Below are 105,276 nucleotides of genomic sequence, written 5' to 3'. Positions count from 1 at the left end.
ACGATATTAGTATCGTTAAGCTTTAAGTTATAAATTTAATCCTTTAATAATCTGTATCGGTTATTTAGGACTAGACATTTTGTATTACCAAATTCTAACTCTTTTTTCAGGAGCTAAATACATAGCATCACCTTCTTTAATATCGAATGCTTTATAAAAGGCATCAACATTTAGTAATGGTTGAATGGCTCTAATCTTACCTGGAGAATGTGGATCAGTTTTTATTTGATTACGCAACGCTTCATCTCTAGTTAATGTACGCCATACTGTAGCCCATGACATAAAGAACCGTTGTTCAGGAGTAAACCCGTCAATATTTTCAGGTCTAGTATTATCTGCATAGAATTTTTGTAAACCATCATATGCTCCTAAAACACCTCCTAAATCACCTATATTTTCACCTAAGGTGAATTTTCCATTTACATAAACACTATCCAGTACTTCTAATTGACTGTATTGTGACGCTAAAGAATCTCCTCTTTCTGTAAAAGCCGTTAAATCTTCTGGAGTCCACCAATTTCTTAAGTTACCATCAGCATCAAATCGAGCACCACTATCATCAAAGGCATGTGAAATTTCATGACCAATTACTGCACCAATTCCTCCATAATTTACTGCTTCATCTGCAGTATAGTTATAAAAAGGGGGTTGTAATATTGCAGCAGGGAAAACAATTTCATTTGCTAAAGGATTAAAATAAGCATTAACTGTTTGAGGTGACATTCCCCATTTTGATTTATCGACTGGTTCACCGAATTCTGATAAATTCTTATCTAGTGACCATTTTCCAACAGCAGTCATGTTTTCAAAATAGGTATTTCCTTCAGTAACTTTTAGATTAGAATAATCTTCCCATTTATCTGGATAACCAATCTTAACCGTAAATTTATCTAATTTTGTAATTGCTTGTTTTTTAGTGCCTTCACTCATCCAGTCTAAAGCTTGAATACGTTTTTTATACGCATCAATAACATTAGCTATCATTAGTTCAGCTTTTGCTTTTGCTTCTGGAGGAAACATTGCATCTACATATAATTGACCTAATGCTTCACCAACAGTTCCATTAACTGTACCTAAAGCACGCTCATCAGCAGGACGCTGTTTTTTTGCACCTCTTAAAGTTTTAGAATAAAAATCCCAGTTTTTTTTCTCAAGATCAGTTGTTAAATTACTCGCAGCTGAATTTATTGTTGACCATTTCATCATTGTTTTAAGATCTTCAATATTAGTATCTTTTAATACTTTTTGAAGTTCAGCCATATATTTTAATTCCATTACAATTACTGTATCAACTTCTTTTTTAAGACCGATGTCAGTAATCATTTTTTTCCAATCAATAGCAGAAACCATTTTCCCTAATTCATCTATAGTACGAGGATTGTTGAAATTTCTTGCATCTCTACTTTGAACTTTGTCCAATCTAGGTTCTGCCAATTGAGTTTCAATTGCTAAAACTGTTTGAGCTTGTTTTTTAGCACTTGTCTCATCATCACCAATATATTGTAGCATTGTAGTAATAAAATCTATATATTGACCACGAATTTCTTTTGATTTATCATCTTGGTCTAAATAGTAATCACGATCTGGCAAACCTAACCCCCCAGTGGTAATATAACCAGCATTAATACTACTATTTGCTAAATTTGGAAAAACTGAAAACCCAACAAATGGTGCTGCAACAGCTGGGTTAGTAGCCAATACTGTTTGTAAATCATTAAGGTTATTAATACCAGCAATGGCATCTAAGGCTGGCTGAAGTGGTTTAATACCTGCTTTGTTTCTTGATGTTGTATCTAATTCAGAGTCAAATATAAAAAGTGCTTTAGCTTGATCTGTATTTGCATCATATTTTCCACTTTCTTTAGCTTTTGCTAGAATTGCTAATACATCTTTGTCTGTTTTTTTTCTTAAAACACCAAATCCACCCCATGATGATCTATCATCAGGAATTTCTGTGTTTTTCATCCAACTACCGTTAACATAGTTGTAGAAATCTTCTTTGGGACTAACGGTAGTATCCATATTTTCCAATACAATACCGGGTATAGTTTCAGTTGTTGAGACAGCTAAATCTTTATTTTCCTCCTTACATGAAGTAAAAGAAAAAACACCAGCTAAACCCAACAGGAAAAGCATTTTATTGTTAATTTTCATTTTTAATTATTTTAGTTAAATTATTATATTAAGATTAGTATTATTATGAATTGATTTGTTACAAAATTTTTGATTGATTTTGAATTGAATGTAATGATTGATGAGATTCATCAATTATTTTCTTCAGCTCTTTCAATTATGTTTTGAGGCAATGCTTTTTTAGCTTTTGCTCCTAATTTTTTAATTTTCTCAACACTTGTAATTAAATTACCTCTACCTTCAACTAATTTATTCATAGCTCCTTTATACTCACTTTTAGCCTCGTCCATTTTTTTACCAACTTTGGTTAAATCGATTACTAAGCCTTCAAATTTATCGTATAAAGCTCCTGCTTGACGGGCAATTTCAATGGCATTCCGTTGTTGTTTTTCATTTTGCCACATGCTATCTATGGTCCTTAATGTAGCAAGTAGGGTAGAAGGTGTAACAATAACAATGTTCTTTTCGAAAGCTTTATTGTACAATTGATTGTCTGCGTTAATGGCAACGGCAAATGCGGGTTCAATGGGAACAAACAACAATACAAAATCGGGCGATTCTATTTCGTAAATATCTTCATATTTTTTTTCTGACAGCTGAGTTACGTGTCTATTTAATGAATTAATATGATCTTTTAAATAGCGTTCTCTATCAAAATCTTCTTCTGCATTAGCATATCTTTCATAATCTGTTAAAGATACTTTAGAGTCAATAATCATTTTTTTATTATCAGGCAGATTGATAATAACATCTGGTCTTAGTCGTGTTTTATTAAGGGCATCTGTATTGAAACTTTTTTCTAAAAAATATTCTCTGTCTTTTTCTAAACCAGATTTTTCTAACACACGCTCTAAAATAAGTTCTCCCCAATTTCCTTGAGTTTTACTATCACCTTTAAGAGCCTTTGTGAGATTAACAGCTTCTTTACTCATTTGCTGATTCAACTCTTTTAATCCAATTATTTGCTGTCTTAACGCTGCGTGGTAATCGATGCTTTCTTTATGTGTTTTATCTACTTTATCTTCAAAAAGTTTAATTTTTTCGTTTAGCGGGTTTAAGATAGTTTTTAAATTTTCTTTATTTTGTTCCGTAAATTTACTGGATTTTTCTTCTAATATTTTGTTGGCTAAATTTTCAAATTCTTTGGTGAATTTTTCTTGAATATTTTCAAGCTCATTTTTCTGAACTGAAAGTTTTTCATTTAAATTATTAATAGAAGCATCTTGCTGAATATTTACTTTTACTATTTGCTCTTTTTCGGATTGAAGATGTCTATATTCTAATTGAAGGTCCGAAATTGTTTTTTCGGCATTAGATTTTATTTCGGTAAGAATGATATTACGTTCAACTAGGGTTGATTTTTCTTTTTCGGTATTAACTTTGGTTAACAGTTTACCAATAAAAGCTCCTATAAGTAAAGAAATAATAAATAGGATTATAAATATGATATATTGTTCCATCAATGTTAGTAGAATTAGTATAAAATATAACAAATAACATAAAAATATCCAGATAACTTTGGCATTTCTTATTCAGAACTTGCTACCTACAAAGATGGTATGAGCATTATTATTTAAAGACAATAATTATTTGTCAGCACCCATTGCAGCTTTTTTTAATATTTTTTGTTGCTGTTTAACCGTAAGTGAACTTCCATCAACGCTCCAACCTGGAGGTCCAAAAACGTACATAAATCCTTCTTTAAAAGATTTAGCTCTTTTAACATCTTTCCATATATCACCATATTCATGTGTAAGAATAACGAATGGGTTATAAGAAGAAGGAGGTGTTGTTACTCCGTATTTAATTTCAATTTCTTCGTCTAGTTCTTTCCAAGTACCGAACATCTTATCAAAAAGATTTAAATACCCACCATGGTTCTTATCCATATATTCAATATTTCTAGAGTGATGAACTTGATGCTGTGTATGTAAATTTAGAAATTTCTCTAAAAATCCTAATTTTGGTACATATTTAGTGTGTAATTGAAATTGCCAAAGAGCTTCAATACCCATACATACTATGAGCATTTCGTAATGAAAACCAATTGCAGGTATCCACATATAAAAGAAAGGTTTGTAAAGTACAGTAAACCAGCCGTTACGCACCGCTGTTCCCAAATTAAAGTTATCTGATGAATGATGCACAATATGTGCCGCCCATAAGAATCTAATTTCATGATTAGCTCTGTGGAACCAGTAATAAGAAAAATCATCGGCTATTTGGCAAATAATCCATATATACCATGCCCAACCAAAAGATTCCCATCCCATAATATTTGTAGGAACACCATCAACTAAAGGATTAAATAAATCATAAACAAAACTGAATAAGACAACAGCAAAAACTATTTTCACTAATGGAGCAATAATCGCTGAGCCAAGGCCCATGGCTCCGCTTGCAAACAGATCTTTCCACTCATACAACTCATCGTTGTCATGTGTTTTACTATAAACTAATTCTAATAAAATAAATGCTATAAATGCAGGTCCGCCGTAGACTAAGGGGTTGGTTAAATCCAATTTTTAAATTTTTTGTAAATATAATTATAATCTAAGTACTTCTATCAAACTTTCAATTGTTTTAACAATAAATAAACATTTTTCAAGTACATTTTAGGCTCGCTAACAATTATTTTGACCAGAAGGCTTCCATTAATTTTGATCTACTACTTATTCATTCTTCTAGGTGATGAAATTATTGTTATCTTAATGCAATTGAAATCAGAGTATTATAATGAATAATTTTGAAAAAAATAATTGAATTTTTAGAACGTAAAATTTTATCGTAAATAAATTGATAAATCATTGTTATTTTAATCTTAAGTTTTATATTTGCACCGCTAATTTTAGCAAATGGTGGCATAGCTCAGCTGGATAGAGCACCTGCCTTCTAAGCAGGCGGTCCTAGGTTCGAATCCTAGTGCCATCACTTGAAAAGCCTTACTTTTGTAAGGCTTTTTTCGTTTTTATATCTTTTATTCGATTTGTTTTTCTTCAAATCGAATTCTTTACACTTCATTCATTTTTAATTTAAACGTAATAAATAGTTATAATTTTTACATATAGCTAAAACTCGCTAAAAATGTGATATATCATCAAAAGAAATACTATTAAATTTGGTATTAAAACTTAAATTATTATCTTCGACATTACTTGATTAATATGTGTTTTGAAAGAAATATTGGTTGCAATGGTTTGTTTCAAATTACCATTATAGTAGTAAATTTATAGAAATCTATAAATTACAGTAATACTAAATTATTAATTGGAGTTTTCTAATTGAATTATTACACATCAAAAATGAGTGTTAAAAACTACATTATTTTCTGCTTCTGTTTAATTACTAATCTAGTTTTTAGTCAATTTAACAATTTAAAGTTTGAGAACTTAGATACTTATAATGGTCTGTCAAGTAGTACTTGCGTGGAAATTTTTCAAGATAAAGAAGGATTTTTATGGTTTGGTACAATTGACGGTTTAAATAAATATAATGGATATGAATTTGAAATTTTCAAATCGGTTTTAAATGATTCAAAATCTATAAGTAATAATAGAATTAATGCAATAACTGAAGATAATGAAGGTAATCTCTGGGTGGGTACCAATAATGGATTGAACTTATTTGTTAAGGAAAAGAATAATTTTATACGAATTAACCTTTACCGTGATTTATCATTAGCCAATGGAACACAAAAAATAATTAACGATTTATTTTATGATAGTATTAATAATACAATATGGGTAGGAACGAATAATGGAATCATAAAAATTAATTTAGGTGATGATAGTATTAACATAGATAACTATAAATTTTCATATTATATAAATGATCAAACGAACCCAAACTCTATAGATAATAACAATGTTAATGTTATAGTAAAGGATGAAAAAGATATAATATGGATAGGTACTAATGGGCAACATCTCAATAGGTATAACAATAAAAAAAATAATTTTGATAGAGTTTTAATTAAAAATAATGAAACCTATGAACTTAATCACATACCCAAAAGGGTTTTTATTGATAGCGATGGTGATTTTTGGATAGGTAATGATCTTTCCAATTTAATTTTGTGGAACAGAAAGCAAAATACATTTAAACACATCTCAGTAGTCGGTAAAAACACTCCAATACTTGATATGTTTCAAGATTCAAAAGGCCTTTTTTGGATTTCAACGGATGCATTTGGATTGTATTTATTTAATAAAAAGAATGATGTTGTGGAGTTACAGCAGCATATTGTAAACGATTTTTCTGATCCTTTTACTCTTCCAAATAATAAACCAAGTAAAATATTTGAAGATAATAAGGGCATTTATTGGATCGGAAGTTATGATAAAGGGGTTAGTAAATTAGATCCTTCTAATTATGCTTTTGGTCATTATTACTATCAGCCCAATAACTTAAATGGACTTAATCAAAAAACAGTACAATCAGTTTTAGAAGATTCAAAAGGAAGGATTTGGATAAGTGCCTATGATGGAGGTATGAATCTTTTCGATGAAAAAACAAAATCATTTAAACACTTTAGTCGTAATCCTAATCTTCGTAATGGTCTTAGTTCAAATAAAATTTTATATACATTTGAAAGTCATGACGGATTTATTTGGGTATGTACTTTAGACGGAGGTGTTAATAAATTTAATCCAAAAACATATACATTTGAAACGTTTTTGCATGATGTAAAAGATTCACTCTCCATTGGTCAAAGTTCAGTATGGTCAGGTGTAGAAGATAATAAAAATAGAATATGGTTTGGGTTAAGAACCGAAGGTTTAAGTCTTTACGACCCGTTAACTGAACAATTTTCTAATTATAAAAATACATTTGCAAAAGAAAACGGTCTGGTTAGTAATTCTGTAATCTGCACATTTATTGATTCTAAAAATCGTTTGTATATTGGTACAGCTCTGGGTTTAAATGTTGTTGATTTAAACCAACTAGATGAATATATACCAAAAGATATAAAATTTAAACTTATTAAAGAAAAGGGCTTAGAAGGAGGTGGTATAAACTATGTAACAGAAGATCATAATGGAAATATTTGGATAGGGTCTGACAATGGTGTTTTTAAATTAGATAACACGTTACATTTATTAAATTCATATTCTTCTCAAAATGGTCTACCTAACAATCTTGTGGTGGGTATAAAAGAGGATGATAATTATAACCTTTGGATAACAACTAAAAGTGGTTTGTCCTTATTAAATCCTCAAACTCATCAGTTTAAAAATTTCAATGCACATGATGGATTACAAGGACCTGAATTTCAAAGTAAATCAATAGAGAAAACAAAAAATGGTCGAATTATAATTGGTGGAATAAATGGATTTAATATATTTCAACCTAATGATATAAAAGCCCCAAGTTTAGTAGAGTTACAACCTCAAATAACAAACTTTAGGTTGAATAATAAAATAGTAGTTGAAGGAGATTCTATAAATGGGCGAGTGCTTTTAAATAATGGGATTTCAAAAATTAAGGATTTGAATTTGAATTATGATGAGAATTATATTTCATTTGAGTTTGTTGCTTTATATTTTGATAATTCAGAACAAGTACAATATGCTTATAGAATGCAAGGTCTTGACAATGAGTTTATAAACTTAGGTTCTAATAGAGTTGTTAATCTTTCAAATTTAGAACCAGGAAATTATACCTTCGAAGTTAAGGCATCAATAACTGGAGATTGGGAATCTGCTAAAATGGCCTTTATTAATATAGTGATTGCCCCTCCAATTTGGAGAACTTGGTGGGCTTATTTCGTTTATTTTATAATTGGAGCTCTTATTTTATTCGCTGTCATACACTATTACACACTAAAAATTCAAGAGGCTCAACGACATGAGTTAGACCAGAAACAACTTCAGTTTTTTGTAAATGTGTCGCATGAATTTAGAACACCGTTAACACTTATATTAAATCCGGTAAATAAGATTTTATCAAACTTCAATAATGACCCTGAAGTTACTAAACGGTCAGCTACATCAATACAACGCAGTGCTAGACGGTTAATGCATTTAGTAGACCAATTACTAGATTATAGAAAAATGGATGCCGGTATGTCTCCATTGCAATTAGAAAAGGGAGATATTGTGAAATTTAGCCACGATATTTTTACTCTTTTTAAAGATTTGGCTAAAAAGAAAGAGATAGACTATGTTTTTGAAAGTACATCTAAAAGTATAAAATGTCTTTTTGATTTTGACAAAGTAGAAAAGATCATTACAAATTTAGTTTCTAACGCTATTAAATTTACAAATAATGAAGGTTGTATCACGGTAACAATTAATACCTCAAAGGAGAAGGAAAGTATATCTAATTTCACATTATTTAAAGGTAAAAAATTAACTAGATATATTGAGATAATAGTTGAAGATACCGGTGTAGGATTAGATAAAGAACAACAGAATCGCATTTTTTCTAGATTTTATAATGTAGATGAAACGAAATCTGGAACAGGAATTGGACTTAACTTTACTAAAGGATTGGTTGAACTGCATGGAGGAAAAATATCTTTAGATAGCAAACGTAAAAAAGGAAGTAAATTCATTGTGAAATTACCGTTAGATGTAAATTCTAAATCTAAAAAAGTTGAAAATGTAAAGAATGAGTATCTAATCAATTCCATGAAGGCCGTTGAATATAATATGATCATATCAAATGATAATGTGTCAGCAGATCCTAAAAAAGAAAAAGGTATTACAGTTAATAAAGAATTACCTGTAATTCTTATTGTAGAAGATAATAAAGAGTTAAGAATTCATTTAAAAAATGACTTAAAGGATTTATATACAATAAAAGAAGCTGTTAATGGCAAGGAGGGATTAAAAATGGTTAAAAAATACTATCCAGACGTGGTAATTAGTGATGTTATGATGCCTAAAATGGATGGGTTTGAAATGTGTAAATTAATTAAAACGGACTTAGAAACCTCCCATATACCTGTAGTTTTGTTGACAGCGAGAACCTTGGCGGAGGATCGGATAGTAGGGTATGATAACGGGGCAGATGCTTACTTATCTAAACCATTTGTAATAAATGTTTTAAGGTCAAGAATTGATAATTTATTATTGGCAAAAAATAGGTTGCGAAAACGATTCTCTGAAATTGGAGGTATATTCCCTTCAAGCGAAGTAACTACTAATAATTTAGATGAAGCGTTTTTAGATAAAGCCACTAAAATTGTGTTGTCAAACATTAGTGATCTCGATTTTAAACAAGATCATCTTTTAAAAGAAATGGGAATTGGTCGTTCTCAATTTTATAGAAAAATAAACTCACTAACGGGTAATAATCCTAGTTATTTTATTAGGACTATACGATTGAGATATGCTTCAGAATTACTATTGAAAAATGAAAATTCTATTAAGGAAGTGACTTATATGTCAGGGTTTAATTCTACTGCTTATTTTAGTAAGACCTTTCGAGAATTATTTAAATTAACGCCTAGCCAGTATATTGAACAGAATGAAAAGAATAAAAAAACAGCTACTTAAATCATTTCGAATGACGGACTGTAATTTCAATTGTTTATGGCTGGCATTTCTGCCTTAACCTTCTGTTGCCATTGTTTTAACTCTTGTGATAATTCTTTTGTTTGTTGAGGGAATTTACTTACTAAATTATTCTCTTCGCTAATATCATCTTCTAGGTTATAAAGAAATTCTTTTTGTGTTTCAAATTGATAAATATATTTCCATTTACCATTTCTAATTGCAGCACCCATAGAGAGCCCTTCGTTTCTGTGATGCGGAAAGTGCCAATATAAAGACCGTTTCGGAAATGCACTTTTACCGTATAATAAAGGTAAAAGACTTTGCCCTTCCAATTCTGTATAATCTTTAGTAGAAACACCTACTAATTGTAACAAAGTAGGGAAGAAGTCAACACTTGTAATTGGAGTATTGCAAGAACTACTTTTCTCTATTTTTCCTTTCCAATTCACAACCATTGGAACGCGTATTCCACCTTCATTTAAAGTTCCTTTTTTTCCTATTAAGGGAAGGTTTCCCCAAAGTCCACCATTATCTGAATAAAAAATAACGATTGTGTTTTCCAGTAGATTTGATTCTTTTAATTTTTGCATTACTTTACCAACATTTTGATCAAGCTTTTCTATCATTGCAAAATATTTGTTTCCATTGTACTTATTCAGAGTTTCAACAGGAGCTGCCAATGGTGTATGCACGGTGTATGTTGCTAAATTCAAAAAGAACGGTTTACTTTTATTCTTATCAATAAATTGTATGGCTTCATCACCCAGTCTATCCGTAAGGTATTCTCCATCAGGTCCATCTTTTAGATTACCATTTTTGTAAGGTGAAAAATAACTAGCGGGTTGTCCATAAGCGTTACCACCAATATTTATATCGAATCCATAATTACTTGGTAAATAATCAGCATTTACAATGCCGTCATCAGTATTAATAGAACCACCTCCACCTAAATGCCATTTCCCTATATAGCCCGTAGTATAACCCTGTTGCTTCAACACATCGGCAATACTTATTTTATCTATTAGTAAATGATCAATGAAAAAACCTTCCTTTAATTTTTTGTCTGTGTTTAATTTTTTTAAATATTTTTCCATACCCATACCTGGAATGTGGCACGTGAGTTTTAAGGCTGCTGGTGATTTTCCAGTTATAATGCTTGCACGAGTTGGCGAACACACTGGAGCAGCCGCATAGGCATCTGTAAACACCATACCATCTTTAGCCAGTTTATCTATATTAGGAGTTTGAATATCTTCTTTTTGGTTCATATAGCCTACATCTGAATAACCAAGATCATCAACAACAATGAAAACGATATTTGGTTTTCGTTCTTCCTCATCGTGGCTGGTTTTAACTGTTGTTTTACAAGAAATTATGATTGTAACAATAAAGATAATTTTCAGAATGTTATTTAATTTATTCATTGTTTGTGATCTTATTTCATTTCGAATCGAACCAAATGTGCTTGTCCTTTTTTACTTTTCATTGCAACACCCCAACCAGGCGTTTCTGTTCCTTTATTTCCATCTTCCAAATCGGGACGATACAATCCTGGTGCTTTTGGAATGTTGGTCAAGCTATCTTGCAATACAGAAAAATGGATACCATCTTCTGCATAGTAAATACTTTTGCTTATGGAAGCGAGGGAAACAATACCATTACCTTTTTTCCATATCAATACTTCATGACTTTTATCTAAAATTGAGCCTTTGTGTTTGGTAAAAGGACCTTCTGGTGTATCGGCATAAGCTATACTCATTTCAGTTAACCCTGGACCTTTGGCACCATGTATTATGGACCTTCCTTTGTAGTACAACCCTATTTTATTGTCTTTTACCAACATGCTAGCATCATCAATACGGTAACTATCAAAATCTTCAGGAACGTTACTAATTTCTAAAATAGGATTGTTTTCTACTCTTTTAAAAAGTCCGTCAGGACTGTCGGAAACAGCAAGACCAATAGCAGTAATATCCGTAGTGTGATTGCCTTCAAATTCACCATTTATGTTTCCTGGAGTTGGTTTTACACCTGTATAATACAAATAATATTTACCTTTATAAGCTAGAATGTTGGGCGTAAAAACGGAATGACTATCAAATGTGCCTTTTTCGCCTAAACCCAATGCCATACCTTGTTCTTTCCAAGTGTAACCTTCATCTTTTGAAGTGGCATACCAAATTGTTGCCCAATAGCCAGAGGTAATTGGACTATTCATCCTCGAATACCAAACGTAATAGGTATCTCCAACTTTTATAATATCACTATTGTCTCGACGGTTATATATACTATCTTGCCCAATTCCAGTTATTTCTTGATACGTAAATTTAATCTTATCTACATGCGATAGCTCACTAGAATCTATAGTTTTAATTGGGTTATCTCGATTTTTGGACTTGCAGTTTGTTATAAAAAGAAAAAATAGAATTATAACAAAACACTGGGTAGTTAATAAAAACTTATGATTCATAGTACTACTTTTTAGCCTCTTGATACAATTGTTCAGTCTTTTTTCTCAACTTTTTAAGTGTTTCAATGTACTCGGTGTTATTTACCAAATTATGCTGCTCCAATGGATCGTTTTCTAAATCATATAATTCCTCAATTTTTGGAGTATGTTCGTAATACACAAAGTATTTATAACGATCAGTTCTGATTCCATGACTGCGATAGGATTTATTCTCACTAATCAAATTTTGATTGATTTCATCAACGTTTTCTTTATAGCGTTCTTTGAACATATCTGCAAGAAACAAATCTTCCATAAATACTGCATCTCGCCAATTGGACATATCTTGTGTTTTATTTAAGATTCCACTAATGTCTCTACCTTGCATGCTTTTTGGTACATCAAGTCCAGCGAATGATAGAATTGTTGGAGCCATATCTACAGATGAAATAAGTGCGTTTTCTCTAAACCCTTGTTTCTCTCTGGATACTCTTCCATCATAAACAATTAATGGGGCTTTAACCGATTCTTCATATAATAAACATTTATCGAAAAGTCCATGTGAGCCTTGGAAACGACCGTTATCACTAGTATAAATAATAACGGTATTTTCAAGCATTCCATTCGCTTTTAATTTAGCGACTAAAAGTCCAACTTGATCATCTACACTATAGCCTTGCGTTGCAAAACGACGTACCAATCTCTGATACATTTCAGGGGTTGATGAACGTTGTTTATGCAAATACACTCCACGAGCATTGTCTTTTACAACTACGGGTAGTTTTTCATTATCGCCTTCCACCCAATTGTCAGGAACAGATAATTCTTGATCTTTAAACTGATTGAAATGTGGAATATACATGTCTGTGTCTTTATCATGTTTAACGGCGTAAAAGCTAACGGATAGACAAAACGGTTGATCTTTTGGCTGGGTATCAATAAAACGCAACATGGCTTCTCCGGTTCTTAAAGTTCGACCAGAATTTTGTCTACCTTCTTTATATATATCTTTTAATACCGAATCAGTTTCTGGCCACATTACAAAACCTTTTCTATCATAAGTCTCGCTTCCCGCAAAAAAATCAAAAACATTTCCCATATTTTTCTTGTAGTAATACTCTTTAGGAGTGCTAGGTCTTGTCGCTTTTTCAGTTACTGTAAATCCTACTTTACCTATAAACCCTGTGCGGTATCCTGCTTTTTTAAGTAGTGCCGGATATCCATTTAAGAAATCGTCTTGTGATAACGTATAATCGGTAGGTGCAACAAACCCTACTTGATGGTTTGAATTGTATCGTCCTGTCATCATGGTCACTCGACTAGGCATACATATGGCCACTGCATAATAAGCCTTATCAAAGACAACACCTTGTTCTCCTAATTTATCAATATTTGGTGTATTAAATTCAGGTTTACCATAAATACCCATATTGTCCCAACGTTGATCATCAGTCATTAGAAAAATGATATTTGGTTTTTCTTGAGCATAGACAAAATCATTCAATAAATTTATTAATAATAAGACTAAAAGTGACGATAATTTGATATACTTCATGTTTATCATTTTAATTGATTTAATAATTATTGAGATTATTATGAAAAGAACTATTTAGATTTAACAGTTGGTTTTCCTTTTAAAAACCTTAATTTCTTTAAAAATTTGTCGGTGTTGTACATTGTTATATTAAAATATTTATCACTACTGCCTTTTCTGAAAAAACTACCATTGAAAAAGCCATGTCCAACGTCTTCAACGGTTACTAATTTGCATTCATTACCAGCTTCTTTCATAAGCGAGGTAAATCGTATCGCATTTTCATATGGTACTGTTTTATCTTCATTTCCATGAAAGAACAGCATAGGTGGCAAATTTCTATTTATTTGATGGGTAGGAGATATTTCGGTCTCACGCCCTATTACTTTCTTAGAACCATATCCTTTATCTGTAGTGTCAAATACCGGGTTGTATCCAACTACAGCATTGGGAACTGAGCTTATCGATAAATCCTCATTTGCATTTTCATGTCCTTCAACTAAAGCGGTGCAGATAGCCAAATGGCCTCCTGCAGAACCTCCACTTGCTACAATTTTATCAGGGTCTATATTTAGTTCGTCAGCATGTTGTCGAACCCATCGAATTGCCGATTTGGCATCCGCTACACTTTCAAAAGGAGAAGTTCCATGAATGTTTTTCACTCGGTATTCTGCAGATATCGCTAATATGCCTCTTGATGCAAGATATTTAGATTGCTGATAAAATTGTTTAGGAGTACCACTTACCCAGCCACCACCAAAAAATAAAACAATGGCCGCTGTTGGGTTTTTAGAAATTTCAGGCTTAAATACATGTAGATACAGACTATCGCCATTTATTTCTTTAAAAAATATTTTATCATTTGGTTCTATATTTTGGGCAGAAATACTAAATACTTCAAGATTTAAAACCGCAACTAAAATCAATAATTTTATTATTTTCATTTTATATTTTTTACAGATACTTACTATTTTTTATTCAGGTCTGATCCACATACAATGCCCACCACCTTTTACCATTTTCGCTTTGACAATATCCCCTTTTTTCACTGTTCCCTTTCGTATTTGGTAAGCTTCTGGGTTGGTTTTACTATCTGTCTCGTCAGTATCTTCATAATAAGTAATTGCATACGTTTTTCCTTCTTTTAGAAAATCAAAATTGATATCTAAACTACCACCTTTACTATGAACTGAACCAATAAACCATTCTTTTTTATGTCTTCTCGCGGTAGATATATATTCATCCATTTTAGCATGTAATACTTTGCTTTCGTCCCATTTTCCAACTGGCATTTTTTGAATAAATTCGAATAAATCTAACTTTGCGGTATAGGCTTCTGGAGCATCGGGAATACAAACCAAACCACTAAAAATAATTAATGTTCGAGCTGCCTCAGCAGTAACTGTAGTAATTAAGGAATTCAATTTTTTCGGCCCTTTTTCTCTTTTACCTGAATTTACTCCTGAAATATCAAAAATACCATTATTCATATCTAAAGGTCCTTGAATAGCATTAATTAATGCCATTCTAATAAATGCTTCAGGTGTAAAAGCACGTCGTGAATCTTGTTGTGCATGACAGTATTCTCGAGCGACAGCATTCGGGTAGGTTCTGGTCATTCCCGTAAATGGAACTGGGTTGTCGTGAAAATCTATTAATAATTTACTATTGGCACTTAAACGGATAGCCTCCCTTGAAAACGAAACATTTTTACCCATAAAACCATATTTTACACCACTCATCCCTAAAGAGCTATAAAACGGAAATAATTCCTCATCTCCATATACGCCCTTATGTCGATCGTAGTATAATATTAGTTTAACGCCTTTCTTTTTTGCATAATCTGAAACTTTTTGCAAGTCTAACTTTTCTGACATTTCTATATGCCCTTTTTTAACGTCGGTATACCAAGAATCATCAATTAAAAAATATTCAATATTATTTTTTGCAGCAAAATCAATAAAACGATAGTAACTTTCATTGTCAATACCATAGGTAAATCCATCTTCTGCAACATATCCATGCACTCTCCAGTCCCACAGGGTTTTACCTGGTTTTATCCAAGAAGGATCAGAAATTTTATTTGGGGCCGCAACATTAAGAGGTACCATATTGGTAACAAGATCTCCAATATTTTTTTCAAACAGAATCAGTCTCCAAGGTGTGATTAAACTATTGCTCTTTAAATTATAATCATTCTTAGCAATTAATTTATTTCTTTCCTTGTCAAAATTAAAATCGATTACTTTAAAGCCTGGAGCACTAGCTAAATCAGATTCTAACAAGGCTATAAATGGTTTCTCTTTGTTTTCAACCATTAAAGGCATAAACAACTTTTGATTTGATATAGAATCAGACAATGTGCTTAAAGCGATTGGGCCTTTGGGCTTAGTTTCACCAGCATGTGTATAAAAAACACTTTCTTTTGGTAAATCATATTCTATATAAAAAGAAGGTGTTGAATTTTTTGGAATTTGATCAATTTCATAGCGAAAAGCAGCACCATTATTATAGGCTCTTATAAATAGTTTATAGGGTGTTTTATTATGAAGTAGGGTTACTTTTAGTTCATTATAATAATTTTGAATTTCACTAAACTGTCCCCATACTGGCGTCCAAGTTGTATTTATTTTTACTTGTTCTGTTTTTAAAATTTCTACCTTAGAATTTTGAAATAATGAAATTGAAGATTTTGAAATTAATGTTTGTCCATTCGCATTTAGTGAATATGTTAATTCTTTTTCATTATTATCAATATTGATAATTAGATTTCCATCCGGTGAATATAATTTCTTAACAATGGTGTCTGTGTTACTGCAAAACGATAGTGATGTAAAAAATACCAAAAGAAGAAAGCATATAATATTACTTGAATTACTCTTCATAGTGCTTATATAATTAATTCATTAAATTAGAATTATACAATATTATTAAATATTTATAAAAATAAATATAAACTATGAATCAGCATAAACAATTCAATACCCATTTAATACCCATTTAATGCCCATTAAGAACGAACTCTAAAACTGATTTAATTTATTACTTTTAAATATTCTTATTGCCCCTATAAAATAATATCTTTAAATGAACTATATTTTATAATGTATGATTCATGATTTATACTAGATAAAGCCTATTGTTTTTATTATTGTATAAACAATATTTCAAATAATACCCCATGAAAAAAACTGGAATCTTATTGCTAATATTCGTGCTAATGTTTAATATCGGATGTGAGGACAAGCAAAAGAAAATGGCACAATTAGAAGATAAAAAGGATCAAAGTGTAATCACTGATAAAGAACGCATGGAATGGTGGTCAGATGCTAGATTCGGCATGTTTATTCATTGGGGAATTTACACAGTGCCAGCTGGTTTTTATAAAGGTAATGCAATAAGTAATAGTGCCGAGTGGATCATGAATAAAGGTAAAATTCCTATTGCCGAATATGAAAAATTTGCCAAACAGTTTAATCCTACAAAATTTAATGCAGACGAATTTGTGGCTTTAGCTAAAGAAGCAGGAATGAAATACATGATTATCACGGCAAAGCATCACGATGGTTTTTCAATGTTTGATTCTAAAGCAACGGATTATAATATTGTAGATGCAACACCTTTTAAACGTGATATTTTAAAAGAATTAGCAGAGGCATGTGAAAAACAAGGATTAAAATTTGGATTTTATTATTCTCAAGCACAAGATTGGCACCATCCCGGAGGAATGGGTAATGGTTGGGATAAAGACTTAAAACGTGTATCTAGCGATGAATATGTTTTTGAAAAGGCATTGCCTGAAGTAAAACAATTGTTAACAGAATATGGCCCGATTTCTAATTTTTGGTGGGATACACCGCGTCAAATGACAAAATCTGTCGTGGATAGTTTACATCATATAACCACAGCATTACAACCAAATATTATAACGAATGATCGTTTGGGAGATGATTATCCAGGAGATCATAAAACGTTTGAACGTCATGGACCAAAATATCAACCAGAAGCTAAATATTGGGAACTTTGCCAACCTGTTAGTGGAAGTTGGGGATACCGCAGTGATGATAATAACTTTAAATCAATACCTACATTAATTAGAAATTTGATTGATCAGAGTAGTAAAGGGGGAAATTATTTATTGAATGTGAGTCCTACCAATGAAGGTATTTTAAAAATGGAAGCTGTTGAACGAATGAAAGCCATTGGTGCTTGGATGAAGAATAACAGTGAGGCTATTTATGAAACGGAAGCGAGTCCAACAAATGAAGAACCTAAATGGGGAAGAATTACCATGAAAACGCTCGATGATAAAGGGTTGTTGTATCTTCATGTATACGATTGGAAAGATGGAGCGTCATTGCCTATTGCCTTAACTAATGAAGTTGAAGCGTGTTATTTACTTACAGATAAAAACAGACCGTTTCAAACTGAAAGTTCTGAAAATGGTATTCAAGTGAAACTTACAGGAGAAGCCCCAGATAGTGTTGCCTCTGTTATCGTTTTAAAACTAAGGGATATGCCTAAAGCTTTACCTCGTAAAGGATTAGGGCAAGATAATAATGGACTTGTAATATTACCAGCATACAGAGCTCAGTATGAGAATTTACAAGGTCCAGGTGCTCAGTATAATGAGAAAGTAGATTGTATTAGTAGTTGGGATAGTGAAACGGCAAGAGTTTATTGGACATTTGAAATTGATACGCCAGGTAATTTTAAATTAATGGCTGATTATTCAGGTTCAAAAGATTCTGAAATTAAAGTATCACTTAATGGTGAAACAAAAATAGTTAACATTCCGGCGAGTGGAAGTAATACCAAAAGGTTTAAAGAAATAGAATTAGGAAATTTTAAAATTGCCAAAGGTGGTATATATGAACTTTCATTAATGCCTATGGCTGATAAATGGAAAGGTATTAACTTGAAAGCCGTTAAAGTTCAATTAAAAAAATAATCATAACAAACCTAAATATGAAATTTTTCTTAATTTTCTTTGTAGTATTCATGTCGTGTAGTGCTCAGAATTCTATTTACGATAATCTAAAAGAAGCACCCGTAAATGGTGGTTTTGAAATGGAAAATTATTGGGTATGGGGTAGTTCTGTAATTAAAGGAGAAGATGGTAAATATCATATGTATGCGTCTCGGTGGCCAAAATTTTTGCCGTTTCATCCAGGGTGGATGATTCAGTCAGAAATTGTACATGCGGTGTCAAACACGCCTATAGGTCCTTATAGATATGTAGATATAGCATTAGGCAATCGAGGAACACAATATTGGGATGGTAAATCATGTCACAATCCTAAAATTGTAAAATATAAAGACACGTATATTTTATATTATATGGGCTCCACGCATCCTTTTGAAGATGTTACTGCAGACAACATTAACGCATTTAATTTATCAAGTAAATGGTGTATTGCAGCGAGATGGGGCAAACGAATTGGTATAGCAACTTCTAAAAGCCCTTATGGACCATGGAAACGATCGGATTCACCAATTTTAAATGTAAAACCCAATTCTTATTATAGTTTTTTAACCTCCAATCCTTCACCATTGATTAAAAAAGATGGTGCTGTAGTATTATTATTTAAAGGCAGAAGTTATAAAGAGGATGGCATAAAGCAGAGCGATATGAGTATTGGTGTTGCAACCGCACCGTCATTTGATGGAGCATATACGGTATTAGGTGATGAACCTTTATTTTCTATGGAACGTTTCGGTGAAGTGGAAGATCCGCATTTATGGAGTGATGATGATGGATATCATATGATAGCAAAAGATCAACGTGGATTAATAACAGGAGGAAAAGGTGATGGGTTATTGGCACACTCTAAAGATGGAATAAATTGGGTAATTGATAAGAGTCCGAAAGCATATACTAAAACAGTAAAATGGGACAATGGAAAAACGATAAAACAAGGACAATTAGAACGTCCTTTTGTTTTTGTTGAAGATGGAAAACCTACACATATATTTTTTGCTACTATGAATGGTCCTGGTGGATTTGGAAATGGTACAAAAACATGGAATATGGTAATTCCATTAAAATAATATTAACATTATAAAATAGATAATCAACTAACTAATACTTTATAAAATGAACAAAAAAATACTATTATGGTCTATTACCGCTGCACTAGCAGGGTTTCTCTTCGGATTTGATGTCGTAGTGATTTCAGGAGCTGATCAAAGATTACAAGAATTATGGCAGTCGTCAGATGGTTTTCACGGTTCTGTAGTTATGGGGATGGCTCTTTGGGGTACAGTAGTTGGAGCCATATTTGGTGGTATTCCTACAAATAAATATGGACGAAAGAACACTTTGATTGTAATTGGTATTTTATTTGCCATATCTGCTATAGGTTCTGCGTTTGCAAATGATCCTTACGTATTCGCCTTTGCACGTTTTATTGGTGGCCTCGGTGTAGGAGCATCTACCATTGCGGCACCAGCTTATATTTCGGAAATTGCTCCAGCAAAAGATAGAGGGCGTTTGGTAGCCATGTATCAATTTAATATTGTTTTTGGTATTATGATAGCCTATTTGTCAAATTTCCTATTAAGTGGTATCGGTGAGAATGCTTGGCGTTGTATGTTGGGTGTTGAAGCCATTCCAGCGGTATTATATATTTTATTTGCTTTAAAATTACCTAAAAGCCCTAGATGGTTATTGTCACAAAATAGAGAAGATGAAGCTAGAGAAGTGTTACAACTAATTGAGCCAGAAGCAGATGTTCAAGCACAAATAAATGAATTCAATTCACATTCTGAAAAAAGCGATAAATCGGAGAATATATTTATGAAAAAATATAAGTTTCCATTAATGTTGGTTTTCTTTATTGCCTTTTTTAATCAATTTTCAGGAATAAATGCGGTTTTATATTATGCACCACGTATTTTTGAATCTGCAGGGTTAGGAGAGAATTCAGCATTATTAAATAGTATAGGTCTAGGGGTTACTAACCTTATTTTTACATTATTAGGTGTGTTTTTAATAGACAAATTAGGTAGAAAAACACTAATGTATATTGGTTCTTTTGCTTATATAATTTCATTGGGACTTTTATCTGCGGCTTTTTTCTTAGGATGGTCAGGCATGGCAGTGCCAATATTTTTATTCTTATTTATAGGTGCTCACGCGATAGGACAAGGTGCAGTAATTTGGGTGTTTATTTCTGAAATTTTCCCGAATCATTTACGAGCATCAGGCCAAGCTTTTGGTAGTTCAACCCATTGGGTTTTAGCGGCACTTATTCCGTCCTTATTTCCACTATTATTAAAAGTAGCTGGAGGTGGTGTTGTGTTTTTAGTTTTTGCAATAATGATGGTATTCCAATTACTATTTGTAGCCTTTATGATGCCAGAGACGAAAGGAAAAACCTTAGAAGAATTAGAAGATATTATCCTAAAAAAATAAAATTAAAATATGAAAACCCTAATTAGCTTTATAACATTTTCTTTTATTGCATTTTCTGTATTTGCGTCCAAAGTTGATACCCTTGTAGTTCATAGTAACTCAATGAATAAGGATATAAAAAATGTAGTTATAACACCCGACTCATATTCTAAAAAGGGGCAAGCCTATTCCGTAATTTATTTGTTGCATGGAGCTGGTGGCGATTATAAAGATTGGTTAAAAAAAGCTCCTAAAATTAAAGCGTATGCTGATTTATATAATGTAATTATTGTATGCCCTGATGGTGCGAAAACGAGCTGGTATTTTGATAGTCCTATTGATAGTACAATGCAATATGAGACTTATGTTTCTGAAGAACTCGTTACACAAATAGACAAATCATATAATACAAAAGCTACAAATAAGAATAGAGCTATTGCAGGATTAAGTATGGGAGGGCATGGTGCTCTCTATTTAGCTTTTAAACATAGTAACATTTGGGGTGTCGCTGCAAGTATGAGTGGTGGAGTGGATATTAGACCATTTCCAAGAAGTTGGGATATCGCCAAGCGATTGGGTTCTCAAGCTGAAAATCCTGAAACTTGGGAGAACAATACGGTTATTAATTTAGTTCATTTATTAGACGGAAAAAACTTAACGTTTCTTTTTGATTGTGGTGTTGATGATTTTTTTTATGATGCTAATAAGAGGTTACATGAGAAGCTGTTAGAACGAAATATTCCACACGATTATATTGAACGTCCTGGTGGGCATACCAATAAGTACTGGAAAAATTCTATTAAATATCAAATGCTATTTTTTAATGACTTCTTTGAAAGTTCAAATATTAAATAAATATGAATATAATTAGATGCCTATTCGTGGTAATTATTTTGGTTAGTGTTTCTTGTAAATCAAAAGTACCCGTTAAGAATGATCAGATTACAAATGAAAAAGCGATTGAAAAACAACCCAATATTGTAGTATTATTATGCGATGATTTAGGTTATGGCGATTTATCTTCTTTTGGTCATCCTATTATAAAAACTCCAAATTTAGATGCATTAGCTGCATCAGGAATAAAGCTTACCAATTTTTATTCAACAGCACCAGTATGTTCTCCTTCGCGAGCTGGCTTATTAACTGGTCGTAGTCCTAATAGAGCCGGTGTGTATGATTTTATACCAGGTCTTAAAAAGAGCGAAGATAATAGAGATTTAGTTCATCTTCAGGCTGATGAAGTAACCATTCCGTCGATATTAAAATCTGTGGGATATGCAACATGTTTGGTTGGTAAATGGCATTGTTCTTCTAGATTTAACTCGGATAAACAACCACAACCCAATGATTTTGGGTTTGACCATTGGATGGCAACACATAATAACGCCGCTCCAAGCCATCACAATCCTAAAAATTTTATACGCAATGGTGAAGAAGTTGGGGAAATAGAAGGTTATAGCAGTCAAATAATAGTTGATGAAGCCATTCAATGGTTAGAAAATAAAAAAAATGATAAGCCATTTTTTCTTGAAGTTGCTTTTCATGAACCGCATGAACCTATTGCATCACCTGAAAATTTAGTCCAAAAGTATCTTGAATATACAGACAAAAGGGAAGAGGCAGAATATTTTGCCAATGTAGAAAATGTAGATTTAGCTGTTGGAAGGTTAATTTCCTATTTAAAGAAAAATAATAGTGAGAATACATTAATCGTGTTTTCATCAGATAATGGACCAGAAACCTTAATGAGATATAGTAGAGCAAAACATTCTTATGGATCTCCTGGAGTATTGAAAGGTATGAAATTATGGACCAATGAAGCTGGTTTTAGAGTACCCGCAATTATGAGTTGGCTTGGAAAAAATAATTTTTCAGGAACCTCTGATGCGGTTGTTTCAGCATTAGATTTATTACCCACATTTGCAGAATTAGCAGGTGCTCCATTACCTATCCGAACATTGGACGGACAATCCTTCAAATCACTTTTAGACAAAGGAGAATTTAAACGAGACAAACCACTAACTTGGGCGTTTTATGATGCTATCAATGAACGTAGAGTAGCTATGCGTAGTGGAGACTGGAAAATAATGGGCAAGTTAGAAGTTGATAATAAAGAATTACCACATATTCACAATTTATATGATGGTAATGAAGAGTTCGTTAAAAGTGCTCAATTAACTGATTTCGTATTATTCAATTTAAAAGAAGATATCAATGAATCTGAAGATTTATCTCAGAAAGAACCAGTTGTATTTGAGCAAATTAAAAAAGAATTTGAAATTCAATATCAAGAATTATTGGAGGGAAGTCATGTTTGGACTCGTGGTGATTAAATGAAAGAAAGATGAAAAAAATAGTATTTTTTATATGTATTTATCTGTTTACAAACTACATTGTAAATGCTCAGTTTCTATTTCCCAAAGAAATTGATAGAGAGCATCCACGGCTTATTTCACCAAAAGTAAACAAGGAGAACATTCTTCAAAAAATTGAAGCTTCAGACGATGCAAAAAAAGCATTCGAAACTTTAAAAAGTAAAGTTGAAAAATATGTAATTCAATTTAAAAAAAATCCGGAATGGTTGTCGTCTCGTTTTCAAATGTATTGGAAATCGCATGCTACTGAAGTTTATGTTAAAGGTGAATATTATTCACATACTGAAGGAAAAGCTCCTGTTCCAACGGTCAGATTCACAGGTCAACGTGATTATGTTACTGATTATAAGACACCAAAGTTAGAAGATGTAAAACCCTATCTTGAAGATAAAAGAGGTTTATACCTTGAAAATAAGAAAACCAATACCTGGGAATGGGTTGACCCCAGTAAAACGGGGCGTGTTATTGAGAATACTAATGAAAACATTATGAGAATTGCTCGTGATGCTGCACAAGTATATTTTATAGGAGGTGATGAAGATTATGCGAAACTTGCTACTCATTTGTTTGATGTGTATATGCACGGTTTGTATTATAGAAACGAACCCATTGACTTAAAAAAAGGAAATGTTCAAAATGTAATTGGCTTGACTTCATTTCAAGTAATTAAAGAAAATATTGTTGATGAATTGGCTGAAACTTTCGATTTTCTTTATGATTTTTTGCAAAATCATAAAAAAGAGCAAATCCCAATTTATACAACTTCATTAAAAAAACTTGCCGAAATTATCATCAAGAATGGTGTACCAGATAATAATTGGAATTTACATCAAGCTAATAAAGTCATTGAAATAGCATTAGTTTTAGATAATAATAAAGATTATGAAGATGGTAAAGGTTGTCAATATTATTTGAATCGTGTTTTTAATGAATCAGAAGCAAGACAATGGTCGGTGAATGATGTTTTAGCGTATGGTTATGATCAAAATAATGGAATATGGAACGAGAGTTCTAGTTATGCACTTAGTGTAGCCAAAGGCTTTACTGAATTGGCAATGGTAATACAAGAATCCTTAGGCATTGATGTTATAAAAGGGATGCCAATTATACCTCAAGCAGTTACTATAATGCCTCAATATCTTTATCCTAATAAAAACATTGTAGCCTTTGGCGATTCTCACTATGGTCCACTTGAAATAGAACCCTTTTTAGACCTAGTAAAAAACGCTCAACGATTTAACAAACGGCAACAAGAAGAAAAGTATACTTCTCTAATTTATATGCTTACTAATAAGGATAAAATTATAAAAGACATTAAGGGTAATGAAAATACAATTATGCGTCTTTTATATGACGATGAAGTTAAATTAGATACTTCTATTCAGCCTGCAAATGAAGCAGATTATATGACCAACACTTTTTATGCACCAAACGTTAGTTGGGTTGCTATGAGAAATGGATTGGATGCTAAGCATGGGTTAATGGTTTCTCAAGTCGGTTCATTAGGTAATCATGCTCATTCCAATGGAATTGCCATGGAACTTTATGGAAAAGGATATGTATTAGGTCCTGAAGGAGGTAGAGGTTCTAGTTATTTTCAACCTGATTATCGTCAGTATTATTCGCAGTTTCCTGCTCATAATACAGTATCCGTGAATGGAAAATCTGAATACAACAAAATGCGTAGTTATTATGCATTTGAAGTGAATGCCTTATATCCGGCGTCAGAACAGAAAACAGGCTATTATCCCAACATTAATTTTTCAGATCTTTATTTTCATGAACCAAGTACAAATTCAGATCAAAATAGAACAATGAGTATTGTAAGAACTGGAGAAAAGTCAGGCTATTATATTGATATTTTTAGATCTAAAACCCGAGAAATAAACGATAAATACCACGATTATTTTTATCATAACCTTGGTCAAGAATTTATATTGTCAGACTCAGAAAATAAGATATTAAACGTACAGCCAAGTGCAAAACTAACTTCAAAATTAGGGAATATAGAAGCTTATGATTATATCACAGATGAAACTTCGGTTAAAACAGATAAGGATATTAAAGCAACTTTTAATTTATCTATTGAAGGAAAAGAAAGTATAAGTATGAATTTGTGGATGAACGGTAATGAAAATCGTGAAATATTTAAAGTAAAATCGCCTCGTTCTGAAGCGTTAAGAGACGCCATGGTGCCAAAAAAAGTGGCCATGGCATTACAACCTACTTTGGTAGTTCGCCAAAAAGGCGAAGCATGGAACAATCCTTTTATTGCTATTTATGAGCCATCAACACGCAGTGAGCCATCAACCTTAAAAAGTATTAAAACTTTTAATACAGATAATAACAACAGTTTTGTTGGTTTAAAAATTGAAAGTTTATTAGACAGAATTGATTATGTGTTTTCTTCAGATAAGAGCGATAGTTATAATTATGAAGATATGTTGCTTAATGGCACTTTTGGAATTGTTACCCAAGAAAAAAGAAATACAACACTTTTTCTTGGTAAAGGTAAAAAGATTGAAAAATCAGGATACACACTTGAAATATTAGGAAAAAAATCAGGAACAGCAATACTTGTTTTCGGAGAACAATTACAACTTTCATGTAATACTTCGGTTTTATTAACTGTACCAGATAGCTTTAAGAAAGGTGATGTAATTTTAAAAATAGGTTTCAAAGAATTAAAAGGAAGTCGTAAAAAAGTGAATGGTAAATTTGTAGTATCTTTTAAAGTACAGCCTATGGATTATCGAGACATATCAATTGAATTAAAAAAGTAATATTAAATTAATTATGAGATACTTTGGAAGATTTTATTTAGTTGGGGTATTTTTTTTGCTGCTAATAATTTCATGCGATGAAGGTATAGAAATCATTCAAGTGAAATCTCCTGACGGAACTAAAAGTTTTAATTTATTAAACGCTCCAAAAAGTAATACGGTTACTTTTTCAATTACCTATAATAATAGAGATGTTATACTACCGTCATCATTACTGCTTATTTCAAATGAAATTAATTTTTCTGGTAAGTTATCTGTTTTGAAAGTGGAAAACACAACTGTAAACAGTGAATGGCATTCTAATTTTAGTGAATTGAGTACAGTACCGGATCATTATAACCAAGTTAAAATATTTTTAAAAAGGGGAGATGCACTATTTAATGTTGTTTGTAGGGCATATAATGAAGGTATCGCTTTTGCATATGAAATTCCGATACAGAACAATATTTCTGAAATAGGATTGGATGAAAAAATCAATTATAACTTTGACAATGATTATCAAGTTTGGTCAACCCCAAAACGTGAGCCAAGTAAACTAACAGCTCAAGGTGAGTACAAGAAAATTCCCTTGAGTCGTTTGGAGAATGGAATTGAGCGTCCCTTAGTCATTGAAATGAATGATAGTTTGATTGTGGCTTTGGCAGAAGCAAAACTGACAGATTATGCGAGATTAAGTTTTAACAAAGGAACGAATTCAAGATTTAGTATTCTTTCTGAACTTGATGGAAAAATATCTGAGCAGAAACAAGATACAATTACTGGGGCAATTACCTCTAATCGTGATATTAATGGAGCTACAGTGCATAAAAAACTACCTTTTCAATCACCTTGGCGTGTAATAATGATGGGAAAATCTTATGGAGAACTTCTTGAAAATAACTACCTCATTCAGAATTTAAATGATGCCTCAGAAATAGCAGATGAGTCTTGGATTAAACCTGGAAAAGTGTTACGAGAAACAACACTTACTACCAAAGGTGCCATTGCGGCTATAGATTTTGTAGCTACTCATAACATGCAATATATCATGTTCGATGCTGGCTGGTATGGAGACGAGATGAAAAACAGTTCGGACGCCACAACTGTGACGTTAGATCCAAAACGATCTAAGGGACCATTGGACATGAAAGCTGTTACGGCTTATGGAAAAAATAAAGGGATTGGTGTAATACTTTATGTCAATCGGAGATCGCTTGAAAAACAATTGGATGATTTACTACCATTATTTAAAGAGTGGGGTATTGCAGGTATTAAATTTGGTTTTGTTCGAGTTGGAGATCAAAATGCTACAGCTTGGATGCATGAAGCCATAAAGAAAGTTGCTAAATATAAAATGATTGTTGATGTACATGATGAGTATCGACCCACAGGTTTCTCAAGAACCTATCCAAATTTACTAACACAAGAAGGCATTCGTGGCGACGAAGAAACGGTTTCTAATGAGCATACATTAATCACTATGTTTACTAGAATGTTGGCTGGTGCTGCAGATAACACCGTTTGTTATTATAATAAAAGAGTTGATAATATGGGGTCACATGCTTCACAGTTGGCAAAAACAGTGTGTCTGTTTAGTCCGTTGCAATTTTTATATTGGTATGACAAACCCGCTGCTTCACCAGAAAAAAATGATGGTTTATGGGGAGATACAAAACATATTGGAAATGAACCTGAATTAGCGTTTTTTGATAATGTACCTACTACTTGGGATGAAACCAAAGTTTTATATGGAGAAATTGGTGAATTAGGAGTAATTGCAAGAAGAAAAGGTGACGACTGGTTTATTGGTGGGATTAATGGAGTAACAGAGCGTAATGTAGTGTTGGATTTTTCATTTTTGGAAGAAAATCAAACTTACAAAGCAAAAGTTTATACGGATGACGAACGTGTGAAAACTAGAACGCAGGTTAAAATAGAAGAAATAGAGATTAGCAATCAATCAAAACTAGATTTAACCCTAAAAAGTAATAATGGATTTGCTATTCATTTAATAAAACAATAATGAAATTAAGAATTAATAATAACCTAAAGTTTTTATTTTTAGTTGGACTAACTTTATTCTGGGTCTTATGCTCAACAGCTCAACAAAGTGAGCATCCTAGAATTTATATAACAAATGATTCAAAGGAAGCATTTCTAAAAACAATTGAAAATACGAGTTGGAAAAAGGAACTGGTAGATCAGAAAAAAGAAAAGGTTGAAAAATATCTAAAACTGGTAAAGAAAGATTCTAAATGGTTGGTCTCTAGATTACAGATGAACTGGAAAACAAAACATAATAAGGTCTTTTTAAAAGGAGGGAAGTTTTCACATTCAGAAGGTTCCGCTCCCGTAGCAACAGTTAGATATTCGGGTACAAGAGATTGGGCAACAGATTATAACCGTCCTAAACTTGAAAATGTACAGCCTTATTTTGATGATTCAAGAGGTTTGTATTTACAGCACAAAAAAACAAAAAAGATGGAATGGGTTCATCCATCAAAAGCAGGGTTTACTGTTGAAAAAATCAACGAGCAAATAATGGGTATCGCAGAAGATGCTGCCTTTTTATATTGGCTTACTGGCAAGAAAAAATATGCTGAATTAGCGACTCCGATTTTTATAACTTATATGGACGGTATGCATTACAGAGATGCACCTATTGATTTAGAAAATTCAACACAGCAAAATATTTCAGGGCTTGCAACCTTTGAAGTTATCCATGAAGGTATTGTCGTTTCATTAGTTACTGCGTATGATTTTTTATATGATTACTTAAAAGCCAAGAATACGAATTTAGATAATACTGTTGCTGTTTTTCAAAAATGGGGAGATCAAATTATTAAAAATGGAATCCCTGATAATAACTGGAATCTTTTTCAAGCTCGTTTTTTAACTTATATCGGATTGGTTTTAGATAAAAATGAAAGCTATAAAAATGGCAAAGGGACAGAATATTTTTTAGACCATACTTTTACAACATCTACAGACAGACAATTGGCAGTTAAAGAGTCACTTTTGGTGTATGATCATGAAACAGGAATTTGGCCTGAATCGCCATCCTATTCTGTCCATGTGATAACTACACTGTTGCGAATCTTTACATTATTAGACCATGCTACAAATAACAATGAATTTTTGAATTACCCAATTGTTGAAAAGGCAGCCTTATCTTCTTTTCAATATTTGTTTCCAAATGGTTATACACTTGGCTTTGGAGATGCCAATCATAAAATTCTACCACCAGAAAATTTTGAGTTGTTAATTTCAAATTATCAAAAATATAATGAAAAGGATAAGGAAGAACTAATTTCAGGTCTACTCTCTAAAATGATTTCAGATAAATTATACACCCGTAAAGCCTCAGATTTTTTTCAATTGTTTTTCTATGTAAATGAATTAAAAACCAGTAAATCTATTAAAGAATCAAATATAGAAAGCCTAACATCTCCAACTTTTTATGCACCAAATGTGAGTATGTTTAATCAACGAATGGGTAAAGGTGATGATGCCTTAATGGTATCTACTGTTGGTTCTTTTGGTAACCATGCACATGCCAATGGTATTTCAATGGAATTATATGCAAACAATTATGTGTTAGGTCCAGATTCTGGTAAAGGGCCGAGTTACTGGCATCCTACTCATCGAGAATATTATTCTCGTTTTCCCGCACATAATACAGTAATTGTAGACGGTAAATCTGATTACGCAGCTATGCGTACCTATAACCCTTATAAGTTAGAGAACTACTATCCTGAAATAGGTGAAACACCCGCTTTTAATAAAGTGAGTTTTTCAATGGTTTCCTTTTTTGAACCAGAAACAGTTTCTGATCAGCAACGTTTTACAGCACTAATAAAATCAAATACTAATAAAGGTTATATTGTAGATGTTTTTAGATCTAAAAAACAAAAAGTAGGAAAACAAAAACATGAATATATTTATCATAATTTAGGTCAATCTTTAGAAATTTTTGATTCTAAAAATAAACTCATAAAACTAGCTACAACTGACGAATTAAGTTCTAAAAAAGGAGATTTAAAAGGTTATGATTTTTACAAGGATAAAAAGAAGGTTATTCTTTCTAATGATTTACAGGCTCTATTTAAATTAAAAAGTGAAGGAAACCTTGATAATTTGATGAGGTTGTGGGTTAAAGGAAGTGAAAATCAAACTATATATAGTGTAAAATCACCTAAGTCAAATGCGATAAGTAAAGGTACGGCTCCTACTGAAGTTTTAAAGGAACCAATGCCAACCCTAATTTTAAAAAGAGACGAAGCAGCATGGAAAAACCCTTTTTCGGTAGTGTATAATCCGTATATGGAAAATGGTGAAAATCCCATTGAAAAGGTTACTTATGCTTCTCTTGATAACTATCCGAATACACAACTGATTGATGTACTTCTAGATGATAAAGAAACAATAGATAGAATAGTTTTAAATGCATCAGAAAATGATGTCGCAGCAAAAGATGCTTTTTTTCAAAAGGGATTACTCTCTATTACGCGTGAATCTAAAACAAATAAAAAATTAGAGTATTTATTTCTTTCTGGGATGGAAAAATATGAAAATGAAGGTTGGGATATTATAACATCTGGTACGCCTTTTACGCTATCAATGGAACGTAATAAAGTAGGATATTTAATAGCTACAGATGGTCCAATTACGATTAATATGCCATTTGTAAAAGGGGATAAACCAGCAGAGTTAAGATTGTATGAGAATGGTGAAATGGTTTCAAAGCGAAAAGGAACAAGAAATAGAAACAATGATAATCAATTGGTGTTTAAAATAGAAAAGGCATACAAAAAAATTGAAATAAAATATTAATACAAAATGAAAAAAATATTCCTATTTATATCCGTTTTAAGTTTAATTTTTTCTTGTACAAACGAGAAGAATAGTATTGAAATATTTGTTTCGTCGAAAGGTGAAACAACAAATGATGGTACTAAAAACAGTCCATTTGCAACATTAGAAAGTGCAATTAAAAAAGCTAGTGATCTTAAGACTAAAGATTCAAAAGCTATAATAGACATTATAATTTTAAAAGGAGATTATCATTTATCAGAACCCATAAAAATTCCTCCTTTATTAAGTAATTTATCAATAAAAGGGATTAATGCAGCTGATGTAAAAATAAAAGGTTCTGCGGTATTAACATCGAAATGGGAAAAATTTAATGACAATATGTTTGTTACCACGGTTTCTGAAAATTTGGATTTTGATCAATTAATAGTTAATGGAAAAGCTCAAATTTTAGCACGTTATCCTAATTATGATGAAAGTTCTCAATATTGGCAAGGATCTGCGGCAGATGCCATTTCAAATGAAAGAATAGCCTCATGGAAAAATCCAAAAGGAGCTTATTTTAATGCTTTACATGGAGGTAAATGGGGTGGTTTTCATTTTACAATTACAGGTGTAAATGAAAATGGTTCAGCAATTTTAGAAGGAGGACAACAAAATAATAGAGGCTCAGAACCGCACAAAGAGTATAGAATGGTTGAAAATGTCTTTGAGGAATTAGATAGTCCTGGTGAATGGTATTTAGATAAAATAGAGCATAAATTGTATTATTGGCCATCAGAAAATGTAGCTCTTGATAGTGATAAAATTGAAGTTGCTGTGCTAAAAGATTTAATACAAATTGTTGGAACCAAAGAAAATCCTGTAAGAAATGTAATGATTAGTGATATTACTTTTGAAAATACACAGCGTACATTTATGGAAGAATTTGAACCTTTATTACGTAGCGATTGGACCATATATAGGGGAAGTGCAATTTTCTTTGAAGGAACTGAAAACTGTAAAGTTGAAAACAATGAATTTACCCAGCTAGGCGGCAATGTAATTATGGCTAGTAAATACAACAAAGGGTTAGAAGTTAGAGGAAATCATATTCATGATTGTGGTGCAAGTGCAGTATCTTTTATAGGAGATCCATCGGCTGTAAGATCACCATCATTTAATTATAGGGAATTTGTTCCTATATCTGATATGGATACCGTTTCTGGTCCAAAAAATGAATTGTATCCTAGAGAATGTATTGTTGAAGATAATTTAATTTATAGAATAGGTCGTGTTGAAAAACAAACGGCAGGGGTGCAAATTTCTATGGCAATGGATATTACGGTTCGTCATAATAGTATTTATGATGTGCCAAGAGCAGGAATTAATATTGGAGATGGTACTTGGGGTGGACATATTTTAGAGTTTAATGACGTATTTAATACTGTTTTAGAAACTAGTGATCACGGCTCTTTTAATTCTTGGGGTAGAGACCGGTTTTGGCATCCTAATAGAAATAAAATGGATAGTATAACTTTAGCCAATCCTGAAATGCCCAAATGGGATGCTATTAAAACGACAGTGATTAGAAATAATCGATTTCGTTGTGATCATGGTTGGGATATAGATTTAGATGATGGATCTTCCAATTATCATATTTATAATAACTTATTATTAAATAGTGGATTAAAATTAAGAGAAGGCTTTAATCGTGTTGCTGAAAATAATATCATGGTTAATAATTCTTTACATCCGCATGTTTGGTTTAAAAATAGTGAAGATGTTTTTAAACATAATATTGTTGGAAAGACATATCAAGATGTTCGGTTATCTGGTTGGGGGAAAGAATTGGATTATAATCTATTTCCTACGGAAGAAGCTATGATGAAGTCTCAAATATATGATAGAGATTTACACAGTGCTTTCGGAGACCCAATGTTTAAAGACCCAGCAAATTTAGATTTTTCGGTTACTGAGAATTCTCCCGCTTTAAAAATTGGTTTCAAAAACTTTCCAATGGATCAATTTGGAGTTCAAAAACTAGCATTAAAAGCGATAGCAAAAACACCTGAAATTCCAGTATTACAAGACCCATTAACAAATGATAAAGGTGAAAGTAACTCCATAGCTTGGTTGCGTAATAATCTAAAAAATGTAGATTCTGAACAAGAACAGTCGGCTTATGGGTTAAATAGTGCAGAAGGGGTAATTGTTTTATCGGTTTGGAATCAAAGTCCAGCTGTAAAAAATAATGGTATCAGAAAAGGCGATGTAATCTTAAGTGTGAATGGTAAAAAGGTTAAATCCGTGAAGGACTTTTTTAAAATAAACGTTGCAAATAAATCTGACAATTTAGATTTAAAAGTTATGAGAAATCAACAAGAATTAGAATTAACGATCAATATAAAATAATCTCAACGCTAATATTTAAAATTGAATACAATGAAAATACTGAAAAAATCAATTATAGTTGTACTAATTGCTCTATTGCATGTTAGCACAAGTTTTGCTCAAAAGAAATCAAATGTTAAAAAGTTATCACATGATGAGCGAATGGAGTGGTGGCGAGATGCCAAATTTGGAATGTTTATTCATTGGGGAGCATATTCTATCATTGGAGGTGAACGTGGAACAAAAATAGCCGGAGGTGGTGCAGAATGGGCCATGGATAAATTGGACTACACCATTGAAGATTATGAAAAATACCCTGAAATGTTTAACCCACAATTATTTGATGCAGATGCATGGGTTACCATGGCTAAAAATGCAGGTATGAAATATATTGTTTTAACCTCGAAACATCATGAAGGTTTTGCCTTATGGGATTCTAAGGTATCTGATTATGATGTTATGGATACCTCTCCTTTTAAGCGAGATATTATCAAAGAATTGTCAGAGGCCTGTAAAAAACAGGGAATCATTTTTTGTTTTTATTATTCAATTGTAGATTGGCATCATCCACAAGCACAAGGAAATTTATATCCTAACTACAACATTTCACAACATGATGATCCATCAGTTGTTAATCCTGAATTTCCAGAATATTATGAAAAATATATGAAACCTCAAGTAGGAGAATTATTAAAAAATTATGGTGATATAGGTGTGGTTTGGTTTGACGGAGATTGGATTTCAGATTATACCACAGAAATGGGTAAAGATCTCTATAAATTTATTCGTGAGATACAACCTAATACTATAGTAAATAACAGAGTTGATAAAGGCCGTATGGGCATGGAAGGAATGGATGCTGAAGGTGAGTTCGCAGGTGATTTTGGTACACCGGAGCAAGAAATTCCTGATACAGGAATTGATTCTGATTGGGAAGCTTGCATGACTATGAACGGTTCTTGGGGGTATAAACCATCTGATCATAAATGGAAAAGTAGTGAAGATTTAATTCAAAAATTAGTTGATATTGTTTCAAAAGGAGGTAATTTTTTATTGAATATCGGTCCTGACGGATTCGGAAGGTTTCCTTCAGAAAGTATAAGACGATTAAATGCGATGGGAGAATGGACAAAGAAAAATGGTGAGGCTATTTATGGTGCCTCAGCAAGTCCTTATGAAAAACCGAAGTGGGGACGTTACACTCAAAAAGATGGTGTAGTTTATGCTCATGTTTTTGATTGGCCAAAAGATGGATTATTAAAGTTAAACAAAAATATTAAGGTTAAAAAAGCAACAGTTTTAACTGACCCAAAGACAAATTTAGAATTTATAGGAACATCTCGAGAAGTACTCGTAGATGTACCTCAATTGGCACCAGATGCTACTGTATCTGTTATTAAAATAGAGTTAGCTAAATAATATTCATTTATAAATAATAGCATTGTAGAGGCCTTTTTTTCTGACTACAATGTTATTTTTTTTATATCATAAACTACAGGTATAGAAATATGTTTTGAGAAATGATAGATAAACAATTTAAAAATATTAAAAAATGAAAATTTTAAAAAAACTAGTGATAACAATATTAACTATAGTAACACTAAGTCCTGTTTTTGCTCAGGAAAATGTAGAAGCGAAACTTTCAGATACAGAACAATTTATTAAAATGGCTATTTGGACGAAAGAGAATGACGAGGCTATCAATGGTACTTCTGAGAGTCCCTTTGAAAAACCAATTTGGGGGCACTATACGAAAAAGGATGATGTTGTTTATGCACATGTTTTTGATTGGCCAACAGATGGAAAACTGATTATTGATAGCGGAATAAAAGTAAGAACTGCTTTTTTGAACTATGGAGAGAAAAAATTAAAAACAAAATTAATAGATGGTAATTTAACTATATTTTTACCTGAAGATGCACCAAATGCTATTGCCACGGTTATAAAAATTGTATTAACACCTACAGAAGATTGGGCAAATTTAAACCGTTATAGAAAGGCAAATATGAATTTAAAAGGACCAACTAAAAATGAAAAAAGAGTGGTATTTATTGGAAATTCAATAACAGATAATTGGACACGAGATCATGGACAATTTTTTGAAGCGAATCCATCATATGTAAATAGAGGAATTAGTGGTCAAACTAGTGCTCAAATGGTATTACGATTTAGACCAGATGTTATAGAGTTAAAACCTAAAGTAGTTGTGATATCTGCTGGCACTAACGATATTGCAGGTAACAGAGGTGCTATTAGTATTAAACGAATTTCCGGAAATATTTTTTCTATGGTAGAATTAGCTAAAGCAAACAATATTAAGGTTGTGTTAGCTTCTGTATTACCGGCGTCTAGTTATTCATGGAGTGCTTCTGTAGAACCAGCGGATAAAATTATTGAATTGAATACAATGATTAAGGCATATGCTAAAAAAAACAAGATTGTATATCTCGATTATTATACCCCAATGGTTAATGAAAACAAAGGCTTAAAAAAGGAATTAGGTAGAGATACTGTTCATCCAAATGCTAAAGGTTATGATATAATGGAACCAATGGTGAAAAAAGCAATAAAAATGGCGTTGAATAGTAAATAAGATAAAAAAAAGTGATTTATAGAAGTCAGAATTTAAAGTGTAATTACTTTAAATTCTGACTTTTTTTGTTTAGAATTTATTAATAATAACACAACATGCCTGTTAATAAATCATAATTTATACTTCTTGAAACATAGGTTATATATCTTTTCAGAAAAATCCTTTAGTATTGTATCTTGTACAGAACTCACAAAAACAATACTAACCCCGAATTAGAAGTAGGGATAATAAATAAGTTAAAAAAATATGAAACTCCATTCCTTATTAAAAAACAAGTATCAATTGATATTAACAATATTAATGATAGGATGCCTCTTACTCACAGGATGTACTCCAAAAGAAGATTCTAAAAATTATGATGCTGATGTGGTCATTTATGGCGGTACGTCCGCAGCCATAACTACAGCGGTACAGTTAAAACGTATGGGGAAGACGGTCTTAATCGTTTGTCCTGAAAAACATATTGGTGGTTTATCTACAAGTGGATTGGGATTTACTGATCTTGGTAACAAGTCGGTTATCGGTGGTATCTCAAAAGAATTTTATCAAAGTGTTTATAATCATTATCAAGATGAAAAAGCTTGGAATTGGCAACCACGAAATGAATATGGAAATGAAGGTCAAGGTACTACAGCAATTGATGATAGTACAAAGACCATGTGGACATTTGAACCTCATGTAGCAGAAAAAATATTTGAAGACATGGTGAAGAAGTATAACATTGAGATCTTGCGAGATAAATGGTTAGATCGTGAGAAAGGTGTTGAGATGAAGGATGGTAAAATAGTATCTATCACAATGTTAGATGGTGAAAAATATACAGCTAAAGTATTTGTAGATGGTACTTATGAAGGTGATTTAATGGCAGCTGCTGGTGTTAATTATCATGTAGGTCGTGAAGCCAATAGTGTTTATAATGAAGAGTGGAATGGAGTGCAAAAAGAGATTTTTCATCACAGTCACAATTTCGCGGACAGAAAAATAAGTCCTTATATAATTGAAGGAGATTCAACAAGTGGCGTTTTGCCCTTTATTTCTGCAGACCCACCTGGAGAGCAAGGACAAGGAGATAATAAAGTACAAGCTTATAATTACAGATTATGTACAACCAATGCGGAAGGTAATGTAGTTGCTTTTGAAAAACCAGAAAATTATAATCCTGCAGATTATGAGCTCTTAAGGAGAGTCTTTAAGTCTGGTAGGTATTCTATGTTTGGAGGTGGTAAAATTCCAAATCATAAACGAGATGTTAATAATGTAGGTCCATTTAGTTCAGATAATATTGGTATGAACTATGATTACCCTGAGGCAACTTATGAAAAGAGAAAAGAAATTTTAGCACAACATATTAGCTATCATAAAGGCTTGCTTTATTTTTGGGGGCATGACGAAAGCGTTCCGCAAGAACATAAAGACAATATTAATAAATGGGGCTTAGCTAAAGATGAGTTTGTAGATAATAATCATTGGCCATATCAAATTTATGTGCGTGAAGCAAGACGTATGATTGGTGAATTTATAATGACTGAAAATGAAATTTTAGGAAAAAGCGGAGTTACCCAACCAATAGGAATGGGCTCGTATACGATGGATTCACATAATGTACAACGTTATATTACAAAAGATGGATATGCACAAAATGAAGGTGATTTAGGTGTTGATGCAGAAGAGCCCTATCAAATTCATTTAGGTACTATTCTTCCAAAAAAAGAAGAGTGTAAAAACTTAATTGTTCCTTGTGCAGTGTCGAGTTCTCACATTGCTTATGGATCAATTAGAATGGAACCTGTTTTTATGATACTAGGACAAAGTGCTGGTACTTTAGCAGGTTTGGCAATTGAATCTGGAAATGATATTCATGAAGTTTCTTACGATAAATTAAAAGAAAAATTAATAGTAGATCAGCAAGTTTTAGAATTTTTACCATAAGAAAATGAGATATTATTTTTCAATTACTGTTTTAACTTTTGGTTTAGTAATTAGCTCTTTAGGTGTTAGTGCTCAGGTTATTAATGCTGGAGTAGGAGGTAATAATACTATGAATTTATTACATCGACTAAATAAAGATGTTTTAGAACAACATCCTGATTTAGTGATTTTGATGGTGGGTACAAATGATATGTTGAATTCTAAAAAAATGATTTCATATAAAAAATATGAAGACAATCTTGTAACGCTAGTTAGAAAAATAAAAGAAAAAGGAAGTGAAATTGTGTTAATGTCACCTCCACCGGCAGACTCAGTTTATCTTTTTGAAAGGCATGATAAAAATCTTTTTAATGAATCTCCTAATGAAAAATTAGATTCAGTGAGAAAAATAAATTTGCGAATTGCTGTTAACCATGATTTGAAGTTTATAGACCTTTATCAGGTTTTTACTGATTTAAACCTTCCAAAACACAACACAGATTTGTTTATTAGAAATCAAAAAAATAGTGGAGTTAGTGATGGAGTACATCCTACTGAATTGGGGTATCATCTTATTGGAGAAATAGTATTTTATTTTTTAAAAGAGAATCAATTAGTACAGAAGCAACAGAAAATTGTATGTTTTGGAGATTCTATAACCAAAGGTAGCGGAGCAAAAGGAAAAACCTATCCAGTTATCCTACAGAACCTCATAAATGATTATGATCATAAATAATTATAAAAATTCAATTAAAAATGAAATCTAAACTATCATATTATCCAGTACTTGTAACATTAATTTTTATGTTAACAATTGCATGTACAAAGACTCAAAAAGACCCATTATCAGATGAAGGTTTTGTGGAAATATTCAATGGTAAAAATTGGGATGGTTGGCATCTTAAATTAAAAAATGGAGATGAAGATATGGCCAAAAAAGTATACGCAATTGAGGATGGAATGGTGCATGTTTTTAAATATATGCCCGATAGTTTAAATCTGAATACAGGAGAAAATGCAACACACGGTCTTTTTTATACAAATAAAAAATATAGTAAATATATACTGAGGTTTGAATATAAATGGGGGACAAAAATCACTAATAACTTTGATAAATGGCAATATGATGCAGGTTGTTATTATCATGTTTTTGATGATAAAATATGGCCGAAAGGGATAGAATATCAAATAAGGTATAACCATATAACAAATAGAAATCATACTGGTGATTTTTGGGCCGCGAGTACAACATTACATTGGACAGCCACTGAAGATGGTAAAACATTTCTTTTACCAAATGATGGAGGAAAAGATATGGGAGAAAAGAAAAATGAACTTTATGGTATTGCTAATCCAACATATAATGCCCTAAATGATAAATGGAACCAATGTGAGATTATTGTTATGGGTGATACATATACCATTCACAAATTGAATGGAGAGATTGTAAATATGGCCACAAATCTTTCGGTAAGTGAAGGTGTTATTGGATTTCAGTCAGAAACGGCTGAAATTTATTATAGAAATATTAAAATTAAGGAATTTGAAAAGGTAATTCCAATGACAGCATTCGTTAAATAATATAATAGAAAAATGATAAAAAAAATATTATGAGAAAAAAGTTAGTAGTAATTCTTATTTTGACTTTATTTGGAAGATGGGCATATGCACAAATTCCGCTTCCTGAAAATCTAGAACAAGGATATCCACGTTTATATATTACACAATCAGAAAAGAAAGACTTAGAGAAAACGATTAAAAAAGAGCCGTGGGCCAAAGCCGTATTGCAAGGTATTCATGAACGTATAGATAAACATGTAGAACGTCATGTTGCAGACCCAGAATGGATGGTTTCTAGATTGCAAATGTATTGGAAAACCAAAGCAACTACTATTTATATAGACGGTATCAATTACTCACATGCCGATGGTGAAGCACCTGTACCTACAGTACGTTTTGTAGGTTCTAGAGACTATACAACACCTTATGGAACGCCAAAATTAGAGGATATTTTACCTTATATGGATGATCCACGTGGTTTGTATTTACCAAATAGAAGTAAAGAAGGGAATCCTTTTGAATGGGCTGAACCTTCTAAAACTGGACGAGTAATTTATTCCATTAATGAGCAAATAATTGAGTTAGCACGCGATGCTGCATTTATTTATTGGCTTGAAAATGATGTACGTTATGCTAAGTTTGCCAATGACATTATCCATACTTATTTAGAAGGCATGTCCTATAGAAGTGAACCTATCGATTTACTTAATGGGCATATACAAACCCTTGTTGGCTTTACTAATTTTCAAGTAATCCATGAAAGTGTACTCATAGATATTGCCGAACTTTACGATTTTTTACATCAGTACATTGAAGCAAATCACGCTGAATATATACCTATGTATGATAAAACCATTAAGAGATGGACAGATCAAATAATCAAAAATGGAGTACCACAAAATAACTGGAATCTACATCAGGCTAAGACAATTTTAAAAGCCGCAATGGTATTAAAGGATAATAAATATTATGAAGATAAAAAAGGGCGTGAATATTATATCGATTATATTCTAAATGTTACTTCCGCAAGACAGTGGTCGTTAACTAAATTTATGGATTTTGGTTATGATGAAAACAATGGTGTTTGGGCAGAATGCCCTGGGTATTCTCAAGGTGTAACTAAAGATTTAACAGCCTTTATTGAGGATTTTGATACTACTTTCGACCATAATATTTTACCATATATGCCGACCATGGAGAAAGCTGTTAAAATGTTACCACAGTATTTATTTCCAAATGGGCAAACAGTAGCTTTTGGCGATTCTAATTATGCTGGTTTAGGTACAGAAGCAATTACAAACTTAATACGTGTAGCTCAGAAGAATAATGATAAAGTCGTTGAAAAAGAATTTACGAGTATGTATCACTTATTTTCTGAAGATTCTAAGAGTTCCGGTAAAAAAGGAAGAAAACCAAAAGCAAATATCTCTTCTTTTTTTGCTTCTAAGCCTTTGGAGCTCAATCCTAAATATGGTGCAGGAGATATAAATGATTATATGACTCAAACTTTTTATGCACCGAATGTAAGTTGGCATGTACAGCGTATGGGTACTGGAAAAAATGGAATGATGGTTTCCTTAAATGGATCACTGGGTAACCACATGCATGCCAATGGAATTAATATGGAATTGTATGGTAAAGGGTTTGTACAAGGAGCTGATCCAGGTAAGGGGGCGAGTTATCTACAACCCATATACTTGGAGTTTTATTCTCAGTTTCCAGCACACAATACTGTGATGGTAGATGGGGTGTCTTCATATACCGAAATGTTTAGTAATCACGCATTTGATTTAATGGGTGAATATCCTAAATCTGAAAAGAAAAATGGATATTACTCCGATATTACGTATTCAGATGTCTATTTTTTAGAGCCAGAAACTCGTAGTGATCAATCACGTTTGGTAAGTACTATTAAAACAGGTGAAACCACCGGATATTATATTGATATTTTCCGTTCTAAAAAGCAACGTAAAGGTGATAAGTTTCATGATTATTTCTATCATAATTTAGGGCAAAGTATGGAGGTCTTAGATGCTTCTGGGCAACCCTTAAATCTTAAGCCAACAGAAGAAATGGCTTTTGCAGGTGGATTTTTATATGCTTTCGATTATATGTGGGATAAAAAATCGGTAAAACTTGAAGACGATTATCAAGCCCAATGGAAAATAGACATGCCAGAAGGAGAAGAGGATGTGTTTATGAACTTATGGATGAAAGGAACAGAAGGTCGTGAAGTATTCTCTATTAAATCGCCTCCAAATAAAGCTTTTAAAGGAAACCATGGCTTACCGTATAAAGTTGATAAGGCACCTTATTTAACTTTTGCAGCAAGACAGCACGGAGCCGCTTGGGAACACCCTTTTGTTTCAGTTTATGAACCGTTTACTTCTAGTGAAGGAAAGAGCATTACAAATATTTCTAGTTTTGAAGATGAAAATGGGAATACTGAATTTGTTGGCCTTCATTTAAAACATAAATCGGGACGTCAAGATATTGTTTTTTCTTCAGCAAATCATCAAAAGGTTAACTACAAGGATATGACTACTGATGCTTCCTATACATTAATAGCCAACGAAAAGAATGGAGATTTGATGATTTTTATGGGTAATGGAAAATTAGTATCAACAAAAGACTTTACCATTTCAACTAGTGAAATAGGAAATGTAGTTTTAAAACAAACAAATGGAAAATTAATGCTCCATAATGAAGTTGCAGTTACTATTACTCACAATGAGTTAGAAAAGAAATTTGAAGCTGGAGACCTTAGACCAATAAGTTTGTGATAATGTATCGTAACATAGAGTAATTATCTCTAGAAACATAGGGAAGAAGATTGTATTTAGGTTCTTTTGATTCACGATACTAATTCTTTTATTAAAAAACGTGCAAAATTAACTCGTCACATATCATTCTAGCGTTAATTAAAAAGGAAATATTTCCAATAACTTAAACTATATCAAACACGCAAAATGATTACATTTATTACTGCTATAGGTTTATTACTTTTAGGTTATTTAATTTACGGTAAATTCGTAGATAAAGTATTTAAATCTAATAAGGATAAGAAAACTCCAGCACACACAATGTCTGATGGAATTGACTTTGTACCAATGGACAGTAACAGAAACGCATTTATTCAAATTTTGAATATAGCAGGAGTTGGTCCAATTTTTGGTCCAATCTTAGGAGCTTTATATGGACCTGTAGCATTTATTTGGATCGTATTTGGATCCATATTTGCAGGTGCGGTTCACGATTATCTTACAGGTATGATTTCTTTAAGACATGGCGGAGCACATTTACCCGCTCTAGCTTCTCGATTTATAGGAAAATCATTTAGTCATGTTGTAAATTTCTTTACATTATTGCTTTTAATTTTGGTAGGTACTGTTTTTGTAACAGCTCCAGCTAAAATGATAAACGAATTGATTAATTCTGAAAAAAGTTACTTAACAATAATACTCTTTGGTATTTTTATCTATTATATTATTGCAACTATATTACCTATAGATAAAATTATAGGTAAGATTTATCCTATACTAGGCATTCTTCTTATAGTTAGTGCAATAGGTATTTGTATAGGTATGTTTATGGTTGGAAATCCAATTCCTGAACTTACTTTACAAAATATGCACCCCAAAGGCATACCCTATTATCCCGTAATTTTCTTAACTATTTCTTGCGGAGCTTTATCTGGGTTTCACGCAACACAATCTCCAATAATTTCCCGTACCATCAACAATGAAAAAGATGGTAGAAAAGTATTTTATGGAATGATGATACTTGAAGCTGTTATCGCAATGATATGGGCCGCAGCAGCAATGAGCATTCTAAATGGGGATTCCTTAAATGAGCTTTTACAAAATGGAGGACCTGCAGCTGTAGTAAATAAAATAGCCGTTGTTTCTTTAGGGACAATTGGAGGTACTATTGCTGTTTTAGGAGTTATTGTTCTACCCATTACATCTGGAGATACTTCTTTCAGGGCTGCTCGTATGATTATTGCAGACTATTTGAAAATTGACCAAAAAGTATTAAAAAATCGTTTTATGGTTGCCATTCCTCTTTTTATTATTTCCTATATTTTAACTAGCATGGATTTTCAATTATTATGGAGGTATTTTTCTTGGGCAAATCAAGTAACAGCATCTATCGCATTATGGATTGGAGCTATTTATTTATACCAAAAGAAAACATATTTTATGATTGCCTTAGCTCCAGCATTTTTTATAACTAGTGTAGTTGGGTCTTATATTTTTTACGACCCAACTGTCGGTTTAGGTTTAGATATTAATAGTTCCAATTGGATAGGTTTAGGTATTTCTGTGGTTATAACCTTATTGTTTTTTGTAGCAATGAAAAAAAGGGATGCTGTGAAAAACGGGGTTGATAGAATTAAAACTGAATATTAAAAAACAATTTAATAATAATCAATCTATGCGAAATTTCATTCAACTTAATTTTAGTGCACTTATAAATAGAGGAGTACTTTTCCTTATTTTAATGATCGGACCTTTGTCAATTGTCTGTGCACAATCTCCAGAAGAACAAGAAATTCTTGATACATTTAGTCACAAAAAAACGGTCGTCTATAAATCGATTAATGGTGTAGAATTAGATATGATTATTTTCTATCCAGAGCCTGCCAAAGTAAAAAAAGAAAATCCTTGGATGTTACATGTTCATGGAGGTGGATGGGCTGGTGGAAGTAAATATAAAGTATTAAGAAAATCCTTTTTAGGTACTTTAAGAAACCTTCTTGATAATGGAGTGGTTTGTGCTACCATAGAATACCGAAAAGCACGGGGAACCACCACCGCTTATGATGCTGTTGTAGATGCTAAAGATGCGGCTCGTTTTCTCCTAGAAAATGCAGATGAATATAAGTTAGATAAAAATAAGTATGGTATTTGGGGAGGTTCTGCAGGAGGACATTTAAGTCTCGTGACAGCATTAAGTAAAGAATCTGATTTTAAAGGTGATCCAAAATTATCAAAATACACGCTTGATTTTAAATGTGTAGCTTCCTATTTTCCATTTACCTCTTGTATAAATCCTGATATAAGACCTAATTCAATTTTTGAGGATAAAAAACTTTTTGTGCGACTTTTAGGTGCACCATTAGAAGATAAAGCTGAGTTAGCCAAATTACTTAGTCCCACGGAACTTTTGGAAAAAAAGAGTCCACCAATTTTATTATTACATGGAGATAAAGATACAACGCTACCTATTATTAACTCGACTTATATGATGGAAGTGGCAAAAGAGAAAAATGCAGATGTTGAACTATTAACCATTAAAAATGCGGGACATAGTTTTAGCGGGGCCAATATTTCGCCTTCCATACAAGAACTTAATGATTATGCTACTAAATTTATTCTTTCTCATTTAAAATAGATGGATCAAATTTTTAAAATTAACGAGTTGCATTGTTTTAATTAATAAGTATTAAATTATTTATGAAGACAATAATAAGATTTATTAAAACTGTTTTTAGTTGTGTTTTTTAGCATTTACAACTTTAGGATTTGCTCAAAATGACGATAAAATATCCATTGAATCGTTATTAAATGATATGGTGGATAGAGATGCTATTGCTCAATTCCCAACAACTAATTTTAGATTAAAACAAGAAAGTAGCTATAATAGAGCCTCTAAAACACCTAAAGACTCTCTGGGTTGGTATTTAAATCATGATTTTAATATTAAAGATAAAGATCATAATTTTATCAGAACAGAAGAAAAAAACGGACAAAAAGAATGGGTTTTGATGGATCATATTGGTCCAGGAGCTATTGTTCGAACTTGGATGCCATTCTTAAGTCCTGACAAGCCCGATACTGATATTCAAATTAAAATTTATTTAGACGGAAGTAAAGAACCTGTATTGGAAGGGAATATGCTAGGATTGCTTGATGGCACGGGATTAATTCCCTATCCAATTGCACATCAATCGTTGCGGTCTTCGGTTTCGTTTTTTCCAATTCCCTATGCTAAAAGTTGTAAAATTACAACAAATGCAATGCCTTTCTTTTATCAATTTACGTACCGAGCTTATGATGATTACACACGGATAAAAACGTTTACAAAAGAAGATTTTAATAAAGCTTTGCCCATTACCAAAGAGGTAGGTGAGTTGTTGTTGAATCCTAAAATTACTATAAAAGGAGAACAAATTTCATTAAGAACGAAAATAAAACCTAAAAAAGAAAAATCCATAACATTGCCAGAAGGAAATGGTGCAATTAGAGAGTTGAGTCTTCAATTAGATAATTATAAAAATTCTGAAGTAACTCGTTCGGTTATTTTAAAAATAGAGTTTGATGACGAACAAACTGTTTGGACGCCCATTGGTGATTTTTTTGGATCGGGCATCGGTTTACATCCTTTTCAAGGCTGGTATAGAACAGTTCGTGAAGATGGTACTATGACCTGTAGATGGGTAATGCCCTACGAGAAATCTGGAAAAATTACTATTGTTAATTTAGGGGATAAATCCGTTAAAGTAAATCTAGAAGCAATCGTTGGAGAATGGAAATGGAATAGCAATAGTATGTATTTTAATGCCGCATGGAAAGGACAATATCCAGTAGCTACTAGACCTTTTTCAGATTGGAATTATGTCACACTTAAAGGTCGTGGTGTTTATGTAGGTGATGCCTTAACAGTTATGAATCCTGTTAAAAAATGGTGGGGAGAGGGAGATGAGAAAATTTGGGTTGATGGTGAAGATTTTCCATCCATTTTTGGAACAGGAACTGAAGATTACTACGCCTATTCTTGGGGTGGTAAAAGCACCGATTTTTACGAGCATCCATTCCATGCACAACCGAGAAGTTTTTTATATGATAAACTTAATCGCAAAAAAAGCAAAGAAAAGAATACCTCTGGATATAGTACAGAAACAAGAACCCGTGCTCTAGATGTTATGCCATTTTCTAGCTCTTTACAATTAGATATGGAAATTTGGAGTTGGACCGATTGTGAAATGGGTTATGGTGTGGGGGTATATTGGTATGGAGATAAGCAAACATCATCAAATAGAAGTCCAGATGAAAAGGAAGCTTTAAATATACCTCCATTGCCAAAAGGTTTTCCAAATAATTAATGCATAAAAAATAGTTTTCAAATATTTTTTAGACGGCTATCAATTGTCAATTATTATTTATCATGATAATGATAAAATATGATGATAGTTTATATGAAATGAATCATATTTTATACATGAAGAAGTTGAATAGGTTTATTTTTATGATTTACAAATCATAAAAATAAATTTAAAATTATGACTCTTAAGAAGTCGACATTATTAAGAATTATTTTTTCAGTTGTAACTGTGTTTTGCTGCGTGTTTTTATTTTTATCATGTACCGATTCCGTAAATGAAAATGAAATATCGTTCTATGTAACTTTAGAAGGCAGTGATTCTCAAAACGGAACACGTATTAAAAGTTCATTTGCCACTTTAGAAAAAGCACGGAATACGATAAGAGAACTTAAGCAGAAGGGTAAACTAAACAAACCAGTAACCGTATATATTAAAGGTGGTACCTATCAACTTTCTGAACCTTTTGTCTTGACATCTGAAGATTCTGGAACAGAAGAATTTCCAATAACTTACCGTGCTTATGAAAATGAAAAACCCATAATTAGTGGTGGTCTAGAGGTTAGTGAGTGGACAAAAACGGAACTTAATGGATGTAATGTACTAGTTTCAGATTTATCCAAGATTGATGGGTATGCTCCGTTTGAACAATTGTGGGTAAACAGTCATCGTGCTATACAAGCAAGAACACCTAATAGTGGCTATCTAAGATTTAAATTTGATGAATCGCAAATAAAGAGTATGACGCAAGGCCTAAAAGGGCCGATGGACAGGCTTAGCTATATTGCGAATGATGAGCATAATTTTGATGGTATTGAGGAGGGTGTTGTGGTCGCTTTTTACAAATGGTTGGAGTACCATTTACCATTTGACCAAATAGACAGAGAAAACGACGAAATTATATTTTCAGGAAAGACAATGCGTCGCGTAGAAACGAATGAAGCTTATTATTTAGAAGGAGGTAAAGGAATGCTAGATAACCCTGGAGAATGGTATCTTGATCGGCAAACGAAAAAGCTTTACTATTATCCTTTGGAAAATGAAACAGAGGTAATAGCTACAATTCCATCTTTGATAAATGTACTCCGTATGGAGGGTGATGCTAGGAATAATCAATATGTAAAATATATTCAGTTTAAAGAATTAACCTTTAGCCATACTAGTTGGGTGTTACCAAGAGATGCTTCAGAGCCTGGTAGTTATGGCCAAGCTGATATCCGTATGGAAGGAGCTTTACAGTTAAAGGGAGCTAAAAATAACCTTTTTGAGGACTGTGAAATTACTGCTATAGGGAATTATGGTCTTGAGATTGGTCTGGGATGCTCAGACATTAAAGTATTGAGTTGTGATATTCATGATTTGGGAGCAGGTGGGTTCCTTATTGGCCCTAAAATTCGCCCAAAAGGAAAGGTTAAGGCTGAAGACTTAGGAAAGGTAGCATTACCTCCGCTACTTGAAGATCCTGCCGATGCTACAAGCAATATTGAAATAGCAGATACTCGTATTTATGATGGAGGTAAGTATTTTCACTGTGCGGTTGGTATATGGATAGGGCAAAGTCCAGACAATCACATTCATCATAATGAAATATTCAACTTTTATTATTCAGCAATTTCTACGGGATGGACCTGGGGTTATGGAAGAGCATTAGCAACAGGTAATTTATTTGAGTACAACCATATTCATCACATTGGTGGGTATACCAATGGAGATGGATCAGTATTAAGTGATCTTGGAGGAATTTATACGTTGGGCGATCAGACAGGGACTATCATTAGATATAATGAATTTCATGATATGTTTGCTGGAAAATATGGAGGATGGGCCATATACTGTGATGAAGGCAGTCGGAACATTCTTATTGAGAATAATTTAGCTTATCGCTGTAGACATGCCTGTTTTAATCAGCACTACGGTAAGGATAACCTTGTACAAAATAACATTTTTGCATTTGCAGATACCGCTCCAATAATGCTTGCACGAGCAGAACCTCATACCAGCTATATTCTTAGAAACAATATTATTCTAAGTGATATTACACCAATATATGCTGGCGGTTATGCGTATGATGTAGAAAAGCAAAAGGCCATTGATTCAGATAGTAATCTGATCTGGTCTACCTCAGGAAAGGTTCATGGTGCACAGAATAGGTTTTCAAGCCGTATTTATGAACCAAATGAACGCGTTTTAAGTTGGAAGGAATGGACAGCACTTGGAAATGATCAAAATTCAATTGTCGCAGATCCTGGTTTTAAAGACCCAGCAAATGGTGATTTTAGTTTACCAGATGACAGTCCGGCATTAAAAATAGGCTTTAAGCCATTTCCTCTTGGTAAGACAGGACCAAGGTCATTTGAGTGATGAAACCTTTTTTTTGAATTATTAGTAACAACAGAATAGCTAAAAGTAGAGTAATGAAGAAAATAATTTTAATAACTGTATTAGGATGTATACTTTCAATAGGTTTAGTAGCCAATAGCCCTAAAGAATCATTTAAATATCAATTGGAATTAAATTATGTAGTGTTATCTGAAGGGACAAAAGTGAATGCTCAGCCCGTCTTATCAAAAAGTATATTTGAAAATTCAAATCAAGAAGCAACGATTAGCTACAAAGTACAAATGGATAATGTTATACATTCAGAATTAAGTGGAATAGGAGGGGCTTTTAATGAAATGGGAGGTGAGGCATTTGCTAGTCTAACTGTGGGTGATCAAAAATCTTTAGTGGAGGCACTTTTTAGTATGACTAATGGTTCGGGATTTTCAAACTGTCGAACGGCGGTAGGCTCATCAGATTTTGGTTTAAGTGCCTATAGCTATAGTCAAACTCCGAATGATTACAAAATGAAGAATTTTTCTGTGGCACGAGAAGAGCTCACTTTAATTCCTTTTATGCAAGCAGCTTATAATGAAAATCCTGATTTAAAAATGTTTGCTTCACCTTGGAGTCCTCCAGGATGGATGAAAGAGTCAGGTAAAATGGATGGTGGTGATAAAATGAAAGAGAAGAATATTTTAAAACCAGATCCGAAAATTTATGAAGCATATGCACTATATTTTGCTAAATATATTAAAAGTTATTTAGAACATGGAATTACTATTAATAGACTGATAATTCAGAATGAAACAGATATGAATCCTAAATATCCAGGATGTGATATGCAACCTGAGCAAATGGAAGATTTGATTTCAAATTACATCATTCCACAAATGAAAAAGTCGAAGTTAGACGTTGAACTTTGGGCAGGTAGTTTTAGAGGTAAACGTAAAGATGCTCAAAAATTCATGTCCCTTGAAGGTGCTGAAAATGTTGAAGGAGTTGGACTACAATATTGTCCTCAAAGCACTATGAATGAGCTACGAACTAAACATGTAGGAATAAAAATGATGCATACAGAAGGAAGGTGTGAAAATGGTGAAAATTCAATGAAGCAAGCTCAAAAAAGATTCTCAGAGGTGTCTGATTGGATTAATTCTGGTACTGAGAATTATTGTTACTGGAACATAATATTAAACGAAACCAGTACAAGTGGATGGGGTTGGAAACAAAATAGTCTGATAAATATTAATCGTCAATCGGGTAACATTACCTACAACCCTGATTACGCTCCAATTTCTCTATTGAGTCAATATATTCGACCTGGAGATCAAAGTGTAATGGTAAAAACACCAGAGGACAAGAAAGCTATTGCCGTAAAAAATAAGAATAGGGTAGTCGTTTTTCTTGAAAACAAAGAAACTGATGTATCTATTCAAAGTATTGACATCTCTGGTGAAAAGTATACTGTTGAGCTTCCGGCACAAAGCCTTTGTGCTTTTGTATTTAAGAAGCATAAATAATAATTGTTATAAATAAAAAATTTATTAAAATATTAAAATAATGAAATTAATTGAAATGGTAGAAATACAATCAAAAATAAATCAAAAAATGATTGCACACAGATACATTAAATCACTGTACTTTCTAAGTATAATCACATTTAGTTTGTGTACGTTTGGGCAAACAAAATCGGAATTAAAGATTAGTGATGGAACTACTATTAAATCTAAATCATTTTTACCTGAATTTAGTTGGGAAACGACACCCATGTATTATCATTTTGGTGATATTGACCGTGTATTGGAACCTGATGAAATTGAGTTTATAGCCGATAAAACAGATTTTATATGTATAGAAAAATCACATGCTTATCACCAGCTTGGTGATGCGGTACTTGGTACAAAACATGAAGTGGCAGCTTTTCACAAGGTGAAACCTGAATCTAAAGTATTATTCTATTACAATTCATATGTGGCATGGCCATTTCCACGGTTTAATAAAGAGCTTACTCCAGAGGGCATTGCTAAAAACAAAGAATTAGCCAAATTTTTAGCCATTAATCCAAAGACTGGTAAATTAAAGGAGAAAACGAGAGGGCCAGCTTTTTCGTATTATTTTGATGCTTTGAATCCTGATTTTCGTAAATGGTGGGTGAAAAATGCTGTTGAAGGCGTAAAAATTTCAGGTGCAGATGGCATTTTTATTGATCGTATGAATGTGGATAAAAAAGCAGATTATCCTATAGATAAATTGTTAGAAATAGCGATAGCAAAGGGTGAAATGATGGCTAACTTGAAAAAAGAAATGGGTCCCGATAAAATATTGATTGGAAATAACGGTGCAAATACCAAAGAAGTTTTTCCTTCGTGCGATGGTTTCATGTTCGAGCATTATAATGACGCCGTTATGAGTAAAGAAAGTCTTCTAAAGGATTGGGAAGATATGCTTAGAATTGCTAAAGCTGGAAAAATGTCCATTTACCGTTTCGGAGCAAAAGGAAAAGGACGTACAGACATTACCATTGGAGCAACAAATAAAGATGGAATTGAAAAAAAATCTAAGGATCAATTAGAATTTTACCATGCTTGTTATCTCATTGGAGCACAACCATATTCGTATTTTCAATGGAATTGGGGTTGGAATTTAGCAGATGGTAACTTAGTAGATTATCCAGAATTAGTAAAACCATTGGGAAGCCCAAAAGAAGCATATAAAAGGGTAAACCCAGAAGGATGGATATTTACTCGTGAATTTGAGCATGCAAGTGTTTGGTTAAATACCGAGACAAGAAAGGCTAAAATTACTTGGAAATAATTTTAATTGATATACACCTGACTGAAAACGTATAACCTACAATCTTAAATAAAATGAAAATAAATAATTTACACAAAATACTACTGATTATACCTATGCTTTTAGGTTTACAAACGTTAGCCGCTCAAAAAGCAAAGCAACCTAATGTTATTATTATTATTACAGATGATCAGGGATATGGAGACTTAGGATGCACAGGAAACCCAATTGTAAAAACACCTACTATTGATAAGTTCTATAAGAAATCTGTTCGATTGACTGATTTTCATGTTGCACCTACTTGTGCACCTTCACGATCGGGATTAATGACTGGGCGTTATGCAAATAGAGTTGGGGTTTGGCATACTATTGGTGGCGTATCCATTCTTCGTGAAAAAGAAGTAACCATGGCTAATATTTTCCAAAGCAATGGCTATGAAACAGGCATGTTTGGCAAATGGCATTTAGGAGATAATTATCCATCAAGACCACAAGACAAAGGTTTCAATTATGTATTATCTCATGGAGGTGGAGGTGTTGGTCAAACACCTGATTATTGGAATAATGATTATTTTGATGATACCTATTTTGAAAATGGTGTACCTAAAAAAGTAGAAGGGTATTGTACCGATGTTTGGTTCGGGGAAGCCATAAAATATATTGAAAAGAATAAAGAGAAACCGTTCTTTTGTTATATTTCTGCTAATGCACCTCATCTTCCATATAATGTTCCTGAAGAATATTACAATAAATATAAAAATGAAGATATTCCCGAAGAAATGAAGATTTTTTATGGGATGATTAGTAATGTAGATGATAATTTTAAACGTCTTCAAGACAAATTGAAGCAATTGAAATTAGACGATAATACAATTGTAATTTTTATGACAGATAACGGCACTGCCACTGGATATAAAGATGTTGATGGCAAAATGTACGGATATAATGCTAATATGAAAGGGATTAAAAACAGTGAGTATGAAGGAGGTCACAGAGTTCCTTTCTTTATTTCCTATCCTGCAGGTAAAATTTCGGGAGGAAGAGATGTGAATAACATGTTAGCACATTTAGATATTTTACCATCATTAGCAACAATTTGTAATTTGGAAATGCCAAAATTAGACTTAGATGGGAGTGATATTTCTTCTTTGCTATTGGATAAGGATGCTGTTTTTAATCGCGATTATTTAATTACGGATTCACAACGTGTTCAAGAACCAATTAAGTGGCGTAAAAGTGCAGTAATGTCAGATAAAATGCGGTTGGTAAATGGTATAGAATTGTATGATATTTCTACAGATCCAAGTCAAAATAATGATATAGCGACAAAATTCCCTGAAACTGTTAGCAAAATGCGTGGGTATTACGATGAGTGGTGGAGTTCAGTATCGACTGAATTTAATCAGTTTCCTATCATTATAGTAGGTTCTGAAAAAGAAAACCCAGTGGTGCTTACTTGTCACGATGAACACATTCATGATTCTAAAATTCCTTGGAATCAAAATTTTATTAGAGTGGCCAAATTAAATCCACTAGGTGGCGAATTTACTATTGATTTTGAACGTGATGGGGTTTATGAGATCGAAGTGAGCCGTTGGCCATTTGAGTCTGGCTTGAAGATTAATCAAGGCGTTCCCGGTAGAAAAGCAACTAGATATATAGATGCAATAGCCGAAGGGAAAGCTATGGATTTTAAAAAGGCGGTTGTGAAAATTGGAGGATGGAAAGAAGAAAAACCAGTTCTAGCTGATGCAAAATCTGTTCTGTTTAAAGGAAATTTCACCAAAGGAAAAACGGCAATGAGCTCATGGTTTATTGATGGTAATAACAAAGAAATTGGCACTTTTTATTTTAAAATTACTAGAATAAGTGCTTTAAATTAGAACAATCACAAAATTATGATCAAAAAAAATGAGTTTTTTAATTTAGTATTTAAACTTAAATATTCATTGCTGCTGTTAATTTTTACAGTGTATGGCTGTACTTCAAAATATAAATATAGCCTAGAAAAATCGGATCATGCAGTAGTTATTCATCAAGATAGTCTTGTCATAAAAATTGAAATTGTTGATGATGCTATAATTCATGTTCATAAAATGATTACTGGCAGTAAACTTTCAACAATACCAAATTATGTTACCATTCTAGAGCCTGTAGATGTAGATTGGAAATTGGATGAAATGGCTGATCAAATCACTATTTCAACAAATAAAATGAAAGTAATTGTAAATAGTGATGGAATTATTGAATACGAAACTAAAGACAGCAAAAAATTATTAGCGGAAACAAAGGAATTTACCTTTATAAAATCTAAGAAAGAAGATGTGCATACCGTTTCTCAAGGTTTTAATGCCGGTGATGAAGGACTTTATGGATTAGGTCAGTTTCAAAGTGGAATTATGAATTGGAAAAATGTGCCTATTCGTTTACAGCAATACAATCAAGAAATAGCCATTCCTTTTTTGGTTTCTACCAAGGGATATGGTATTTATTGGAACAATTATAGTCTCACAGATTTTAACCATTCTCAAAATGAGATTGAGTTTACTTCTATAGCCGAAGTTGCCGGTAAAACAGAAGATGACGTTGTGCCCGTAGAAGATGAAAAAGAAGATGTGGCAGCACATATTATAAAAGAAAAGACAGCAAAAAACATTCGTGAAACTATTTTTAGACCAACTAAAACAGGAGAATATACTTTTTTGGCACTGAGTGATAATAATGGTCGTATGCGAGGGGAAATTATGGTGACCATAGCTGGAGACGATATTATCAATTATTCTACCATATGGATGCCTAGAAGATATTCAGGAAAAAAATATTTAGAAGCGGGTAAGGAATATGAAGTGATTTTTCAAAATACAGGAGCTAAAATTCCTGGAAAATTATTTTATAATGAGCCAGATTATAACAAAACAGTATTTAGCAGCACAACAGGAAATGCTATAGATTATTACCTTGTAAGTGGTCACAACCCAGAAGAAGTAATTTCTCAATATCAAAACTTAACAGGAAAAGCACCACTGTTTGCTAAGAGTGCTTATGGTTTTTGGCAATGTCGTGAACGCTACCATAATCAAGAAGAGTTATTGAAAAATGCTCGTGAAATGCGTAAAAGAAATATTCCTTTTGATAATATTGTACAAGATTGGTTTTATTGGCCAAAGGGAACGAAGGGACCAGAGTGGGATAGGGCTAAATATCCGAACCCTGAAGGCATGGCAGAAGAACTAAAAAGCTTAAACCTTAAACTTATGGTTTCTGTATGGCCAGAGGTAAAAAATGAACCTCTTGAAGAAAGATATCATCTTACAAAAATAAAAAGTAGTAACTACGTAGATATATACGATAAAGGTGTTGGTGAACGATTTTATCGCATGTTAAGTGATTCTATGTTTCATAAAGGGGTAAGCTCTATTTGGTTGGATGGAACAGAACCAGAAGGAGTTAGAGATAATAAAGTGAATACAGCTGTTGGGCCCTACGCTGAAGTTCAAAATCCGTATTCACTTGAGGTAACTAGAGTAATGTATGAAGGACGTAGAGAAGAATTTCCGAACGAGCGTGTGTTTAACCTAACGCGATCTGCTTATGCAGGTCAACAACGTTATGGAGCAACTTCTTGGTCGGGTGATGTAGAAGCATCTTGGGAGCAATTTTCAGAACAAATTGCTGCTGGCCTAAACTTCACTATGGCGGGAATACCTTATTGGACACATGATATAGGTGGGTTTTTTAGAGATTCGAAATCTATTAATCCACAGTTTGATAACCAATATAGCAATCCTGAATATATTGAGTTACTAACGCGTTGGTTTCAGTTTGGAACCTTTAGTCCCATTTTTAGAATACATGGATATGTATCTGAAACAGAAATTTGGAGATATAATGATGCTTTTGAAAGTACAGCACGTAAATTTATCGATTTACGATATCAATTAATGCCATATATCTACTCACAAGCATGGCAAATTACTAATAATAGTAAGCAATTGATGAGTCCGTTAGCGTATCACTACCCAAATGATAAAAAGACTTGGGATATTAAGGATCAGTTGTTTTTCGGAGAGTCTTTTATGGTGGGTTTTGTTACAGAATATCAAAGTCGTGAAATGGAGATGTATTTTCCGGAAGGGGAGTGGTACAACTATTGGACAAATGAGAAAATTGATGGAGGAAAAGAAATCACTATAAAAGCAGACCTTAATGAAACACCAATGTTTGTAAAGGCAGGAAGCATTATTCCTATGGGGCCAAAAGTACAATATGCAACCGAGAAAACAGACGAGCCAGTAAAAATAACAATATATCCGGGTAAAGATGCAATGTTTACTTTATACATGGATGATAATGAATCTTATGATTATGAAAAAGGTGAGTTTTCAGAAATTAAATTCTCTTATTCAGAAGTAAACAAAATATTAAAAATTTCAAAAGGAAATGGAGACTATATAAAGTTTAAAGAATCTCCAATGAATTTTACGGTTGAAATTATTAATAATAAAAAAACGGAACAAGTTGTTTTTAATGGAACAGAAATCGAAGTGAAATTTTAATTACCTACCGGTGTAGTCAGCATTCGTGCTTATATCTAAGGTAAAACTGTTAATGATGGTAAAAAGGTTGAGGACAAACATGTAGCCTCAAACAAGTCTGTAAAGAATGTATATTATAAATAAAAAACATAAAAAATGAATAAACAAGTGCTTATTATACTTACTGTTTTTGTATTATTTTTTTCGTGCCGAGCACAATCAACAGACAATCAGAAAACACTTATTGAGGTAAACACCCTATCCGAATTTAAAAAGTATCTGGATCAGGATAATGTACATGTCAAGCTCCAAGAAGGAAATTATCAAATTGATGATGCTCAAAAAATTAGATTTATTGAAATTACAAGTAATAATTCCTATTATGATTTAAGAGGTGCAAGATTTATGGTAGATACGAAGCTGTTTAGTCGTACTGATTTAATGAAAAGTGATGATGGTAATAGTATGTACTGTGCTATAGAAATTTCTGGTAATCACGTAACCCTTGAAGGTTTATATATTGAGACGTATGGAGATACTCCGGGCCGTCAAAGTAAAAATAAAATTTTTAATATCGTAGGAGAGAATGTAACACTAAAAGATGTTGAGCTGCGGACAACAGGTTCAAGTCCTTGGGGATATGGCTATTTATATGGACTAGGCGGGAATGATGTACGGAAGATGAACGGCATTCGAATTGGGTATCCTGCAAAGAACGTTAAATTACTTGGTTGTAAAGTTCATATGAGAGCCATGGGGCATGCTATTTTTTTACAGGGGGCAGAAGACACTTTGATTGAAGACTGTCAGGTAGATGGATTACTTCGAACTACAGACGCTATGCTTGCCGAAAGTTCAGGGTATGGTTTCGATAAAAATTTTTATGCGGGTAAGGGTAATTATATAGAAGGCACCATAGTTGCCGAAGATGGTAAAATTATGCCAGGAGAAATCATATCTCTTAGTGAGGATGGCATACGTATGTACCCAGATTATCAGGGGCATAAAACCATAAACACCACCGTTAAAAACTGTACGGTTACACAAATGCGAAGAGGAATATGTACAGGTTTGAGTACTTCTGGTGACAAAGTCATTGACTGTGTGGTACGTGACTGTGTAGCCACAGGCTATAATGTTGGAAACGAAGATGTTTTAATAAATTGTAGTGCTGATGCTAAATATGGAGAAGCGTTTTGTATTCCTTATACCAATGCTAAAAATGCACACGTAGAAATGAACATTTTAGACAGTAGAAATGGAAGAGCTAATAGTTTGCTCGCGAAAATAAATGGAACAGGACATGTTGTGGTTATCAAAACAAAAGCTTCGGAATATATTCCAGAAAGTATGGCGATTAAGTTGTCTGTATGGGAAGGTTATGGTAATTATAACGAAAACGCAACAATGCATGCTACAAATATCAAATTAGATAATGAAACCTCAACAGAAGTGATCACTTTTAGTGGAACAGAGAATTTGGAATTAAAGAGTGTTGGTAAAGTACGTGAAGCTAACAATTCAGAAAATGTAGTAAATAAAAGCAACCGCACTAAGCGTTAGTTTTACATTGAAAAAATAGGCCTATTTTTTTTAAAATTATTAACAAGTAAAATGAAACATATCTTATTTTTAATCGTAGCAATTACTTCAATGGGTTTGAGTGCTCAAAACCCTGTTTTTACACACGTTTTTACCGCAGATCCATCACCACATGTTTGGCCAGACGATCCGAATAAACTTTGGGTATATACCAGTCATGATGAACCAGGGTCTAATAACCATTATGGAATGACGGGTTACCACGCCTTTTCAACTACCGATATGGTTAATTGGACAGATCATGGGCGTATTTTACATTTAGAAAATGTAAAATGGGCAGAGAGTCATGCATGGGCAATTGATGCTGCATTTTATAGAGGTAAATATTATCTCATTTATTGTATGAAAGAAGCTGGAATTGGACTTTTTAGAACGGGTATTGCACGTAGCGATAATCCAGAAGGACCGTTTACAGATTTGGGGTATGTTAAAGGGGTGGAATTTGGTCAAGATCCTGCTCTTTTTATTGATGATGGAATTCCCTATTTGTTTTGGGGCCATGATCGTAAATGTTTTGCTGCAGAGTTAAATGAGGACCTTATGTCCATTAAACCAGAGACCTATGTAGATTTAACCTCGCAATTAACATATGTTTTTGAGGGGCCTTGGGTACATAAAAAAGAGGATACATATTATTTAACTTATCCTGGGTTAACACCGAGGCGTTGGCCAGAAAAAATGTTCTATGGTGTGGCGGATAAACCCTTAGGACCTTACGAATTTAAAGGTAATTTTATTGATGATTTTGAAGGTCAGAGTGGTACCAATCACGGAGGTACGGTTACTTTTAAAGGAAAGGATATCATGTTTTATCACAGTGCATGGTTATCAGGTGGTTTAAGTGAAACTCGTAGTGTGATGGCCGATTATTTACACTACGATAAAAAGGGAGATATTAAACCAATTGTACCATCAAAGGAAGGTTTAGGAAATGCAAAACGCACTAAAACAACCCTGCTTTTAGAAGCTGAAAATGGCTTTGCTGCCGGTGGTGAATTATACAATGTGATTGTTGATACATGGATAAAAGGATACAGTGGTAAAGGATATGTAACAAACTTTGACAATCCATATGACCACGTTTCTATGTTGGCACAGGTTGCCAAACCCGCAAAATATCGTTTTATAGTAGGATATGCTTCTCCTGACGGAGAATCAAATCATGATATATTGATTAATAGCTATAAATACAGTGAATTCGTTTTTCCGCAATCTAAAGAGTTTACAGAAATTGATTTTGGAATTGTTGAATTAAAAGCTGGAGATAATTTGGTGCGGATATTTAAAAGAGATTGGAAACCTTCAAAAGGTGAATTAGCAATAGATTATATAAAACTAGAACAAGTTTTTGAAGACAAAAATTAAGACCTTATACACTTAAAATTAATATTGATATGAAAAAAATAATAATGACAGGATTTTTGACCTTAATGGTACTTATTGGTTTTTCTCAAGAACAAGTCCATGTTAAAGCAACCACTAAAGGCGAAAAGTTTGAACATTTTTGGAGTAAAAGTGTAGGTGCTGGTCGTGCCAATGAAGGCTTACGTGCGGGTTGGTTGGAGCAATTAGAAATGGTGCAGGAAAATTGTGGATTCGAATTCGTGCGATTCCATGGCATTTTTCATGACGATATGTTCCCAGTATTTGAAAAGGATGGAAAATACACCTACAATTGGCAATACATTGATGACTTATTTGACAGAATGCTAGATTTGAATGTAAAACCTTTTGTTGAATTAGCTTTTTTTCCAACATCTTTAGCTGCAGAAAATAGCAAAACGCAATTTTGGTGGAAGGCTAATATTACACCAGATGAATCTAAATTTGGTGAATGGCACAACCTTATTAAAGCCTTTACGCAGCATTGTGTAGATCGTTATGGAGTTGACGAAGTGCTTACATGGTATTTTGAAGTTTGGAATGAGCCTAACCTTTATTATGGTTTTTTCGATGGTACAAAATCAGAATATTTCGAGTTGTACAAGCAATCTGTTTTGGCGGTAAAATCGGTAGATAATCGCTTAAAAGTTGGAGGACCTTCAAGTAGTAACTTTGTGGCCGATGAGCGTTATGATGGGGAAGTGGAAAGCAGAGATGGTGATCTTATAACATTTACCGCCGATAATATAAATGATTTAGAATGGAAAGGGGTATGGATAGAAGATTTCTTAACCTACTGCGAAAAAGAAAAGCTTCCTGTAGATTTTGTGTCTACACATCCATATCCTACAGATTATCCTTTTAATCCACAAACGGGTAAAGGCAAAGATTTTTCAAGGAATGTAAATTCAACCAAAACAGATATGGAATGGTTAAATGGAGTGATTAAGAAAAGTGCATATCCAAATGCAGAAATACATTTAACAGAGTGGAATACCAGCCCAAATAGTAGAGATGCAATGCACGATTTTTTACCACCAGCAGCCTACGTTGCTAAAGTGAACTTAGATTGTATTGGGCTAGCAAATTCCTTAGCCTTTTGGACATTTACGGATATTTTTGAAGAAAAAGGAGGAGCAGAGAGTATCTTTCACGGTGGTTTTGGTATGATAAACTATCAAGGCTTAGTTAAGCCTACATATCATGCATACCGTATGTTACACCAATTAGGAGATCAAAAGCTTTATAAAAATGATTATCTGTTTGTAAGTAAGAAGTCAAGCAATGGTAAAGTAGTCGCATTGGCCTACAACTATCCTGAAGATCATTACAAAGCGGTGCCCGCAAGTATCAAGAAAATAGATCAGTATGAAAATGGAGAAAGTCGTCAGTTAAATTTTACCATTTCAGATTTAAAGCCAGGTGTGATGTTTAAAGTAGAGGTTCTGGACGCCGAAAGTGGTAACATTTATAAATATTGGGAGGGTATGGGGAAACCAGAACCTCCTACTCGAGAACAAATCAAAGTAATGAAGCACTATGCAGAAAACTTAAAGACAGAGCTGTTTATGGCAGATAAGAAAGGTAAGGTTGTTATTAAACGTCAATTAACCCCTTGGAGTTTGGTTTTAATAGAGCAGGTAAATTAAATAAACCATACAAATTACAGGGAATAAAAATATTTAAAAAAACCTTACCATAATAAATTCAACAAATGGTTATTATTGCTAACAATTAATTTAGAAAAAAAAGTAACCAAAAATTTAAAAATGAATCAAAAGAATTACCTATTAAAAATAATTGTTATAGCAATATTAGGGTTGATAAGTTGTAAACCTCAAGACGAAGAAAAAGGTAAGGAAAAGGACCTTAATAAGGATGCTTTGGTTCTTTGGTATAATGCTCCTGCAACCAATTGGAATGAAGCATTACCAATAGGTAATGGACGTCTAGGAGCTATGGTTTTTGGAATTCCGGAACACGAAAACATTCAATTAAATGAGAGCACACTTTGGGCGGGTGGACCTAATAGAAATGATAATCCAAAAGCTAAAGCAACATTATCACAAATTCGAAATGATCTATTTAATGGCAAAGCTGAAGAAGCACTAACTATAGCAAATTCTGATTTTGTCACTAAAATTTCTGATGGAATGCCTTATGAGACTGTTGGTAATTTACGACTAGATTTCTTAGACCATGATAAATACTCAAACTACTATCGTGAACTCGATATAGAAAATGCTGTAAACAAAACATCATATTCTGTTGATGGTGTTGACTTTCAAAGAGTAATTTTTACTTCGTTTACAGATCATGTAATTGTAATTAAATTGACTGCAAGTAAAAATGCTGAAATTAATTTCACGGCCCATATGGACAGACCATCTCCTTCAAAGGTTACAGTTGCTACCGAAAACAATCAAGTGTTAAAAATGACTGGATTCAGTAGTGATCATTTAAGTGAAAGAATCAAAAATGGAAAACCAATTAAAGGGCAGGTTGAATTTGAATCTAGACTGAAAATTGTTCCTGAAGGAGGAACGCTCACATCGAACGATACAACGCTTACTGTTAAAGGTGCGAACAGTGCTTTACTTTACGTTTCTATAGCTACCAATTTTAAAAATTATAAGGATATCAGTGTCAATCCACATCAGAAAGCAGAAGAATATATTGTAAAGGCTGAAAAGAAAAGCTACGAGGAAATGCTTAAGGATCATTCGGCTGACTATCAAAAATATTTCAATCGAGTTGACCTTAATTTAGGTGTGACCGATTCCATTAAGAATTCGACGGATGTTCGTATCAAAGAGTTTAGTGCAGGAAATGATCCAGCTTTGGCTGCTCTATATTTTCAATTTGGACGTTACCTTCTAATTTCATCTTCGCAGCCTGGAGGTCAAGCTTCAAACTTACAAGGAATATGGTGTAACGAACTTCTTCCTTCATGGAAAAGTGCCTATACCATAAATATTAATACACAAATGAATTATTGGCCGGCAGAGGTTACCAACTTGACCGAAATGCACGAACCACTTGTCGAATTGGTAAAAGATATTTCGTTAACGGGACGCAAAACAGCACAAGATATGTATGGTGCTGATGGTTGGGTTGCTCATCACAATACTGATATTTGGAGAATTACAGGGCCGGTAGATGGTTCATGGGGTGTATGGCCTACAGGAGGAACTTGGTTAAGTCAACATTTGTGGGAAAAATTTGCTTTTAGTGGAGATTTAGAATATTTAAAATCGGTTTATCCAACAATGAAAGGTGCTACCGAATTCTGTTTAAGCTCTTTAATTGCAGAACCCGAAAATGGATGGTTGGTAATATCACCTTCTATGTCGCCAGAAAATGCACCCAAAAATCAACCTGTTTTATCTTCTTTATCAGCAGGAGTTACTCTTGATAATCAATTGATTTTTGATATGTTGACAAAGACAGCAGAAGCAGCAAAATTATTAGATAATGATTTAGAGCTAATTCATAAAATCGAAGAAGTTCTACCTAAACTAGTTCCTATGCAAATTGGGCAATACAGTCAATTACAAGAGTGGATGCATGATTGGGATGACCCTAAAGATACTCATCGTCATGTTTCGCATTTATATGGGTTATTTCCTTCTAATCAAATTTCTCCTTATCGAACTCCAGAATTATCTGAAGCTGCCAAAAATGTACTAATTAATCGTGGCGACATATCTACAGGATGGTCGATGAACTGGAAAATTAATTTATGGGCACGTTTGTTAGATGGTAATCATGCCTATAAAATTATAGGTGATCAAATTAGATTAGTTGGCAGACCTGATTCTGATGAGGAGGGTGGAACGAATGCGAATATGTTAAATACACATCCACCCTTTCAAATCGATGGTAACTTTGGGTTTACATCAGGTTTAACAGAAATGATGTTGCAAAGTCATGATGGAGCTATTCAGTTAATACCAGCTTTACCTGATGTTTGGAAAGAAGGAAGTGTAAAAGGATTAAGAGCAAGAGGTGGTTTTGAAATTGTAACATTAGAATGGAATAATGGAAAAGTTACAAAAGCAGTAATTAAATCAACCTTAGGAGGTAATTGCCGTATAAGATCCTATAATGAATTTGAATTAGAAGATGGTAATGACATTTTAAAAGCTACAGGTCTAAATATAAATCCATTTTATCAAATTCCTGAGATTAAAAAACCTCTTATTTCAGAGAAAGCTCAGTTAAAAGATTTTACTTTAAAAGCATCTTATTTATATGATATTCCAACAAAAGCTGGTGAAGAAATTGTATTGATTGGAAAGTAAGTTGTATAACCTGTTTTAGCATTTCATTATAGCTTAATGAAGCCTTGGTCTGACATAAAAAGGATTGTCGGTTTTATTGAAAGGATTTCCTGAAACTATTAAATAAAAGCTAGTTTAAACTTTGATTAAGTATTCATCAACGATTATTTTACTTAATAATGATACAATCCGTTAATAATTTATATAAAATGGACTATATCTTATACATGTATGAGAAGAAATAGTTATAATTTTATAAATAATAAAATAACAGATAAAAAAACATCGATTTTAAAACTATGCCTACAATTTCATTTCATAGAATAAGAGTTATTTATTGTAGTATTTTGATTTTGTTTAGTGCAATTTCATTTTCAGGATGTTCAAAAATCAAGGAATCCAAAGAAGCAAATCAAATAGAAAAAACAGACAAACCAAATGTTATTCTCATAATGGTCGATGATCAAGGTTATGGCGATATTGCGGTTCAAGGAAATAAATGGATTAAAACCCCAAACATTGATAAATTACACGCTGAAAGTACTCGTTTAACTGATTATCATGTGAGTCCCACCTGTGCACCTACACGAGCGGCTTTAATGACTGGTCATCACAACTATAGAACAGGTGTGTTTTTCACTATAAAAGGACGGTCACTTATTCTTGAAAGAGAAACAACAATGGCTCAAGTATTCAAAGAGAATGGGTATAATACAGCTATGTTTGGTAAATGGCATTTAGGTGATAATTATCCATTTCGTCCACAAGACAAAGGTTTTGATGAGGTTTTGATGAATAATGGCGGTGGTGTTGGGCAAACAATGGATTATTGGGACAATGACTACTTTAATGACACTTATGTTCACAATGGTAAATTTGAAAAATATGAGGGGTATTGTACTGATGTTTGGTTTGAAAATGCCAAGAAATATATAGGGAAACAAAAAGACAAACCATTCTTTTGTTATCTGTCTACCAATGCTGCTCACTCTCCATATTGGGTAGATGATACGTATTCTGATCCTTATAAAGATAATGAAAACATTCCGAATGCTTCCTTTTATGGTATGATTGCCAACATTGATGAAAATATAGGGAAGTTGGTGGAGTATCTAAAATCAATTGATTTGATGGATAATACCATTCTTATTTTTACATCAGATAATGGCACTGCTAAAGGTGCGAAAATGGCCAAAGGTGAAGATAGATTAGATGGTTTTATTGATAAAGGTAATAATGCAGGAATGCGTGGTATAAAAGCGAGTATGTACGAAGGAGGTCACCGAGTTCCTTTTTATATTCATTGGAAAAATGGTGGTATCAACGTAGGGAAAGACATCAATGACTTAACTGCCCATTATGATATATTTCCAACCTTAGTTGATTTATGTAAGTTAGACGTTAAAGAAGATTTGAAATTTGATGGTTCAAGTTTAGTGCCGTTAATGAAAGGTGATAAAACCAATTTTGAGGATAGAATAGTGTATGTAAATACACAGTTTTCAACGGATCCTATTCCTTGGAAAAGAACAGCTTTGATGCATCGTAACTGGCGTTTGGTAGAAGGAACGGAATTATATGATCTCGATACGGATCCGGAACAACGAACAAACGTAGCTGACCAATATCCTGAAAAGGTTAAAGAGTACAAAGCTGCGTATGACAAATGGTGGGCGGAAATCTCTCCAACATTTGTGGAAAAACCGTATTTCATTATTGGAAATGAAGCAGAAAATCCAACTACGTTAATTTGTCATGATTGGCATAGTGAGACTTTTACTCCATGGCAACAGAATCATATTAGATTGGGACAAATAAATAATGGTTTTTGGCGGGTTAAAGTAGCGGAAGATGGAACTTATACTTTAAAGCTTCGTCGTTGGCCAGAAGAGTCACAGCTGGCCTTAGGAGCAAAAGCTCCTGTGCGTCCTGCATTAGAGGGAACAAGTGTAACGGCTAGTAAAAAAGGTAAAGCGTTAGTAATTAAAAAAGCAAGGATAAGTATTCAGGACAATGAATTGTCAAAAGAAGTAGATTTAAATGCTGAATATGTTGAATTTGAAGTTAAACTTAAAAAAGGAGAAACAAAACTTAAAACCTGGTTTACGTTGGATTCTGCTGAAGAATTGGGAGCCTATTATGCTACCATCGAAAAATTAAACTAAAATTAATTATACCATATGAGATTGAAAAAATTTTACTACTTATTATTTGTCTTTATAGCTTTTTATAATTGCAAGGAAAAAGAGTACTCTGAAGAGATTTACGAGAAGCCTGTAATTATAAAAGAAGCACCATCTAATTTTCTTTCACCGGAAGAAAGCATGAAAACGTTTTACTTACCGAAAGGGTATAAGGTTGAATTGGTAGCTAGTGAACCTATGATTGATGAACCTGTAACCATTGCATGGGATGGTAATGGGCGAATGTATGTAGCTGAAATGAATACCTATATGCAAGATGTGGATGGTACGGGTACAAACCGATCAATAAGTAAGATAAAATTATTAGAAGATACTGATGGAGATGGTAAAATGGATAAAAGCACGGTTTTTATTGATAGCCTGTTATTACCACGAATGATGTTGCCTTTAGAAAACGAATTGATTGTCAATGAAACGTTTTCTTATGATTTATGGAGTTATAAAGATACTGATGGTGATGGTGTAGCTGATAAAAAAGAACGTGTTTATTACAATCCAAACCGTCGTGGAGGAAATTTGGAACATCAACAAAGTGGCTTAATTTGGAATTTGGACAATTGGGTATATACAACTTATAATCCCATACGGTTTAAATTTAAAGAAGGCGAAGTACAGGTAGATTCTCTTGATATTATGCCAAGAGGACAATGGGGATTAACCCAAGACGATATGGGGATCATGTATTACTCATCTGCGGGTAGTGAAAATCCAGCATACGGATTTCAACAACCTGCGGTTTATGGAGATTACAATCCACCAGGAAGGTTGTCAAAAGGATTTATGGAACCATGGCCAGTAGTTGGCACACCAGATGTGCAAGGTGGTCCAAAGAAATTACGAGAAGACAATACCCTCAATCACTTTACGGGAGTTGCTGGTCAAGAAATTTTTCGTGGTCATAGATTACCTCCTTCAACCTATGGCGATTTATTTATACCTGAACCAGTTGGGCGACTTATCCGTAGAGCAAAGGTAAAAGTAGAAGATGGTAAAAAAGTATTGTATAATGCCTATGATAAAGCCGAGTTTATGGCTTCAACGGACCTTAATTTTAGACCGACACAAGTTAAAACAGGTCCTGATGGTGCATTGTATATTGTAGATATGTATAGAGGAATTATCCAAGAGAGTAACTGGACGAAAAAAGGAAGTTTCCTTCGCCCTGTTATAATACGTAAAGAATTAGATAAAAATATTGGTAAAGGTAGAATTTATAGAATTGTACATGAGGATATTACACCAGATAAAAGACCTAATCTCTTAGGTAAAAAAGCGTCTGAATTAATCACCTATTTAGGGCATCCTAATGGTTGGTATAGAAATACGGCACAAAAATTAATTATATTAAAGAACGACGCCTCTGTTGTTGATGAGCTTAAAGCTATTGCCATGGACAACACTTCCTTTTTATATGGTTTGTTTAACAGCGATAGAGATTTAGGTATAGAACGAGTACATGCATTATGGACGTTAGAAGGATTAGGTATTATAGACAAAGAATTGATTACAGCAAAATTCAAAGATGAAGACCCTAGAGTAAGAATTACGGCATTACGATTGAGTGAACACTTCTTAAAATCTGATGATACATCTTTATTTTCTGATTTAGAGAAATTGATAAATGATACCGATACGGAAGTTGTAAATCAACTAGCTTTAAGCTTAAGATACAGTAAAGACAAACAAGCTACAGCGTTGTTAAATACAATTGCTGAGCAATATTCGCAAAATGAAATAGTTGCACATGCTGTAAAAGAAAGCCTTAAAAAAGATGATACAAAACTGGCTCAACTGAAAAAAAGGATTGCGAATAGAGGGTTAAATGATAAAAAAAGTGTGTTGAATGGGTATGAATCATACAATCAATTATGTGCTACTTGTCATGGGCCTGATTTAAAAGGTTTACCTACAGAAGATGGTGGTTTAATAGCTCCTTCATTAATTGGAAGTCCTAGAGTTATTGGGGATAAAAAAGTACTTAGTAAAATATTGTTAAATGGGTTAATAGGACCAATAGAAGGAAAAGAGTATGGAATAATGGTGCCTTTAAAAAATAACAGTAACGATTATATTGCTGATGTGTTATCCTATGTTAGAGCTATGAATAATGAAGGTGGTGTACATAAAAATGTGGTCCGAGATGCACGAGAAGAATCAAAAGAGAGAGAAGACTATTGGACCTTAGAAGAATTATTAAAATAAGATGTTACATAAAATAAACTTAAAATGACAGCTATACTAAAAAGAGGACTTATATGTTTTCTTGCATTCTGTTCAATACTATCTGCTTTTTCGCAAGAAGTTTCAAATAAACTAGAAAAAGTAATTATTGAACCAGAAGTGTATACCATAATGTCAGATAAATGGGATAAAGAATTTATACATGTTACCTATCCTAAACAATGGTTAGAAACTATTATTCATGTAAAACCAGGCGAATCTATTCAAAATGCAATTGATAAGGCGAATTCAGCTGGTGGTGGCGTAGTCTTATTAGAAGAAGGTACCTACATTTTAGAAAACACCATCACGTTAAAAAGTAAAATAACTTTAGTTGGGGCTGGTAAGAAAAAAACAATACTTAAGCAGGGGCCTAATATGCAGGGTTCTGGATTTAATATAGAAGATAAACCGCAAATTACGGACCTTGTTATTAAAGATTTAACATTAAAGGGTACTCGTAAAGGTAAGTCAAACGGAATCCTAATTAGAGGACGTAATGAAAGCAGACATACAAGGATTATGCTTCAAAACATTAATGTAACAGATTGGTCAGCACAAGGTGTTCATATGAAGCGTACCAATAATATCATTATGGATAATTGTAATTTTCAGTTTAACGGATCTGCTGGAGGTTTATATCACAATGTTTATTTTTTATATAATAAATACATTTTACAATCTGATTGTGATATGTCTTATCCAGTAAAAGGAAAAGGTAATAAATATACTTCATGTGAGTATGTTTTGTCTCAACGTTGTACCATAAAAGATACTAAAACCAATGGTATTCAAATTGATCATGAAGAAGCAGGATATATATTTTTTCATAAATATCATATTTCTGGATGTGCCAGAGTAGCATTGTGGTTTCCATGTGAAGATTACTACAATAAATATAATTATACGGAAAATCCAAAATACGCACCTCAAAAGGTAATATTAAATAGATGTGAAATTATAAATAATACTTGGGGAGCCATGTGGCGTGCTGTTAATGAATCTTATGTAATTAATAGTGTATTTGATAATGAGAATATTGATATGGGATTATTAAAGTGCGATGTTATTATGGAAAATAGCACTTTCAAAAAGGGGAATGAAATATATACCGATAAAAAACAGTGGCCGTCAGATGTTAAAATATTATGGTAACCTATAAATTTCTATTAAACCTAAGCGTATATCATGAAAATCAATTTAATGATTAGACATAAAATGAAGATGACTAAAGTCGTATGATTTAACTATTAAAATAAAACGAAATGAAATTTAGTAAAATATTGACATTAATTACAGTAATAGTTTTGATGTGCTCTTTTGGATTGAAGTTTGAAAAGGAAATAAAGCCAAAAATAAAAGTTTTAATAGTAGATGGACAAAACAATCATGGTGTGTGGCCAAAATCTACTATAATGATGAAGCAGTATTTAGAAGAAACAGGCTTGTTTACGGTAGATATTGAAAGGACTAAGTTTTTATGGAAAGGAGAAGGTGAAAAAGCATTTTTATCTTTGGCAGAAACAGGTGATTCAGAGTTTTTAGAGAAACCAAAAACTGATCCTGATTTTTGCCCGAAATTTAGGAAATATGATGTTGTAGTTTCTAACTTTGGTTGGAAAGCGGCAGATTGGCCAGAAAAAACACAAAAATCTTTTGAAAAATTTATTAGAAAAGGTGGCGGGTTTGTAGCTGTACATGCAGCGAACAATTCATTTCCAAAGTGGTTGAATTACAACCAAATGATTGGCTTAGGAGGCTGGGGTGGAAGAAATGAAAAAAATGGTCCATATGTATATTATAACAATGAAGGGAAATTAATTCATGATACATCTGAAGGTGAGGCTGGTTCTCATGGTAGCAGGCATGAATTCCCTGTTACTATTAGAGTTGCAGATCATCCAATAACTAAAGGAATGCCAAAAGTTTGGTTGACTACAGCTGATGAATGTTATGCAAAATTAAGAGGTCCAGCAGAAAATATGACCGTATTAGCTACAGGAAAAGATCAAAGTACAAAAGCACCTACAGACAGGCACGAACCCATTTTCATAGTAACAAATTATGGGAAAGGGAGGGTTTTTAATACTATTTTAGGCCATGATACTGTTTCTTTTCAAAGTGTAGGCTTTATCACGTCATTTACAAGAGCTGCAGAATGGGCTGCTACAGGGGAAGTAACGCAAGAAATTCCAAGTAATTTTCCTACTAAAAAAGCGTCTTCCAGTAATAATTTTTCAATTATTAAATAGATTTCAATATGAATACTAAAAAAACATTTTTATTACTGCTTAGTTTGCAGTTAACTTTTGCAGTTTTTGCTCAAAAAGAAGGTGTTGTAGACAAACAAAATGGACCTTCAAAAAAAATAAAGTCGAAGGACTGGACATCTCTGTTGGATAAAGACTTAAGTGAATGGGAAGTTTGGACCGGAGTTCCGCATAAATCCGTAAAAAATTTACCTAAAGGATATGAAGTACCTGCTAATGGAATACCAACAGAACCTATTGGTTTGGATAATTCTTTGGGAATTTTTAAAGTTACACAAGATGATAATGGAGAGCCTGTTTTAAATATTTCAGGTTTGGTATATGCTGGTTTAACTTCGAAAAAAGTTTATAAAAACTATCATTTAACAATGTTATTCAAATGGGGAGAGAAGAAATATGAACCTAGATTGAATGATATTCGTGACAATGGCTTGTTGTACCATTGTTATGGTGAACATGGTGCGTTTTGGAATGTATGGAAACGTTGTTTAGAATCACAAATTCAAGAAGGTGATTTTGGTGATTTATATACTTTGGCTGGTACAAAAGCATCCGTAAAAGTGAATGAGTATGGTAGATGGGATCCTGAAAACGGAAAAGAAGCAACTAAAGGAAAGCGTTTGTATGATACCGAAAGTGTACATGGAGCTTGGACACGTGTAGATATTTATGTTTTAGAAGATAAAGCAGTACATGTAATCAATGGAAAAGTGACTTTAGTTTTAAAAGATGCTTTAACGCATGATGGAAAAAAATTGGACCGTGGACAACTGCAAATACAATCAGAAGGAGCTGAAGCTTATGTAAAAGGTATGTATATAAGACCTATCAAAAAATTTCCAAAAGAAATAAAAAAAGTGGCTGGTTTATAACTAGTCCATATAGCATCTTGTAATACATTCTATCGTTGTTTCTATTTTTTTAAATCCATTATTAGATATTTTAATTACGAGAAAACAATTGTAAGAAAGAACCTCTAGTTAAAGGACTTATTCACAAATACCGTCAGCTGCTAAAATATTATGGTAATCTAGTAATTACCTATTAATCTAAGAGAACAGTATGAAAACCGATTTAATGATTAGACATAAAATGAAAATGACAAAAGTTGTATTGTTATTACTTTTAGGCCTATCAACAAATTTGTTCGCTTTTTCAACTATTAAAAATGACAAGTTAACGAGTAGTCAACAAACGCAAGCAGCCAAAACTAACGATACCATTCAATATGTCTTTCAATTAAAAAACACAACGAATACGCGTCAAACATATTCTTTAAGTGTAAATAATCCAAGGCAACTAGGATGTACAACAATATTGAGTGCTACAAAAGTAACCTTAGAGGCCAATAAAAGCTTTGAAGGTCAACTTTCGGTTATTGTTAGTGATAGAATACCTGTAGGTGGACACGAGACTAGTTTTATTGTTTTAAAAGACGAGGATAACAGCACCTTAGAAACCTTGGCATTTATTTCAGTTCGTGCGAAACCACATCCGTTTTTATTAGTAACAGATGCCATTTTTGAAGAAACGAAACAAAAAATAAAGAATTATAATTGGGCTAATGATAATTTAGAGATCATGTTAAAGGAGCTTGGTCATTTTGAGTTTCCAGAGTTAAAAATTATTACAAAACCCCGTCCAACAAAAATTTGGTCAAGTTTAAATTATAGTGCTAGTGATGGTGAAAAAGCATTTAAACTAGCCTTAGCTTATAAGTTAACAGGTAATCTTGAATTTAGAGATAAACTAATCTCTTTTATAAAAATTGTTACAAATAAGGATACAGGTTATTTATCGATAGGTGCAGCAACAAATGGGGTACAAGTACATGAAGGTAATTTCTTTTTGTTTTTAGCCGCTGCTTGTGATGTTGTTTATAATGAACCGAGCTTTTCAAATTCCGATAGAGAAAATATTAACAACACCTTTCGTTATTATTTAAAATTGAATAAAGAGCATATGAATGGTTTAGGTATTATGAACCATCAAGCAAGTGCCAATGCAGGTGCACTACTAGTAGCCCTTTTTTTACAAGATATGGCTGAGGTTACCTATCTAATAGAAGCCGATGGAGGTATGGCTGATCAGATTGGAAAAGGAGTTATGGCTGATGGATGGTGGTTTGAAGGTACGGCCAATTATTGTTATTTGGTAACACAACGTTATACCTTAGTGTCACAAGCATTTGAAAATTATGGACTCGATTTATATCATAGACGGTTTCCTGTAGCATTTAAAAGTAAAGATTTTGACAATGTTAAAGAAGGCTTTGCAGGTATGAAGTTTGATAACTGGGGCCCCACAGGAAATAATACTAGAGGCCTAGAAGATATGGTAACACCATATATACCCATGATGGATGAAAATGCATATGTTGTTTCAAGTAATGATTCCAATTTAAAAGAGCCCAATGAGTTTTATGAACTCGCGTATCGTGAATATAAAATCGATGATTTAGCGTGGGTAATTAATAAAACCAAGCGAGAATCATGGGTGTCCTTAATGTACGGTATACCTGAATTACCACAAGTAAAAGATCCAAGAACTGAATCAAGTTTTTTGCCCAATGTAGGTTTAGTAGCATTACGATCGCAACCTAAGACTAAGACACCTAAAGATCAGATTCAAGCCTATCTAAAATACGGAACACATGGTGGTTGGCACGGACATTTTGATAGGGCAAGCTTAATTGCATTAGATAGAAATGGACATAAATATTTTGGAACAGAAATGGTGTGGTTTGGCTATGGCAATCCGGGATATAAAGAAAGCGTACAAACATCAGCTACACATAATATGGTTATTGTTGATGAACTACAACAAGAGGCTGTACCATCCGAACAATTATTATTTTTTAAAGGTGAAATGATGCAAGCAAGTGCTGTAGAAACCAATGCTCGATGGCGGATTATTCCAAAGTGGAATGCAGATAAATTTCCACCTTGGGATGACACTGATTACGCGTCTGATTTTAATCCTATTCAGCAAAGAAGGTTGTCTATTGTTACTGATAATTATGTGGTAATTGCTGATTATATGAAATCTAATAAAAAACATAATTACGATTGGTTACTACATCCTGTTGGTTTTAAGTCAATTTCCGGTGCTAAAAAGCAAGGAAAAAGTTTAGAGCTATTAAGTACTAATGAAGATTCTCCCTATACGTATTTTAAAAATGCACAATGGTATACAACCAAGAAAGGAACTAAAATAGAATTTGATGAAGAGGGAAATAAATTAGATGTTTATTCTATTTGGCCCAAAAAAGCAGAAATTTTGTTAAGCAGCTATCCAAATGGGGGTAAACAACGAGATATTAGAAACAATCCTAACCGTAAGACGTATGGAGTAAGAGTTAACGAAAAAGAAGTCGTGTTTTTAAATGTTATTGAACCCTATCAAGGAGAAAGTAAGATAGATAAAATCGTATGTAAAACAGCCGATCAATTAACCATTTATTTAAAGGATGGTAGAGAACAGTATATACACATTGAGAATTTTGAACAATCTGATTTTAAAATAATCATGGAAGAACGTGTTAACGATATAGTAGTAAAAACAGAAATAGCTAAATCTAAATAAATAATTTATAATTATGAAGCAGTACATAAAACAAGTGGTGTTAATATGCTTATTGTCAGTAGTTTTTTACAATTGTAAAAATAAGCAAGGAATAAAAGTTGAAACGCCGAAAGAACAAAAAAGACCTAATTTTCTTTTTGTTTTAGTTGATGATCAATCTGCATTTGATTTACAAACCTATGATCCTAATTCTATTTTGGAGACACCCAATATTAGTAAATTGGCAAATGAAGGAATTGTTTTTGATCAAGCAAGGCAAATGGGGTCTATGAATGGAGCTGTTTGTACGCCTTCGCGTCATATGATTATGACCGGTCGTACACTATGGCATTTGCCGCCTAGTGCTGAATTTCAAAAACGAACGGATCCCCATGAGCTAGACGAGCAAACCATTGGAGCTGTTTTTAATAGGGCAGGGTATAAAACAATGCGTACATGTAAAAAAGGAAATTCTTATCCTGGTGCAAATAAACAATTTAGTGTGGTGCATGATGCAACTAAGCGTGGTGGTACCGAAGAAAGTGGTAGTGCATGGCATGCAACTCAAGTCTTAGATTATTTAGGAGCTAGAGAACAAACGAAAGAAAAAGATCCCTTTTTTATCTACTTCGGTTTTTCACATCCCCACGATACTCGAAATGGTACTCCAGAATTGTTAGAAAAATATGGAGCTACTAATCATAAGGATAAAAATAGCCTACCGGCTCTAAATGAAAAACAACCTCAATTACAGGATAATTACCTTCCAGCACACCCATTTTTTCATGGGCATCCGGAACTTAGAGATGAAGAACGTGTAAGTGGGGTTTGGAAAAATAGAGATGAAAATACGATTAGAAATGAATTGGGTAGAGAGTATGCGTGTTCAGAAAACATTGATAATCAATTGGGAAAAGTATTGAAAAAGTTAGAAGATTTAGGAGAATTAGATAATACTTATATTATTTACACCTCTGATCATGGAATGGCCATTGGGAGACATGGTTTACAGGGAAAACAAAATTTATATGAGCATACTTGGCGTGTACCTTTTATAATTAAAGGCCCAGGCTTAGCCACTGGGAAGCGAGTTAATGGTAATATTTATTTGTTAGATGTGTTGCCTACGTTATGTGATTTGGCAGGCATTGATGCACCTAAAACTGTTGAAGGTAAAAGCTTTGTTCCAGTGTTGAAAGGGGAAGAAGATGTGGTTAGAGATGTAATGTATGGTGTTTATGCGGGAGGAACAAAACCTGGCATGCGTTCTGTTAAAAAAGGGGATTGGAAGCTCATAAAATATGATGTGATGGATGGGGCTGTACGTGAAACACAACTATTTAATTTAGCGGAAAATCCAAATGAATATTTACCTGAACATCATAAAAAAGGAGCAATGGAAACTGATTTGGCTGAAAACCCGAAGTATGCCGATAAATTGGCCGAGATGGAAGCATTGTTATTAGAGCAAATGGAACAAAATGATGATCCTTACAGGTTATGGAACCAAACAAAATAATGGACGAACAGATAAAAAGTTACTCTCTAATATGATTAAAATGAAAAAAAGTAGATTATTATTTCTAGTGTTCACTTCCTGCTTAATGCATGTCACTATTTTATATGCTCAAGTGAATAAGAATGCAAAACAAAAACCAAATATTATCATTGTAATTACTGATGATCAAGGTAAAGGCGATTTAGCTTGTGAAGGTAATCCGTATATTAAAACTCCAACTATTGATAAATTGTATACGCAGTCCATACGATTTACCAATTATCACGTATCTACCACTTGTGCACCAACAAGAGGTGCTTTAATGTCAGGAAGACATAGTAATCGGGTAAATGTATTTCATACTATAAATGGACGGTCCATTCTTTTTGAAGATGAAGTTATTTTACCTCAAATATTTGCTCAAAATGGGTATACCAATGCCATGTTTGGAAAATGGCATTTAGGTGATAATTATCCCTATCGTCCAGAAGATAGAGGCTTTCATGAAGTGGTTCGTCATGGTGGTGGAGGTATAGGTCAAGGACCTGATTATTGGGGTAATGACTATTTTGATGATACCTATTGGCACAATGGAAAAATGGAAAAATATGAAGGCTATTGCACCGATGTATTTTTTGATAATGCGTTACGTTTTATTGAAACCAATAAAGACAACCCTTTTTTCTGTTATATTTCTACAAATGCACCCCATTCCCCTTACAATCTCCCTAAAAAATACTTTGACATGTATCAAGGGAAAGATTTTGAAAAATTGAATCCAAGATTAAAACGGTTTTATGGAATGATAACCAATATGGATGATAACTTTAAGAGGTTAGAAGACAAACTGGATGACTTAGATATTTTAGATAACACCATATTAATTTTTACTACTGATAATGGAACTTCAGCTGGGCGAGGTACTTATAATGCTGGGCTAAGAGGTGGAAAAGGAAGCCAATATGATGGAGGACATCGCGTGCCGCTATATATCCGTTGGCCTGATGGAAAACTAACTGGAGGTAAAGATATTGATAAACTGGTTGCTCATTATGATTTGTTACCCACATTTGTAGATTTACTAGGTTTAGATTTTAATCCTATAAAACCGCTAGATGGTAAAAGTTTTAAACCACTTTTAACGGATGAAAATGCATTATGGGAAAATAGGATTTTGTACATGGATACGCAACGCGAACAAAACCTAATCAAGTATAGAAAATATACGGTAATGGATGATAATTGGCGTTTAGTTGATGGAAAAGAACTTTATGACATGCGTAAAGATTTAGGTCAAGAAAATAATATTATTGATGCACATCCAGAGGTGGCATCACGGTTGGCAGTTGGATATGAAAAGTGGTGGGAATCATTTGTAGATGAAGGTGTTAATGAACAATATGCTTATATTAAAGTAGGGTCTCCAAAAGAAAATCCTAGTCGTATTTCAGCTCATGATATGATTGTTGGTAAATACAGTGGTTCATGGCATCAAAATGGGGCAATTACAGGAACAAAAGCTGGTGGAAAATGGAAAATTGAATTTGTTGAAGATGGTGAGTACGCTATTAGTTTACGTAGATTTCCTCGAGAAAGTGGATTGGCAATTAATGCAACATTTCCTGCACAAAAAGAAGCTGTTGAGTATGATAAAACTTCACCTGCTAGTATAAAGTCAGATTTTAAAGAAGCTTTTTTATATGTTGCAAATATTTCTAAGACAATAGAAATTACTAAAGGACAAGATGAAGTGACGTTCAAAGGGAAAATTCCTGCGGGTAAATATGACATGGAAGCACAGTTAATTGATGAGGACGACCGGGTGCATCCTGCATACTATGTCTATATCGAAAAAATAGCGTCCAAATAGATTTAAAAAATACAATTATGAGATATAAAATGAAAAGAGCCTTAAAATCCATTCATTCTATCAGTATTTTATTGTTTTTATTATGTGGATTTTTGGCTTGTTCAGCTCAAAAAATCAAACCTAACATTATTATTATTTATACGGACGATCAAGGGTATGGCGATGTGAGTGCTCTTAATCCTGAAGCCAAATTTAAGACTCCAAATATGGATAAATTGGCTCATGAAGGAATAACGTTTACTGATGGTCATAGTAGCGATGCCGTATGTACGCCTTCCAGATATAGTTTATTAACAGGACGTTATAGTTGGAGAACCTCATTAAAAAAAGGCGTATTAAGAGCCGATGGCCCCTGCTTAATCGAAAAAGACCGAATGACCATTGCTTCCATGTTGAAAGCGAATGGTTATCAAACAGCAATGATAGGTAAATGGCATCTTCAAATGGAGTTTGAAGGAGATTTAAAAAGTGATAATAGAGATTGGTCAAAACCATTTACAGATGGGCCAATTGAAAAAGGATTCGATTATTTTTATGGTATTCCTGCTTCTATGAATTATGGAATATTAACTTTTTTAGAAAATGATAGGGTAGTAGATCCGCCAATACTATTTACTAAAAAGAAATTGGATGTAACCCCACGCACATATCGAATGACACCGCCATATCAAACAGAACGAGATAGAGGTTTTGTTGAGGTGGCTCCTTCGTTTAATGATGAGTTGGTCTTAGAAACCTTAGCCAATAAAGCGGTTGATTATATTAATAAATCGGCAAGTGAACCCAACAATGATAAGCCTTTCTTTTTGTATTTACCACTAACAAGTCCACACTTACCACATTGTACACATCCTGATTTTCAAGACCGCAGTACTTGTGGAAATTATGGGGATTTTATGGAAGAAACTGATTATAGAATTGGGCAAGTATTAGAGGCCCTAAAAGCCAATGGTTTGGAAGAAAACACCTTGGTCATATTTTCATCTGATAATGGAGCTGAATCCAATTACGCATACCAAAGAGATACGTATCAACATTATAGTAGTTTAAATTTTAAGGGTGGAAAACGTGATATTTATGAAGGAGGACACCGAGTGCCTTTTTTAATGCGTTGGCCAAATGTTATAGAGGCTGGTAAAAAAAGTAATTCACCAGTTTGCCAATCAGATTATTTAGCAACCATAGCAGATATTGTTGGGGTTACGCTGCCAGATAATGCAGGTGAAGATAGTTATAGTTTATATGACTTAATGAAAGATTCGAATGAAAATCAAAGTTTAGATAGAGCAGTAATTCATCATTCGTTTACAGGTCATTTTGCAATTAGAGAAGGTAAATGGAAGTTAAATATGTTAAGAGGTTCAGGAGGTTCTTTGAAACCTGTCATCGTAATGCCTCAAAAAGGAGAAGCGACATATGAGCTTTATGATATTAAGAATGATCCAGGGGAAACAGTCAACCTTTATTTTAAACATCCTGATGTTGTTAATCACTTAACAAAAAAAATTACAGAGATTATAAAAAATGGGAGATCAACCGATGGTACTCCACAGCCTTTTATTAAAGAAAATTGGAAACAAGTAACGTGGATGTCGTTGGATTAATTATCAAAATCTGATTTTAAAAATTTACCTGTGAAATTTAAAAACTTATATCACAATTATTAAAATAGATCGAAAATGAAAAAGAGCATATTTACATTATTATCATTTCTTTTATTTTCATTACTACTTCAGGCAAAAGAATACCACGTTTCAAAAAAAGGGAACGATTTTAATGAAGGGAGTAAAGTAGCCCCATTTAAAACCATTTCAAAAGCAGCAAAAGTCGCTCAACCAGGGGATGTGATAACCGTGCATGAAGGAATTTATAGAGAATGGGTAAATCCCCGTTTTGGAGGAATAAATGATAGTAATAGAATTGTGTATCAAGCAGCAGAAAATGAAGAGGTTTGGATTAAAGGTTCGGAACATATTAAAACATGGAAAAAGCACAAAGGAACCGTTTGGAAAGTTGTTTTAAATAATGATTTTTTTGGTGACTTTAATCCCTATCAAGAAATTGTTTATGGAGATTGGTTAACGAAGACTTATGGACGAGATCATCATCTCGGTGAAGTATATATAAATGGTAAGGCACTTTATGAAATTGATAGTTTGGCGAAGGTGTTTTCAGAAACTTCATTAAAAAGAGCAACAGATACAGAAGGGTCTAAATACAAGTGGTATTGCGAAAGTAATCAAGAGACTACTACAATTTATGCTAATTTAAATGGGATAAATCCGAACAAAGAGTTGGTTGAAATAAATGTAAGACCAACTGTATTTTTTCCTAAAAATACAGGAATTAATTATATAACGGTTCGTGGATTCAAAATGGCTCAAGCGGCTACACAATGGGCACCTCCAACAGCAGAGCAAGAGGGATTAATTGGTCCAAATTGGAGTAAAGGATGGATTATAGAAGATAATGTAATTTCTGATTCAAAATGTTCAGGAATTGTAATAGGTAAAGAAAGAGCTTCAGGTCAAAATTTATGGAAACGAGACCAAAAAAAACACGGAACACAACGTGAAAGAGAAGTTGTTTTTAAAGCGTTGCAATTGGGGTGGTCTAAAGAAACAATAGGTTCTCATATTATCAGAAATAATACGATAAGAGACTGTGAACAAGGTGGGATTATTGGTCATTTAGGAGGTGTGTTTAGTGAAATAAGCAACAATCACATTTATAATATTAATGTAAAAAAGCAATTTGATGGATGGGAAATAGGAGGCATAAAACTACATGCAGCTATTGATGTTATTATTAAAAATAATTTCATTCATGATAATCATCGTGGAATATGGCTCGATTGGCAGGCACAAGGAGCACGCGTAACGGGAAATCTCTTATTTAATAATGAAGATCAAGATTTATTTATAGAGGTTAATCACGGTCCAATGATTATTGACAACAATATACTATTGTCTGAAAATGGAATTCTTAATGCTTCACAAGGAACGGCTTTTATAAATAATCTAATTGCTGGAAATGTACAAATGCGTGCGGCGAGTAATCGATTTACACATTATCATTTTCCACATTCTACAGAAGTTCTTGGGATGATGACTGTTATTCTTGGAGATGACCGATATTACAATAATATTTTTGCCGCCAATAACGATACGTTGAATAAAAGCCAGTTTTATGGTTTAAATGCTTATAATGATTTTCCATCAGCCACATACCAATGGAAATCACCAGGTGGTCTCAATAATTACAACAAACAAAAATTTCCTGTTTTTATAGATGGTAATCTTTATGTAAACAAAGCACTACCATCAACTATTGAAACGAATTTTCTAGAGAATAGAACTTTAAATCCAGCAATTAGTCTGACTAAAGAGGGCGATGGTTACTATTTGAATATGACTGTGGATGAGAGTTTTAAACGTGTGAAAACCCAATTAGTTACTACCGCATTATTGGGAGCCGCATTTCAATCGGAAACACCATTTGAAAATAGAGATGGTTCACCAATAACTATTAACCAAGACTTTTTTGGAAAAATAAGAACAAAAGAGATTCCGATAGTTGGCCCATTTGAAAATTTAAAAATAGGTAAGAATAAAATTAAAGTATGGAATATAGAATAAGTTATTGGGTAGAGCTTACTTAAAAAAATAATATCAATGGAACGTAAAGAATTTATAAAAATTCTAGGTCTTAGTGCTATAAGTGCGGGGATGTCTCCAGCTGTATTTGCAGCTCTTAAGGATAGAAATTCTGATGAGGAAATATGCAGGTTAATTTGGGATAAGTTATGTGGTACTATGGGATCTGTTTATAAAACAGAGGCTTTTAAGTATGTACATCCTAAAAAAGGATTACCTAATGTATTCATATATGGCGACTCCATTTCAATTGCATATTCTCAGTCGGTTAGAGAAGAATTGAATAACAAAGCCACAGTTATTCGTCTGTTCAAAAATGGAGGTTCAAGTCATAATTTTATAGAAAATATGGAAGAACTGCAAGAGAAAATGTTTCAACCAGGTTTAGAAAAAGGATGGAATTTTAAATGGGATTTAATTCATTTTAATGTGGGTTTACATGATCTAAAATATTTGAAAGGTAAAAATTTAAACAAAGCAAACGGAAAACAAGTTTCATGGATACGTGAATACAAAGAGAACCTCAATGAAATATGTAAGTATTTAAAACTAAACTTTCCAAAGGCTAAATTGATTTTTGCTACCACAACACCGGTCCCAAAGAATGCCAAAGGACGTTTTGAAGGAGATAGTGTTACATTTAATACAGCCGCGTTGGAGGTGCTTAAGAAGTATCCAGACATTATAATAAACGATCTTTATTCATTTACAAAACCAAATGCTAAGATATGGGCACAAGAACCTGGAAATGTCCATTATAATGATTTAGGATTTACACAACAAGGAAAAGAAGTAGCACGATTAATTACAAAAGAATTAAAATAAACTATTTATAGAACACTATAATTATAAACTCGTATTCAAATGAAAAAACACAGTCAAATTATAATACTCCTTCTATTGTTTATACCACAATTTTTGATTGCAGATGTGAAATTAAATGCACTTTTTACGGATCATATGGTCATTCAACGAGATACTGAGATTCCAATATGGGGTTGGGCTGATCCTAATGAGAAAATAGAAATTTCAGGGAGTTGGGGTGAAAAGGCTACAACGATTGCAAATACTGATGGTACTTGGAAATTAAAATTAAAAACACCAGCAGCAGGAGGTCCTTTTCAAATCACAATAACAGGTAAAAATGAATTGGTTATAAACGATGTATTGTCAGGTGAAGTTTGGCTTTGTACGGGACAATCTAATATGGATTTTGCTTTGGAAAAATTTATACATGATTCCAAAGAACCAAAATATCAACCATTAGTAGCGTATATAAGAGAAGAGGTTAAAAATGCAAATGACAACCAACTGCGTCATATTGAAGTACTTCAAAATACATCTTTATACGAAAAACAAACTGATTTTACTGGGCAATGGGTTAGTGCACAGGGAGAAGATGTTAAGAAAATTTCAGCGATCGGTTATTTCTTTGCTAAAGAATTACGCAAGGAATTAAATGTACCCATCGGATTGGTAGAATGTTCATGGGGCGGATCAAGAATTCAACCTTGGATTTCAGAAGAAGCTTTTTTAGCAGATGAAAACTTAAAGGAATATTTTCAAACGAACAGAAAAGAACTTAAAGAAACCATAGAAAAGCTGGATGCCAAAGACTATGTAGATATTGAGCTTGAGAAAAAATTAACTGCATGGATAGAAAAAGGCAAGAAAGGCAGAAAGCCAAAACCTGCTGACCACCCTAGAAAAGACAGACAAGTACCTGCAACATTATATAATGGCATGCTCTATTCTGTTATACCGTATGCTATTAAAGGAGCCATTTGGTATCAAGGTGAAAGTAACGCTGTAAATATGCCAAATGAATATGAAAAGATGTTTACCACGATGATAAATAGTTGGAGAGCAGATTGGAATCAAGGTGATTTCTCTTTTTATTGGGCACAGTTGGCCGCCTGTAAGCGTGGTAATGATAAAGCAGATAAAGGATGGGCAACAGTGAATGATAAATTACGTAGAACGTTAAAATTGCCAAATACGGGTATGGCCGTATTATATGATATTGGTGAGGCAAAAGACATACATCCTCATAATAAAATGGATGCAGGTAAACGTTTAGCTCTTTGGGCATTGAAGAAGGATTATCACATTGATATTCCGGTAGTCAGTGGACCATTATATGTTACCAAAGAAATTATAGGTAATAAAATTGAAATTGAATTTAGTGAAGTAGGAGCAGGGTTAATGGTAGGTAATAAAAAGTTGATGAACCCTACTGTGGCCGTACAAGAACCTTTAAAGTGGTTCGAGATTTTGGATCAAGAGGGGAACTGGAAACCCGCAGAAGCAAAAATAATATCTAAAAATAAAATAGAAGTTTGGAATGCATCAGTAGCACATCCAAAACAAGTTAGATATGCTTGGTCTGGTAATCCTGAAGGTGCTAATTTATATAATAAGGAGGGATTACCTGCTGCTGTTTTCTCGACTGAAAATTAATCAAATCACAAAACTAATTTAAATCAAATAGGATGAAAAAGATAAATTACACGGTACTCATGTTGGTGCTTTTAGTCTCTAATTTATTATATGCTCAAAAAGTAGAATTAATTTATACAACAGCTTCAGAACGTTGGGTTAAGCCTAAGAAGTTTCTTAAAAAGAAGGTTAGTGAATCTAAGGTTGATATCACTGTTTATACGGACAGTGTATTGCAAAAAGTTGATGGTATTGGTGGTGCATTTAATGAGTTAGGTTGGGAAGCTATTCAGAGGTTAGATGATAAAGGTGCTAAGGAAGTTATTGAAGCCATTTTTTCAAAAGACGGATGTAATTTTTCAATGTGTCGTATTCCAATTGGTGCTTCTGATTATGCCTTAAGTTATTATTCTCACGATGATGTTCCAGGAGATTTTGTTATGCGTGATTTTAATATTGATAGAGATAAATATATTTTGATACCCTATTTAAAAGCCGCTTTAAAAAACCGACCTGATTTAAAAATATGGGCATCACCATGGACGCCTCCAGCTTGGATGAAAGTGAACGAACATTACTCTTTACGTGCTGGTGATTGGAATGGTAGATCAAATGGAAATAGAATGGACCCTGGTGCTCAAATATTGAGTAATGCTACTGCATTTAAAATGCAAGACCAGTACTTAAAAGCATATGCCCTGTATTTTTCAAAATTTATTAAGGCCTATAAAAAGGAAGGGATCAATTTATTTTCAATACAGCCACAAAACGAAATAGCCTATGCACCAAATTGGCCAAGTTGTACTTGGCGAGCTGAAGATTTTTCATTGTTTATTGGAGAATACTTAGGACCTCAATTAGAAAATGATGGTTTAGATACAGAAATTTGGTTAGGAACTATTAATTATAGTAATCCGAATTATGTTAGAACCATTTTGGATAATAAAAAGTCAGCTAAATATATAAAGGGTGTTGGTTTTCAATGGGGCGGCTCTAAAGCTATTCCTTCTATACATAAAGAGTATCCAGATTTACAATACATGCAAACGGAGAATAAGTGTGGAGAAGGAGAAAATGATTGGACATCTTTCGATCGTTCTTGGGAAACATTGGTACACTTTTTTAACAATGGAGCTGGATCTCATATGTATTGGAATATGGTATTAGATGAAACAGGAAAAAGTGCTTGGGGATGGCCACAAAACTCAATGGTAGTCATAGATAAAGTAACTAAAAATGTTACATATACCGATGAGTTTTATTTATTTAAACACCTATCGCATTTTGTGCAACCAGGTGATCATTATTTAAAATCTTCTAAAGGGAAAAATCATTTGGCCTTTCAGTTAAAAGATGGCCGTGTTATGCTTTTAGTTAACAATCCTGATAAAACGAATAAAAATCTAAATTTTAAAATAGGGGAACAGTTATTTGAAATTGAAGTACAAGCATTATCGATTAATTCCTTAATTATAAATAAATAATTTATATGATTTCTAAATCAAATTTTAGAAGTACAGCTCTAGTCATTGTTTTATTAACCTTTTGTCAGTTGCAAGGACAGGTTATTGACAACATTGATTGGCCTAAATTTTTAGGACAACATGACTTGGTTTGGGAAGAAATTCCCATGCAATGGAATGAAGGTGCTTTTACAGGAAACGGTCAAGTAGGTATGATGGTTTATGCTACTATGAGTGAGAACCGTATTGATTTTCATATGGGAAGACAAGACGTTACCGATCATAGAGGAGCTCCTCATAAAAAAACATCTATGGGTGTTAAAGGGTATAACCTATATGATTTCTCGAGGTTAGATGTTGGTAGAATGGCATTGTATCCTGTTGGTAAAATTATTTCAGCTACCATTCGTCAAGATTTATGGAATGCCGAAATCCGAGGTATTATTTATACAGATTTAGGTGAAATAAGCTTTAGAGCCTTTACACCTTATGATAGAATGATGAATATTATTGAAATCAGTTCAACAGAACGAAAGACTAATAAAAATGTTGATTATAAATGGGAATGGTTAGCGGGTAATCCCATTACACCAAGAGTATATGCAAAACCAGACCATCCACAAACATTAAGCTATAAACCAAATCCTAAACCCATAATTACTGTGGAAAATGGTATTTCCATTTGTACACAATCCTTATTGGCTGGAGGAGATTATGCAACGGCTTGGAAAGAGAAAAAATCGAATACATCAAAAAATAACTCTACTTTATTTGTAGCCATTGCAAATGAGGTTCCAGCGGCCAATGTTTCGGCTAAAGTAGCGGTTAACACAGTTAAAGATGCTATGGGTTTAAAAGCAGAAACTATTATAAAAACACATAGCGATTGGTGGCATAATTATTATAAAAAATCGTTTATAACAATGCCAGATGCCAAGATGGAATCTTTCTACTGGATTCAAATTTATAAAATGGCAGCTAGCTCTCGTGCTGATGGTCCTGCATTAGATTTAATGGGACCTTTTTATAAAAATACGGGTTGGCCAAGTTTATGGTGGAATTTAAACGTACAATTGACTTATTGGCCATTTAATACCAGTAATCATTTAGATATTGCGGAAAATTTTATTCATTTAATAGATACTCACTTTGAGTATATGGTTGAAAATAAAAGTGGAAAAAGTTTGGGAGATTTTGCTTGGGCTACACACAATTATTGGTTGTATTATAATTATAAGGGTGATGATGAGGCTATTCAAAAGAAGTGGGTGCCTAAAGCCATTAAAATTTTAGAAAAATATAAAAAACATATGATTCTAAATGATAAGGGGCAAATAGAACTGACAGCTATGGGATCTCCAGAATATATGGGATTTAAGTCTTTTTTAAACACCAATTATAACTTGGCCATTTTACGTTGGTTATTAAATTCTTTGATTGATTCTAACGAAAAATTTAATAAGAATCCTGAAAGAATAATAGCATGGAAACAAACGCTTCAAAAGTTAATTGATTATCCTGTTGATGAAAACGGATTAATGATAGGGAGTAATCAGCCTGTAGATATGTCACATCGGCATTATTCACATTTATTGGCATTATACCCTTTATTTCAATTAAATCCAGACGCACCTAAAGATCGAGCATTGGTTGAAAAATCAGTTATTCATTGGCATAAAATCGAAGATGGGGCAAAATTGGTAGGTTACTCCTTTACGGGGGCAGCGTCATTATATGCAGCCTTGGGAAAAGGGAATGAGGCGAATAGCATTATGCAACATTTTTTAAATGGTAAAATAGGAACGGCTCTTTTATTACCCAATACATTTTATATGGAAGGGAATGGTAAAAATCCAGTAATAGAAACACCTCTGAGTGCTGCTACATCTATTATGGAATTTCAATTACAAAGTTGGGGAGATAAAATTCGCGTTTTTCCAGCAGTTCCAGATGCGTGGAAAGATGCATCTTTTCAAAATTTACGGGCTCAAGGTGGATTTTTAGTGAGTGCAAAGCGGAATGATAGTAAAACGGAATGGGTATCCATAAAAAGTTTATCTGGTAAACCGTGTGTATTAAAAGTTTTAGATTGGACTAATGCCATTCAAATAAGTAAAGGCAAAAAAATTGAAATAGTAAAAAATTCAGAAAATGAATTTCGTATTGATTTAAAAAAGGGAGAAACTATTTTGATTTCATCAAAAAACATTGATAAAGCAATAATAGAACCCATAAAACATTTGGAATCAAAAATGAATCAATATGGTGTGAAAAAAGGAATGAATTACAAAGAAATAATGGAATACAAAGTGCCTGAGTATAAGTATTAATAAAAGAGAATGAACAGTAAAAAATAGTAATAATGAAAATATTAAAAATAGTAGTTTTAGGATTAATTTTGGGAAGTAGTTTGTTAATTAATGCACAAAAAAACATACAAATTGATGCTCAAGTGAAAGGAGAGAAATTTGATCATTTTTGGAGTAAAATGGTTGGTGCGGGTCGTGCCAATGAGGGCTTACGAGCAGGATGGTTAGAACAGTTAGAACAAGTACAAGAAAATTGTGGGTTCGAATATGTTCGTTTTCATGGACTTTTTCATGATGATATGTTTCCCGTTTTTCAAGAAAAGGGAAAAACCGTTTATAACTGGCAGTATATTGATGATTTGTTTGATAGAATGTTAGACTTAAATGTGAAACCATTTTTAGAACTAGGTTTTTTTCCAAAAAGTATAGCCGCTGAGAATTCTAAAACCACAATGTGGTGGAAAGGTAATATTACTCCCAATGAAGAATCATTTGGTAAATGGCATGACTTGATTAAAGCTTTTACCCAACATTGTGTTGATCGTTATGGAATAGAGGAGGTTTTAACATGGTATTTTGAAGTTTGGAATGAACCTAATTTACATAGAGGGTTTTGGGATGCAACCAAATCACAATATTTTGAGTTATACAAACAGTCCGTTAAAGCTGTTAGATCTGTAGATAATAGGCTTAAAGTTGGAGGTCCATCAACTAGTAATTTTGTGCCAGATAATCGTTTTGAAGGCGAACTTGTAAATGATAATGTTTCAGATGCTGTTTTTAAAGCGGATGATATTAACGTTTTAGAATGGCATGGCGTATGGATAGAAGATTTTCTCAACTATTGTAAAAAAGAAAATTTACCTGTTGATTTTGTAAGTTGCCATCCTTATCCAACTGATTATGCATTTAATCCAGAAACAGGAAAGGGAAGGGGACTAACACGCTTTGTAAAGTCAACAAAATTAGATTTAGAATGGTTGAATAAAACAATAGCTAAAAGTGATTTTCCAGATGTAGAAATTCACCTTACAGAATGGAATACCAGTCCAAGTAGTAGAGATGCAATGCATGATCGTTTACCCGCAGCTGCATATATTGTAAAAACAAATTTAGATTGTATAGGGTTAACAAATTCTTTAGCTTTTTGGACGTTTACTGATATCTTTGAAGAAAAAGGTGGAGCTTCAAGTATTTTTCATGGTGGTTTTGGAATGATTAATTTTCAAGGGTTGGTAAAACCATCGTATCATGCGTATAGAATGTTACATCAGTTGGGTGATCAAAAATTATATAAAGATGATTACCTTTTTGTTTCTAAAAAATCTTCAGATGGTAACATTGTTGCGTTAGCCTATAATTACCCTAAAGAATATGAGAATGCAGTACCTTCTGGAAGAGATAAACGCGAAACAGGAACTGTTAAAAATTTAGATTTTACGTTAACTGGGTTAAAAGCTGGGAGTATGTTTGAAATAGAAATTTTAGATAAAGATCATGGTAATATTCATAACTTTTGGGAAACAATGGGTACACCTGAACCACCAACAAGAGAAGAGGTTAGGGTAATGAAAGACTATGCCAATACCATGAAAAAAGAATTTGTTAAGGCAGATAAAAATGGGGTTTTAACTATTAAGCATTCCATAACTCCTTGGAGTTTAGTATTAATCAAACAAGTAAATTAAAACTATAAAGAACATGTTATATTCTAAAAAAATCACAAATTTCATTGCTTTAGCATTGGTGTTAGGTATTTTATCTTCATGTAATAATGATACTAAGGGCATAGAAATAAAAGGAAAAACCTATGCTACTGAACTCGTTTTTGAAGAGAATTTTGATAATGGAATGGATAATTGGGTTGTAGAGCAAATGCCAAAAGGTAGTGTAGCAATTAATAAAAGTAAATTAGAAATTAACGATGATTCTGGGTGTACAGTTTGGTTAGATAAGAAGTTTGAAGGTTCGATAGTTATAGAATATGATGTGTTTATGATACAAGATGGTGGAGAAAACGATAGGGTATCTGATTTAAATTGTTTCTGGATGGGATCTGATCCTAAAAATCCAACAAATTTATTTGCAGATTCTGAAAAACGTGGTGGTAAATTTTCGAATTATGATGCACTCCAATTATATTATATGGGAGTAGGAGGGAATGACAATGGTACCACACGATTTAGAAGATATGTAGGTAATGGAGAGCGTCCTTTAATTGATGAACATGATTTGTCTGATACAAAATACATGTTAGAACCAAACAAAACCTATCATATCAAAATAATTGCACATAATGGTGTTATACAATACTACAGAGATAATGAATTGTTTGTTGATTTTAATGATACGAACCCCTATACATCCGGTTATTTTGGTTTAAGAACGGTTAAAAACCATATGACTGTAGATAATTTTAAAGTGTATCAAATACAATAGAAACCTTTAGTGCATTTTAAATAAAATTTAGTATTGAGAGTGTTTTTTTCTAAGATGCAGCGAAATAAAAAAGTGTATCGAGAACCTTCAGTACGCGAAAAGTTCTCGATACAATCTCTCATTCTTCGAGACCACTCGAACTGACGACAGAATAAGGGTCTTAGTTAAAGTATAAAATGCACGTCACTTCGAGTGCCACGCTTTTTGGCGTGGTGTATCCAGAAGCCTTCTTCAATTTGTTTAAACGAATAGTTCACGCTACTTCTGAGGCTGTATATAAATTTTTAGAGAACACTATGCTGTCGGCGAAACTTTAGTAAAAACCATTGAACAGACGATGGATTTAAATTTTAATCAAAATCATTAATAGTACGTCACTTCGAGTGCCACGCTTTTTGGCGTGGTGTATCGAGAAGCCTTCTTCAATTCGTTTACACAAATAGTTCTCAACATAGACAACCCTTCTATATTCATTCTTAGGAACCATCCGAATTAACAACTCAATAAGGTCTTAGTTTCTTGTATAAAATCCGTGGCTCTACGTTTGAATTTTATAGGTACAAGAAAATTTATATCTAGAAGTTTTCGATACTCCAAACGCTTCAGGATTCATTCTTTATTTACTCCAAACAGGAATTATAACAAAATAGAAACGGCTATAAACATATAGTTTATAGCCGTTCTGCAATCTAACTCAAATAATTATTTTCTCTGAAACTAGTATCCAGGATTTTGTAATAACTCATCATTTAAACCGGTCTGAGATGTAGGTACCGGAAATAGATAGTCATCTTTTGAAAAGTTACGAATCGCTGAAGGCTGAACTACAAGACATCTTCTTGGACCAACTCCTGTCGTCGTAGTTTCTTCACCGTAACCATATTTAGATGGGTCGTATAAGGCAGGTGTACTTTCATAAACTGTACCTTCTATAACTGCACCATAAATTGCTTCACCTAATTCTTGCTCTGCAATACCCCATCGTTTTAAGTCATTAAACCTTGTTGCACTTTCTGCATAAAGTTCAATAGTACGCTCTCTTCTAATTTCGGTTTTAATATCCATATTATTAGAAGATAAAAAGGCGTTAGTTATTCCAGGTAAACCAGCTCTAGCTTTTACCAAATTAATAGATTCCTCCATTTCTTCATCAGAAAGACTACCATTTAATTCATATAAAGCTTCCGCATACATTAAATATACTTCAGCCAATCGTATAAAAGGCATGTCATAGGCTTCAGTTGTTGTTGCTCTATAAGCCTCATCTGTTCCCCATTTCCAACTCATAAATTTTGAATTGAAGTAACCAAAATTGTTTGTTCCACTTAAAGTAACATCTCCATTTTGAGGGATTTCACCAAGGTTTTTATGATAGGTAAAATAAGCCCTCATTCTATAGTCTCTGTTTTGGAATTCGTCAGGTGTATTTGCGTATCCTTGAAACCTAGGAGATTGAGCTATTGGTAATCCATCATCACATAAAAACATATCTACCATTTTTCTGCTAGGTTTTAATCTCCCTTCATAAACGTGACTTACTAATGTACCTGCCTGTCTGAATGTAAAATCGTATTTATTGTAAAAAATATACTCATTATTTGTAGCCTTATCATAACCACCAGGGTTAGAGCCACCATCTTCTAAATTAAATAAGAAATTTGAACTCAAATTATCAAGATCTGCATTGTGATTCCATAGTTCAAAACCACCTTGATCCATTACCGTTTTAGTTAAGGTAACTGCTTCTTGAAGGTAGATATTGATATTTGAATCATTAAAACCAGCACTACCAGCACCTGTGGAAGTTCCATCACCATCAGTTGTAGTGCCAACATATTTCATCCAAGTAGCTTCGTGTAATAGTACTTCTGCTTTGAATGACATAGCTGCCCATTTACTAATCTTGCCTTTATCACCAGAGGCGATATCTTGTTCTGCAGGTAAACCAGCAATAGCATCGTCTAAGTCAGTTAATATTTGAGCAACCACTTCATATCTACTATTACGTGGTCCATATAATGCTTCCGAATTAACATCAAGAGGTTCTGTTACTATAGTTACACCTCCAAATCGTTGTACTAAAAAGAAATATTGCCAAGCTCTATGAAATTTAGTCGCAGCTACATACTCACCTATGTCATTTCCTTCATACGCTTCAGCTCTCGATAGTAATAGGTTCATATCTCTAATAGCATTATAAGCATTTGAATAATAACTATCATTTGCTGGTGCTTGAGTGTCACCTCTACTATATTCTTGCATGTCACTGTCTTCCGTATAACCTACTAAATCGGAACCATGATCTGAAAATACATCTTGGTCATTCCATCTTATTAAGTTTGTATAGAATCTGTTTGATCCTGTTAAAAAATGCTCAGCTTCAGTGTAATAAACATCGTCAGTAATTGAAGCAGGTGGTGTCAAATCAATAAAGTCGTCTGCACAAGATGTAAAGAGCATCATTACGCACGGAATTATTATATATATTATTTTTTTCATTTGTTTATGATTTTATTATTATTAGTTATCTTAAAGTGATAATTTTAAACCCAATGCCCATGTACGCATAAATGGATAAACACTTGCATTAGTACTCGCTTGAAATTCAGGGTCATATCCATCTTTTACACTGGTGAATTCAAACAAATCATTTCCTGAAAAATAAATTCGGATATTATCGATAGGTGTATTACCTATTTTCACTCCTTTAATATTATAACCTACTATTAGAGATTTTAATCTCATATATCTATTGTTTTGTAATATATGATCTTTACTTCTATAGTTCCATTTCGATAATCCACGTTGGGTTGTTAATCTAGGAAACTCTGCATTACGGTTATCTTCAGTCCATGTTCTGCCTAACCATGTATTAGATTGGTTTTGCCATTCTGCTTGGAAAGGTTGTGCAAAATAACCTGTTCTATAGATTTGATGATTAAGAACACCTTGGAAAAATGCACTTAAATCAAAATTCTTATAATTCACATTAAAATTCAAACCATAAACATAATGAGTAGCATTGTCTCCTTTGTAGGTTAAATCATCATTATCAAGAGTTCCGTCTCCATTAGAATCTACAACTCGCATATCTCCAGGACGTAAAGCGTCATTTGAAGTTTGCGATGGTAATATTCCTCCTGGATTAAGACTTGCATAATACGCATCAACTTCAGTTTGAGAATCAAAATAACCATCAGTTTCCCATAAATAAAATGAGTTAATAGGTTTACCTAATATGTTTCTACCAGCAGATGCAGCATTTAAGTTCTCTACAATTGATTGAGCTCCATCATATTTAGTAATTTCATTTCTACTATCACTCATGTTTGCACTTACGGTAAAATCTAAATCGTCACCAATTTTATCTCTCCATCCTAACATTGCTTCCCAACCATTTGTTTCAAGAGTCCCTATATTAGTATATGGAGCGTTGGTACCAAGAACTTGTGGTAAAATACCTCTCACTAGCATACCAATATTCTCTTTTTGATAAAGGTCAAATGAACCAAACATTTTATCCTTAAACAATCTAAAGTCTACACCAATTTCTTTTGTTGCAATCCTTTCCCATGTTGTAGTACTGCTAAATAAGCTACTGGCTCTTGAAGTTGCTTGTTGTGAAGCATTAGTTTGACCAAAAACAGTTGAACCAAAGCCAACTGTAGATAAATATCCAAAATTACCAATACCTGACGTACTACCTAATTCACCATAACCACCTCTTATTTTTAAGAATGATATTAATTCACTATCCTTAAGAAAATCTTCAGCACTTAAAACCCAACCAGCAGATATACTACCATAATTAGACCATTTTTTTCCATCTGCAAATCTTGAAGATCCATCGCGTCTGCCTTGTACTTCCAATAAATATTTGCTTTTATAATCATAATTTACACGACCTATATAACCGTATGACCCCCAGGTATTACCACCACCTGAAGTGGTTACAAGTTGATCTGTAGCTCCAATGTTTATATCATATACACCATAGTCAACAAAACCATTTCTCCTCATGTAATACTCATCAATTATATTTTTTTCCGCTTCAACAGCTACAAGTCCTGATACATTATGATCTCCAAAGCTATTACTATAATTTAAAGCTCCTTTATAATTCTTATAAGTTATGTTACCGTCTTTGTTATCAGGTCCAGTTCCTTCTTCAATAAAAGTTGTATTGTTTATATTATTAGAGAAACCACCTTGCCAACTATATAAAGGTACTGATACTGCATATCTTTGCCATTTGCTATTTTGCTTACTAATAGCATAAGATCCAGTAGCATTTAAATGTTCGGTTATTTTATAAGTAGCCTGTGCAGCTATTTTAAACTGCTCTCTTGTATAATTTTCACGACCGGCATCTTTAACTTGTGCTATTGCATTTCTATCACCCGTAATATTAACTCCTCCAAAATTAGCATAATATTGTCCGTCGGGGTTATACGTAGGAAATAAGGGAGCATCCCATGTAGCGGCTTCCCTTGCTAAACCTGCTGCAGGTCCTGAAAAGCTATTATGAAAATAAGTAACATTAGTATTAACACTTAATCTATCGCTGATGTCAAGACCATAATTTATAGAGAAATTATATCTATCTGCACTATCATCAGCAACTTTTAAACCACCAACATTTTTATCATATCCGGCTGAAACACGGTAATTACTTTTATCTCCGCCGCCCGATACACTTAAATTATGTTGGCTCGAATTTGAATTACCAAACATTTCATCAAATTTAGCTGAATTACCCAACCATATATTTCCGTTTATAGGTAAATCATAAAAACCTTCATCTCCTGAAGCAATTCTCTCTACAGTTGGACGATCATTCCAAAAGAAAAAACGAGGCGGCTTACCAGAAGCTAAATCTTCATCAACTGCCGCTAAATAAAGTTGTCCATATTCAGACATCGTTGGTGATGGTGGGCGAATACCTATAGTACCCATCCTTAAAATTGAACCTATTTCAACTTTAACATCTCCTTTTCCTTTTTTAGTAGTAACCAAAATAACACCACCTGCAGCACGTGATCCATATATAGATGCAGATCCTCCTTTTAAAACACTTATGTTTTCAATATCATTGGGATTCATATCATTAAACGTTGATGAATTTATTGTAGGAATACCATCTATTACGATAAGAGGTTCTATACCATTAATAGAAGAGGCTCCTCTAATAAGAAAATTAACCCCCTCATCACCGGGTCTAGAAGAAGTACGTGTAACAACTAAACCTGGTGTTCTACCTTGAAGAGCTAATGCAGGACTACCTACAGCTATATCTTCAAAAGCTTCAGCTTTAATTTGTTCAACAGAACCTGTCAAAGTTTCCTTTTTTGCTGTTCCATAACCAACTACTATAACTTCGTCTAAAGTTTGAGCATCTACTTCTAATATAACATTGATTGAGCTTTGACTGTTTACAGTTACTTCTTTTGTAGAAAACCCAACAAAACTATATACCAATACGGCATCTGATGCAACATTATTAATGGTATAGTTTCCATCAAAATCTGTAACAACACCATTTTGTGTACCTTTTACAAAAACATTTACCCCCGGCAGCGGCATGTTATCGTCTGCACTAATAACATTACCAGTTACTGTGGTAGTTTGTTTAAATTCATTTACTGAACTATTTTTTGCAGCATGCACCTGAGTGAACACTCCGCAAAACAGAAAGCCTATTATAATGAATAGACCGTAAAAATGATTCAGATTTCTCTGATTGTGTTTAATTTTAATCATAAAATTGTCATTTTTAAGTTAGTAATTTAAGTATTGATTTTTTCTTTAAAATCATTACACAATATTAAAAAGATTTAAGAAAGGTATTTATAAATTAATATTCAAAAACTATAAAACATAGTTCATTTAACTATTAAACACCTTTGTTTGCAAGCATTTTTAAAAATAGCTTACTTTTAGTAGTTGTTAATTAATTATTAATTAAATATTAAATATTAGTTAAAGTTTATGTAGTGGTAGTTGATTATGCCATTCCAATAAAGAGTAAAATAGATTTTAAATTTAGACAGGTTAGTATACAATTAATGTGCTGATGTTCTTATCTATAACTGTATTTTTTAAATTGTATTAGAAGATAATTCAAGGTGAAGTGAATTCGTATTTACTTAATAAATGATACACATTCATTTTAAACAATAGTTTTTATAAATATATTAGGACTTCAAAAAACAAATGTCACATTATAATAGTAATCAAAAGGATTACACATCTAAAAGAGTGATATTTTATAGTTTTTGAATACTAATTTATGCTCGGTGTTTTAGATTCTCAGTAAAATTGTAATAGAAAAATACAATACTAATTATTCTAAAAATATAACAAATGAATCTTACTAAGCCATTGCTAATTTTAGCTATCTTTTTAATAGCAGCATGCAATTCGACTAAAAAAGAAATGCCTATTGCAGATACCATAACAAAATCAAATGCCTTTAATCTAGAAGAAGTTTTAAATACGAATGTATTGAAAACCAAAAAAACTGCTGAAGGGTTAACTTCTGTGGATAGTTTTCCAAGAAATATTAAGGAAGGAACTACAGATTGGCATTTTGTAGGTGTAAAAGATTGGTGTAGCGGGTTTTATCCAGGGGTTTTATGGTATGCTTATGAAGCTTCTGATGATGAAGAAATAAAAAAACAAGCGGAACGTTTTACCAATCCACTTAAAACGATCGCCTATACACCGGCTGATAATCACGATATCGGTTTTATGGTATATTGTAGTTATGGTAATGGATATCGATTAACAGGGAATGAAGCTTATAAAGAAATATTATTAGCTGCAGCAGATACATTAGCTACATTGTACAATCCTACAGTGGGTACAATTTTATCATGGCCAAGCCAAAAGGAAAAATTTCAATACAATACCATCATAGATAATATGATGAATTTAGAGTTACTTTTTTGGGCGGCTAAGAATGGGGGAGAACAAAGACTTTATGATATTGCTAAAAGTCATGCCGAAAAAACCATGGAGCATAGTGTACGTAAAGACAGTGCCGTGTATCACGTAGCTTCATTTGATGAAAAAACAGGTGAATTTTTAGGAGGTCATACACATCAAGGTTATGCTAAAGAATCGATGTGGGCAAGAGGACAAGGCTGGGGTATTTACGGATTTTCAATGGCTTATAGAGAAACTGGAGAACAAGAGTTTTTAGATACAGCTATTAAATTAGCTGATCACTATATGAATCGTTTACCTAAAGATGGTATTCCTTATTGGGATTTTGATGATCCTAAAATACCAAATGCACCTAGAGATGCATCGGCTGCAGCCGTAGCTGCTTGCGGTATGTTAGAGTTAGCTGGCTTAGTAAAAGATGAAGATTTAAAAGAAAAATATATAAATGCGGCTTCTCGCTATATTGAAATATTATCATCTAAAGAATATTTAAGTGGCGATACTAATCAAGCTTTATTATTACATTCAACCGGACATTATCCTAAAAATTCAGAAATAGATATTCCAATAATTTATGCTGATTATTATTATATGGAAGCTTTGATGAGAATTAAAAAAATGGAAAAACTTAATAAATAGGATCTTATCTCATTTCAATCATATCAATATTTGAAATTCCTTTTTTGAATTTTGCAGCTATAAATAGTTTTATATGTTCAATAAACCCAGGTATATACTAAGTGTTTTAATTTTAAATTTTATTCCATTTGCGAATGTATTTGGGCAAACTATACCATATACAACTGGTAGAATTGTAATAAGTTCTGATGGTAATGAGCATGATCATGATGATTGGGCAGCTACGCCATTAAGTTTGGCATTACTTTCTGCGAGAAATTTGCAAGATAGTTTGACGGTATATACCTTTAGTGATCATATTTGGGGGAGCAATCACGAGAAAAGTGATGGTAAAAAGCAAATGCTAATAAGTGCTCTGGAAGGAAAAGAAATATATCATTTCAAGAATTCTAATTTTATTGAAGCGGTAAGTGATTCAACCAAAGCAATTGAGGCAATAACAAATGAAATTAATAAGTCAAGTAAAAATAGTCCGTTGACTATAGTAGCAGCAGGACCTATGCATGTAGTGGGAAGTGGATTAAATAATGCCATGGAATCTAAATTAAAATATGTAAGAATTATCTCACATTCGAATTGGAATAATAGAAATTCGGATAAACCATACACTAAATGGGAAAGTCATTCTGGGTGGACTTGGAATGAGATACGTGAAAAATTTGAGTCAAAAGGTTTAATAGTTGATCGCATTAAGGATCAAAATGGTGGTGATGGCTATGTAGGATTAAAAGCTCCTAAGCATTTGTACGATTGGATGAAAACATTATCCATTCGAGAAACCTCTGAAGAATTAAAAAATCAATTGGATTGGTTATACGACCGACAATTAACCTGTATAAAAAAAGGAGATTTTGATCCTTCTGATGCAGGAATGATTATTTACCTTTTAACAGGAAAACAAAAAACGAATCCTGATATGGCTAAAAAAATTATTGAAAACCAGACGAAATAATTACGGTTTAAAAAAAGCATATGATCTTTAAACAACAAAAATTACTAGTACTTCTTATCACATCGTTTTTATTTATTGGAATGAAATCGGAAAAGGATAATATATATCAAAAAGATTGGATTGATTTTAATAAAAATGGTACTAAAGATATCTTTGAAGATTCAAAAGCTCCTTTGGAAGCTCGTGTTAAAAATCTAGTTTCATTAATGAATGTGAATGAGAAAACATGTCAATTAACCACACTTTATGGTTTTGCTCGTGTATTACAAGATGAGTTACCAACTGACCAATGGAAAAATGAGGTTTGGAAAGATGGTATTGCCAATATTGATGAACATTTAAATACCATTTGGAATCAAGAAAAGACACATACAAAATATGCCTTTCCCTATAGTACACATGCCGAAACAATTAATATCGTTCAAAAGTGGTTTGTAGAAGAAACGCGAATGGGTATTCCTGTTGACTTTACCAATGAAGGCATTCATGGTTTATGTCACGAAAGAGCAACACCATTACCTGCACCAATAGGCATTGGAAGTACATGGAATAAAGAACTGGTTTATAAAGCAGGAAGCATCGTTGGTCGTGAAGCCAAAGCATTAGGATATACGAATGTTTATGCTCCCATTTTAGATGTGGCTCGTGACCCACGTTGGGGACGCGTAATAGAATGTTATGGTGAAGAACCTTATCATATTTCTGAATTAGGTAAGCAAATGGTGTTGGGTATACAATCTGAAGGAGTGGCCTCTACTTTAAAACATTTTGCAGTATATAGTGTTCCAAAAGGAGCTCGTGATGGTGAAGCTAGAACAGATCCACATGTGGCACCGCGTGAAATGTTTCAACTATATTTATATCCTTTTGAAAAAGTGATAAATGAAGCAGCACCTATGGGTGTTATGAGTAGTTATAACGATTATGATGGCGTACCCGTGACTGGTAGTCATTATTTTTTGACCGAATTATTACGTGAAAAATTCGGATTCAATGGTTATGTAGTTTCTGATAGTGAAGCCGTAGAATATGTTTCTGAGAAACACCATGTTGCTAAAGATTATAAAGAAGCGGTTCGTCAAGTTATAGAAGCAGGTTTAAACGTTCGTACTACATTTAGAACACCAGAATCTTTTATTGAACCTTTACGTGAATTAATTCATGATGGTGAAATTTCAATGAAAACTATTGATGCTAGAGTAGCGGATGTATTAAGAGTCAAATTTAGGTTAGGCTTGTTTGATAGTCCTTATGTTAAAGATACGAAGGCCGCAGATAAATTGGTGCATACTAAAGAAGATCAAGCTTTTTCAAAACAAATAAATCGTGAAGCTTTAGTGTTGCTAAAAAATGAAAACAACCTTTTACCATTAGATGTTAATGAAATCAATAACATTTTAGTAACTGGACCTTTAGCTGATGAAACCAGTTTTACATATAGTAGGTATGGTCCTGCATTTAATCCATCAACTTCTGTATATCAAGGTATAAAAAAGTATGCAGGTAATAAGGCTGAAGTGAATTTTATTAAAGGTTGTGATGTTATTGATCCTAATTGGCCAGAGAGTGAAATTATACCAACACCATTGTCAAGAAAAGAAGAAGAGGATATTGATGCGGCAGTAGAGCAAGCAAAAAAATCTGATATAATTATCGCTGTGGTTGGTGAGGATGACAATACTGTTGGAGAGTCAAAATCAAGAACTAGTTTAGATTTACCTGGCCGTCAACTACAATTAGTACAAGCGTTATATGCAACAGGGAAACCTGTGGTTTTAGTACTTATTAATGGACAACCCTTAACTATTAATTGGGAAAATAAATTTTTACCTGCCATTTTAGAAGCTTGGTTTCCTAGCACAGCAGCTGGAGAAGTTATTGCAGAAACCTTATTTGGTGATTATAATCCAGGTGGAAAATTATCAGTTACTTTTCCAAAATCGGTGGGTCAAATACCGTTGAATTTTCCTTTTAAACCGGGCTCACAAGCAGGTCAACCTGGTGAAGGACCAAATAGAGCTGGAAACACAAGAGTACTAGGTTCTTTATATCCTTTTGGCTATGGTTTGAGTTATACAACTTTTGAATATAGTAATTTGAAAGTAACACCCAATACCATAAATTCACAAGCAGATGTTCATGTTTCCTTTTCCATCAAAAATACGGGTAAAAGAGCAGGGGATGAGGTGGTTCAATTATATGTAAAAGATGAAGTTAGTAGTGTTACCACGTATGATTCACAGCTTAGAGGTTTTGAAAGAATACATTTAAAACCGAACGAAACAAAGACAGTAAACTTTATACTGCATCCTGATGATTTAGCAATTTTAGATAAAAATATGAATTGGACGGTGGAATCTGGTCAATTTGAAATACGAATTGGAGCCTCTTCTGAAGATATAAAATTAAAGGAAAATTTTATTGTCGAATAGGACAATAGGTAAAGAAATTTAACTTTTCATTTGAATTAGTTTTTTGAAGAATTCATAGAGCATCGCAACTATGAATTCTTCTTTTTTTATGTCATTTAAAAATAAAAAAGAGAAATTATTTATACCAAAAGTATCGTTAAACTCATAGCACCTTGAGCACCAATAACCAAACATTGCTCAATATCTGCCGTTTTTGAAGGTCCTGAAATAAAAACTCCAAAATTTCGGTCTCTTGTTGCAATTTTATGATATGCCTGTAACATGTGAAGAACAAGCTGTTCTTTTAATAATATAATAACCAAATCGTTACTAATGAAAGGAAGTACCCTAACAATGCTCTCTTTTTCAGAAACCCAAACTGCTCCATTTTCAGCCACACCAAAAGCTCCATTTACAATGGCTAAATCAATCGTAGCCAACTCATGAGGATCCGTTTGCTTGTTCACGGAAATAGTACCTAAAGTAGATGTTTCATTAAGAGCCACAATGTTTTCTGCATGAGGGAATTGCTTTTTAATTTCGATATCTATTAAAGCTTTGTCAACCTCTTTAATACTTCCGCCAACAAGAGCAACATTATGCTTAAAAATATCTAATAGATTTACATCATCATCAAAACGTGCACCATCAATTTCCGGAATTGGAAGTAGGTCTGGCTTGTGTTGCTTTATAGCTTTTAAAATTGAATCTCTTCCCATTATTTCTTTCTGTTTATTTTGTACCATTGATCAAAATTTTCATTTTTAATTTCTGGTAATTCACGTGCTTTTCCCCAAGCATTTAGTTTGTTGTAAATCATAAATCGAGGAGCGTGCTTTAACATAAATCGAGCAGATTTACCTGCAAAATCATAGATTTTAGGTTTTGCTAATACAGAAGCTGCTATTTTTAAAATTGATTTTTTAACCATGGGCTGCTTTATGTCTTTTACAATTATTTGTCGCCATTTATAGAGTTGTTCATGTATGTTTATTTTTACAGGACATACATTAGAACATGAACCACATAAGGTTGATGCAAAGGGTAATGAACTGTGTTTGGTTAAATCTTTACCTGGCGACAAAATAGAACCTATAGGTCCTGGGATGGTAGCGTCATAACTATGGCCACCACTTCGTCTGTAAATAGGACAGGTATTCATACAAGCTCCACAACGTATGCAATGCAACGAGGCTCTAAAATCTTCTCTGCTAAGTTGTTCTGTTCTTCCGTTGTCTACAATTACAATATGCATTTCTTTACCCTCGGCAGGTTTGTTAAAATGCGAGGAGTAGGTGGTTATGGGTTGTCCCGTAGCACTTCGAGCTAACAAACGTAAAAATATTCCCAAATGAGCTTCTTTCGGAATAATTTTTTCTATCCCCATACTTGCAATATGAACGTTCGCTAAATGAGAACCCATATCTGCATTTCCCTCATTGGTACATACAACAAAGCCACCGGTATCTGCAATGGCAAAATTAACGCCTGTAATTGCCACATCAGCCTTTAAGAATTTCCCTCTAAGGTGCTTCCTAGCTTCATTGGTTAGGTATTCAGGATTACCATTACTAGGTTTTGTGCCTAAGTGTTCTTGAAATAATTCGTCAACTTCCTCTTTGGTTTTATGGATAGCTGGTAACACAATATGACTAGGAGTTTCCTTTGCTATTTGTACGATGTATTCCCCTAAATCAGTATCTACTACTTCTATGCCTTTAGCTTCCAAATAAGGATTTAAATGGCATTCTTCTGTAAGCATTGACTTACTTTTTACGACTTTCTCTGCTTTATTATCGTCTAAGATTTTACCGATAATGGCATTGTGTTCTTCAGCATCCGAAGCCCAATGAATTTTAATCCCGTTTTTTAGAGCATTGGCTTCAAATTCAACCAAATAAGTATCTAAATCAGAAAGAACATTGGCTTTAATAGCCGAGGCTAAATCTCTTAAATATTCCCATTCTTTAACGCCATGGGCGGCATTGTCTCGTTTTTCTCTGACGTACCACAAGGCCTTATCATGCCAATTTACTTTGGCTTCATTTTTATTAAAAATTGTGGCTTTCTCTGCGTGGCTCATGACTAAATACTACTATTTAAAATTTCAGCAATATGCATTACTCGTAAGGGTTGTTTATTTCTATTGATTAATCCTTCTAAATGCATTAGACACGAATGGTCTGCTCCGGTAATTACTTCTACATTGTTATCTAAATGATCTTGAATTCTGTCTTTACCCATTTTAACAGAAATAGCTTCTTCAAATACCGAAAATGTACCTCCAAATCCACAACATTCATCTTTTCTGGTCAGTGACATTAACTCCAATCCCTTTACGTTATTCAATAAATCTTCTTCGGTTGAAAAAGGAGGGTCCATCCGTTCAGAACAGGAACCTAAATGCAATCCTCTTAATCCATGACAACTTTTATGTAAACCGACTTTATGAGGAAAGGAAGCTCCTAAATCTGTCTTACCTAAAATTTTTACAATAAATTCGCACAATTCATAGGCATTGTTCCGCACTTTAACTACTTCAGGCGTTTGTTCTATAATATCGAAATGTTTTTTTACATGATAAATACAACTTCCAGACGGACCAACTATATAATCATATTCCTTAAAATTTTCGACAAATACCTGACAGCTACCTTTGGCATCACCTTCATAACCCGAATTACCTAGCGGTTGACCACAACACGTTTGCCCTTTTGGATAATAGACATCTACGCCTAATTTTTCTAATAATTCTAAAGTAGCAATTGCTACTTGTGGATACAGTTGATTAATATAACAAGGTATAAATAAACCTACTTTCATTTTCATTTTTTTTATGAGGACTCAAATACATAATAAATCAACCATTTATATTACTTTAAATTCTAGTATAAGGTATTAGAAATGGATGATACAATAATAAACGGATTAGAGCTAAAAGTCTATCTATTATTTGATTAATTATAATACTATTTTTGCTTTTAATGGTTTGTGTTTATGTTTAGAGCAAATAATTATTATTTATTAATGTGATTTTGAATATATATTGAGTAACATTTCAGATGTTAAATTTGAGAACCAATCCACTACCAAATTAGTGAATTTCAAACTTATGCTCTTTCATATATGTTGACGGTGTACAATTCATTATTAATTTAAATTGTCTATTAAAATTGGAAATATTGTTAAATCCTGATTCATAACAGACTGCGGCGATATTAATTTTGTCTTCAAGCAGTAATTTACATGCATAACCAATACGAATTTCAGACACATATCGAGAAAACGTTTTACGATTGATTCGTTTGAAATAGCGACTGAAGGCCGACGCATTCATATTTGCAATGTGTGCAGCTTTGTCAAGTGTAATGGCTTTGTTGAAATTTTTAAAGATATAGGCCATTACTTTATTTTGAGTATCACTTTTTGTGGCCTTAAATGAATTTATAAATCCTTCACTTGAGAGTTTTTTGGTTGTACTATGCTCCGCTAGTTCATTAAGGATGTTTAGAAAGGAAATTGTTTTTTCAAAGCCTTTTTGCGTTAACATGGATAAAATATCTTCGATAATACTTTTATTAATGTTTAAAAATTTTAATCCATATTTAGCTCTTTCAAAAAGCTCTGAAAGATGTTGCATTTCACGAGTTTCAAAAAAGGTACTACCTAAATAATCTTGTTTAAAATGCACAGCAATGGCTTTTGCACCTCCTTTTAAATTTCGTTTGAAATAATCTTCATCATTTAACCACATATGAGGTACATTTTCTCCTATCAAAATAACATCGCCAACTTCGAATTTTTCAATACTATCTCCAACAAAACAAGTACCTTCACTTTTTAATATTACTACAAGTTCTAATTCAGGATGATAATGCCAAATTTTTAAGAAATAAGGGTAGTCATTAACTTTAGTGGTTAACGAGGTATTATTAATGCTACTTCTATCTAATAAATGTAGTTTCATAAATTGAAATATATACAATCAATACGTAAAGGTGGTAAATTACAAATAGATATACAATTAAGGCAAAAATAATATTATCTTTTGATGTTGAAATATGCTTTAATAAAGAAGCATAACTAAAGTTTGTATTTGAAACACTAGTTATGCTATTATTATAAATGTATTAATTATGAACCTTTAATGTTCTATATCCGTAAAGTGCTATAAAACAGAAGCATATAAGGGGTAATATAAATGAAAAGTTTACACCAGTAAAAGGACCAACCGTTTTCATATCAATAATAGTTCCTTGTAAAATTGGCATTAAAGCTCCACCTACAATAGCCATAACCAAACCCGCTGCTCCTAAGGCAGTATCTTCTTCTTTTAGACCTGTAAGTGCAATACCGTAGATCGTAGGGAACATCAAGGACATAAAAGCAGAAGTGGCTACTAATAAATATAAACCAACCATGCCTTCAATTAAAATAACTCCAGAAATGGTAGCCATTGCACAAAGAGCGAAAATCATCAGTAGCTTTCTTGAATTTACGTACTTCATTAAAAAAGTACTTATGAAACGACTAAGTAAAAATATAGTCATGGCTACAATATTATAATTTTGGGCTTCTGCTTTTGGTATACCTAAGTTACCTGCATATTGAATAATAAATGTCCAACACATAATTTGAGCAGCAACATAAAACAATTGAGCTAAAACACCTTCTTTGTATTTTCCATTTTTAAATAGTCTTTTAAATGAGGATAAAGCACTTGTTTGATTTTCATTTTTTTTCCTTTTAGGCATTTTAGTAACTGCAATAACTATTAACATCGCAATAACAACAAAACCAAGGATAACATAAGGGTTTCTTATTATAGATAAATCGTGAGTTCTAATAATTGCTTTTTGAGCTTCGTCCAATGTACTGAAGATTAATTCTCCAGCTTCATTTCGTTTATCAGAATCTAGAGCAACAAGTATAAACTTGGATGCTACAAACATTCCGAAAAGTGAGCCTATGGGA

General features: G+C 33.0%; 62 protein-coding genes and 1 tRNA gene (1 of these 63 cut by a window edge). 48 read left to right on the top strand and 15 right to left on the bottom strand.

Going from position 1 to position 105,276, the window contains the following annotated elements:
• Window positions 1-84: 84 nt before the first annotated feature.
• From JBL43_RS17105 to JBL43_RS17095, 3 genes are all read right to left on the bottom strand, one after another.
• Window positions 85-2,154: a M13 family metallopeptidase gene (locus JBL43_RS17105; protein WP_198842619.1), complete on the bottom strand. Its 2,070-nt coding sequence runs from the start codon at window positions 2,152-2,154 to the stop codon at window positions 85-87.
• Window positions 2,155-2,264: 110 nt separating this feature from the next.
• A complete protein-coding gene (locus JBL43_RS17100) occupies window positions 2,265-3,593 on the bottom strand; it encodes a DNA recombination protein RmuC (RefSeq protein ID WP_198842618.1) in 1,329 nt (442 codons plus the stop codon).
• A gap of 126 nt (window positions 3,594-3,719) precedes the next feature.
• A complete protein-coding gene (locus JBL43_RS17095) occupies window positions 3,720-4,655 on the bottom strand; it encodes a sterol desaturase family protein (RefSeq protein ID WP_198842617.1) in 936 nt (311 codons plus the stop codon).
• 335 nt (window positions 4,656-4,990) lie between these two features.
• On the opposite strand from JBL43_RS17095, the gene JBL43_RS17090 reads away from it, so the two are divergent.
• Both JBL43_RS17090 and JBL43_RS17085 read left to right on the top strand, forming a co-directional pair.
• Window positions 4,991-5,064: transfer RNA gene (locus JBL43_RS17090), tRNA-Arg, on the top strand.
• 494 nt (window positions 5,065-5,558) lie between these two features.
• A complete protein-coding gene (locus JBL43_RS17085; protein ID WP_317193464.1) occupies window positions 5,559-9,635 on the top strand; it encodes a hybrid sensor histidine kinase/response regulator transcription factor in 4,077 nt (1,358 codons plus the stop codon).
• A 26-nt stretch (window positions 9,636-9,661) separates the two neighbouring features.
• Here JBL43_RS17085 and JBL43_RS17080 read toward each other — a convergent pair whose 3' ends face one another.
• The 5 genes from JBL43_RS17080 to JBL43_RS17060 are packed head-to-tail and all read right to left on the bottom strand — an operon-like array spanning window position 9,662 to window position 16,503.
• Window positions 9,662-11,059 carry a sulfatase gene (locus tag JBL43_RS17080; protein WP_198842615.1) on the bottom strand — a complete coding sequence of 466 codons (1,398 nt, stop codon included), beginning with the start codon at window positions 11,057-11,059 and terminating at the stop codon, window positions 9,662-9,664.
• 11 nt (window positions 11,060-11,070) lie between these two features.
• Window positions 11,071-12,105 carry a family 43 glycosylhydrolase gene (locus JBL43_RS17075; protein ID WP_198842614.1) on the bottom strand — a complete coding sequence of 345 codons (1,035 nt, stop codon included), beginning with the start codon at window positions 12,103-12,105 and terminating at the stop codon, window positions 11,071-11,073.
• A 4-nt stretch (window positions 12,106-12,109) separates the two neighbouring features.
• Entirely contained in the window at window positions 12,110-13,639 is a 1,530-nt protein-coding gene (locus JBL43_RS17070; RefSeq protein WP_198842613.1) for a sulfatase-like hydrolase/transferase, read from the bottom strand.
• 50 nt (window positions 13,640-13,689) lie between these two features.
• Window positions 13,690-14,562 carry an alpha/beta hydrolase gene (locus tag JBL43_RS17065; RefSeq protein WP_198842612.1) on the bottom strand — a complete coding sequence of 291 codons (873 nt, stop codon included), beginning with the start codon at window positions 14,560-14,562 and terminating at the stop codon, window positions 13,690-13,692.
• 30 nt (window positions 14,563-14,592) lie between these two features.
• Entirely contained in the window at window positions 14,593-16,503 is a 1,911-nt protein-coding gene (locus JBL43_RS17060) for a glycoside hydrolase family 97 protein (RefSeq protein WP_198842611.1), read from the bottom strand.
• A 296-nt stretch (window positions 16,504-16,799) separates the two neighbouring features.
• Between JBL43_RS17060 and JBL43_RS17055 the strand changes: the two genes are divergently transcribed.
• The 43 genes from JBL43_RS17055 to JBL43_RS16845 all read left to right on the top strand — a co-directional run bounded on the left by JBL43_RS17055 (window position 16,800) and on the right by JBL43_RS16845 (window position 89,352).
• The gene (locus tag JBL43_RS17055; protein WP_198842610.1) at window positions 16,800-18,569 is read left to right on the top strand and encodes an alpha-L-fucosidase; all 1,770 of its coding nucleotides are present in this window, start codon (window positions 16,800-16,802) and stop codon (window positions 18,567-18,569) included.
• Window positions 18,570-18,586: 17 nt separating this feature from the next.
• Window positions 18,587-19,669, top strand: coding sequence for a glycoside hydrolase family protein (locus tag JBL43_RS17050; RefSeq protein ID WP_198842609.1), 1,083 nt, complete (start codon window positions 18,587-18,589; stop codon window positions 19,667-19,669).
• Between the two features lie 46 nt (window positions 19,670-19,715).
• On the top strand, window positions 19,716-21,035 hold the full coding sequence (locus JBL43_RS17045; RefSeq protein WP_198842608.1) for a sugar porter family MFS transporter: 1,320 nt from the start codon (window positions 19,716-19,718) through the stop codon (window positions 21,033-21,035).
• Window positions 21,036-21,044: 9 nt separating this feature from the next.
• Window positions 21,045-21,869, top strand: coding sequence for an alpha/beta hydrolase (locus JBL43_RS17040; protein ID WP_198842607.1), 825 nt, complete (start codon window positions 21,045-21,047; stop codon window positions 21,867-21,869).
• Between the two features lie 2 nt (window positions 21,870-21,871).
• Window positions 21,872-23,347, top strand: coding sequence for a sulfatase-like hydrolase/transferase (locus JBL43_RS17035; protein ID WP_198842606.1), 1,476 nt, complete (start codon window positions 21,872-21,874; stop codon window positions 23,345-23,347).
• Window positions 23,348-23,358: 11 nt separating this feature from the next.
• Window positions 23,359-26,172 (top strand): endo-acting ulvan lysase-like protein, encoded by a 2,814-nt coding sequence (locus JBL43_RS17030; RefSeq protein ID WP_198842605.1) that lies wholly within the window; start codon window positions 23,359-23,361, stop codon window positions 26,170-26,172.
• A 13-nt stretch (window positions 26,173-26,185) separates the two neighbouring features.
• Window positions 26,186-28,174, top strand: a complete 1,989-nt coding sequence (locus JBL43_RS17025) for a glycoside hydrolase family 97 protein (RefSeq protein ID WP_198842604.1) — start codon at window positions 26,186-26,188, stop codon at window positions 28,172-28,174.
• Window positions 28,174-30,984, top strand: coding sequence for a heparinase II/III domain-containing protein (locus tag JBL43_RS17020; protein ID WP_198842603.1), 2,811 nt, complete (start codon window positions 28,174-28,176; stop codon window positions 30,982-30,984). The genes JBL43_RS17025 and JBL43_RS17020 overlap by 1 nt, the downstream gene beginning before the upstream one ends.
• Window positions 30,985-30,990: 6 nt before the next feature.
• Window positions 30,991-33,357, top strand: a complete 2,367-nt coding sequence (locus JBL43_RS17015; protein ID WP_198842602.1) for a PDZ domain-containing protein — start codon at window positions 30,991-30,993, stop codon at window positions 33,355-33,357.
• 30 nt (window positions 33,358-33,387) lie between these two features.
• The gene (locus JBL43_RS17010) at window positions 33,388-34,755 is read left to right on the top strand and encodes an alpha-L-fucosidase (RefSeq protein WP_198842601.1); all 1,368 of its coding nucleotides are present in this window, start codon (window positions 33,388-33,390) and stop codon (window positions 34,753-34,755) included.
• Between the two features lie 133 nt (window positions 34,756-34,888).
• Window positions 34,889-35,929: a GDSL-type esterase/lipase family protein gene (locus JBL43_RS20305; protein WP_233098817.1), complete on the top strand. Its 1,041-nt coding sequence runs from the start codon at window positions 34,889-34,891 to the stop codon at window positions 35,927-35,929.
• Window positions 35,930-36,175: 246 nt separating this feature from the next.
• A complete protein-coding gene (locus tag JBL43_RS17000; protein ID WP_198842600.1) occupies window positions 36,176-37,858 on the top strand; it encodes an FAD-dependent oxidoreductase in 1,683 nt (560 codons plus the stop codon).
• Window positions 37,859-37,862: 4 nt separating this feature from the next.
• A complete protein-coding gene (locus tag JBL43_RS16995) occupies window positions 37,863-38,573 on the top strand; it encodes an SGNH/GDSL hydrolase family protein (RefSeq protein ID WP_198842599.1) in 711 nt (236 codons plus the stop codon).
• Between the two features lie 20 nt (window positions 38,574-38,593).
• Complete coding sequence (locus JBL43_RS16990) at window positions 38,594-39,418, top strand: 3-keto-disaccharide hydrolase (protein ID WP_198842598.1); 825 nt, start codon at window positions 38,594-38,596, stop codon at window positions 39,416-39,418.
• A gap of 29 nt (window positions 39,419-39,447) precedes the next feature.
• Window positions 39,448-42,180 (top strand): hypothetical protein, encoded by a 2,733-nt coding sequence (locus JBL43_RS16985; RefSeq protein WP_198842597.1) that lies wholly within the window; start codon window positions 39,448-39,450, stop codon window positions 42,178-42,180.
• Between the two features lie 186 nt (window positions 42,181-42,366).
• A complete protein-coding gene (locus JBL43_RS16980; protein WP_198842596.1) occupies window positions 42,367-43,809 on the top strand; it encodes a carbon starvation CstA family protein in 1,443 nt (480 codons plus the stop codon).
• A gap of 25 nt (window positions 43,810-43,834) precedes the next feature.
• Window positions 43,835-44,794 (top strand): prolyl oligopeptidase family serine peptidase, encoded by a 960-nt coding sequence (locus JBL43_RS16975; RefSeq protein ID WP_198842595.1) that lies wholly within the window; start codon window positions 43,835-43,837, stop codon window positions 44,792-44,794.
• A gap of 100 nt (window positions 44,795-44,894) precedes the next feature.
• Window positions 44,895-46,505: a glycoside hydrolase family 172 protein gene (locus JBL43_RS16970; RefSeq protein WP_198842594.1), complete on the top strand. Its 1,611-nt coding sequence runs from the start codon at window positions 44,895-44,897 to the stop codon at window positions 46,503-46,505.
• Window positions 46,506-46,682: 177 nt separating this feature from the next.
• Window positions 46,683-48,863 (top strand): right-handed parallel beta-helix repeat-containing protein, encoded by a 2,181-nt coding sequence (locus tag JBL43_RS16965; protein WP_198842593.1) that lies wholly within the window; start codon window positions 46,683-46,685, stop codon window positions 48,861-48,863.
• 53 nt (window positions 48,864-48,916) lie between these two features.
• Window positions 48,917-50,344: a glycoside hydrolase family 30 protein gene (locus tag JBL43_RS16960; RefSeq protein WP_198842592.1), complete on the top strand. Its 1,428-nt coding sequence runs from the start codon at window positions 48,917-48,919 to the stop codon at window positions 50,342-50,344.
• Between the two features lie 40 nt (window positions 50,345-50,384).
• A complete protein-coding gene (locus JBL43_RS16955; RefSeq protein ID WP_198842591.1) occupies window positions 50,385-51,638 on the top strand; it encodes a putative glycoside hydrolase in 1,254 nt (417 codons plus the stop codon).
• A 53-nt stretch (window positions 51,639-51,691) separates the two neighbouring features.
• Window positions 51,692-53,500, top strand: a complete 1,809-nt coding sequence (locus tag JBL43_RS16950; protein WP_198842590.1) for an arylsulfatase — start codon at window positions 51,692-51,694, stop codon at window positions 53,498-53,500.
• 15 nt (window positions 53,501-53,515) lie between these two features.
• Window positions 53,516-56,173 (top strand): glycoside hydrolase family 31 protein, encoded by a 2,658-nt coding sequence (locus JBL43_RS16945; RefSeq protein ID WP_198842589.1) that lies wholly within the window; start codon window positions 53,516-53,518, stop codon window positions 56,171-56,173.
• A 135-nt stretch (window positions 56,174-56,308) separates the two neighbouring features.
• The gene (locus tag JBL43_RS16940; RefSeq protein WP_198842588.1) at window positions 56,309-57,715 is read left to right on the top strand and encodes a hypothetical protein; all 1,407 of its coding nucleotides are present in this window, start codon (window positions 56,309-56,311) and stop codon (window positions 57,713-57,715) included.
• 51 nt (window positions 57,716-57,766) lie between these two features.
• Window positions 57,767-59,119, top strand: coding sequence for a family 43 glycosylhydrolase (locus JBL43_RS16935; protein WP_198842587.1), 1,353 nt, complete (start codon window positions 57,767-57,769; stop codon window positions 59,117-59,119).
• 29 nt (window positions 59,120-59,148) lie between these two features.
• A complete protein-coding gene (locus JBL43_RS16930; protein ID WP_198842586.1) occupies window positions 59,149-60,786 on the top strand; it encodes a GH39 family glycosyl hydrolase in 1,638 nt (545 codons plus the stop codon).
• 120 nt (window positions 60,787-60,906) lie between these two features.
• A complete protein-coding gene (locus JBL43_RS16925) occupies window positions 60,907-63,441 on the top strand; it encodes a glycoside hydrolase family 95 protein (RefSeq protein ID WP_198842585.1) in 2,535 nt (844 codons plus the stop codon).
• A gap of 278 nt (window positions 63,442-63,719) precedes the next feature.
• Window positions 63,720-65,585, top strand: a complete 1,866-nt coding sequence (locus JBL43_RS16920; RefSeq protein ID WP_117882422.1) for an arylsulfatase — start codon at window positions 63,720-63,722, stop codon at window positions 65,583-65,585.
• A 15-nt stretch (window positions 65,586-65,600) separates the two neighbouring features.
• On the top strand, window positions 65,601-67,826 hold the full coding sequence (locus JBL43_RS16915) for a DUF7133 domain-containing protein (protein WP_117882420.1): 2,226 nt from the start codon (window positions 65,601-65,603) through the stop codon (window positions 67,824-67,826).
• A 24-nt stretch (window positions 67,827-67,850) separates the two neighbouring features.
• Complete coding sequence (locus JBL43_RS16910) at window positions 67,851-68,999, top strand: glycosyl hydrolase family 28-related protein (protein ID WP_117882418.1); 1,149 nt, start codon at window positions 67,851-67,853, stop codon at window positions 68,997-68,999.
• 110 nt (window positions 69,000-69,109) lie between these two features.
• Window positions 69,110-70,096 carry a ThuA domain-containing protein gene (locus JBL43_RS16905; protein ID WP_117882416.1) on the top strand — a complete coding sequence of 329 codons (987 nt, stop codon included), beginning with the start codon at window positions 69,110-69,112 and terminating at the stop codon, window positions 70,094-70,096.
• Between the two features lie 8 nt (window positions 70,097-70,104).
• Window positions 70,105-70,986 carry a 3-keto-disaccharide hydrolase gene (locus tag JBL43_RS16900; protein WP_117882414.1) on the top strand — a complete coding sequence of 294 codons (882 nt, stop codon included), beginning with the start codon at window positions 70,105-70,107 and terminating at the stop codon, window positions 70,984-70,986.
• Between the two features lie 190 nt (window positions 70,987-71,176).
• Window positions 71,177-73,699 (top strand): COG1470 family protein, encoded by a 2,523-nt coding sequence (locus JBL43_RS16895; protein ID WP_198842584.1) that lies wholly within the window; start codon window positions 71,177-71,179, stop codon window positions 73,697-73,699.
• A gap of 13 nt (window positions 73,700-73,712) precedes the next feature.
• Window positions 73,713-75,197, top strand: coding sequence for a sulfatase family protein (locus JBL43_RS16890; RefSeq protein ID WP_198842583.1), 1,485 nt, complete (start codon window positions 73,713-73,715; stop codon window positions 75,195-75,197).
• A complete protein-coding gene (locus JBL43_RS16885) occupies window positions 75,160-77,046 on the top strand; it encodes an arylsulfatase (RefSeq protein WP_198680019.1) in 1,887 nt (628 codons plus the stop codon). The genes JBL43_RS16890 and JBL43_RS16885 overlap by 38 nt, the downstream gene beginning before the upstream one ends.
• A 17-nt stretch (window positions 77,047-77,063) precedes the next feature.
• The gene (locus JBL43_RS16880; RefSeq protein ID WP_117882408.1) at window positions 77,064-78,650 is read left to right on the top strand and encodes a sulfatase family protein; all 1,587 of its coding nucleotides are present in this window, start codon (window positions 77,064-77,066) and stop codon (window positions 78,648-78,650) included.
• A gap of 75 nt (window positions 78,651-78,725) precedes the next feature.
• A complete protein-coding gene (locus JBL43_RS16875) occupies window positions 78,726-80,684 on the top strand; it encodes a DUF1565 domain-containing protein (protein ID WP_198842582.1) in 1,959 nt (652 codons plus the stop codon).
• A 36-nt stretch (window positions 80,685-80,720) separates the two neighbouring features.
• Window positions 80,721-81,527, top strand: a complete 807-nt coding sequence (locus JBL43_RS16870) for an SGNH/GDSL hydrolase family protein (RefSeq protein WP_117882404.1) — start codon at window positions 80,721-80,723, stop codon at window positions 81,525-81,527.
• A gap of 39 nt (window positions 81,528-81,566) precedes the next feature.
• The gene (locus JBL43_RS16865) at window positions 81,567-83,162 is read left to right on the top strand and encodes a sialate O-acetylesterase (protein ID WP_117882402.1); all 1,596 of its coding nucleotides are present in this window, start codon (window positions 81,567-81,569) and stop codon (window positions 83,160-83,162) included.
• Window positions 83,163-83,194: 32 nt separating this feature from the next.
• Window positions 83,195-84,625 carry a glycoside hydrolase family 30 protein gene (locus JBL43_RS16860; protein WP_198842581.1) on the top strand — a complete coding sequence of 477 codons (1,431 nt, stop codon included), beginning with the start codon at window positions 83,195-83,197 and terminating at the stop codon, window positions 84,623-84,625.
• Between the two features lie 5 nt (window positions 84,626-84,630).
• Entirely contained in the window at window positions 84,631-86,934 is a 2,304-nt protein-coding gene (locus JBL43_RS16855) for a glycosyl hydrolase family 95 catalytic domain-containing protein (protein WP_198842580.1), read from the top strand.
• A gap of 32 nt (window positions 86,935-86,966) precedes the next feature.
• Window positions 86,967-88,601 (top strand): GH39 family glycosyl hydrolase, encoded by a 1,635-nt coding sequence (locus JBL43_RS16850; RefSeq protein ID WP_198842579.1) that lies wholly within the window; start codon window positions 86,967-86,969, stop codon window positions 88,599-88,601.
• A gap of 13 nt (window positions 88,602-88,614) precedes the next feature.
• Complete coding sequence (locus JBL43_RS16845; protein WP_198842578.1) at window positions 88,615-89,352, top strand: DUF6250 domain-containing protein; 738 nt, start codon at window positions 88,615-88,617, stop codon at window positions 89,350-89,352.
• A 717-nt stretch (window positions 89,353-90,069) separates the two neighbouring features.
• On the opposite strand, the gene JBL43_RS16840 is transcribed toward JBL43_RS16845, so the two are convergent.
• Both JBL43_RS16840 and JBL43_RS16835 read right to left on the bottom strand, forming a co-directional pair.
• On the bottom strand, window positions 90,070-91,851 hold the full coding sequence (locus tag JBL43_RS16840; RefSeq protein WP_117882392.1) for a RagB/SusD family nutrient uptake outer membrane protein: 1,782 nt from the start codon (window positions 91,849-91,851) through the stop codon (window positions 90,070-90,072).
• Between the two features lie 30 nt (window positions 91,852-91,881).
• Window positions 91,882-95,112 (bottom strand): SusC/RagA family TonB-linked outer membrane protein, encoded by a 3,231-nt coding sequence (locus tag JBL43_RS16835; RefSeq protein WP_117882390.1) that lies wholly within the window; start codon window positions 95,110-95,112, stop codon window positions 91,882-91,884.
• A 603-nt stretch (window positions 95,113-95,715) separates the two neighbouring features.
• On the opposite strand from JBL43_RS16835, the gene JBL43_RS16830 reads away from it, so the two are divergent.
• From JBL43_RS16830 to JBL43_RS16820, 3 genes are all read left to right on the top strand, one after another.
• A complete protein-coding gene (locus JBL43_RS16830; RefSeq protein WP_198842577.1) occupies window positions 95,716-96,939 on the top strand; it encodes a glycoside hydrolase family 88 protein in 1,224 nt (407 codons plus the stop codon).
• Between the two features lie 73 nt (window positions 96,940-97,012).
• Complete coding sequence (locus JBL43_RS16825; protein ID WP_198842576.1) at window positions 97,013-97,891, top strand: hypothetical protein; 879 nt, start codon at window positions 97,013-97,015, stop codon at window positions 97,889-97,891.
• A gap of 20 nt (window positions 97,892-97,911) precedes the next feature.
• Window positions 97,912-100,323 (top strand): glycoside hydrolase family 3 N-terminal domain-containing protein, encoded by a 2,412-nt coding sequence (locus JBL43_RS16820; RefSeq protein ID WP_198842575.1) that lies wholly within the window; start codon window positions 97,912-97,914, stop codon window positions 100,321-100,323.
• Between the two features lie 119 nt (window positions 100,324-100,442).
• Here JBL43_RS16820 and JBL43_RS16815 read toward each other — a convergent pair whose 3' ends face one another.
• The 5 genes from JBL43_RS16815 to fucP all read right to left on the bottom strand — a co-directional run.
• Window positions 100,443-101,048 carry a LutC/YkgG family protein gene (locus JBL43_RS16815; RefSeq protein ID WP_198842574.1) on the bottom strand — a complete coding sequence of 202 codons (606 nt, stop codon included), beginning with the start codon at window positions 101,046-101,048 and terminating at the stop codon, window positions 100,443-100,445.
• On the bottom strand, window positions 101,021-102,385 hold the full coding sequence (locus JBL43_RS16810) for a lactate utilization protein B (RefSeq protein WP_198842573.1): 1,365 nt from the start codon (window positions 102,383-102,385) through the stop codon (window positions 101,021-101,023). Before JBL43_RS16810 ends, JBL43_RS16815 begins: the two co-directional genes overlap by 28 nt.
• A gap of 2 nt (window positions 102,386-102,387) precedes the next feature.
• Window positions 102,388-103,125 carry a (Fe-S)-binding protein gene (locus JBL43_RS16805; RefSeq protein WP_198842572.1) on the bottom strand — a complete coding sequence of 246 codons (738 nt, stop codon included), beginning with the start codon at window positions 103,123-103,125 and terminating at the stop codon, window positions 102,388-102,390.
• 271 nt (window positions 103,126-103,396) lie between these two features.
• Window positions 103,397-104,269, bottom strand: a complete 873-nt coding sequence (locus JBL43_RS16800; protein WP_198842571.1) for an AraC family transcriptional regulator — start codon at window positions 104,267-104,269, stop codon at window positions 103,397-103,399.
• A 163-nt stretch (window positions 104,270-104,432) separates the two neighbouring features.
• On the bottom strand, window positions 104,433-105,276 hold the 3' portion of the coding sequence (fucP, locus tag JBL43_RS16795; RefSeq protein WP_198842570.1) for an L-fucose:H+ symporter permease. It continues 455 nt past the right edge of the window; the window shows 844 of its 1,299 coding nt (coding positions 456-1,299); its start codon lies off the right edge, out of view — the gene reads right to left on this strand; the stop codon is at window positions 104,433-104,435.

This window comes from Aureibaculum flavum (assembly GCF_016406085.1).
Classification (GTDB): domain Bacteria; phylum Bacteroidota; class Bacteroidia; order Flavobacteriales; family Flavobacteriaceae; genus Aureibaculum; species Aureibaculum flavum.
This window is presented reverse-complemented; position numbering and strand designations above follow the sequence as displayed.

What these genes read in the sequence shown, in the direction of transcription:
- JBL43_RS17105 (WP_198842619.1), bottom strand. Translation starts at nt 2,154, where the DNA reads ATGAAAATTAACAATAAAATGCTTTTCCTGTTGGGTTTAGCTGGTGTT.
- JBL43_RS17100 (WP_198842618.1), bottom strand. Translation starts at nt 3,593, where the DNA reads ATGGAACAATATATCATATTTATAATCCTATTTATTATTTCTTTACTT.
- JBL43_RS17080 (WP_198842615.1), bottom strand. Translation starts at nt 11,059, where the DNA reads ATGAATAAATTAAATAACATTCTGAAAATTATCTTTATTGTTACAATC.
- JBL43_RS17075 (WP_198842614.1), bottom strand. Translation starts at nt 12,105, where the DNA reads ATGAATCATAAGTTTTTATTAACTACCCAGTGTTTTGTTATAATTCTA.
- JBL43_RS17070 (WP_198842613.1), bottom strand. Translation starts at nt 13,639, where the DNA reads ATGAAGTATATCAAATTATCGTCACTTTTAGTCTTATTATTAATAAAT.
- JBL43_RS17065 (WP_198842612.1), bottom strand. Translation starts at nt 14,562, where the DNA reads ATGAAAATAATAAAATTATTGATTTTAGTTGCGGTTTTAAATCTTGAA.
- JBL43_RS17060 (WP_198842611.1), bottom strand. Translation starts at nt 16,503, where the DNA reads ATGAAGAGTAATTCAAGTAATATTATATGCTTTCTTCTTTTGGTATTT.
- JBL43_RS17055 (WP_198842610.1), top strand. Translation starts at nt 16,800, where the DNA reads ATGAAAAAAACTGGAATCTTATTGCTAATATTCGTGCTAATGTTTAAT.
- JBL43_RS17050 (WP_198842609.1), top strand. Translation starts at nt 18,587, where the DNA reads ATGAAATTTTTCTTAATTTTCTTTGTAGTATTCATGTCGTGTAGTGCT.
- JBL43_RS17045 (WP_198842608.1), top strand. Translation starts at nt 19,716, where the DNA reads ATGAACAAAAAAATACTATTATGGTCTATTACCGCTGCACTAGCAGGG.
- JBL43_RS17040 (WP_198842607.1), top strand. Translation starts at nt 21,045, where the DNA reads ATGAAAACCCTAATTAGCTTTATAACATTTTCTTTTATTGCATTTTCT.
- JBL43_RS17035 (WP_198842606.1), top strand. Translation starts at nt 21,872, where the DNA reads ATGAATATAATTAGATGCCTATTCGTGGTAATTATTTTGGTTAGTGTT.
- JBL43_RS17030 (WP_198842605.1), top strand. Translation starts at nt 23,359, where the DNA reads ATGAAAAAAATAGTATTTTTTATATGTATTTATCTGTTTACAAACTAC.
- JBL43_RS17025 (WP_198842604.1), top strand. Translation starts at nt 26,186, where the DNA reads ATGAGATACTTTGGAAGATTTTATTTAGTTGGGGTATTTTTTTTGCTG.
- JBL43_RS17020 (WP_198842603.1), top strand. Translation starts at nt 28,174, where the DNA reads ATGAAATTAAGAATTAATAATAACCTAAAGTTTTTATTTTTAGTTGGA.
- JBL43_RS17015 (WP_198842602.1), top strand. Translation starts at nt 30,991, where the DNA reads ATGAAAAAAATATTCCTATTTATATCCGTTTTAAGTTTAATTTTTTCT.
- JBL43_RS17010 (WP_198842601.1), top strand. Translation starts at nt 33,388, where the DNA reads ATGAAAATACTGAAAAAATCAATTATAGTTGTACTAATTGCTCTATTG.
- JBL43_RS20305 (WP_233098817.1), top strand. Translation starts at nt 34,889, where the DNA reads ATGAAAATTTTAAAAAAACTAGTGATAACAATATTAACTATAGTAACA.
- JBL43_RS17000 (WP_198842600.1), top strand. Translation starts at nt 36,176, where the DNA reads ATGAAACTCCATTCCTTATTAAAAAACAAGTATCAATTGATATTAACA.
- JBL43_RS16995 (WP_198842599.1), top strand. Translation starts at nt 37,863, where the DNA reads ATGAGATATTATTTTTCAATTACTGTTTTAACTTTTGGTTTAGTAATT.
- JBL43_RS16990 (WP_198842598.1), top strand. Translation starts at nt 38,594, where the DNA reads ATGAAATCTAAACTATCATATTATCCAGTACTTGTAACATTAATTTTT.
- JBL43_RS16985 (WP_198842597.1), top strand. Translation starts at nt 39,448, where the DNA reads ATGAGAAAAAAGTTAGTAGTAATTCTTATTTTGACTTTATTTGGAAGA.
- JBL43_RS16980 (WP_198842596.1), top strand. Translation starts at nt 42,367, where the DNA reads ATGATTACATTTATTACTGCTATAGGTTTATTACTTTTAGGTTATTTA.
- JBL43_RS16975 (WP_198842595.1), top strand. Translation starts at nt 43,835, where the DNA reads ATGCGAAATTTCATTCAACTTAATTTTAGTGCACTTATAAATAGAGGA.
- JBL43_RS16965 (WP_198842593.1), top strand. Translation starts at nt 46,683, where the DNA reads ATGACTCTTAAGAAGTCGACATTATTAAGAATTATTTTTTCAGTTGTA.
- JBL43_RS16960 (WP_198842592.1), top strand. Translation starts at nt 48,917, where the DNA reads ATGAAGAAAATAATTTTAATAACTGTATTAGGATGTATACTTTCAATA.
- JBL43_RS16955 (WP_198842591.1), top strand. Translation starts at nt 50,385, where the DNA reads ATGAAATTAATTGAAATGGTAGAAATACAATCAAAAATAAATCAAAAA.
- JBL43_RS16950 (WP_198842590.1), top strand. Translation starts at nt 51,692, where the DNA reads ATGAAAATAAATAATTTACACAAAATACTACTGATTATACCTATGCTT.
- JBL43_RS16945 (WP_198842589.1), top strand. Translation starts at nt 53,516, where the DNA reads ATGATCAAAAAAAATGAGTTTTTTAATTTAGTATTTAAACTTAAATAT.
- JBL43_RS16940 (WP_198842588.1), top strand. Translation starts at nt 56,309, where the DNA reads ATGAATAAACAAGTGCTTATTATACTTACTGTTTTTGTATTATTTTTT.
- JBL43_RS16935 (WP_198842587.1), top strand. Translation starts at nt 57,767, where the DNA reads ATGAAACATATCTTATTTTTAATCGTAGCAATTACTTCAATGGGTTTG.
- JBL43_RS16930 (WP_198842586.1), top strand. Translation starts at nt 59,149, where the DNA reads ATGAAAAAAATAATAATGACAGGATTTTTGACCTTAATGGTACTTATT.
- JBL43_RS16925 (WP_198842585.1), top strand. Translation starts at nt 60,907, where the DNA reads ATGAATCAAAAGAATTACCTATTAAAAATAATTGTTATAGCAATATTA.
- JBL43_RS16920 (WP_117882422.1), top strand. Translation starts at nt 63,720, where the DNA reads ATGCCTACAATTTCATTTCATAGAATAAGAGTTATTTATTGTAGTATT.
- JBL43_RS16915 (WP_117882420.1), top strand. Translation starts at nt 65,601, where the DNA reads ATGAGATTGAAAAAATTTTACTACTTATTATTTGTCTTTATAGCTTTT.
- JBL43_RS16910 (WP_117882418.1), top strand. Translation starts at nt 67,851, where the DNA reads ATGACAGCTATACTAAAAAGAGGACTTATATGTTTTCTTGCATTCTGT.
- JBL43_RS16905 (WP_117882416.1), top strand. Translation starts at nt 69,110, where the DNA reads ATGAAATTTAGTAAAATATTGACATTAATTACAGTAATAGTTTTGATG.
- JBL43_RS16900 (WP_117882414.1), top strand. Translation starts at nt 70,105, where the DNA reads ATGAATACTAAAAAAACATTTTTATTACTGCTTAGTTTGCAGTTAACT.
- JBL43_RS16895 (WP_198842584.1), top strand. Translation starts at nt 71,177, where the DNA reads ATGAAAACCGATTTAATGATTAGACATAAAATGAAAATGACAAAAGTT.
- JBL43_RS16890 (WP_198842583.1), top strand. Translation starts at nt 73,713, where the DNA reads ATGAAGCAGTACATAAAACAAGTGGTGTTAATATGCTTATTGTCAGTA.
- JBL43_RS16885 (WP_198680019.1), top strand. Translation starts at nt 75,160, where the DNA reads ATGATGATCCTTACAGGTTATGGAACCAAACAAAATAATGGACGAACA.
- JBL43_RS16880 (WP_117882408.1), top strand. Translation starts at nt 77,064, where the DNA reads ATGAGATATAAAATGAAAAGAGCCTTAAAATCCATTCATTCTATCAGT.
- JBL43_RS16875 (WP_198842582.1), top strand. Translation starts at nt 78,726, where the DNA reads ATGAAAAAGAGCATATTTACATTATTATCATTTCTTTTATTTTCATTA.
- JBL43_RS16870 (WP_117882404.1), top strand. Translation starts at nt 80,721, where the DNA reads ATGGAACGTAAAGAATTTATAAAAATTCTAGGTCTTAGTGCTATAAGT.
- JBL43_RS16865 (WP_117882402.1), top strand. Translation starts at nt 81,567, where the DNA reads ATGAAAAAACACAGTCAAATTATAATACTCCTTCTATTGTTTATACCA.
- JBL43_RS16860 (WP_198842581.1), top strand. Translation starts at nt 83,195, where the DNA reads ATGAAAAAGATAAATTACACGGTACTCATGTTGGTGCTTTTAGTCTCT.
- JBL43_RS16855 (WP_198842580.1), top strand. Translation starts at nt 84,631, where the DNA reads ATGATTTCTAAATCAAATTTTAGAAGTACAGCTCTAGTCATTGTTTTA.
- JBL43_RS16850 (WP_198842579.1), top strand. Translation starts at nt 86,967, where the DNA reads ATGAAAATATTAAAAATAGTAGTTTTAGGATTAATTTTGGGAAGTAGT.
- JBL43_RS16845 (WP_198842578.1), top strand. Translation starts at nt 88,615, where the DNA reads ATGTTATATTCTAAAAAAATCACAAATTTCATTGCTTTAGCATTGGTG.
- JBL43_RS16840 (WP_117882392.1), bottom strand. Translation starts at nt 91,851, where the DNA reads ATGAAAAAAATAATATATATAATAATTCCGTGCGTAATGATGCTCTTT.
- JBL43_RS16835 (WP_117882390.1), bottom strand. Translation starts at nt 95,112, where the DNA reads ATGATTAAAATTAAACACAATCAGAGAAATCTGAATCATTTTTACGGT.
- JBL43_RS16830 (WP_198842577.1), top strand. Translation starts at nt 95,716, where the DNA reads ATGAATCTTACTAAGCCATTGCTAATTTTAGCTATCTTTTTAATAGCA.
- JBL43_RS16825 (WP_198842576.1), top strand. Translation starts at nt 97,013, where the DNA reads ATGTTCAATAAACCCAGGTATATACTAAGTGTTTTAATTTTAAATTTT.
- JBL43_RS16820 (WP_198842575.1), top strand. Translation starts at nt 97,912, where the DNA reads ATGATCTTTAAACAACAAAAATTACTAGTACTTCTTATCACATCGTTT.
- JBL43_RS16815 (WP_198842574.1), bottom strand. Translation starts at nt 101,048, where the DNA reads ATGGTACAAAATAAACAGAAAGAAATAATGGGAAGAGATTCAATTTTA.
- JBL43_RS16810 (WP_198842573.1), bottom strand. Translation starts at nt 102,385, where the DNA reads ATGAGCCACGCAGAGAAAGCCACAATTTTTAATAAAAATGAAGCCAAA.
- JBL43_RS16805 (WP_198842572.1), bottom strand. Translation starts at nt 103,125, where the DNA reads ATGAAAGTAGGTTTATTTATACCTTGTTATATTAATCAACTGTATCCA.
- JBL43_RS16800 (WP_198842571.1), bottom strand. Translation starts at nt 104,269, where the DNA reads ATGAAACTACATTTATTAGATAGAAGTAGCATTAATAATACCTCGTTA.